General features: G+C 71.4%; 82 protein-coding genes (1 of these 82 only partly in view). 25 read left to right on the top strand and 57 right to left on the bottom strand.

Annotated elements, in window-relative coordinates; translation table 11 throughout:
- Positions 1-457: 457 nt before the first annotated feature.
- Positions 458-640 carry a hypothetical protein gene (locus ABZT02_RS23400; RefSeq protein WP_356020120.1) on the bottom strand — a complete coding sequence of 61 codons (183 nt, stop codon included), beginning with the start codon at positions 638-640 and terminating at the stop codon, positions 458-460.
- A gap of 196 nt (positions 641-836) precedes the next feature.
- On the bottom strand, positions 837-1,112 hold the full coding sequence (locus ABZT02_RS23395) for a hypothetical protein (RefSeq protein WP_007380750.1): 276 nt from the start codon (positions 1,110-1,112) through the stop codon (positions 837-839).
- Positions 1,113-1,308: 196 nt separating this feature from the next.
- On the opposite strand from ABZT02_RS23395, the gene ABZT02_RS23390 reads away from it, so the two are divergent.
- Complete coding sequence (locus tag ABZT02_RS23390) at positions 1,309-2,730, top strand: serine/threonine-protein kinase (RefSeq protein ID WP_356020155.1); 1,422 nt, start codon at positions 1,309-1,311, stop codon at positions 2,728-2,730.
- A gap of 46 nt (positions 2,731-2,776) precedes the next feature.
- Here the strand turns inward: ABZT02_RS23390 and ABZT02_RS23385 are convergent, their stop codons facing one another.
- From ABZT02_RS23385 to ABZT02_RS23345, 9 genes are all read right to left on the bottom strand, one after another.
- Positions 2,777-3,595, bottom strand: a complete 819-nt coding sequence (locus tag ABZT02_RS23385) for an RNA methyltransferase (protein WP_355751859.1) — start codon at positions 3,593-3,595, stop codon at positions 2,777-2,779.
- A 63-nt stretch (positions 3,596-3,658) separates the two neighbouring features.
- Positions 3,659-4,900 (bottom strand): uroporphyrinogen-III C-methyltransferase, encoded by a 1,242-nt coding sequence (cobA, locus tag ABZT02_RS23380; protein WP_356020117.1) that lies wholly within the window; start codon positions 4,898-4,900, stop codon positions 3,659-3,661.
- A 167-nt stretch (positions 4,901-5,067) separates the two neighbouring features.
- Positions 5,068-9,066, bottom strand: a complete 3,999-nt coding sequence (cobT, locus tag ABZT02_RS23375; RefSeq protein WP_356020114.1) for a nicotinate-nucleotide--dimethylbenzimidazole phosphoribosyltransferase — start codon at positions 9,064-9,066, stop codon at positions 5,068-5,070.
- 377 nt (positions 9,067-9,443) lie between these two features.
- A complete protein-coding gene (cbiE, locus tag ABZT02_RS23370) occupies positions 9,444-10,655 on the bottom strand; it encodes a precorrin-6y C5,15-methyltransferase (decarboxylating) subunit CbiE (protein WP_356020112.1) in 1,212 nt (403 codons plus the stop codon).
- Between the two features lie 117 nt (positions 10,656-10,772).
- A complete protein-coding gene (locus ABZT02_RS23365; protein WP_356020110.1) occupies positions 10,773-11,411 on the bottom strand; it encodes a GNAT family N-acetyltransferase in 639 nt (212 codons plus the stop codon).
- Positions 11,412-11,567: 156 nt separating this feature from the next.
- Positions 11,568-12,398 carry a MetQ/NlpA family ABC transporter substrate-binding protein gene (locus ABZT02_RS23360; protein WP_356020107.1) on the bottom strand — a complete coding sequence of 277 codons (831 nt, stop codon included), beginning with the start codon at positions 12,396-12,398 and terminating at the stop codon, positions 11,568-11,570.
- Between the two features lie 67 nt (positions 12,399-12,465).
- Positions 12,466-13,191, bottom strand: coding sequence for a methionine ABC transporter permease (locus ABZT02_RS23355; protein ID WP_356020105.1), 726 nt, complete (start codon positions 13,189-13,191; stop codon positions 12,466-12,468).
- Positions 13,188-14,219, bottom strand: coding sequence for an ATP-binding cassette domain-containing protein (locus ABZT02_RS23350; RefSeq protein WP_356020103.1), 1,032 nt, complete (start codon positions 14,217-14,219; stop codon positions 13,188-13,190). Before ABZT02_RS23350 ends, ABZT02_RS23355 begins: the two co-directional genes overlap by 4 nt.
- Positions 14,220-14,537: 318 nt before the next feature.
- On the bottom strand, positions 14,538-15,188 hold the full coding sequence (locus ABZT02_RS23345) for an HAD family hydrolase (protein ID WP_356020101.1): 651 nt from the start codon (positions 15,186-15,188) through the stop codon (positions 14,538-14,540).
- A 69-nt stretch (positions 15,189-15,257) separates the two neighbouring features.
- Between ABZT02_RS23345 and ABZT02_RS23340 the strand changes: the two genes are divergently transcribed.
- On the top strand, positions 15,258-15,617 hold the full coding sequence (locus ABZT02_RS23340) for a hypothetical protein (protein WP_356020099.1): 360 nt from the start codon (positions 15,258-15,260) through the stop codon (positions 15,615-15,617).
- The gene (locus ABZT02_RS23335) at positions 15,598-16,029 is read left to right on the top strand and encodes a hypothetical protein (RefSeq protein WP_356020097.1); all 432 of its coding nucleotides are present in this window, start codon (positions 15,598-15,600) and stop codon (positions 16,027-16,029) included. The genes ABZT02_RS23340 and ABZT02_RS23335 overlap by 20 nt, the downstream gene beginning before the upstream one ends.
- Positions 16,030-16,116: 87 nt before the next feature.
- Here the strand turns inward: ABZT02_RS23335 and ABZT02_RS23330 are convergent, their stop codons facing one another.
- The 3 genes from ABZT02_RS23330 to ABZT02_RS23320 all read right to left on the bottom strand — a co-directional run bounded on the left by ABZT02_RS23330 (position 16,117) and on the right by ABZT02_RS23320 (position 18,407).
- On the bottom strand, positions 16,117-16,614 hold the full coding sequence (locus tag ABZT02_RS23330; RefSeq protein ID WP_356020095.1) for a GNAT family N-acetyltransferase: 498 nt from the start codon (positions 16,612-16,614) through the stop codon (positions 16,117-16,119).
- 45 nt (positions 16,615-16,659) lie between these two features.
- Positions 16,660-17,166: a sigma-70 family RNA polymerase sigma factor gene (locus ABZT02_RS23325; protein WP_356020093.1), complete on the bottom strand. Its 507-nt coding sequence runs from the start codon at positions 17,164-17,166 to the stop codon at positions 16,660-16,662.
- Between the two features lie 74 nt (positions 17,167-17,240).
- Positions 17,241-18,407, bottom strand: a complete 1,167-nt coding sequence (locus tag ABZT02_RS23320) for a glycerophosphodiester phosphodiesterase (RefSeq protein WP_356020090.1) — start codon at positions 18,405-18,407, stop codon at positions 17,241-17,243.
- Between the two features lie 371 nt (positions 18,408-18,778).
- Between ABZT02_RS23320 and ABZT02_RS23315 the strand changes: the two genes are divergently transcribed.
- Complete coding sequence (locus ABZT02_RS23315; RefSeq protein ID WP_355751885.1) at positions 18,779-19,450, top strand: lysophospholipid acyltransferase family protein; 672 nt, start codon at positions 18,779-18,781, stop codon at positions 19,448-19,450.
- Between the two features lie 90 nt (positions 19,451-19,540).
- On the opposite strand, the gene ABZT02_RS23310 is transcribed toward ABZT02_RS23315, so the two are convergent.
- The 4 genes from ABZT02_RS23310 to argH form a co-directional block, all read right to left on the bottom strand.
- Entirely contained in the window at positions 19,541-21,058 is a 1,518-nt protein-coding gene (locus ABZT02_RS23310) for an MFS transporter (protein WP_356020088.1), read from the bottom strand.
- Entirely contained in the window at positions 21,055-21,621 is a 567-nt protein-coding gene (locus tag ABZT02_RS23305; protein WP_356020086.1) for a helix-turn-helix domain-containing protein, read from the bottom strand. The genes ABZT02_RS23310 and ABZT02_RS23305 overlap by 4 nt, the downstream gene beginning before the upstream one ends.
- Before the next feature lie 83 nt (positions 21,622-21,704).
- Positions 21,705-22,676, bottom strand: coding sequence for an aldo/keto reductase (locus ABZT02_RS23300; protein ID WP_356020084.1), 972 nt, complete (start codon positions 22,674-22,676; stop codon positions 21,705-21,707).
- Positions 22,677-22,854: 178 nt separating this feature from the next.
- Complete coding sequence (argH, locus tag ABZT02_RS23295; RefSeq protein WP_356020082.1) at positions 22,855-24,285, bottom strand: argininosuccinate lyase; 1,431 nt, start codon at positions 24,283-24,285, stop codon at positions 22,855-22,857.
- A 196-nt stretch (positions 24,286-24,481) separates the two neighbouring features.
- Between argH and ABZT02_RS23290 the strand changes: the two genes are divergently transcribed.
- Together ABZT02_RS23290 and ABZT02_RS23285 are read left to right on the top strand one after the other, a co-directional pair.
- Positions 24,482-25,381: a hypothetical protein gene (locus tag ABZT02_RS23290; protein ID WP_356020080.1), complete on the top strand. Its 900-nt coding sequence runs from the start codon at positions 24,482-24,484 to the stop codon at positions 25,379-25,381.
- Between the two features lie 121 nt (positions 25,382-25,502).
- Positions 25,503-26,090, top strand: coding sequence for a pyridoxamine 5'-phosphate oxidase family protein (locus ABZT02_RS23285; RefSeq protein WP_356020078.1), 588 nt, complete (start codon positions 25,503-25,505; stop codon positions 26,088-26,090).
- Position 26,091: 1 nt separating this feature from the next.
- Here the strand turns inward: ABZT02_RS23285 and ABZT02_RS23280 are convergent, their stop codons facing one another.
- Positions 26,092-27,570 carry a HAMP domain-containing sensor histidine kinase gene (locus tag ABZT02_RS23280; protein WP_356020076.1) on the bottom strand — a complete coding sequence of 493 codons (1,479 nt, stop codon included), beginning with the start codon at positions 27,568-27,570 and terminating at the stop codon, positions 26,092-26,094.
- Entirely contained in the window at positions 27,567-28,307 is a 741-nt protein-coding gene (locus tag ABZT02_RS23275; protein WP_356020074.1) for a response regulator transcription factor, read from the bottom strand. The genes ABZT02_RS23280 and ABZT02_RS23275 overlap by 4 nt, the downstream gene beginning before the upstream one ends.
- Positions 28,308-28,457: 150 nt before the next feature.
- Here ABZT02_RS23275 and ABZT02_RS23270 point away from each other — a divergent pair, with 150 nt between their 5' ends.
- From ABZT02_RS23270 to ABZT02_RS23250, 5 genes are all read left to right on the top strand, one after another.
- Positions 28,458-29,810, top strand: a complete 1,353-nt coding sequence (locus ABZT02_RS23270; RefSeq protein WP_356020071.1) for a ferredoxin reductase family protein — start codon at positions 28,458-28,460, stop codon at positions 29,808-29,810.
- 10 nt (positions 29,811-29,820) lie between these two features.
- Positions 29,821-30,279, top strand: coding sequence for an FMN-binding protein (locus ABZT02_RS23265; RefSeq protein WP_356020153.1), 459 nt, complete (start codon positions 29,821-29,823; stop codon positions 30,277-30,279).
- A 77-nt stretch (positions 30,280-30,356) separates the two neighbouring features.
- Complete coding sequence (locus ABZT02_RS23260) at positions 30,357-31,739, top strand: ferredoxin reductase family protein (protein WP_356020068.1); 1,383 nt, start codon at positions 30,357-30,359, stop codon at positions 31,737-31,739.
- Positions 31,740-31,767: 28 nt separating this feature from the next.
- On the top strand, positions 31,768-32,562 hold the full coding sequence (locus ABZT02_RS23255) for an FMN-binding protein (RefSeq protein ID WP_356020066.1): 795 nt from the start codon (positions 31,768-31,770) through the stop codon (positions 32,560-32,562).
- A 4-nt stretch (positions 32,563-32,566) separates the two neighbouring features.
- Positions 32,567-33,355: an FAD:protein FMN transferase gene (locus ABZT02_RS23250; RefSeq protein ID WP_356020151.1), complete on the top strand. Its 789-nt coding sequence runs from the start codon at positions 32,567-32,569 to the stop codon at positions 33,353-33,355.
- Positions 33,356-33,444: 89 nt separating this feature from the next.
- Here ABZT02_RS23250 and ABZT02_RS23245 read toward each other — a convergent pair whose 3' ends face one another.
- From ABZT02_RS23245 to ABZT02_RS23210, 8 genes are all read right to left on the bottom strand, one after another.
- The gene (locus tag ABZT02_RS23245) at positions 33,445-33,990 is read right to left on the bottom strand and encodes an arginine repressor (RefSeq protein WP_356020064.1); all 546 of its coding nucleotides are present in this window, start codon (positions 33,988-33,990) and stop codon (positions 33,445-33,447) included.
- Positions 33,991-34,009: 19 nt separating this feature from the next.
- Positions 34,010-35,197, bottom strand: a complete 1,188-nt coding sequence (locus ABZT02_RS23240; RefSeq protein ID WP_356020062.1) for an acetylornithine transaminase — start codon at positions 35,195-35,197, stop codon at positions 34,010-34,012.
- Positions 35,194-36,102 (bottom strand): acetylglutamate kinase, encoded by a 909-nt coding sequence (argB, locus tag ABZT02_RS23235; protein WP_356020059.1) that lies wholly within the window; start codon positions 36,100-36,102, stop codon positions 35,194-35,196. The genes ABZT02_RS23240 and argB overlap by 4 nt, the downstream gene beginning before the upstream one ends.
- Positions 36,099-37,250 carry a bifunctional glutamate N-acetyltransferase/amino-acid acetyltransferase ArgJ gene (gene argJ / locus ABZT02_RS23230; protein WP_356020057.1) on the bottom strand — a complete coding sequence of 384 codons (1,152 nt, stop codon included), beginning with the start codon at positions 37,248-37,250 and terminating at the stop codon, positions 36,099-36,101. Before argJ ends, argB begins: the two co-directional genes overlap by 4 nt.
- Positions 37,247-38,275, bottom strand: a complete 1,029-nt coding sequence (argC, locus tag ABZT02_RS23225) for an N-acetyl-gamma-glutamyl-phosphate reductase (protein ID WP_356020055.1) — start codon at positions 38,273-38,275, stop codon at positions 37,247-37,249. The genes argJ and argC overlap by 4 nt, the downstream gene beginning before the upstream one ends.
- A gap of 80 nt (positions 38,276-38,355) precedes the next feature.
- Positions 38,356-38,649, bottom strand: a complete 294-nt coding sequence (locus ABZT02_RS23220; protein WP_356020052.1) for a hypothetical protein — start codon at positions 38,647-38,649, stop codon at positions 38,356-38,358.
- A gap of 83 nt (positions 38,650-38,732) precedes the next feature.
- Positions 38,733-41,360 (bottom strand): YfhO family protein, encoded by a 2,628-nt coding sequence (locus ABZT02_RS23215; protein WP_356020050.1) that lies wholly within the window; start codon positions 41,358-41,360, stop codon positions 38,733-38,735.
- Between the two features lie 241 nt (positions 41,361-41,601).
- The gene (locus tag ABZT02_RS23210) at positions 41,602-44,079 is read right to left on the bottom strand and encodes an alpha-L-arabinofuranosidase C-terminal domain-containing protein (protein ID WP_356020047.1); all 2,478 of its coding nucleotides are present in this window, start codon (positions 44,077-44,079) and stop codon (positions 41,602-41,604) included.
- A gap of 138 nt (positions 44,080-44,217) precedes the next feature.
- Here ABZT02_RS23210 and ABZT02_RS23205 point away from each other — a divergent pair, with 138 nt between their 5' ends.
- Entirely contained in the window at positions 44,218-44,670 is a 453-nt protein-coding gene (locus ABZT02_RS23205) for a DUF6314 family protein (RefSeq protein WP_356020045.1), read from the top strand.
- A 192-nt stretch (positions 44,671-44,862) separates the two neighbouring features.
- Here the strand turns inward: ABZT02_RS23205 and ABZT02_RS23200 are convergent, their stop codons facing one another.
- A complete protein-coding gene (locus ABZT02_RS23200) occupies positions 44,863-45,456 on the bottom strand; it encodes a histidine phosphatase family protein (protein WP_356020042.1) in 594 nt (197 codons plus the stop codon).
- 62 nt (positions 45,457-45,518) lie between these two features.
- Entirely contained in the window at positions 45,519-45,959 is a 441-nt protein-coding gene (locus ABZT02_RS23195; RefSeq protein WP_356020040.1) for a GNAT family N-acetyltransferase, read from the bottom strand.
- An 84-nt stretch (positions 45,960-46,043) separates the two neighbouring features.
- Here ABZT02_RS23195 and ABZT02_RS23190 point away from each other — a divergent pair, with 84 nt between their 5' ends.
- The gene (locus tag ABZT02_RS23190; protein WP_356020038.1) at positions 46,044-46,670 is read left to right on the top strand and encodes a DUF6461 domain-containing protein; all 627 of its coding nucleotides are present in this window, start codon (positions 46,044-46,046) and stop codon (positions 46,668-46,670) included.
- Here the strand turns inward: ABZT02_RS23190 and ABZT02_RS23185 are convergent.
- The gene (locus ABZT02_RS23185; RefSeq protein WP_356020035.1) at positions 46,667-48,100 is read right to left on the bottom strand and encodes a PLP-dependent aminotransferase family protein; all 1,434 of its coding nucleotides are present in this window, start codon (positions 48,098-48,100) and stop codon (positions 46,667-46,669) included. The two genes, ABZT02_RS23190 and ABZT02_RS23185, sit on opposite strands and share 4 nt — an antisense overlap.
- On the opposite strand from ABZT02_RS23185, the gene ABZT02_RS23180 reads away from it, so the two are divergent.
- Together ABZT02_RS23180 and ABZT02_RS23175 are read left to right on the top strand one after the other, a co-directional pair.
- Positions 48,099-49,010, top strand: a complete 912-nt coding sequence (locus ABZT02_RS23180) for a DMT family transporter (protein WP_356020033.1) — start codon at positions 48,099-48,101, stop codon at positions 49,008-49,010. The two genes, ABZT02_RS23185 and ABZT02_RS23180, sit on opposite strands and share 2 nt — an antisense overlap.
- Before the next feature lie 85 nt (positions 49,011-49,095).
- Positions 49,096-49,296: a DUF1918 domain-containing protein gene (locus ABZT02_RS23175; RefSeq protein WP_356020031.1), complete on the top strand. Its 201-nt coding sequence runs from the start codon at positions 49,096-49,098 to the stop codon at positions 49,294-49,296.
- On the opposite strand, the gene ABZT02_RS23170 is transcribed toward ABZT02_RS23175, so the two are convergent.
- Complete coding sequence (locus ABZT02_RS23170) at positions 49,265-50,524, bottom strand: family 10 glycosylhydrolase (RefSeq protein WP_356020029.1); 1,260 nt, start codon at positions 50,522-50,524, stop codon at positions 49,265-49,267. The genes ABZT02_RS23175 and ABZT02_RS23170 overlap by 32 nt on opposite strands.
- A gap of 181 nt (positions 50,525-50,705) precedes the next feature.
- Between ABZT02_RS23170 and ABZT02_RS23165 the strand changes: the two genes are divergently transcribed.
- Both ABZT02_RS23165 and ABZT02_RS23160 read left to right on the top strand, forming a co-directional pair.
- Positions 50,706-51,581 (top strand): 3-hydroxybutyryl-CoA dehydrogenase, encoded by an 876-nt coding sequence (locus ABZT02_RS23165; protein WP_356020027.1) that lies wholly within the window; start codon positions 50,706-50,708, stop codon positions 51,579-51,581.
- A gap of 210 nt (positions 51,582-51,791) precedes the next feature.
- On the top strand, positions 51,792-52,049 hold the full coding sequence (locus tag ABZT02_RS23160; protein WP_355751958.1) for a hypothetical protein: 258 nt from the start codon (positions 51,792-51,794) through the stop codon (positions 52,047-52,049).
- Between the two features lie 87 nt (positions 52,050-52,136).
- Here the strand turns inward: ABZT02_RS23160 and ABZT02_RS23155 are convergent, their stop codons facing one another.
- From ABZT02_RS23155 to infC, 10 genes are all read right to left on the bottom strand, one after another.
- Positions 52,137-52,676 (bottom strand): NUDIX hydrolase, encoded by a 540-nt coding sequence (locus ABZT02_RS23155; RefSeq protein WP_356020025.1) that lies wholly within the window; start codon positions 52,674-52,676, stop codon positions 52,137-52,139.
- Positions 52,677-52,751: 75 nt separating this feature from the next.
- Positions 52,752-54,092: a transcriptional regulator gene (locus ABZT02_RS23150; protein ID WP_356020023.1), complete on the bottom strand. Its 1,341-nt coding sequence runs from the start codon at positions 54,090-54,092 to the stop codon at positions 52,752-52,754.
- 217 nt (positions 54,093-54,309) lie between these two features.
- Entirely contained in the window at positions 54,310-55,356 is a 1,047-nt protein-coding gene (locus ABZT02_RS23145) for a PP2C family protein-serine/threonine phosphatase (RefSeq protein ID WP_356020021.1), read from the bottom strand.
- 146 nt (positions 55,357-55,502) lie between these two features.
- Positions 55,503-58,001 carry a phenylalanine--tRNA ligase subunit beta gene (gene pheT, locus ABZT02_RS23140; RefSeq protein ID WP_356020018.1) on the bottom strand — a complete coding sequence of 833 codons (2,499 nt, stop codon included), beginning with the start codon at positions 57,999-58,001 and terminating at the stop codon, positions 55,503-55,505.
- Positions 58,001-59,122 (bottom strand): phenylalanine--tRNA ligase subunit alpha, encoded by a 1,122-nt coding sequence (pheS, locus tag ABZT02_RS23135; protein WP_356020016.1) that lies wholly within the window; start codon positions 59,120-59,122, stop codon positions 58,001-58,003. The genes pheT and pheS overlap by 1 nt, the downstream gene beginning before the upstream one ends.
- A gap of 139 nt (positions 59,123-59,261) precedes the next feature.
- Complete coding sequence (locus ABZT02_RS23130) at positions 59,262-60,380, bottom strand: ATP-binding protein (protein ID WP_356020013.1); 1,119 nt, start codon at positions 60,378-60,380, stop codon at positions 59,262-59,264.
- Positions 60,381-60,429: 49 nt separating this feature from the next.
- A complete protein-coding gene (locus ABZT02_RS23125) occupies positions 60,430-61,275 on the bottom strand; it encodes an RNA methyltransferase (RefSeq protein WP_356020011.1) in 846 nt (281 codons plus the stop codon).
- Between the two features lie 158 nt (positions 61,276-61,433).
- Entirely contained in the window at positions 61,434-61,817 is a 384-nt protein-coding gene (gene rplT / locus ABZT02_RS23120) for a 50S ribosomal protein L20 (protein WP_020132316.1), read from the bottom strand.
- 97 nt (positions 61,818-61,914) lie between these two features.
- Positions 61,915-62,109 carry a 50S ribosomal protein L35 gene (rpmI, locus tag ABZT02_RS23115; protein WP_003977225.1) on the bottom strand — a complete coding sequence of 65 codons (195 nt, stop codon included), beginning with the start codon at positions 62,107-62,109 and terminating at the stop codon, positions 61,915-61,917.
- A gap of 109 nt (positions 62,110-62,218) precedes the next feature.
- Entirely contained in the window at positions 62,219-62,908 is a 690-nt protein-coding gene (gene infC / locus ABZT02_RS23110; RefSeq protein ID WP_356020148.1) for a translation initiation factor IF-3, read from the bottom strand.
- A 362-nt stretch (positions 62,909-63,270) separates the two neighbouring features.
- Here infC and ABZT02_RS23105 point away from each other — a divergent pair, with 362 nt between their 5' ends.
- Positions 63,271-63,627: a DUF1844 domain-containing protein gene (locus tag ABZT02_RS23105; RefSeq protein WP_356020009.1), complete on the top strand. Its 357-nt coding sequence runs from the start codon at positions 63,271-63,273 to the stop codon at positions 63,625-63,627.
- 1 nt (position 63,628) lies between these two features.
- On the opposite strand, the gene ABZT02_RS23100 is transcribed toward ABZT02_RS23105, so the two are convergent.
- Positions 63,629-64,360 (bottom strand): SseB family protein, encoded by a 732-nt coding sequence (locus tag ABZT02_RS23100; RefSeq protein WP_356020007.1) that lies wholly within the window; start codon positions 64,358-64,360, stop codon positions 63,629-63,631.
- A 150-nt stretch (positions 64,361-64,510) separates the two neighbouring features.
- Between ABZT02_RS23100 and ABZT02_RS23095 the strand changes: the two genes are divergently transcribed.
- Positions 64,511-65,500 carry a serine hydrolase gene (locus tag ABZT02_RS23095; RefSeq protein WP_356020005.1) on the top strand — a complete coding sequence of 330 codons (990 nt, stop codon included), beginning with the start codon at positions 64,511-64,513 and terminating at the stop codon, positions 65,498-65,500.
- 31 nt (positions 65,501-65,531) lie between these two features.
- Here ABZT02_RS23095 and mycP read toward each other — a convergent pair whose 3' ends face one another.
- Together mycP and ABZT02_RS23085 are read right to left on the bottom strand one after the other, a co-directional pair.
- Positions 65,532-66,716, bottom strand: a complete 1,185-nt coding sequence (mycP, locus tag ABZT02_RS23090) for a type VII secretion-associated serine protease mycosin (RefSeq protein ID WP_356020002.1) — start codon at positions 66,714-66,716, stop codon at positions 65,532-65,534.
- Positions 66,713-67,516, bottom strand: a complete 804-nt coding sequence (locus ABZT02_RS23085) for a hypothetical protein (protein ID WP_356020146.1) — start codon at positions 67,514-67,516, stop codon at positions 66,713-66,715. Before ABZT02_RS23085 ends, mycP begins: the two co-directional genes overlap by 4 nt.
- A gap of 1,723 nt (positions 67,517-69,239) precedes the next feature.
- On the opposite strand from ABZT02_RS23085, the gene ABZT02_RS23080 reads away from it, so the two are divergent.
- Positions 69,240-70,442 carry an amino acid deaminase/aldolase gene (locus ABZT02_RS23080; protein WP_356020000.1) on the top strand — a complete coding sequence of 401 codons (1,203 nt, stop codon included), beginning with the start codon at positions 69,240-69,242 and terminating at the stop codon, positions 70,440-70,442.
- Position 70,443: 1 nt separating this feature from the next.
- Here ABZT02_RS23080 and ABZT02_RS23075 read toward each other — a convergent pair whose 3' ends face one another.
- The 4 genes from ABZT02_RS23075 to ABZT02_RS23060 are packed head-to-tail and all read right to left on the bottom strand — an operon-like array spanning position 70,444 to position 74,780.
- Entirely contained in the window at positions 70,444-71,202 is a 759-nt protein-coding gene (locus ABZT02_RS23075) for a DUF2510 domain-containing protein (RefSeq protein ID WP_356019998.1), read from the bottom strand.
- A 21-nt stretch (positions 71,203-71,223) separates the two neighbouring features.
- Positions 71,224-72,024, bottom strand: coding sequence for a 3-oxoacyl-ACP reductase (locus ABZT02_RS23070; protein ID WP_356019996.1), 801 nt, complete (start codon positions 72,022-72,024; stop codon positions 71,224-71,226).
- Entirely contained in the window at positions 72,021-73,394 is a 1,374-nt protein-coding gene (locus tag ABZT02_RS23065; protein ID WP_356019993.1) for an aldehyde dehydrogenase family protein, read from the bottom strand. The genes ABZT02_RS23070 and ABZT02_RS23065 overlap by 4 nt, the downstream gene beginning before the upstream one ends.
- A gap of 27 nt (positions 73,395-73,421) precedes the next feature.
- Positions 73,422-74,780 carry a glutamine synthetase family protein gene (locus tag ABZT02_RS23060; protein ID WP_356019991.1) on the bottom strand — a complete coding sequence of 453 codons (1,359 nt, stop codon included), beginning with the start codon at positions 74,778-74,780 and terminating at the stop codon, positions 73,422-73,424.
- A 95-nt stretch (positions 74,781-74,875) separates the two neighbouring features.
- Here ABZT02_RS23060 and ABZT02_RS23055 point away from each other — a divergent pair, with 95 nt between their 5' ends.
- Both ABZT02_RS23055 and ABZT02_RS23050 read left to right on the top strand, forming a co-directional pair.
- The gene (locus ABZT02_RS23055; RefSeq protein WP_356019989.1) at positions 74,876-75,613 is read left to right on the top strand and encodes an FCD domain-containing protein; all 738 of its coding nucleotides are present in this window, start codon (positions 74,876-74,878) and stop codon (positions 75,611-75,613) included.
- Positions 75,614-75,680: 67 nt separating this feature from the next.
- Positions 75,681-76,373 carry a gamma-glutamyl-gamma-aminobutyrate hydrolase family protein gene (locus ABZT02_RS23050; RefSeq protein WP_356019987.1) on the top strand — a complete coding sequence of 231 codons (693 nt, stop codon included), beginning with the start codon at positions 75,681-75,683 and terminating at the stop codon, positions 76,371-76,373.
- On the opposite strand, the gene ABZT02_RS23045 is transcribed toward ABZT02_RS23050, so the two are convergent.
- Positions 76,351-77,310, bottom strand: coding sequence for an aminoglycoside phosphotransferase family protein (locus tag ABZT02_RS23045; protein WP_356019985.1), 960 nt, complete (start codon positions 77,308-77,310; stop codon positions 76,351-76,353). The two genes, ABZT02_RS23050 and ABZT02_RS23045, sit on opposite strands and share 23 nt — an antisense overlap.
- Before the next feature lie 61 nt (positions 77,311-77,371).
- Positions 77,372-78,298, bottom strand: coding sequence for a LysR family transcriptional regulator (locus ABZT02_RS23040; RefSeq protein WP_356019982.1), 927 nt, complete (start codon positions 78,296-78,298; stop codon positions 77,372-77,374).
- A 70-nt stretch (positions 78,299-78,368) separates the two neighbouring features.
- On the opposite strand from ABZT02_RS23040, the gene ABZT02_RS23035 reads away from it, so the two are divergent.
- Positions 78,369-79,493: a TDT family transporter gene (locus tag ABZT02_RS23035; RefSeq protein WP_356019980.1), complete on the top strand. Its 1,125-nt coding sequence runs from the start codon at positions 78,369-78,371 to the stop codon at positions 79,491-79,493.
- On the opposite strand, the gene ABZT02_RS23030 is transcribed toward ABZT02_RS23035, so the two are convergent.
- The 4 genes from ABZT02_RS23030 to ABZT02_RS23015 all read right to left on the bottom strand — a co-directional run bounded on the left by ABZT02_RS23030 (position 79,405) and on the right by ABZT02_RS23015 (position 84,632).
- Positions 79,405-80,121: a helical backbone metal receptor gene (locus ABZT02_RS23030; RefSeq protein ID WP_356019978.1), complete on the bottom strand. Its 717-nt coding sequence runs from the start codon at positions 80,119-80,121 to the stop codon at positions 79,405-79,407. The genes ABZT02_RS23035 and ABZT02_RS23030 overlap by 89 nt on opposite strands.
- A complete protein-coding gene (locus ABZT02_RS23025) occupies positions 80,118-80,687 on the bottom strand; it encodes an XRE family transcriptional regulator (protein ID WP_356019976.1) in 570 nt (189 codons plus the stop codon). The genes ABZT02_RS23030 and ABZT02_RS23025 overlap by 4 nt, the downstream gene beginning before the upstream one ends.
- Before the next feature lie 293 nt (positions 80,688-80,980).
- Complete coding sequence (locus ABZT02_RS23020) at positions 80,981-83,590, bottom strand: ABC transporter permease/substrate binding protein (protein WP_356019974.1); 2,610 nt, start codon at positions 83,588-83,590, stop codon at positions 80,981-80,983.
- Entirely contained in the window at positions 83,583-84,632 is a 1,050-nt protein-coding gene (locus ABZT02_RS23015; RefSeq protein WP_356019972.1) for a betaine/proline/choline family ABC transporter ATP-binding protein, read from the bottom strand. Before ABZT02_RS23015 ends, ABZT02_RS23020 begins: the two co-directional genes overlap by 8 nt.
- A gap of 193 nt (positions 84,633-84,825) precedes the next feature.
- Here ABZT02_RS23015 and ABZT02_RS23010 point away from each other — a divergent pair, with 193 nt between their 5' ends.
- Both ABZT02_RS23010 and ABZT02_RS23005 read left to right on the top strand, forming a co-directional pair.
- Positions 84,826-85,755 carry a 5'-3' exonuclease gene (locus ABZT02_RS23010; RefSeq protein ID WP_356020143.1) on the top strand — a complete coding sequence of 310 codons (930 nt, stop codon included), beginning with the start codon at positions 84,826-84,828 and terminating at the stop codon, positions 85,753-85,755.
- A gap of 93 nt (positions 85,756-85,848) precedes the next feature.
- On the top strand, positions 85,849-86,694 hold the full coding sequence (locus ABZT02_RS23005; protein WP_356019970.1) for a siderophore-interacting protein: 846 nt from the start codon (positions 85,849-85,851) through the stop codon (positions 86,692-86,694).
- Between the two features lie 77 nt (positions 86,695-86,771).
- Here ABZT02_RS23005 and ABZT02_RS23000 read toward each other — a convergent pair whose 3' ends face one another.
- Together ABZT02_RS23000 and ABZT02_RS22995 are read right to left on the bottom strand one after the other, a co-directional pair.
- On the bottom strand, positions 86,772-87,548 hold the full coding sequence (locus ABZT02_RS23000) for an ABC transporter permease (RefSeq protein WP_356019967.1): 777 nt from the start codon (positions 87,546-87,548) through the stop codon (positions 86,772-86,774).
- Positions 87,545-88,231 carry the 3' portion of an ATP-binding cassette domain-containing protein gene (locus tag ABZT02_RS22995; RefSeq protein WP_356019965.1) on the bottom strand. Its footprint extends 303 nt past the window's final position, so only the last 687 of its 990 coding nucleotides appear in the window; its start codon lies beyond the right edge, outside the window; it ends in the stop codon at positions 87,545-87,547. The genes ABZT02_RS23000 and ABZT02_RS22995 overlap by 4 nt, the downstream gene beginning before the upstream one ends.

Here is an 88,231-nt window from a genome sequence, read left to right as displayed (position 1 = left end):
CTTCCGATCTCCGGCACCGGGCCCTTGATCAATCGACAGCAACCGCCGGACCGAGGACGGACACCCCCCACCCCGGCCCCGACCCACCCACCCGCACGCGCTACAGAAAGCCCTCACCGGGCCGAAGCAGGCCGCCGCAGGCACCAGGGGCGCGGGGAACGGCGCGACCAACCCCCACCCGCCCGCAGACACCCCACAACCCGACCCGAAACCCCCACCCAACCGCCGGAGGCCACCGCAGGCACAGGGGCGCGGGGAACGGCGCAAAAACACCCGCCGCCACCAAGCCGCAGCCCAACGCACAACCCCACCCGGGCCAACCCCCACAGGGCAAAGCAATGCCGGCGCAGCTCCCCAGCTGCGCCGGCATTTTGCCGTCCGCCGCACCCCCGTCCCCACGGGGTTTCATGGGTGGATGTCCCCGCCCGGACCGCTCTTCCGGGCCTGGGGTCGCCGCTCAGCGCCCCAGCATCACTCCCACGGACGACGCCTGTGTGGTCACTGTCTCCCAGCCGTCGAAGACGACGAGGAGCAGGACCGCCAGAGGAAGGGCCATGAGCGTCGCCACCAGCGGGTGACGGCGGCCCGTACGGCGGGGCTGACGTGTGCGGGACAGTGTCCGCGGTGCCGTAAGAGCCATGGTCCCTCTCCTGACCGTTCTGTTGTGGTTGGCAGCGGCGGGTGTCTGACCTCGGGGGACGAGTGCTGCACCCGCCGCTTGACCTCAAATCTAGGCGTCACGGGCTCTCCGCACGTCATGCCCTCGTACCGATTGCCGGGCCTCCCCGAGGATGAGCCATGACCAGTGGAGTACTCCCATGGGTGGAGACGGGGACCTAGGTCTCCGGGTCTTCCCGGAGGGGTCGCCCGGTCTGCCCCGCTTTCTCCGAGCTGTCCTCACGGGGCACCGGCTGCTCCACGAGGGCCAGCACCCGGGTCGCCATGAACCGGGCCGTCCGCACCACCGATCCGTTGCGCGTGACTTCGCTCACTTCCACGACACCTCGGCGTACCGCCGTCTCCACCCGGCGGCCCGCCCTGCTCGCCACCACCTCGTAGGTGCGCGTCGTGTCCCCTGCGTCCACGACTATCTCCACGCGATCACCCTTCACGGGTTCAATCCCCCTTCTGCGACGGGTGGTTGGGATCACATCCGAACCGAAGTCCGTCCGCCCTCCGGCTCCCTGACCACCCCTCAATTCTCCCACCCGGCACTGACAATCCATCGGGACGAGAGGGCGCGGCCTCTGCGCGCGGCGGCCCGCACATACGTAAGCTGTGGCTCGTCACACGGACCGGGCAGCGGGGATGAACATGGCGATGATGCGCCTGAGGCGCGAGGACCCGCGCGTCGTCGGCTCGTTCAGGCTTCACAGACGGCTCGGCGCCGGGGGGATGGGGGTCGTCTACCTGGGCTCCGACCGCAAGGGGCAGCGGGTCGCGTTGAAGGTCATCCGGCCGGATCTGGCCGAGGACCAGGAGTTCCGGTCACGGTTCGCGCGCGAGGTCTCGGCGGCCCGCCGGATCCGCGGCGGCTGCACCGCCCGGCTGGTCGCGGCCGATCTGGAAGCGGACCGTCCGTGGTTCGCCACCCAGTACGTGCCCGGCCCCTCCCTTCACGACAAGGTCGCCGACGAGGGTTGCCTCGGCGCCCACGAGGTCGCCTCCATCGGGGCCGCGCTGTCGGAGGGGCTCGTCGCCGTGCACGAGGCGGGGGTCGTGCACCGTGACCTCAAGCCGTCGAACATCCTCCTCTCCCCCAAGGGCCCCCGGATCATCGACTTCGGCATCGCCTGGGCGACCGGAGCGTCCACCCTCACCCATGTCGGCACCGCCGTCGGCTCCCCCGGCTTCCTCGCGCCCGAGCAGGTGCGCGGCGCCGCGGTGACGCCGGCCACGGACGTGTTCTCCCTGGGCGCGACCCTGGCGTACGCCTCGACGGGTGACTCGCCCTTCGGGCACGGCAGTTCCGAGGTGATGCTGTACCGCGTGGTGCACGAGGAGGCCCAGCTGCACGGCGTGCCCGACGCGGTCGCCCCTCTCATCCGCGCGTGTCTGGCGAAGGATCCCGAGGAGCGGCCGAGCACCCTCCAGCTGTCGCTGCGGCTCAAGGAGATCGCGGCCCGCGAGGCACAGGGCCTGCCGGATCTGCGCCCGCCCGCGCCGCGCGCCGGCGAAGCGGACCGGCCCACCGGACGCATCGCCGACACCTACCCGGAGCGGGCCGCCCAGCGGCGCCCCCAGGGGCAGTCGGGCACGTCCGGCTCCCAGGGGACTTCCCCGGCCCGTGGTTCAGGGCAGGCCAGGGGCCAGGTTCCCGCCCGGGGTGGTGCTCCGTCACGCGGCGGCAGCACCCCGCGCGGCAATGGCGTGCCCGCGTCCCGTCCCGGTTCCCGGCCCGCCCCGTCGTCCTCCTCTCGGAACACGACCCGCTCCGGCAGCGGCAGCCGACCCGCGCCGCGCAGCGGTACCGGCCGTCCCGCGCCCAGGAGCACCAAGTCGGGGCTGCGGCACCCCGCGAACCCGCGCCTGCTGCGTCAGCGGCTGTTCGTGTTCGTCGTCGTGACCCTGCTCGTGGCGCTCGGCATCGCCGCGGCCCAGGGCTGCCAGGGTCCGTCGCGCGGACTCGGCGGCGGCGACGGTGTCGTACGGGAACAGCGGCAGGGGCAGGTGCACGCGTCGCCGGACCACGAGCCGCCGAATCAGTCGGCCGGCGACGGGGCGGACTGAGCGCTTCGCCGGGACGGCCGTGACCGAAAGCACGGCTGCACGCCGCTCAGCCTTGCGGCCGCCCCGTGGCCACCGCGTAGAAGGCGACCGCGGCCGCCGCGCCCACGTTGAGAGAGTCGACGCCGTGGGCCATCGGGATGCGGACCCATTCGTCGGCGGCGACCAGGGCCTGGGTGGTCAGGCCGTCGCCCTCGGCGCCGAGCATCAGCGCGACCCGGTCCATCTTGTGCGGGGCGGCCTCGTCGAGCGTCTTGGCCTTGGCGTCCGGGGTGAGGGCGAGCAGGGTGAAGCCGGCCTCGCGGACCGAGTCCAGGCCCTTGGGCCAGGTGTCGAGGCGGGCGTAGGGGACGGAGAAGACCGCGCCCATCGAGACCTTGACGCTGCGGCGGTACAGGGGGTCGGCGCAGTCGGGCGACAGCAGCACCGCGTCCATGCCCAGGGCCGCCGCCGAACGGAAGATCGCGCCGATGTTGGTGTGGTCGTTGACCGACTCCATGACCACGACGCGACGGGCGGTCTGGAGCAACTCGCCCGCCGTGGGCAGCGGTTTGCGCTGCATGGAGGCGAGCGCGCCGCGGTGCACGTGGTAGCCGGTGACCTGTTCGGCGAGTTCCGGGCTGACGGCGTAGACCGGGGCGGGCAGTTCGTCGATGACGTCGCGCATGACGTCGACCCACTTGGCGGACAGCAGCATGGAGCGCATCTCGTAGCCCGCGTCCTTCGCCCGGCGGATGACCTTCTCGCCCTCGGCGATGAACAGGCCCTCGGCCGGCTCGCGTTTGCGGCGCAGTTCGACGTCGGTCAGGCCCGTGTAGTCGTGCAGGCGCGGGTCGTCAGGGTCATCGACGGTGATGAGATCGGCCACAGGGTGATACTGCCTTGTCCTGGGAGCGGTGCCAACGGCTTGGGAGAGATGGGTTACCCCGGGTTACATCGGCGGCACCGACACCCGCGGTCCTACGGCGACGACCTCGCCGACGACGATGACGGCCGGGGGCTTCACATCCTCGGCGACGGCCACCTCGCCCACGGTCGCCAGGGTGGCGTCGACCCGGCGCTGGGCTGCCGTCGTGCCCTCCTGGACCAGGGCGACCGGCGTGTCGGGCGACTTGCCGTGGGCGACCAGGGTCTCGGCGATCCGGCCGATCTTGTCGACGCCCATGAGGATCACCAGGGTGCCGGTGAGCTTGGCGAGCGAGGGCCAGTCGACCAGGGAGCGCTCGTCGTCAGGGGCGACATGGCCGCTGACCACGGTGAACTCGTGTGCGACGCCGCGGTGGGTGACCGGGATACCGGCCGCGCCCGGGACCGAGATCGAGCTGGAGATGCCGGGGACGACCGTGCAGGAAATGCCGGCCTCGGCGAGGGCGTGCAGCTCCTCCATGCCCCGGCCGAAGACATAGGGGTCCCCGCCCTTCAGCCGGACGACGGACTTGCCCTGCTTGGCGTGCTCGATCAGGGCGTTGTTGATGGCCTCCTGGGCCATGAAACGGCCGTACGGGATCTTCGCCGCGTCGATCACCTCGACGTGCGGCGGGAGCTCGGCGAGGAGGTCGCGGGGGCCGAGGCGGTCGGCGATGACGACGTCGGCCTCGGCGAGGAGGCGGCGGCCGCGGACCGTGATCAGGTCGGGGTCGCCGGGGCCGCCGCCGACGAGGGCGACGCCGGGGGTGCGGGTGCGGTGGTGGGGGGCGACGAGGGTGCCGTCGCGCAGACCCTCCACGACCGCGTCCCGGATGGCCGCCGTGTGGCGCGGGTCGCGGCCCTTGGCGTTGGTCGTGAGCACGGCGACCGTGACGCCCTCGCTGTGGCCCGTCGCAGGGGTCCAGGCGGTGGCGGCGTCGGCGTCGTCGGAACGGACGCACCAGACGCGGTGGCGCTCGGCCTCGGCGGAGGCCCGGGTGTTGGCCTCCGTGTCACCGGTGGCGATGAGCGCGTACCAGGCGTCTTCGAGGTCGCCTTCCGCGTACGGGCGCTTGTGCCAGGTGATCTCGCCCGCGTCCGCCATCGCCTCCACGGAGGGGGTCGCCGAGGGGGACACGAGGAGGACGTCCGCGCCCGCCGCGATCAGGGCCGGGAGACGGCGCTGGGCCACCTGGCCGCCGCCGAGGACGACGACCTTGCGGCCGGTGAGGCGGAGGCCTACGGGGTAGGCGGGGTTCTCGGCCATGAGGGGCGGCTCCTCTGTTACGGCGGTGCAGTGGCCCTGACGTGCGGATTTTACGGGGCGTGAGGGGAGGACGGCACGGGTGTCCGGTGGCTGGGCGTCGTTGCCGGGCACGGACCCATGGGCGAGGGGGACTCGGGGACGGCATCCCCGAGTCCCCCTCGCAGCGGCTACTTCTCCGTCACCCCTGCGGAATCGAAGGTCGCCACCTCGTGCATCGCTCTCGCGGTGCTCTGCACCAGCGGCAGGGCCAGCAGGGCGCCCGTGCCCTCGCCCAGGCGCAGGTCGAGGTCGACCAGGGGGCGCAGGCCGAGCTTGTTCAGGGCGGCCACATGGCCCGGTTCGGCGCTGCGGTGACCCGCGATGCAGGCCGCGAGGACCTCCGGGGCGATCGCGCGGGCCACCAGGGCGGCGGCGCCCGCGCTGACGCCGTCGAGGATGACCGGGGTGCGCAGGGAGGCCCCGCCCAGCAGCAGGCCGACCATCGCCGCGTGTTCGAAGCCGCCGATCGCCGCCAGGACGCCGATCGGGTCGGCGGGGTCCGGCTGGTGGAGTTCGATCGCGCGGCGGACGACCTCGGTCTTGCGGGCCAGGGTCTCGTCGTTGATGCCCGTGCCGCGGCCGGTGACGTCGGCGGGGTCGGTTCCCGTGAAGACCGAGATCAGGGCGGCGGACGCGGTGGTGTTCGCGATGCCCATCTCGCCCGTGAGGAGCGCCTTGTTGCCGGCGGCGACCAGGTCGCGGGCGGTCTCGATACCGACCTCGATGGCCTGCTTGGCCTCCTCGCGGGTCATCGCGGGGCCGGCGGTCATGTCGGACGTGCCCGCGCGGACCTTGCGGGGCAACAGGCCGGGCGTGGCCGGGAGTTCGGACGCCACGCCGACGTCCACCACACACACCTCGGCGCCCACCTGACTGGCGAAGGCGTTGCAGACGGCCCCGCCGCCGAGGAAGTTGGCCACCATCTGGGCCGTCACCTCCTGCGGCCAGGGGGTGACGCCCTGGGCGTGCACGCCATGGTCACCGGCGAAGATCGCGACGGCCGCGGGCTCCGGGATCGGCGGCGGACACTGCCGCGAGAGCCCAGACAGCTGTGCGGAGATGATCTCCAGCATGCCGAGCGCGCCGGCCGGCTTGGTCATCCGCTTCTGCCGCTCCCAGGCCTCGCCGAGCGCCTTGGCGTCCAGCGGGCGGATCTGGGCGACGGTCTCGCCGAGCAGGTCGTGCGGCTCCTCGCCGGGCAGGGCGCGACGGCCGTACGTCTCCTCGTGCACGACCCAGGACAGCGGGCGGCGCTTGGACCAGCCGGCCTGCATCAGCTCGGGCTCGTCCGGGAACTCGTCGACGTAGCCGACGCACAGGTAGGCGATGACCTCCAGGTGCTCGGGGAGTCCCAGCGCACGGACCATCTCGCGCTCGTCGAAGAAGCTGACCCAGCCGACGCCGAGGCCCTCGGCGCGGGCGGCGAGCCAGAGGTTCTCCACCGCGAGCGCGGCGGAGTACGGGGCCATCTGCGGCTGGGTGTGCCGGCCGAGGGTGTGGCGGCCGCCGCGGGTGGGGTCGGCGGTGACGACGATGTTGACCGGGGTCTCGAGGATGGCCTCGATCTTCAGTTCCTTGAACTGCTTGGCCCGGCCCTTGGGCAGCGACTTGGCGTAGGCCTCGCGCTGACGCTGGGCCAGGTCCTGCATCGCGGCACGCGTCTCGGCGGACCGGATGACGACGAAGTCCCAGGGCTGCGAGTGCCCGACGGAGGGCGCGGTGTGGGCGGCCTCGAGGACCCGGAGCAGCACCTCGTGCGGGATCGGGTCGCTGCGGAAGCCGTTGCGGATGTCGCGGCGCTCCCGCATGACCTTGAGGACGGCCTCGCGCTCGGCGTCGTCGTAGGCGGGCGCGGCGGGGCCCGTGGACTGTCGTGGTTCTTCCACGGGGGCCGTGCTCACTTCTTCCCGGACTTCCTGGCCTACTTGGTGTTCCTGGTCTTCTTGATCGGCCGCCCGGGTCTCCAGGTCGTCCGCCTGCTGCGCGAGTTGGGGGTCGCCGCCCGCCTCGCGCGGGGCCGGGACCACGGGTTGCTGTGCGTCGTCCGTGGGGACCGACAGGGGGTGCGGCGGGGTCGGCGCGAGGTGCGGGGTGGTCGGCACCGATCCGTCCACGGGCACGAACTCGCCCAGGGGCTGGCCCGGTTGGGGCTCCAGAGGAACTCCGACGGGCAGGACGACGGGAGCCTCGACGGACCCTGGGGTCGCGAACTGGGGCTGCGCCTCCGGGAATTCGGTCGCGAGCGGCTGAAGGGCCGGCGTCTGCGGGCCCTGCGGCGCCTGGCCGGGGGCGGGCGGGAACTCCTCCTGCGCGGCGGGCTCGGGCTGCTGGATGCCTTCCGCCGGAGCCGACGGGTCCATCGGCTGTACGCCGGTGTCGGCCGCGTCTGCCGCGACGGGCTCCGGGGCGGCCTGGACGAGGTCCGGCGCGCGGACGAGGTCGGGGGCCTGCGGGTCCTCGGCGGGCTGAGCGGCTGGGGCGGGCTCCTGGACCTGCTCAGCCACCGGCGCCGCCTGCTCGACGGGGAGGGGCTCGGGGGCCTCGGCGGCGAAGTGGTCCTCCTCGGGAGCCGGGAGCCCTTCGGCCGGTGCGGTGACGTCCTCCACCGGCTGCGGAATGGACCCGGCCTCCTGCGCGGGAGCCTGGAGAGTCACGGCTTCGGAGGCCTCCGGCGTGGTCGCGGCGACGGCTTCCTGGGCGACGGGTGCGGCTTCCGGAGCTGCGGTTTCCGGGGCTGCGACGGCTTCCTGGGCAGCGGCCGCGTCCGCAGCGACCAGGGCTTCCTGGGACGGGTCGGCTTCCTGCACCGCCACGGGTTCCGTGTCCTGAACCGCGCCCGGCTCCGGGGAAACGGCGGCTTCCTCGACCATCACCGCTTCCGGCGCGACCGCTTCCTGGACGGCAACAGCGTGCGGGGCGACGGCAGCCGCCGCCTGCTGACCCTCCGTGTCCGACTCAGTGGCAGCGACGGACTCGACGGGCTCGGACACGACAGCCTCGGACACCACGGGCTCGGACACGATGGCCTCCGGCACGGCAGCCTCGGCGACCGGCACGGTGGCGTCGGCGTCGGCCTCCGCGGCAGGGGCCTCCACGGCGGGCACGGCCTCGGGCGCGGGCACCTGCTCGGGTGTCTCGCCCACCTGAACGTCCTGGATCACCGGCGTGGCTTCAGCGGCCTCGACCGTATCCGGCGCTGCGACAGCCGTGTCGACGTCAGGGACCTGGGCCGCCTCGGGCATGGGGCCGGGGTCGTCAGGCAGGACCGCGGGGGCGGGCTGAACCCCGCCCGGCAGGGAGCCGTCGCCCGGCACCTGTCCCTCGCTGAGGTCACCGTCAGCGGGCTCGCCCTCCACGGGCTGCGCTCCGTCGGGCCCCGAACCGTCCGCCACGTTCAGGCCCGCTTCGGCCGCCGGAGCCTGCGCGGGCTCGGGCGCGTGCACGGCCTCGGGGCCCGGTCCGGCATCCGGTACCGACGCAACCGGAGCAACCGGAGCAACCGGAACCTCGTACCCGGCGACCTCCGCCTCGGAAGCCGGCCCGGCCACCGCCGCCTGCGCCGCGTTCACCGGTTCCGGCGCCGGAACAACCGTTTCGGCAGCCGGGGCCACCGTGCTCACCGGCGTCTGGACGGCGGCCTGGGCCGGGGCGCCCCACGGGACCGCGCCCTGCGGCTGCGGGGCCTCGAAGTACTCGGGGCCGGGCGCGGCCGCCTGCCGTACCGGTGCGCCCGCGGGGCCGCGGTCGGCGAGGGAGCGGACCGGGCTCGCGGAGGCGTCGGGGATCGGCGGGCCGAGGTGCAGTGGCCGGCGGGGCGTGATGGGCGGGATGGGCACCGTAGGAGCCTGGAGCATACGGACCGCGCTCATGTCGTGCGCTCCGCTGTCGCGGCCGGCCATCTCGTGCGGGCCCGGCTCGTGGACGGTCTCGACGACCGGCTCCGGGGCGGGCGGGGCGACCTCGTTGCCCCAGGGGCTCTGGGCGCCCGGCAGCAGCAACAGGTCTTCGTCCTCGGCGGTGGTCTCGGAGAGGTAGGTGTACGCACCCGGCGCGGGGACGCCCGGCTGTTCCACCATGCCTGCGTTCTCCGGCAGTCCCTCGCCCGGAACCTGGCCGGTGTCGGTCATGCGTACCCCTCGCCCATCGGTTAGTGCTTCTACGACCAGCTCACCGGGGACGGCGCACCGACCGCCCCCGTGATGAAGAACGAGCGTGCGTGCCCAGCGGCACGAACGGCCCGCCGAGAAAGACGACAAAGCCATTAACTGGCATTGTCCCGGCCGTTGCCCCGTCGCGACAGGTTGATCCGCGACAGCCCGCTGTGGACTGCGCCACGTTGCGCGTCCTCCGGTTCTGCCGTACCGCACCCACCCCAAAACGGGCGCGCTTTCCGGACATTGACGAACGAATGCCGGGCAGCCGGGAGCGGTACAACAGTCGGCCAGCCTACCGCGCGCAGTACGACAACAGGATCACGGGGACGGCGGAACACCGACCGGCGGCGTCAGGCCGTACGGTCCGGGAGTACCCCGCTGAGCAGGAACGCGACGCTCCGTTCCGTCTCCGTCCAGGCCCGGGTGTCGAGTTCGACGGACTGGAGGAGGGCGCACTCCACGCGGTAGCCGTGTTCGGTGAGGTCCCGGCCGACGAGTTCGGCCTCGTCGCGGGTGGCCGCGTGGGCGACGATGCGCTGCGGGCGCCGGTCGGCGACCGCGGAGACCACGGCCACTCCCCCGCCGCCGACGCGGACGACGTCCGGTTCGGGAAGGTTCTCCAGGACGTGCGGGGCGGTGCCGGGGACGATCTGGACCTGGAGCCCGAAGGCGCGCGCGTTGGCCTCGGTGCGCTCGCAGGCCCTGAGGTCGCGGTCGACGGCGATGACGGCGGCCCCGGCCCGGGCCGCCTCGGTGGCGAAGGCGCCGCTGCCGCAGCCGATGTCCCACACGAGGTCGCCGACGCGCGGTCCGAGCCGGGCGAGTTGGGCCGCGCGGAGCGGTTCCAGTTCGCCTTCGCCCATGAGGCCGCCGTAGGACTCGGCGGGCAGGGTCCAGCCGCGCGGCGCGGCGGCCGGGTCGCGGCCGGCGATCCAGCCGCCGTCCTCCGTCACGGCGGCCGTGCCGCCGATGACGATGACGACGTTGGGGTCGCGCCAGGTGTGGTCGGCGGCCTTGTCGGAGGTGACGACGGTGACCTGTTCGCGGTCGGTGCCCAGTTCCTCGCAGATGACGAAGGTGCGGTGGACGCCCTCCATCAGCAGTCCGAGTTCGGCGGGTCCGGCGCCGGGCGAGGTGAGGACGGCGACCTTGGGATGGGCCCGGCACACGTTCACCGCGCGTCGCAGGGTGCGTCGGTGGGCGACGACCACCTGGGCGTCGTCCCAGGGCATTCCGGCCCGCGCGAAGGCGGCGGCGGCCGAGGACACGCCGGGGACGACCTCGACCTCCAGGCCGAACTCGGGTGCGCGCAGGGTCCGTACGACGCCGAAGAACCCGGGATCGCCGTCGGCGAGCACGACCGCGGTGCCGCGGTGGCCGGTGATGCGGCGGGCGGCGAGGGCGAGGCTGCCGAGGCGGATACGTTCGGCGGTGGGTGGTACCTCGGGGAGTGCCAGGTGGTGGGCGGCGCCCGCGACGAGCGTGGCGGCGCCGAGGGCGGAGCGTGCCGCGGCGGTCAGCGGCGAGCCGTCCCAGCCGATCACCGTGACCCGGTCGGCCATCGTCTCTCAGTCTCCAGGGTGTGCGCAGGCCGTCGTCGGTGGGCAGCCCGCGGGCGGCTTGGTGAGGGTACCCGCTGTGCCCGGGAAGCGCTTTCGCCGGCCTGAGTTCGAATGCGGTCAGTTCCAGTCGGAGTACGTCGTGAAGCCGTCCGTGTCGGCCAGTTGATCGCCCGCTCCGTCGAGGTCCTCGGGCAGCAGGCTCCACACGATGAAGTCGGTGCGGACGTCGCTCCAGGTGCCGTCGTCGGCGCGGACGCGCGCTATACAGGCGCCGCGCAGGACACCCTCGCTGATGCAGCCGATCTTCTGGGCGACCTGCTGGGAGGCGGTGTTGTCGGCCGCCGTGCGCAGCTCGATCCGCTCGATCTTCTGGTCGGTGAACAGCCACTGGGCGGTGGCGAGCGCGGCCTCGGAGGCGTAGCCCTCGCCGCGGGCCCAGGGGGCGATGATGTACGACAACTCGGTGGAGCGGACGTGCCAGTTGGTCTTGGCGAGCTGGACGACGCCGACCAGGCGTTGGGTGAGGAACTCGGTGACGGCGAAGGTGATTCCGCGGCCGGTCTCCCGCTCGGTCGGCGCGTACCGCGTGATCCAGCCGCGCGCCTGCTCCTCACTGTACGGCTGGGGGACGTCGGTCCAGGCCCCGACCTGCTCGTCGTTCATCATCTCGGCCAGTGCGGGCACGTCGTCCTCGTCGAGGGGGCGCAGCACCAACCGCTCCGTGCTGATGGAGATGTTGGGGAAGGTGCCACTCATGCGCCACTCCGTAACCGTCGGAAACCTGCGGGGCCTGCTGAACTGCCCAGCATGCAGCATGAAAGCACTGAACCGCATCACGGGGCCCACACATGGTGAGCGAGTGGACCCCGTGCGTGGCGATACGTCGTATACGCGCAGGTAGCCCTACGTCGCTCAGAAGGACGCGATGACCGAGCCCGCGTACTTGTCCTGGATGAACTTCTTCACCTCGGGCGAGGTGAGGAGCTTGGCGAGCTTCTTCACGCGCGGGTCGTCCTCGTTGCCGTCCTTCACCGCGAGGAAGTTGCCGTACGGGTTGTTCTTCGCGGACTCCAGGACGAGGGCGTCCGAGGCGGGCTTGAGGTCGGCCTCGATGGCGTAGTTGCCGTTGATGACGGCCGCGTCGACATCGTCCAGGGAGCGCGGGGTCTGGGGCGCCTCCAGCTCCTTGAACTTCAGGTTCTTCGGGTTCTTGGCGATGTCGGCGGGGGTGGCCTCGTTGCCGACGCCGGCCTTGAGCGTGATGATCTTGTTGGCGTCGAGCAGCTTGAGGGCACGGGCCTCGTTGACGCTGTCGTTCGGGACGGCGATCGTCGCACCGCTCTTGAGGGCGCCGGTGCTCTTGACCTTGTGGGAGTAGAGGCCGAGCGGCTCCAGGTGGACCGTGACGACGGGCACGATGTGGGTGCCGCGCTTCTTGTTGTAGTCGTCGAGGTAGGGCTGGTTCTGGAAGTAGTTGGCGTCCACCGAGCCGTCCTCGGTCGCCGGGTTCTGCGTCGTGTAGTCGCTGAACTCCTTGACCTCCAGGTCGAGGCCCGCCTTCTTCGCCAGGTGCTCCTTGACGTAGTTCAGGATCTCGGCGTGCGGGGTGGGGCTCGCGGCGACGACCAGGGGTCCGCTGGTGTCGGAGGCCGAGTCCGAGCCGGACGAACCGCAGGCACTGAGCCCGAAGGTGAGCGCTCCGGCGGCGAGGACGGCGGTGGTGAGCTTTGCGGTGTTACGCACGAAAAGTGCCTTTCCTTTTGGGTGCAGCGATCCCGCGATGGGGTGCACGGGAAGATTTCGGGGTGTCTCAGACGGTCTTGGTGTCCGCCGTGGAGGCCTTCAGCAGCCGCAGCTTCGGCGCGGGGCCGGAGCGTCCGCCGCGGCTGTGCAGCGAGCGGGCCGCGTAGTCGCCGGCGAACTGGATGAGCGAGATGACGACGGCGAGGATCGCGACGGTGATCCACATGAGCTGGGTCTCGAAGCGCTGGTAGCCGTAGCGGATGGCGATGTCGCCGAGGCCGCCGGCGCCCACCGTGCCGGCCATCGCGGAGTAGCCGATGAGGGCGACGATCGTGGTGGTGGTGCTGGCGATGAGGGACGGCAGGGCCTCCGGTACGAGGACCTTGCGGACGATCGTCCAGGTGTTGCCGCCCATCGACTGCACGGCCTCGACCAGGCCGCCGTCCACTTCACGGACAGCCGTCTCGACGAGGCGCGCGAAGAACGGGATCGCCCCGATGGCGAGCGGCACGATGGCGGCCTCGCGGCCGATGGTCGTGCCGGTGATCGAGCGGGTGAAGCCCATCAGCGCGACCATCAGGATGATGAACGGCATCGAGCGGGCCACGTTCACGACCTGCCCGATGACCTTGTTCGCGACGACGTTCTGGAGGAGTCCGCCGCGGTCGGTGAGGACGAGGAGGACGCCGAGCGGGAGCCCGCCCACGACGGCGATGAACGTGGACCAACCGACCATGTAGAGGGTGTCCCAACACGCCTGCTCCAGCAGGGGCTGCATCTCGGACCAGGTCACTTGGCACCTTCCTTCACCAGCTGGGGCTCACCGACGATGTCGATCTGCAGACCCTGTTCACGCAGGAAGCCGACCGGCACGACGTTGTCCTCGTAGCGGCCGGGCAGTTCGATGCGCATCCGGCCGACCTGGAGGCCGCCGACGGTGTCGATGGCGGCACCGAGGATCGATATGTCGATGTTGTAGGTGCGCGAGAGCTGGGAGATGACCGGCTGGGTGGCAGCATCGCCCTGGAAGGTGACGTCGAGGACGGTCCGGTCCTCGCCGGTGGCGTCGCCGCCGACGGGGAAGAGCGCGGAGGCCAGCTCGGAGCCGGGGGTCGCGAGCAGTTCGCTGACCGTGCCGGACTCGACGATCCGTCCGTTCGCCATCAGGGCGGCCGAGTCGCAGACCGACTTCACGACGTCCATCTCGTGGGTGATGAGCAGGACGGTGAGGCCCAACTGCCGGTTCAGGTCGCGCAGCAGCTGGAGGATGGAGCGGGTGGTCTCGGGGTCGAGGGCGCTGGTGGCCTCGTCGGACAGGAGCACCTTGGGGTCGCCGGCCAGGGCGCGGGCGATGCCGACGCGTTGCTTCTGGCCGCCGGAGAGCTGGGCCGGGTAGGCGCCCGCCTTGTCGGCGAGTCCGACGAGGTCCAGCAGGTCGAGTGCCTTGCGGGAGCGCTCCTTGCCGGACTTGCCGAGGATTCCGAGCGGCAGCTCGACGTTGTCCCGCACCGTCCGGGTGGACAGCAGGTTGAAGTGCTGGAAGACCATGCCGATACGGCTGCGCGCCTGCCGCAGCTCCTTGCCGGCGCGCGGTCCGCGGCCCGCGAGGGCGGTGAGGTCCTGTCCCGCGACGGTCACGGTGCCGGCGGTGGGGCGCTCCAGCAGGTTGACGCAGCGGATGAGCGAGGACTTGCCGGCGCCGGACTGGCCGATGACGCCGTACACCTCGCCTTCGCGGACGTGCAGATCGACGCCGTCCAGGGCGGTGACCTCACGGCCGCGCGAGCGGTAGACCTTGGTCAGGCCTGTTGTCGTGATCACTGGGTTTCCGTCACTGTCGAGTACGCGGGCGTGGGTGTGCCCTGGTACGGGAGAGAAGTCGTGCGCGGGCACATGGGTCACGTACGGCGTTCACGGCGTACGGACGTGCCGGGGCGGCTCGCTTCGGGGCGCGAGCGCGGGAGTGGTGCGGGGGCCCTCTAGCAGGCGCACATTCGACACATACAACGAGCACCGGGCGTCATGGTCGCCTCGGTCGCAAGGGTGCGGCAGCTCGTCATGGTCATGCGATCAGTAAAGCAGACGTATGGGAGCGACCAAGAACCCGCTGTCCGAATGACGGACAGCGGTGGACAGGGTTCAGGACCGGCCGGAGATCTCCACGTTTTCGGCGGTGACCAGGGCCGACAGGGCCGACAGGTTCTCGACCACCAGGTCGGCGTCGAGCTCGTGGGCCTGGTGGGTTGTGGTCAAGGCCACGGTGGTCATACCGGCCGCGCGGCCGGCGCGCAGGCCCGCGGGGGCGTCCTCGAAGACGACACAGCGGGATGGGTCGACGCCGAGTTGCCGGGCGGCGAGCAGGTAGGGCTCGGGGTCGGGCTTGCCACGGGTGACGTCGTCGGCGGCGATCAGGGTCTTGGGGAGGATGCCGACGGCCGCGAGCCGGGCCTCGGCGAGACGGCGGGTGGCGGAGGTGACGACGGCCCAGCGGTCGGCGGGCAAGGAGTCCAGCAAGGCCGTGGTCCCGGGCAGCAGATACACACCGCCGTTGGGTACGTCCGACACCTCGAGATCCTCGATCCGCGCGACGGCCGCCGGCACGACGTCGCCGGGCAGCAGTTCGGCGGCTATCTCCACTGCGGTGCGTCCGTGCAGTTCGACCCGTGCGAAGGCCTCCGGGGTGATGCCGAACTCCTCCGCCCAGCGCGTCCAGCACCGGTGGACGGATTCGAGGGAGGAGACGAGGGTTCCGTCGTTGTCGAACAGGAGGGCTTCGGCATGGATCTTCATGTCCTCGACCCTACGGTGCGGTGCGGGGGCGGCCGCATCAGGCCGTTTGACCCGTAATAGGCTCGCCGCATGTTTGATGCCCTGACGCTGGTGACCGGCGTCGCCGCGCTGCTGCTGGCCGCCTGGTGCGGCTGGGCCGCCTACCGTGATCAGCCGACCAAGGACTGGCACTTCATCGGGATGGCCGTGGTGTCGGTGCTCGCGCTGGTCCAGCTGGTGATCGGGATCGTGCAGCTCGCGCGGGGCGAGAAGCCGGAGCAGGGGACGACGATCTTCGTCGCCTATCTGTTGGGCGCGTTCGCCTGTGTGCCGGCGGCGGGGTTCATGTCGCTCGCGGAGCGGACGCGGTGGGGATCGGCGACGGTGGCCGCCGGCGGTGTGGTGCTGGCCGTTCTGGAGGTGCGGCTCTATGACATCTGGGGAGGCTGAGGTGAGTCGGCGACGGCGGCTGACCAGTGGGCCGGGGACGCTGCTCGTCTGGTTGTACGGCGTGATGGTGGTCGGGGCGGTGTCGCGGTCGGCGGTGCAGATCTCCACGGAGTTCGACCGGGCGCCGTTGGCGTATTCGCTGTCCGCGGTGGCGGGTGTGGTCTACGGGTTCATCACGTACTCGTTGGTGCGGGGCGGGGAGACGGCGCGCAAGGCCGCGCTCGCGTGTTGTGTTCTGGAGCTCTTGGGTGTGCTGACCGTGGGGACGTGGACCTTGGTCGAGCCGTCCGCGTTTCCTGATGCGACCGTGTGGTCGGACTTCGGGATGGGGTATCTGTTCATCCCCGTGCTGCTTCCCCTGTCGGCCATCTACTGGCTTCGGAAGGGTGTGCGTACGGGGGATGCCGCCTGAGGTCGAGTGGCGGCATCCGGTCCGTCGTGGCTGGTCGCGCCCGCGCGGCGGAGCCGCAGATCGACACAGCCCCGCGCCCCTAGGACATCAAGCCGTAGCCGCGTATGCGCCCGCGGGCTTCTCCAGGACGATCATCGGGACTCCGTCCGCGCCCTCCGAGGTGCCCACCGTCTGGTAGCCGACCTTGCGGTAGAGGCGGAGGTTGCCCTCGCTGCGGTGGCCGGTGAAGAGGCGGAAGCTGGTGGCGCCGCGCTCTTCCGCCAGGGCGGATTCGGCCGCCCGGAGGAGGCGGGCGCCGATGCCGTGGCCCTGGAGGCGCGGGTGGACGCAGAGTTTGCCGATGGCGGCCGAGCCGTCCTCGGTGACGCGGCCGCGGACCGAGCCGACCACCTCGTCTCCCAGGCGGGCCACGAAGACACAGTCCGAGGCCACTTCGGCACGGACCGAGTCCAGGGTCTGGACGAGCGGATCGATGCGGTAGTTGCCGTACAGCGCCGCCTCACCCTGGAAGCACAGGTACTGCAGCCTGAAGATCTGCTCCGCGTCCTGCTCGGCCGCCGCAGAGATGGTCACGCTCATGCCCATGTGCGCACGCCTCCCGCTCACCTGATCGCCTGTTGTCCCCCACTCCTATCCCCGCCCCCGGTGCGCCGCAACCTCCGGTGGGAGCAATCGGCGAAGACATCCCAGGCATCTGGAACGTTCCGGACCGAGACTGCCCTGTGAGATACCCAACTCCCCCGCGATCTCCCGGTAGGTGAGGTCCCTCGGGGAGAGGAGGGCCGCCATGAGCGAGGGGCAGCGGCCGGGCAGGCGGCGCACCGCGTCGTGCAGGGCCCTGCGCCGGGCCGCGGCGAGGGTGAGCTGTTCGGGAGTGAGGTCGTCGTCGGCCGCGGGCTCGGTGTCGTAGGGCCGTTCGAGGCGGCTCGTACGGCGGCTGCGGCGGGACTCCGAGCGGACGGCGCGGCGGAGCCAGCCGGGCGGATCGAGGGGCGGGCCCTGGGTCTCCAGGTGCTCCAGAAGACGGACCCAGACCGCCTGCTCCAGATCGGCCGGTTCCGTACCGGCGGCATGTGCCTCCGCGGAGGCCTCGGCGGTGAGCAGTGGGCGCAGGGTGGTGACCAAGTCGTGCGTCATATGCGGTACGACACGACCGCCCGGGTGCGGGTTGCCCGGGCGGCCGTAAGTCACCCCCATCGGGGTGTGCCGGCTCAGCCGTTGACGAAGTCCTGGCGGGCCAGGACGCCGGTGTCGGCGTTGTCGGTGAAGACGCCGTCGATGCCGGTGGCGAAGTACCGCTTGAAGGCGCCGAAGGCGTCTCCGTAGGCGTCCGCGTCGGTGCCCTTGCGGTACTCCGTCGGCAGGAACGGGTTCTCGTTGCGCATGGTGTAGGGGTGCAGGATCAGCCCGACCTTGTGCGCGTCGGCGACCAGGGTCGTCTCCTTGTCGAGGCTTCCGTCCGCCTTCTTCGTGATGACCAGGTCGAGGGTCGGGCCGATGCCCTGGGCGTAACCCGCGATCTCCCTCAGGCCCTTGGGGGTGATGAGGTCGGCGACCGTGCGCGGGTCGCCGGTCGCGACGAAGTCGAAGGGGCGGGTGTTCGCGGCGGACAGCAGGACGACCAGGGGGTTGTCGACGAGTTTGTTCAGGCGCTGGATGCTGGTCGGCTCGAAGGACTGGAGGATGACCGGGGAGTTGCGCCTGTCCTTGCCCTGCTTGCGCAAGAGCTTGGCGACCCGCTCCTCCAGGCCCAGGCCGAGCCCCCGGAAGTACGTGGGGTGCTTGGTCTCGGGGTAGATCCAGACCTGCTTGCCGCGCCTGCGGGTCTGCTCGTCCTGCCACTTCAGGACTTCCTCGAAGGTGGGGATCTCCCAGCGGCCGTTGTAGAGGGTGTTGTGCGGGCGGTTGGCCGGGATGCGTTCGATCGCGCGGAGCGTCTTGAGCTCGGCGAGCGTGAAGTCCTCGGTGAACCAGCCGGTGGTGGAGACACCGTCGAGGACCTTGGTCTTCCTGCGGTCGGCGAACTCCTTGTGGTCGGCGACGTCGGTCGTGCCGCCGATCTCCGGTTCGTGGCGGCAGACGAGGTGGCCGTCCCTGGTGGGGACGAGGTCGCCGGCCTCGACGATGTCCGCGCCCAGGTCGAGGGCGAGCTGGTAGGAGCCGAAGGTGTGCTCGGGGCGGTAGCCGCTGGCACCCCGATGGCCGATGACCGTCGGCACGGGCAGGCTCTTCAGTCCGCCGCCGTGCCCGGCGGCTCCGGCGGTCGCGGCTCTCGCGGTCCCGGAGAGACCCAGGACCGCTCCCCCGGCGCCGAACATCGCGGCCCCGAGAAGTGCCCGCCGTCCCGTGCCGTCCATGTGCTCGTCCTGCGATCCCATGGGGACCCCTCCTGCCGTCGCCTCTTCGATGCGCGCCGATCGTAGGGCCGTGTCCATGACGGGCGGGAGACCTCCTGCGGAACACGCGGGTGACGTGGGATGTCGTATGGGAACAGATGTCTGATGGTTCGTCGGCTTCATGGCGGAGACCCGGGGTACGCGTCGATCGGGGCGACGTCCGTCACATCGTTCCGCCCGGGTTTCCGGGAGGCAACGGGGACCATCCGCAGGTAAACGAGTGTCAACAGTGCGTAAGACCTCGGTGAACCCCGTGCGCCCGATGTGCACGACCCCCCGAGCCGCGAGTAATGTCCTCACCTGCACAGACTCATACTGTTTCCCTGGCCGTTCTCTTGACTCCGGAGGGCCCGTTGTCCCGCTTCGTGCTCATCAAGGCAGTGCTCGGACCGATCATGCGCCTGATGTTCCGCCCACAGGTGGAGGGCGCGGAGCACATCCCGGGTGACGGTCCCGTCATCCTGGCCGGCAACCACCTCACCTTCATCGACTCGATGATCCTTCCGCTGGTCTGCGACCGACAGGTGTTCTTCATCGGCAAGGACGAGTACGTCACCGGGAAGTCCCTCAAGGGCCGTCTCATGGCCTGGTTCTTCACCGGCGTCGGCATGATCCCGGTGGACCGCGACGGCGGCCGCGGCGGCGTGGCCGCGCTGATGACCGGGCGGCGGGTCCTGGAGGAGGGGAAGGTCTTCGGGATCTACCCCGAGGGGACGCGGTCGCCCGACGGCCGGCTGTACCGGGGGCGTACGGGTATCGCCCGTCTGACGTTGATGACGGGTGCGCCGGTCGTCCCCTTCGCGATGATCGGCACGGACAAGTTGCAGCCGGGCGGTTCGGGGATGCCCCGCCCGGGGCGGGTCACGGTCCGGTTCGGTGAGGCGATGGAGTTCTCCCGGTACGACGGCATGGACCGGGACCGCTATGTGCTGCGGGCCGTGACGGACTCCGTGATGACCGAGGTCATGCGGTTGTCGGGGCAGGAGTACGTGGACATGTACGCGACCAAGGCGAAGGCTGCATAGGGGTCGCCTTTCGGGTGCGGGCGCGTGGGGGCTTGTCGCGCCCCCGCGGCCGAGCCGCATGTCGGTACAGCCCCGCACAGCCCCGCGCCCCTAAGAACCCGACCGTTGGTGCTTCAGCATGAACCAGGCTGCGATTGACGTCGCCAGCAGGACCGCTGCTCCGGCGCCCGCGGCGATGGTGAGGCCGTCCACGAAGGCTTCCCGGGCCGACGACAACAGCTCCTGAGCCGTGTTCGACGGCAACCCGGACGCCGCCTCCACCGCACCGCCCAACGACTCGTGTGCGCCCTCCGGTGTGCCTGCCGGAGACGTGAATCCCCGGTACACGCCCGTCACGATCGAGCCCAGTACCGCGATGCCCAGGGCCGCGCCCAACTCGTAGGCCGTCTCCGAGACCGCCGACGCGGCGCCCGCCTGTTCCTTCGGGACGCTCGACAGGATCACGTCCGCCGTCACCGTGAACGAGAAGCCCGCGCCCACGCCGACCACCAGCAGGGCGGCGCCCAGCATCGGGTAGCCCGTGGACTCGTCGAGCAGGGTCAGTGACGCCAGGGCCAGACCGATGGCGGCCAGGCCACCGGAGACCACCGCGCGTACCGAGTACCTGCGGGCCACCGTTCCGGCCACCAGCCCCGCCACCACGGCGCCCACGGCCGCCGGGAGTTCGGCCAGGCCCGCCTCCAACGGGCGCCTGCCCTGGACGAGTTGCAGGTACTGGGAGAGGAAGAAGACCAGGCCGGAGAGCCCGAGGACGGTCAGGAGGTCGGCCAGGACGGCACCGCTGAAGCCGTGGTTGCGGAAGAGGCGCATGTCCAGGAGGGGGGCGGGGAGGGTGAGTTGGCGGCGGACGAAGGCGTACAGGGCCGCCGCTCCCAGGACGCCCGCGGCGGCCGGCTCCCAGGTGAGGCCGTGCGCGGCGGCCTCCTTGACGGCGTAGACCACCGCGATCATGCCGACCAGGGACAGTACGACGCTGGTCATGTCCCAGGGGCCCGGGGCCGGATTGCGGGACTCGGGCAGGAACTTGATGCCGACGAGGACCAGGACCGCCATCACCGGCAGGTTGATCAGGAAGACCGAGCCCCACCAGAAGTGTTCGAGGAGGAAGCCGCCGACGATCGGGCCGACCGCCGTACCGGCGGAGGCGGTCGCGCCCCAGACACCGACGGCGAGGGTGCGTTCGCGCGGGTCGTGGAAGATGTTGCGGATCAGGGCCAGGGTGGCGGGCATCAGGGTCGCGCCGGCGACGCCGAGCAGCGCCCGGGCCAGGATCATCAACTCTGGTGTCGTCGCATAGGCGTTGAGGATCGATATCGCGCCGAACGCCGTCGCGCCCAGCAGCAGGATCCGCTTGCGGCCGATGCGGTCGCCGAGGCTGCCCATCGACACCAGCAGGCCCGCGATGACGAACGAGTAGACGTCACCGATCCACAGGAGCTGGGTGCCGGTCGGCCTGAGGTCCTCGCTGATGTACGGGGTCGCGAGGCCGAGGACGGTCGCGTCGACGGCCACCAGCAGCACGGCGAGCACCAGGACGGACAGCGCGAGCCAACGGCCCGGACGCCTCACCTCCTCGGTCGTGGTCGCCGGCTGCAGGGTGCTGGTCATGATTCCTCTCTCGGTCGTGCGGGATGACGCAGTGCGCCGCCGAGCAACAGCTCGACGGTCATGTGGTGGAAGTCCTTGGGGGCGCCCTTGCCGCTCTGGAGCATCCAGACGGCGGACGCGAGCAGGCCGAACAGCGCCTCGGTGAGCCAGGCGGGCGTGAGGTCGATGCGGAACTCGCCGTCCTGCTGGCCGCGCCGGAACAGCGCGGAGATGCGGGCGTCGATCCGGGCCCAGCCCTCGTTCTGCTCCTCGCCCTCGAACAGCTGGTTCTCGGTGTAGAGGAAGGCGAGGAGTCCGGCCGCGGACTCGGCCTCGCGGACCAGGCGCCGTACGGCCTCGCTCGCCGGTCCCTCCTCGGGGCGGGCGGCGTCGAGGGCCTTCTCGCACTCGTCGATGCCGAGCGACTCCAGTGCCCGTACGAGCGCGTCGCGCCCGGCGAAGTGGCGGTGCAGCGTGGCCCGGCTGATCCCGGCGGCCTTGGCGACCTCGTCCATGGTCGCGGTGGATCTACGGGTCAGCAGGGCCGCGGCACTGCGCAGCACGTGGTCACGGTCGACAGCCATGAGACAACTATAGCCCATATGAGACATTCATGTCTCACAGCGGGCATGACTGTCTCACGTGCGACCGCTGAACAGAGGTCTCGTCAGTGCCAGGGCAGCCGGCGGCGGCGTTCCCAGTACGCGCCCGGCTCCTCGGCCAGTCCCGCCAGCCGGGACAGCTGCTCGTCGTCGAGGTCCACGACGGCCGCGTGCAGGTTGGACGCGAGCTGGACGGTGGTGGCGGCCCCCGAGAGGACGACTCCTGCCCAGGGCTGGCGAAGGACGAGCGCGAGCGCCACGGCGTCACAGCCCAGGGAGGTTTCCGCCGCTACGGCCTTCAGGGCGTCCGGGGCGTGCGGCTCGGCGAGCCTGCCGTTGGCCATGCCCTCCTTGACGATCACCGTGAGGCCGGCGTCGTGGGCCTCGGCGAGGGCGGGGGCGGCCGAGGTCTCCAGGGCGTTGTACGTGGACTGGACGGTACGGAAGAGGGGCTCTCCGTCGACCGTCACGGCGAGGGCGGCGCGGATGGTGTCCGCCTGGGCGGGGCCGCTGGTGGAGAAGCCGATCGAGGTGCCCTGGGCGGCGGCCTCGGCGAGCCTCGCGTGGAGTTCCTTGTCGGTGAGGGCCGGGCTGTCCGGGGTCACCGAGTGGATCTGGTAGAGGTCGAGGCGGTCGCCGAGCAGTTCGGCGGTTTCGGCGCGCTGACGGTCGTAGGTCTGGACGCTGTGGTCCTTGACCTCGTGGTGTTCGGCGTCGGTGGACCAGTCGGCGGTGTAGGTGTAGCCCCACTTGCTGCCGACGACCACGTCGTCGATGCCGGGGTTCTTGTCGAGCCAGTCGGCGAGGAACTCCTCGGAGCGGCCGTAGGAGCGGGCCACGTCGAAGTAGCGGACGCCCTGGAAGTAGGCGGCGTCGAGGAGTTCGTGGGTGCGGGTGCGGAGGGTCTCTACGCTGCGGTCGTCTCCGAGGTCTTCGTCCCGGCCGAGGTTGATGTAGCCGGGGCGTCCGACGGCGGCGAGGCCGAGTCCGATGTGGCAGGTGGGGGTTGTCGCTGCGGCCAGTCGGGCGAAGGGCATCGCGGGCTCCGTTCGGTCGGGTCCGGTACGGCTGTCCGACCAACGTATCCCGCGATGACCTTCGGTGACGGAACCGCGCGCCCAAGAGCTCGGTTCTTGCGGTGGTTCGGCGGGTGCGGCGACGTCGTGGCTTGTCTCGCCCCCCGGCGGAGCCGCAGATCAATACAGCCCCGCGCCCCTAAAGGCCCTTGGCCTTGGCCCAGTTGTGCTGCTCCGCGACGTTCGCCTTCACCTCTGCCAGCTGCACCGCCACCGCGCTCGGCGCCGTGCCGCCCCTGCCGTTCCTGGAGGCCAGGGCACCGGGGACGTTGAGGACCGTGCGGACCTCCGGGGTCAGGTGGGCGGAGATCTTGGCGAACTGGTCGTCCGTCAGGTCGCTCAGTTCCTTGCCCTCGGCCTCGGCCGCCTTGACGCACTCGCCGGCGACCTCGTGGGCCACCCGGAACGGCACGCCCTGCCTGACCAGCCACTCGGCGATGTCGGTGGCGAGGGAGAAGCCGGCCGGGGCCAGTTCCTCCATGCGCTCGCGGTGGACCGTGAGGGTCGCCATCATGCCGGTGAAGGCGGGCAGCAGGACCTCCAGCTGGTCGCAGGAGTCGAAGACCGGCTCCTTGTCCTCCTGGAGGTCGCGGTTGTAGGCGAGGGGAAGGGCCTTGAGCGTGGCCATCAGGCCCGTCAGGTTGCCGATCAGGCGGCCGCTCTTGCCGCGCGCCAGCTCCGCGATGTCCGGGTTCTTCTTCTGCGGCATGATCGACGAGCCGGTGGAGAACGCGTCGTGCAGGGTCACGAAGGAGAACTCCTTCGTGTTCCAGATGATGATCTCCTCGGCGATCCGGGAGAGGTTCACCCCGATCATCGCGGTGATGAAGGCGAACTCGGCGACGAAGTCACGGGAGGCCGTGCCGTCGATGGAGTTCCCGACGCTGCCGTGCTCGAAGCCGAGGTCCTTCGCGACCGCCTCCGGGTCCAGGCCCAGGGAGGAACCGGCCAGGGCGCCGGAGCCGTACGGCGAGACAGCGGTGCGCTCGTCCCACTGACGCAGCCTCTCCGCGTCCCGGGACAGGGACTGGACGTGGGCCAGGACGTGGTGGGCGAACAGCACCGGCTGGGCGTGCTGGAGGTGGGTGCGGCCGGGCATCGCCACGTCCGGGTGGGCCTCCGCCAGGCCGACCAGGGCGTCCTGGAGATCGGCGATCAGGCCGCCGATGATCCGGGCGTGGTCCCGCAGGTACATGCGGAAGAGGGTCGCGATCTGGTCGTTGCGGGAGCGGCCGGCGCGCAGCTTGCCACCGAGGTCGGGACCGACGCGCTCCAGCAGGCCCCGCTCCAGGGCGGTGTGGCAGTCCTCGTCGGCGATCGTGCCCACGAAGGAGCCGTCGGCCACGTCGGCCTCCAGCTGGTCGAGCCCGGCGAGCATGCGCTGGAGCTCGTCCTCGCTCAGGAGGCCGGCCTTGTGCAGCACGCGCGCGTGGGCACGCGAACCGGCGATGTCGTACGGCGCGAGCCGCCAGTCGAAGTGGACGGACGCGGACAGCTTCGCCAGCGCCTCGGCGGGACCGTCGGCGAAACGACCGCCCCAGAGCCGGACGTCACCGCTGTTGCTGCTCACTTGCGTTGCTCCTCACCGCTGCCGTCAACGTTATGCATGATTATGCAGAGCTCTGCATGATTCGTCAATCTGGATCGGGGCGGTGAGGAATTTGCGCTCCCTTTGAACACGGGAAACCGCTTGCCCGTACCTCTCGCCGAACGCAGGCGCCGCGTTTGTCACCGAAGACCACACCCGACCCGAGTGAGGCATCCGCATGTCCAGGGCTCTTCCGAAGTACAACAAGCGCCGCGTGGCGATCATCGGCGGCGCGGCCGCCGTGGCACTGACCGGGGCGATCGTCGCCGGTACCGCCCTCGCCGGGGAGACCTCCAAGAGCAGCACCCCCACCGCCCGCACGCTGGCCGACGTCGGCAGCATCACCTGCCCGGACGTGGCCCCCCAGCTGCCGGCGATCCCGGCCACCGCGCAGGCCGAGATCGACCGCAACCTGGCCCTGCTCCAGACCCAGATCGACGAGGCCAACAAGCGGCTCGTCGACACCGTGGGCCAGGGCGGGCCCAACTTCGTCCAGAACGCCATCCTGGGCCCGCTGGAGGACAAGCGGATCGCCACCGTCAACCGCATCGCCACCGCCATCGGCCGTACGGCCGACAAGCCGCAGGGCCTGGACGCGCTGGCCCCCTGCACCCTCAACGCCGGCGGTGCCGCCGGGGCCGGTGAGGAGGCGGGCGCGGGTGAAGAGGCCGGGGCCGGCGCGGGGGCGGAGGCCACGCCGAGCGAGGCGGCCTCGGAGGCGGCCGGCGGCGCCGAGGACACCGGGAACGCGGAAGGCGCGGGCGACGCGGGCGGGGCCGCTGCGGCAGGCGCCATCTCCTGCCCGGACGTGGCCTCGCAGCTGCCCGCGATCCCGGCCACCGCGCAGGCCGAGGTGGACCGCAACCTGGCGCTGCTGAACACGCAGCTCGCCGAGGCGAACAAGCGGCTCGTCGACACGGTCGGCCAGGGCGGACCGAACTTCGTCCAGAACGCCATCCTCGGCCCGCTGGCCGACAAGCGGAAGTCGACCATCGACCGCATCGCCATCTCCATCGGCCGTACCGCGGAGAAGCCGCAGGGTCTCGACTCCCTGGCCGCCTGCACGCTCACCAAGTGACGTGACAGGCGCTGTGGCCGCCCCGTGTGAGCGCCGGCCGGGGCGGCCACGGACGTCGTCCCGTGCGGGGACGTCCGAATTCCTTAGACAGCCGAAAGGTCTGCACCCATAATGCTTAGACATGGGAAAGACCTATGAGCGCATAGACGGCCGGCTCCGCTCCTTCATCGAGGCGCAGCCCCTCTTCTTCACCGCGACCGCTCCCCTCTCCGGCGACGGCACGGTCAACCTCTCCCCCAAGGGCCTGCGTGGCTCCTTCGCGGTTCTCGACGAACTCACCGTGGCCTACCTCGACTTCGCCGGCTCCACCGCCGAGACGGTTGCGCATCTGCGGGAGAACGGCCGGATCACCCTCATGTGGTGCGCGTTCCAGGGACCGCCGAACATCGTCCGGGTGCACGGGCGCGGTGAGCCGGTCTTCCGGGACGACCCGCGCTTCCGGGAACTGCTCTCGCACTTCCCGGACATCGACCCGAGCGCGCACGGACTGCGGGCGATCATCGTCGTGACGGCCGAACTGGTCCGGGACTCCTGCGGTTACGCGGTGCCGTACATGGCGTTCGAGGGCGAGCGCGAGCTGCACGGCAGGCGGTTCTCGCGCGAGGACGACGTGTCGCTCAGTGCGTACTTCAGCAAGAAGGAGCACATCGCCACGAGCCTGGACGGTCTGCCGGGGCTGCCGTTGCCGTTGCCGCCGTCCGCGGTCTGACTCACGCCTTGCGGAGCCGGACGGTGAAGGTCGTCGATCCCGGCCCGCTCTCCACCGCCACGCCTCCCCCGTGCGCCTCCACCACCGCCGCCACGATCGACAGGCCGAGACCGGCGCCGCCGGTCTCGGCCTTGGTGCTGCGGTCGGCGCGGGTGAACCGTTCGAAGACGCCGGGCCGGATCTCCTCGGGGATGCCGGGCCCGTCGTCGTGGACCTTCAGCAGCACTGCGGTGGCTGCGGTCTCCAGGGTCACCGTCACCTTGGTACCGGCCGGGGTGTGCAGGCGGGCGTTGGACAGCAGGTTGGCCAGGACCTGTTGGAGGCGGTGTTCGTCGCCCGTCACCGTGACCGGGTCCTCAGGGAGGTCCAGTTCCCAGCGGTGGCCGGAAGCCGTGGCCCGCGCGTCCGTGAGGGCGTCGAGGACCAGGCGGGTGAGGTCGACGCGGGCGGCCTCCAGGGGGCGGCCCGCGTCCAGACGGGCCAGCAGGAGCAGGTCGTCGACCATGGCTCCCATGCGCGTCGACTCGGCGGCGATGCGTTCCAGGGCCCGGGTGATCTCCAGCGGCAGCGGCCCGGGGTGCAGCAGGGCGAGTTCGGCGTGGCCGCGTACCGAGGCGACCGGGGTGCGCAGTTCGTGGCTGGCGTCGGCGGCGAAGCTGCGCAGCCGCTCCTCGCTGGCATGGCGTTTGGTGAGGGCGTCCTCGACGTGGCCGAGCATGCGGTTGAAGGCGCCGGCGACCCGGCCCACCTCACTGCGCGGGTCGGACTCCGGGGCACGCGGCGGGAGGGCCACCTCCCCGCTGGCCAGCGGGAGTTCGCTGACCCGGGTGGCGGTGGCGGCGACCCGGCTGAGCGGGCGCAGGGACCAGCGCACCCACAGGGCGCCCGCGACACCGGCTGCCGTGAGGGCGGCGGCGAGCACGATTCCGGCGACCAGTTCGAGGCGGTGGACGGCGGCTTCGACGGGTTCCAGGGGCAGGCCGGTGATCAGGACGTCTCCGTCCACCCCCCGGGAGGCGAGCATCCGGTAGCCGTCCAGGGCGGAGAGGTCGACGCTGTGGCCCCGGCCGTCGACGGGGACCGCGGCGAGCCGCCCGCGGTCGGCGGCGCTGAGGTCGACGTTCAGGGTGCCGTCGGAGCGGACCACCGCCGCGTTGGTGACGGTGCCGCCCACCAGCCGGGCGCCGAACGTACCCGCGGCCTGCCGGCGGGTGTCGGCGTGCTCGTCGCCGATGGGGGTCCCCCCGGTCGAGTCCTTTCGAGACTGGGGGAGGTCGTCCTTCTGCGGCTGCCCCTGGTGTTCCAGGCTGATCGCGAACCTGTTCCCTGCCTCGGTCAGCTGCTCGTCGAGCCGGTTGGTGAGGAAGCCGTTCAGCTCGACCACCGCAGCCAGCCCGACGGCGGCGCAGCTCACCGCGAGGAGCACCACGAGGCCGAGGGTGAGCCGGGCCCGCAGGGTGTGCGGCCGCAGGTCCCTCACGGCGCCACCGGCTTGATCACGTATCCCGCCCCGCGCACGGTGTGGATCATCGGCTCGCGGCCGGCGTCCACCTTCTTGCGCAGGTAGGAGATGTACAGCTCGACGACATGGGCGCGGCCGCCGAAGTCGTAGGACCACACCCGGTCGAGGATCTGCGCCTTGCTGAGCACGCGGCGCGGGTTGCGCATGAGGAAGCGCAGCAGCTCGAACTCGGTCGGGGACAGTTCGATCAGCTCGCCGCCGCGGGTGACCTCGCGGGCCTCCTCGTCCATGACCAGGTCGCCGACGGTCAGCCGGGGGCCCTCGTCGAGCTGGCGGGCCATGCCCGCGCGGCGCAGCAGTCCGCGCAGCCGGGCGACGACCTCCTCCAGGCTGAACGGCTTGGTCACGTAGTCGTCGCCGCCGGCCGTGATGCCCTTGATGCGGTCCTCGACGGTGTCCCGGGCGGTCAGGAAGAGCACGCACACGTCGGACTTCACGGTGTGCAGGTCGCGCAGCACGGCGAAGCCGTCGGTGTCGGGGAGCATCACGTCCAGGACGACGGCGTCGGGTAGCAGCTCCCGGGCCGCTGTCACCGCCGAGGCGCCGTCGCCGGCCGTGCGGATCCGCCAGCCCTCGTAGCGCAGGGCGCCGGAGAGGACCTCGGCGAGATCCGGGTCGTCGTCGACGACGAGGACGCGCAGCGGGGTGCCGTCGGGGCGGGTGAGGGCGGGGCGGCCGGAGCGGGCGGTGTTCATGTCCTCTCCAGGATCACCCCTGGCCGGGGCGGCGGCGGCCACTGGAAGCTCTGAGTTTCCTCTGAGTGCGCTCTGCGGGGTGCCCTTTCAGAGGGTCCTGAGAGGTTCCGCTCGCACAGTGGTGTCCCGGACAGGCGAAAGGACGCATCCATGACCACCGTGTACGAGCGGCGGGCCGCACCGGCCGTGGCGCCGCCCGCGCGACGCTCCCCCGCGGGTGCCGTGCTGGCCCTGCTCTGGGCCGGAGCGGCGGCCGTGATCGCCCTGTGGTGGGCGGACACCGGTTCCGTGGTCGGTACGGCTGGGTGGCTGACCGGGGCCGGGCGGATCGCGGGGCTGCTGTGCGGGTACTCCTGCGCGGTGCTGGTGGGTCTGATGGCGCGGGTTCCGCTGCTGGAGCGGCGGGTCGGGTCGGACCGGGTGGCCCGCTGGCACGCGATGGCCGGCCGCTACACCGTGTGCCTGCTGCTCGCGCACATCGGGCTGATCCTCACCGGGTACACCGCCCAGGACGGCGCCTCGCTGTGGCACGAGGCCGTCACCGTGGTCCTGGACTATCCGGAGATGCTCAAGGCGACCGCGGGCACGGTGATCCTCCTCGCGGTCGGCGTCACCTCCGCGCGCGCGGTACGCCGCCGCACCGGCCACGAGTTCTGGTACTACGTCCATCTCCTCACCTACGCGGCCGTGTTCCTCGCCTTCGGCCACCAGCTCGCTCTCGGCAACGACCTGAGCGGGAACGCCGTGGCCACGGCCGCCTGGTACGCGCTGTACCTGGGCGTGGCGGCCCTCGTGCTGTGGTTCCGGATCCTCGCGCCGGTGCGGCTGAACCTGCGGCACCGGCTGCGGGTGGAGTCGGTGCACCAGGAGGCGCGGGGCGTGTGGTCCGTCGTCGTGCACGGACGGGATCTGGATCAACTGGGCGCGCGGGCGGGGCAGTTCTTCCGCTGGCGGTTCCTGGCCCCCGGCCTGCGGTGGACGTCGACGCCGTACTCCCTGTCGGCGCCGCCCCGCCCCGACCGCATGCGGATCACCGTCAAGGCACTCGGCGACCACAGCACGGCCGTGGCGTTGCTGCGGCCCGGCACGCGCGTGTGGGCGGAGGGGCCGTACGGTTCGCTGACCGGTGACCGGCAGACCTCGTTCAAGTCACTGCTGATCGGGGGCGGGGTCGGCATCACCCCGCTGCGGGCGCTGTTCGAGACCCTGCCGGGCGAGGTCAGCCTCCTGTACCGGGCACGCACGGTCGAAGACCTCGCGCTGGGCGGGGAGTTGGAGGCCGTGGCGCGGTGGCGCGGGGCGAAGGTGCACTACCTGCTCAACGGGCCCCAGGGACAACGGCCGCGCATCACCGCGGAGTCGCTGCGAGCGGCCTTCCCCGACCTGGCCGGCCACGACGTCTACCTCTGCGGCCCGCACGGCTTCGCCCGGGAGCTGTACGAGGAGCTGCGCGCCGCGGGAGTGCCCGATGGCCGTATCCACCACGAATCCTTCGAGCTGTGAGGCCTCACACGTGCACGCGTTGAAGAAGAACCGCCCACTGCGCCGGATCGTGCTGGCGAGCGCCGCCACCGTCTCCGGCATGGTGATGCTGCTGTCGCTGAAGCCGCACGCGTCGCCGCAGGCCGCCCTGGTCCTGCCCGCGCCCTCCGGCAGTTCGAGCGCGTCCAGCGGCACCGGGTCCGCCACCACCGGGACGAGGACCGTCACCGGCGACTCGATCCAGACCCGCTGGGGGCCGGTCCAGGTCCGCATCACCCTCAAGGACGGCAAACTCACCGAGGTCACGGCGGTCACCTACCCGACGGACAACCCGCGGGACCAGGAGATCAACAGCTACGCCCTGCCCCGGCTGCGGAGCGAGGCCCTCCAGGCCCAGAGCGCGGACATCGACACGGTCTCGGGGGCGACGTACACGAGTGAGGGTTACCGCCAGTCACTCCAGTCCGCACTGGACTCCGCCGGCAGCTGAACACACCGGCGTCACGGCACGTATCCAAGGACCAAGGGACCACGCCCACCCCCCTTGCCCCCGTCCCCGGAGGAAACGTGACCACCACGCTCGCAAGCGGCCGCGCCGCCCGCCGCCAGACGATGCGCCGCATCCGCCCGCGCCGTTCCCCGGCGACCGTCCTGCTGATCGCCGTATGGGCGGGCGCGGCGGGCGTGTTGTGGCTGTGGTGGCACAACACGCCGTCCGTGGCCGACGACAACAGCAAGATCCTCAACGCGGGCCGGATCACCGGTCTGCTGGCGGGCTACCTGATGGCGCTCGTGGTGCTCCAGATGGCCCGGGTGCCCGCGCTGGAACGCCGGGTGGGCTCCGACCGGGTCGCCCGCTGGCACGCGATGACCGGCCGCTACACCCTCTGCCTGGTCGTCGCCCACGTCTTCCTGATCATGTGGGGCTACGCCCTCCAGGCCGGCAAGGGGCTCGGCGACATCGTCCAGCAGACGATGGACTCCATCAACCAGCTGCCGGACATGGGCAAGGCGGCCATCGGCACGGGTCTGCTGTTCGTCATCGGGCTGATGTCCATCGGCGGGGTGCGCCGCAGGATTCCGTACGACACCTGGTACCACGTGCACCTGCTGACGTACGCGGCGGTCTTCCTGACCTTCTGGCACCAGCTCACCACCGGCAACGACTTCGCGATCGAGCCGGTCGCCAAGACCGTCTGGTACGGGCTGTACGGCTCGGTCACCGCGCTGGTGCTCTGGTACCGGATCCTCACCCCGATCCGGCTGAACCTGCGCCACCGCATGTACGTCGAGGCCGTCGTCGAGGAGACGCCGGGCGTGGTGTCGGTACTGATCGGCGGGCGCAAGCTGCACCGGATGGGCGCCGAGGCGGGCCAGTTCTTCCGCTGGCGGTTCCTGGCGCCGGGCATGCGGTTCTCCTCCCACCCGTACTCGCTGTCCGCGGCGCCCCGACCGGGCATGTTGCGGATCACGGTCAAGGCGATCGGCGACCACAGCGAGCGGTTGCGGGAGCTGGAGCCCGGCACCAAGGTGTGGGCCGAGGGGCCGTACGGCGCCCTGACCGCCCAGCGCCGCAGCCGCGGCAAGGTGCTGCTGGTGGCCGGCGGTGTCGGGATCACGCCGATGCGGGCCCTGTTCGAGACGCTGCCGGGCGCGGCGGGTGACATCACCCTGCTGTACCGGGCCAACACCACCCAGGACCTGGCCCTGTGGGACGAGCTCTCCGCCATCGCGGACGAGCGCGGCGCCCGCCTGATGTACGCCGTCAACAGTCCGGACGGGGAGCGCCCGGACATCTCCGCGGAGTCCCTCCAGCGCAAGCTCCCCGACATCGACCAGCACGACGTGTTCATGTGCGGGCCGAACGGTTTCGCGCAGTCCGTGTACGAAGCACTGCGCGGCGCGGGTGTGCCCGCCCGCCGCATCCATCACGAGTCGTTCGAGATGTGACGACGGGAATTCAGGAGCTGTTGAAGCGATGAGGAAGTCTCACCCCGTCCGTCGAGTCGTGCTCGCGACCGCCGCCACCGTCTCCGGTGTCGTGCTGATGCTGTCGCTGAAGCCGTCCTCGGACCCGGCGTCCGCCCAGGCGGGCGGAACGATCCCGCAGCAGACGGCGGCGGCACAGGAGTCGGCCCAGGGCGGCACCGGGGCGGCCGCCGGCGGCACGTTCACCGGCGACGCGGTCCAGACCCAGTACGGTCCCGTCCAGGTCCGTATCACCGTCAGCGGCAGCAAGATCACCAAGTCCGAGGCGGTCCAGGCGCCCAAGGGTGGCACCAGCGACCAGAAGACGGCGCTGTCCGTCCCGAAGCTCAACCAGGACGTGGTCGCCAAACAGAGCCCGCAGGTCGACACGGTCTCCGGGGCGACCTACACGAGCGAGGGCTACAAGAAGTCGCTCCAGTCGGCGATCGACAAGGCGAACAAGGCCCCCGCGGCCCCGGCCCAGCCGTCGGCTCAGCCGTCGCAGTCGGCGGGCGGCAGTGCCGAGGCTGCCGCCAAGACGGTGACCGGTGCCGTGTCGCAGACCCAGTACGGCCCGGTCCAGGTCCGGATCACGGTCAGCGGCGGCAAGATCACCAAGGCTGAGGCCGTGCAGGCGCCGAAGGGCGGGACGAGCGACCAGAAGACGGCGCTGTCCGTCCCGAAGCTCAACCAGGAGGCCGTGGCCGCCGGCAGCGCGGACATCGACTCGGTCTCCGGCGCCACCTACACCAGCGAGGGCTACAAGAAGTCGCTCCAGTCGGCGCTGGACCAGGCCGGTGGCTGACACGGTGGCCGAGCCGGCGCAAGCTCCCGCCGCGGTGCGTCACGCGGAGGAGGTCATGGGGACGGTCTTCTCCTTCGACGTCCGCGGCGGGGAACCCGTTGCCGTGCAGACGGCTCTGCGAGAGGCGGTGGCCGGTCTGCACCGCGTGAACGAGGTGTTCAGCACCTACCGCGACGACAGCCAGGTCTCCCGCCTGGCCCGCGGTGAGCTGACCGTCGGCGACTGCGATCCCGAGGTCGCCGAGGTACTCGAACTCGGCGCCGAGGCCGAGCGGTTGAGCGACGGCTGGTTCAGCATGCGCTACGAGGGCCGCCTCGACCCCACCGGCATCGTCAAGGGCTGGGCGGTGGAGCGCGCGGCCCGTCGTATGGCTGAGTCGGGCGCGACGGGAGTAAGCGTCAACGGCGGCGGAGACGTACAGCTGTTGGGCGTACCGGGCCCCGAACGCCCGTGGCGCGTAGGCGTCTCGGACCCCCTGCGCCCGGGCGGTCTGGCGGCGGTGGTCTCGGCGGCGGGCGCGGCGGAGTTGGCGGTGGCGACTTCCGGTACGGCTGAGCGAGGCGCCCACATCGTCGACCCCCGCACGGGCCGCTCCGCGGTGACGGACCTGGTCGCGGTGACGGTGGTGGCACCCACCATCACCTGGGCGGACTGCTGGGCGACGGCGGCGTTCGCGATGGGGTCACGAGAGGGCCTGGCGTGGCTGGAGGCGTTGCCGGACGTGGAGGCACTGCTGATCACGGCGGGCGACGAGGTGCGATGCACGGGGGGCCTGGCAGCCAGGCTCGGGTGAGTCTTTCAGGGGCGCGGGGCTGTATCGATATGCGGCTCCGCCGCGTGGGCGCGACAAGCCCCCACCGCCCCGCACCCGACCGACAACCTCTAGTGCCCGTTCTGAGCCAACCGCAACAAATGCTCAGCCAACGCCTGACCCCCCGTAGGGTTCCGGCTGATCAGCATCAACGTGTCGTCACCGGCGATGGTCCCCAGGATGTCCTGCAGCTCGGCCTGATCAATCGCCGAGGCGAGGAACTGCGCCGCCCCCGGAGGCGTCCGCAGGACCACGAGATTCGCCGAAGCCTCCGCGGAGATCAGCAGCTCCTGGGAGAGCCGCCGCATCCGCTCCTCCTTGGCCGACTCCCCCAGCGGCGCCCGGGGGGTCCGGAAACCCCCCTCGCTCGGCACCGCGTAGATCAGGTCGCCCTCGTTGTTGCGGATCTTCACCGCGTTGAGCTCGTCGAGGTCCCGGGAGAGCGTCGCCTGGGTGACGCTCAGCCCGTCGTCGGACAGCAGCTTGGCCAACTGGCTCTGCGACCGCACCGGTTGCCGGTTGAGGATGTCCACGATCCGGCGGTGGCGCGCGGTACGCGTCTGCGGCACGGCAGGCCCCGCGACCCCGTTGTGCTCGTGATCCTGCGCATGGCTCATCGTCGTCTCATTCCCCGGATCATCCGTCTCCCTCGGCGGCACCCAGGATGCCGGGGAGAGCCTGAAGAAGCGCGTCCACTTCGTCGTCGCCGAGGTTCAGCGGCGGCATCAGCCGTACGACATCGGGGGCGGGCGCGTTCACCAGGAAACCGGCGTCCTGAGCAGCCTGCTGCACCTTCGGCGCGAGCGGCTCGGTGAGCACGATACCCAGCAGCAGGCCCGCACCCCGGACATGGGAGATCAGCGGGTGCTTCAGCGACTCGATGCCGTCCCGCACCTTCTCGCTCTGCCGCTTGACGTTCTCCAGCAGCCCGTCGTTCTCGATGGTGTCGAGCACGGCGAGCCCCGCCGCGCACGCGACCGGGTTCCCGCCGAAGGTCGTCCCGTGCTGCCCCGGCTGGAGCAGCTCCGCGGCCCGCCCGAAGGCGACGGTGGCACCGAGCGGCAGTCCGCCGCCGAGCTGCTTGGCGAGGGTGACCACGTCCGGCAGCACACCCTCGTGGGCCTGGTACTCGAACCAGTGCCCGGTACGGCCGATGCCGGTCTGCACCTCGTCGAGGACGAGCAGCGCGCCCTTGGCCGCCGTGATCGCCCGGGCGGCCTTGAGGTAGCCGACGGGCGGGACCACGACACCGTTCTCGCCCTGGATGGGCTCGATGACGACCAGCGCGGTCTCCTCGGTGACCGCGGCGGCCAGTGCCTGCGCGTCGCCGTACGGCACATGCGTCACGTCGGCGGGCAGCGGCAGGAAGGGGGTCCGCTTGGCGGGCTGGCCGGTGAGCGCGAGGGCGCCCATGGTCCGGCCGTGGAAGCCGCCCTCGGTGGCGACCATATGGGTGCGCCCGGTCAGCCGGCCGATCTTGAAGGCCGCCTCGATCGACTCTGCGCCGGAGTTGCAGAAGAAGACCTTGCCGTCCCGGCCGAACAGCTGGAGCAGCCGCTCGGCGAGGGCGACGGTCGGCTCGGCCATGAAGAAGTTGGAGATGTGGCCGAGGGACGCGATCTGCCGGCTCACGGCCTCGACGATCGCCGGGTGGGCGTGGCCGAGCGCGTTGGTGGCGATGCCACCGACGAAGTCGAGGTACTGGTTGCCCTCGCTGTCCCAGACCTTGAGGCCCTCGCCGCGCACGAGAGGGAGCCGCGGGGTGCCGTAGTTGTTCATGAGCGAGCCCTGCCAGCGCTGGGTGAGCTCCTGATTGTCGGTCATACGGCATCCCCCTCTTGCGCGTCCGGCACGACCATCGTGCCGATCCCTTCGTCGGTGAAGATCTCCAGCAGGATCGAGTGCTGGACCCGCCCGTCGATGACCCGGGCCGTGGTCACGCCGTTGCGCACGGCGTGCAGACAGCCCTCCATCTTCGGGACCATGCCGGAGCTCAACTCCGGCAGCAGCTTCTCCAGTTGGGAAGCGGTGAGGCGGCTGATCACCTCGTCACTGTGCGGCCAGTCCTCGTAGAGGCCCTCGACGTCCGTGAGGACCATGAGGGTTTCGGCGTCAAGAGCAGCAGCGAGTGCCGCAGCCGCCGTATCAGCATTGACGTTGTAGACATGTCCGTCGTCCTGGCTCCGGGCGATCGAGGAGACGACCGGGATCCGGCCGTCGGCGAGCAGTGCCTCGATCGCGCCCGTGTCGATCGCGGTGATCTCGCCCACCCGCCCGATGTCGACCAACTCGCCGTCGATCTCGGGCTGGTGCTTGGTGGCGGTGATGGTGTGCGCGTCCTCGCCGGTCAACCCGATGGCGAGCGGCCCGTGTTGGTTGAGCAGTCCGACCAGCTCGCGCTGCACCTGCCCGGCCAGCACCATCCGTACGACGTCCATGGCGTCCTCGGTGGTGACGCGCAGGCCGGCCTTGAACTCGCTGACGATGCCGTGTTTGTCGAGGGCGGCGCTGATCTGCGGGCCGCCGCCGTGCACGACGACCGGCTTGAGACCGGCGTGGTGCAGGAAGACGACGTCCTGGGCGAAGGCCTTCTTGAGGTCCTCGTCGATCATGGCGTTTCCGCCGAACTTGATGACGACGGTCTTGCCGTTGTGGCGGACCAGCCAGGGCAGCGCCTCGATGAGGATCTGGGCCTTGGGGAGCGCGGTGTGCTTACGCGTGGTGCTCATGACGAGTAGGCGCTGTTCTCGTGGACGTAGTCGGCGGTGAGGTCGTTGGTCCAGATGGTGGCGGTCTCGGAGCCGGCCGCGAGGTCGGCGACGATGTGCACCTCGCGGTAGCGCATGTCGACCTTGTCGCGGTCCTCGCCCACGCCGCCGTTCTTGCAGACCCAGACGCCGTTGATGGCGACGTTCAACTGGTCGGGCTCGAAAGCGGCTTGCGTCGTGCCGATCGCGGAGAGCACGCGGCCCCAGTTGGGGTCCTCGCCGTGGATCGCGCACTTGAGGAGGTTGTTGCGGGCGATGGAGCGGCCCACCTCGACGGCGTCGTCCTCGCTCGCGGCGCCCACCACCTCGACCTTGATGTCCTTGCTGGCGCCCTCGGCGTCCCGGATGAGCTGCTGGCCGAGGTCGTCGCAGACCTGCCGTACGGCCTCCGCGAACTCCTCGTAGGCGGGGGTGACTTCGGAGGCGCCGGAGGCGAGCAGGAGCACGGTGTCGTTGGTGGACATGCAGCCGTCGGAGTCCACGCGGTCGAAGGTGGTCCGGGTGGCGGCCCGCAGGGCCCTGTCCAGGACCTCGCTCTCCAGATCCGCGTCGGTGGTGAGGACGACCAGCATGGTGGCGAGACCGGGGGCGAGCATGCCCGCGCCCTTGGCCATGCCGCCCACGGTCCAGCCGTCCTTGGTGACGACGGACGTCTTGTGGACGGTGTCGGTGGTCTTGATGGCGATGGCGGCCTTCTCGCCCCCGTGCTCGGAGAGTTGGGCGGCCGCGGTCTCGACTCCGGGCAGGAGCTTGTCCATCGGGAGCAGCAGGCCGATGAGTCCGGTGGAGGCGACGGCGACCTCACCCGCGCCGATCTCCAGGACCTCGGCCACCTTCTCGGCGGTCGCGTGCGCGTCCTGGAAGCCCTTCGGTCCCGTACAGGCGTTGGCGCCACCGGAGTTCAGCACGACGGCGGTCAGTTCACCGCTCTTCAGGACCTGCTCGGACCACAGGACGGGCGCGGCCTTCACGCGGTTGGAGGTGAAGACACCGGCGGCGGCGCGGCGGGGCCCAGTGTTGACCACGAGGGCCAGGTCCGGGTTGCCGTTCTCCTTGATTCCGGCGGCGATGCCCGCCGCCTGGAATCCCTTGGCTGCCGTGACGCTCACGGTGCGACTCCGATCGTGGAAAGACCCAGCTCCTCGGGGAGACCGAGGGCGATGTTCATGCTCTGGACGGCACCACCGGCGGTGCCCTTGGCCAGGTTGTCGATGACGCTGATCGCGATGATGCGGCCCGCGGCCTCGTCGAGGGCGACCTGCACCTGAACGCCGTTCGAACCGTAGACGGACGCCGTGGCGGGCCACTGGCCCTCGGGCAGCAGGTGGACGAAGGGTTCGTCGGCGAGGGCCTTCTCGTAGGCGGCGCGCACGGACTCGGCGGTGACGCCGGGCTTCGCCTTGGCGCTGCACGTGGCGAGGATGCCGCGGGGCATCGGCGCGAGGGTCGGCGTGAAGGAGACACTCACCTTCGAACCGGCCACCCCGCTGAGGTTCTGGACGATCTCCGGCGTGTGCCGGTGCCCGCCGCCGACGCCGTACGGCGACATGGAGCCCATGACCTCGCTGCCCAGCAGGTTCGGCTTGGGCGCCTTGCCCGCGCCGGAGGTGCCGGAGGCGGCGACGATCACGGCCTCGTCCTCGGCGAGGCCCGCGGTGTAGGCCGGGAAGAGGGCGAGCGTGACGGCGGTCGGGTAGCAGCCGGGCACCGCGATGCGCTTGGTTCCCTCCAGCGCGGCGCGGGCACCGGGCAGCTCGGGAAGGCCGTAGGGCCAGGTGCCGGCGTGCGCGGAGCCGTAGAACTTCTCCCAGTCGGCCGCGTCCTTCAGCCGGAAGTCGGCGCCCATGTCGACGACGAGGACGTCGGGACCGAGCTGCTCGGCGACGGCGGCGGACTGTCCGTGCGGCAGGGCGAGGAAGACGACGTCATGTCCGGCGAGGACGTCGGCCGTGGTTTCCTGCAGGACCCGGTCGGCCAGCGGCAGCAGGTGGGGCTGGAGTGCGCCGAGCTTCTGCCCGGCGTTGGAGTTGCCGGTCAGCGCGCCGACCTCGACCTCGGGGTGCGCCAGGAGCAGTCGCAGGACCTCACCGCCCGCGTATCCGCTCGCTCCGGCCACTGCCGCCCGTACCGCCATGTCATCCTCCTCCTGGATGGCATGACTATACGTTTCGCTGCACGTTTATGCAAGAACGCTCCGTTGCGCCGCGACCTCACTCACCCCGGGTAGCGGTGTGCCGCCGCGCGCAGGAAGAGGTACACGCTGACGAGCGTGAGCACCATGCTCGGCGGCAGGAGTATCGAGTCCCAGAGCAGCCGATGGGTCGAGGGGATGCCGGAGAGCGCCCCGATACCCATCCCGGCGCTCAGGAGCAGAACGGGCAGCGCCGTTCTCGGCGGACGGCCCTTCCAAGGGCCGACTCGCGCGAGGGAGAGCCCGCTGAGGACGATACCGACCGCGGCGACAGCGAACAGGGAGACGTGACTGGCGTCGAGTCCATGACCACTCATGTCCAAGAGATACAGGCGACGATTCCACGCTTCCACAGCCGTTTCACCAAATGACCGCCAAGCTCACCGATGCAAGCGCCGCGTCACCGTGGGTGTCCCGTGTCCCTTCGTCGGCGCACCGCGCTGAAGGCGCCGAGGGCGACGAGGGCGACGAGAGAGACGAGCGCGCCGCCGCCGACCGCCGTCCCCAGGCGCAGGCCGGGCGGACGGAAGACGCAGGTGACACCCGTCGAGCTGCCGTCGAGCGGTACGGCGATCAGTCCGTGGTACTCCCTCGCGGGTACGGCGGCCGCGGCGCCGGAGGCGCAGCGCCAGCCGGCGATCCGGGGTGCGGCCACGACGGCGACGCCCTGGCTGCCGGCCGGGAGCTCGGCCCGGATCGTGCCGCCGGAGCCGGAGACGGTGACCTTGGTGGCGCCGGTGGCCTCGAGCTGTCGTACGGCGGCCCGCAGGCGTCCGGTGTCCAGGCAGCCGACCGCCTGGTCCGGCACGACGCCCAGCCGGTTCGCGGACAGCTCGATCGTCAGGCGCCCGGAGTCCGGGACCGTGCCGAGCCGCTCCATGGCGGCGATCTTGGTGAGGGGGCGGAAGTCGGCCCGGAACCGTCCCGTCAGGCCGTGGGCGGAGGGACCATCGAGCCGTGCGGTGCCCGCGAAATACGGCGCCCAGAGGTAGACCTCGCCGCCCGCCCGGCACTGTGCGGTGATCGTCGCCTTTCCTCCCACCCGCACGCCTTGCCGCTGGTCGGTGCTGCGGTCCGCGCGCTTCCCGGCGCTGTTGAGGACCGTGATGCGGGGCAGGGTGTAGACGCGTGCTCCCAGCAGCAGCTCCTGGTTGCGGTACGGCGACGGCCCGAAGGAACCGGTCGCGGCGGACGGCCGGACCGTCACCAGGGGCGGGACGTCCTCGCGGGTCACGGTGACCCCGCTGCCGTCCTGCGGGAACCAGTTCTGGTGCGGGTCCGGCGGGGAGTGCACCCGGGCGCCCACGGAGAAGATGGCGTCCGTGACCGCGTTGTCCAGACTCTGCAGGCTGCGGCCGCCCGAGGTCCAGCCACCGCCCAGGGCGGTGAGCGTGCTGCTGAGCACGGCCGAGGTGTGGCTGCTGTAGTACTGGCCGCCCTGCCCGCCGACCTCCAGCGGGTCGTTGCCGACGGTCGGTTCCCGGCCCGGGTCGGTGCGGTAGCGGGGCCAGCCGTCGGCCTGGGCGATCGCGTCCGCCTGGTCCTGCTGCCGGTCGCCCCAGGGGGCGTAGTCGTCCATGTGCCCGAACCGCATCCGGGTGGCCACGGCGTCGGTGGCGGTGGCCTCGCCCAGCTGCGCCCCGACGAGCAGTACGGCGGCGAGCGCGGCCGGGGCCATGCGCAGTACGGGGCGCTCACGGCCGAGCAGGACCAGCCCGAGCAGTGCGCCCAGGGCCGCCGTCAGGAACACCGGCCACGCGAAGGAGCGGACCAGCTGACTGCCGCTCGCGACGACCGCGATCAGCGCGAGCAGCCCGCCCCCGGCGCCCAGCGCACGCCGGTCGAGGGGGCCGTACGACAGCGTGTGCCAGGCCGCGACGACCAGCAGGGCGCACACCACGAAGGTCTGGCGGTAGGAACTGCCCTGCGGCTCGGCGAAGGCGTGCCACATCAGATGGGTCGGGCCCCACTGCATCGACAGGGTCACGACGAGCACGAGCAGCGTCCACCCGGCACGCACCCGGCGGGGAGCCCCCCGGTGGAAGGGCAGGGCGAGGGCGAGCAGCAGTGCCGTGGTGCCGACGAACAGCGCCGGCGAGCCGAAGCTGTACGTCGTCGGCAGCAGCCGGGCCAGCAGGTCCTCCGTGCCGACCGGCGCGAACCGCGTGAACCGGCCCTCGGAGGCGTGCGCGCTGCCGAAGTACACGACCGTCACCAGGGGCGCGGCGAGGCCCATGCCGAGCGCGAAGGTCACCACGGCCCGGCCCGCCGCCGTGAGCCTGCGGCGGCGCGGCAGGTCGGCCAGCCACAGCCGCAGCAGGAACACGAGAGCGGCGGCGAGGGTGGCCATGTAGGCGGTGTAGAAGTTGGCGATCCAGGCGGCCGTCACCACCAGCACCCCGAGGAGCGGGCGCCGGCCGCTCAGGATCCACTCGCCGACCAGGCACAGCAGGGGCAGGGCTATCAGTCCGTCGAGCCACATGAGGTTGTACGAGGCGGTCGCCACGGTCCAGCCGCACAGGGCGTACGACGCGCCCAGCAGGCCCGCCGCCCACCAGCGCCCCGGGCGCAGGCTCAGCAGCAGCCAGGCCATGGCGGCACCGGCGCACGCGATCTTCAGCACGGTGATCACGTACACCGCGAGATCGATCTCGTCGCGCGGGAAGACCGCCACGAGCAGCGCGAACGGGCTGGTGAGATAGGTGCCGAGGTCGGGCAGGAAGCTGGTGCCGAATCCCGACTGCCAGTTGACGAGGAGGCCGCCGGTGCCCTGTCCGTGCAGCAGGTCCCACAGGTGTGCGTGGAACGGGACGTACTGGTTCCCCAGGTCGTTGACGTTCCGGGTGCGCGGCCCGAAGGGGTAGCTGCGGGCGACGGCGTCGGCCGCGCAGAGCACGACCACGGTGATCGCCGCCGCCAGCAGCGCGGCCTGCCCCGGCCCGGCCGACGGGCCCGGTGCGGGCAGCGGCGGCCGCTCCCCGATGAGGTCGTCCGCGGTCTTCGGTTCGGGCGGGACGGTCGGTCGCACGCCCTGTCCACTGGTCAATTCAGGCCCCCGGTCCGGGGCCTTCACCCCAGCGCGTTGTTTCTGCGCCGAATTAGACGGGGGGCGAATCCGGTTGGTTGTGCGATTGCCGATGGCGGCGGAGTGAACACCGCACCACCCGAAAGCCAACGGAAAGTGCGGCCCGGCCGGTTGCGGCGGATCCCCCCGGGGCCATGGCGAGCGGGGGCTGCTGCCCGTCGGACAGCAGCCCACCGACCCGTGGCTACCTCTGCCTGATCCTCAGGAAGGTGACCGAGTTCGCCGGGAAGGTGTACGAGAACTTCCCGGCGACCCCGTCGAAGGTGGACGCCACCGGGGCGACCGCGGTCGACGTCTCGCTGTTCACGGCGTCGGGCGCGGCCGCCAGGGTGGTCACCCGGGCCTTGGACGCGACCTTGGCGCCGCCCAGGTCGACAGCCGTACGGGCCGCCGAGTTCTGGGCGTTGACGACCTTGACGATCAGGTCACCGGTCTTCTGGTCCTTGGTGACCACCTGACGGAACGGCTCGGCCGGCTTGTCGTCGGTGAAGCTGCCCCACTCCTGCCCGTCGAGGTAGAGGGTCACCTGGCGGCCGCGCACCTTGACGTCGATGTCGTAGGTACGGCCGGTCTCGACCGACCCGGCCTTGGAGACCAGCGTCGACTTGCCGCCGTCCACGGCCTGTTCGACGGCGGACTGGGTGTTGTTCCAGCCGCCGATGTTCCACCAGTAGTAGTTGCCGGTGTCCTTGACGCCGAAGGCGACGAGGAAGCCCTCCTTGCCCGCCTTCTTGGTGGCCTTCACCTTCAGGTCGTAGTCGTGCCAGGACGGGTCGCCGGCCGAGACCAGGGTGTTCTCGGCGTTCACGTCCGTCTGCACGTACTGCCCGTCCTGGACGCTCCAGCTGCCGCCGCCGCTGTGGGTCCACTGCGAGGCGTCGCCGCTGAAGTCGTCGGTGAGCAGGGTGGTCCCGTCGGCGCCGGTGACCTTCACATCGTCGTACGACGCCGTCGTCGCCCAGGTCGAGAGGCCCACAGCGCCGGTGATCGGGGCGAGCAGCGAGGGTGTGCCGGTGGCCGTGGAGGGCACCACGCGGTCGCCGACGTTGTTCATGAAGAGCTTCTGGACCTCGTAGTTGGCGGAGTTCCAGGAGGCGTGGTTGTTGAACCAGACCAGGTCCGGGCGCCACTGGACGTAGTCCTCGTTGGCGAACAGCGGGGCGTAGGAGGCGAGTTTGACGACGTCGGCGTTGCGCTCCAGGCCGGTCATGAACGCGGCCTCGGTGAGGCCGTTCTTGAAGGTGTTGCCCTGGGAGGCGTACTCGCCGAGGAAGACCTTCGGGCCGCCGCGGTCGTAGGAGTCGTAGCGGTCGTTGTTCTGGAGGAACCACTGCGGGCTGTTGTAGTAGTGCTCGTCGACCATGTCGACCTTGGCGTCCTTGTTGAGCTGCCAGGCCGTGTCGAAGGTCGTACCGGAGTCGTCCGGGCCGGAGTTGGAGATCACCTGGATGTCCGGGTACTTCGCCTCGATGGCCGCGCGGAACTCCTTGAACCGGGCGAAGAACTCGTTCGGCAGGTTCTCCTCGTTGCCGACCTCGATGTGGGTGAGGTGGAAGGGCTTCGGGTGGCCCATCCGGGCGCGCACCTTGCCCCATGTGGAGCTCGCCGGGCCGTTGGCGAACTCGATGAGGTCGAGGGTGTCCTGGATGTGCCGCTTGAGCAGTGCCTCGTCGACGACGGCCTTGTTCTGGCCGCAGCCGGTCACCAGGGCGGGGACGACGGGCAGCGGCATGGCGCCGATGTCCTCGGAGAGGCGGAAGTACTCGTAGTAGCCGAGGCCGTAACTCTGGTTGTAGCCCCAGAAGTTGGAGTTGGTCGCACGCTGCTCGACCGGGCCGACGGTGTCCTTCCACTGGTACGCGCGCTTGCGCTGCCAGCCGGAGCTCTCGCTGTAGTCCTCCATGGAGCCCGTGTTCACCAGGCAGCCGCCCGGGAAGCGTACGAAGCCCGGGTGCAGGGCGGCGATCTTCTCGGCGAGGTCCTTGCGCAGTCCGTTGGGTTCACCGCGGTAGGTGTCGCGCGGGAAGAGGGACACCATGTCGAGGGCGGCCGCGGCCGAGGAGGCCACGGTGAGGCGGCCGTTGCTGCTGGTCCGGGTGGCCGTGAAGGTGGCCTTGTACCGGGCCCAGCCGTTCTTCGTCACGGTCACCTTGCGGGCGGTGGCGAGCATGCCGTCGGTGTCCTGCAACGAGACCGTGAGAGCCGTACCGGCGTCCGCGCGGGCCCAGACCGAGAAGTCGTACTTCTTGCCCTCCTCGACATGGATGCCGGTGTTGTATCCGGCGTTCGTGACGGACGAACCGGCGCCCAGCAAGAGGTAGTTGCGGTTGCGGGCGTTGAGTCGTCCGTCGTCGTTCACGACCTGGGCGGTGCCGTCGACCGTCCATGAGGTCAGCGGGGTGTACGAGGAGTTGTCGGCGGTGGAGTACTCGAAGGACCGGTTCTGGACGAGCTCGGCGTACAGACCGCCGTCGGCGGCCCGGTTGATGTCCTCGAAGAAGACGCCGTACATCGTGTCGTCGATCTTCGCGCCCTTGGCGGCCGGGTCGACGGTGATCGCGTAGTCGGTGACGTCCTCGGCATGGGCGGGGGCGGGGACCAGACCGGCGGCCACCAGGAAGGCGGTGGCGCTGAGACCGAGTCTCCAGCGGGTGCGTGACATGGATACTCCGCGGCTCTCTGTCGAAGGTGACGTTCGAAATATCAAACGATGATCAGCACTTCGAACGGCAAGATAGGGAGGGTGATCCGGAGCGTCAACGGGTCGCGCGGTTTCGAAAGTGTCGGAAGGGAGGGGCCGATGGACGAGTTCTGGCCAGTGACGGACGTGCTGAGCCATCTGGCCGGGAGTTGGCGGACCGAGCGCACCGTGCGGGATCTGGCGAGCGGGGACGAGGGGCGGTTCTCCGGTACGACCGCTTTCAGCCGACTGGAGGGTGGCGGACTGCTGTCCCGGGAGTCGGGCATCTTCGTCTGGCACGGCGCCCCACGCCACGCGGAACGGACCCTGCGCTTCCTTCCGGGCGGCACACCGGGCACGGCGGACGTCCACTTCTCTGACGGGCGCCCCTTCCACGACCTGGACCTCACCTCCGGCCACCACGTCACCGACCACCCCTGCGCGGCGGACCTCTACCGCGGCGAGTTCACCGTCCTGGATGCGGACCACTGGCGCACGGTGTGGCGGGTCGGCGGCCCGGCGAAGCACCTGGTGCTGACGACCGGCTACACACGCGAGACGACCGGCTCCTGACCACGTAGGACCACCGGTACGAGACGGCCGGCGCCCCAGCGCCGAGCCCCGGCGGCCACTCGCACGAGACGTCCGGAATCGCACGGCGCGACGCCTCCGGCAGCATCAGTACGACAGCCGGCACCCCACCGGGCCAAGCCCCGACTGCCACGCCCCCCAAACCGGCCGACGGCTCGCCCGAGAAGCCGTCGGCTAGGCCCGTGCGGGCTGCGTCGGTACGCCCTCGAAACGCAGGCTCCACCGGCCCGCCCGGCCGGTCACCGTGGTCGCCGACAGGGGACGTACGTCGAGGTTCCAGTAGGTCGACGGCGGCGCCTTCAGCGTGTACACGAGCGCGGCCCGGACCACGGCGGGCTCCGCGACGGCGACGACCCGGCCGCCGTCCTCCACCGGCCGGGTGTCGAGCCACTCACCCACCCGCGAGATGAAGGTCAGCAGTGACTCGCCGCCGTGCGGGGTCGCCCGCGGGTCGGCGAGCCAGGCGTCCACGGACTCCGGCTCGCGGGCCATCGCCTCGCCGAGGGTCAGCCCGCGCCAGCGCCCCATGTCACAGTCGCGCAGAGCGAGTTGGACCAGCGGGGAGTAGCCGAGGGCGTCCCCGGTGGCGCGGCTGCGGGGCGTGGGCGAGCAGTACCTCAGCTCGGCCGCCGCGAGCGGCAGCAGATCGTGCGCCACGCCCAGCACCTCGTCCCAGCCGGCCTGGTCCAGCGGACGGTCGTCCTCGAACCGCTCGGCGAGCAGCGAGGAGCTGCGCGCGGCGGCGACGAACGTGACCCGAAGTTGCATGCGGCGATCGTGAGCCGCGAAAGTGCGCAGGTCAAGAGGTGTTACCGAGGGTGCCCCGAGGCTCACTGCCCGAAGACGAGCGCCATCCACTGATCCGGTTTGGCCAGCGGCGCGAACCCGAGCTTCTCGTACACCCCGTGGGCGTCGTGGGTGGCGAGCAGAATGCGTCTGAGGCCGTAGGGCCGCAGGTGTTCGCGCACGGCCCCGACCAACGCCGTGCCGATCCCCTCGCCCCGCGCCGACCGGTCCACGTACACATCACACAGCCAGGCGAAACTGGCCAGGTCGGTGACCACCCGGGCATAGGCGACCTGATCCCCTGATTCCACCGCGTACACGCCGAAGTTGAGCGATCCGGCGATGGCCCGGTCCTGCTTCTCCCGCGGCCGCCCGACGGCCCAGTACGCGTCGGTCGACAGCCAGTGGTGCACCCGCCCGGCGTCGATGCGGTCGGGGTCGGTGGAGATCTCGTAGCCCTCGGCGAGGGGTGGCGTGTCGGTCATGCCGCGAGATTCCCAGGCCGCGAACGGCGGCGTCGAGCGGTTTTCCCGAGGGGAGTTGTCAGTCCCGGGTGCGATGCTGCGTGCATGACGGGGATGACGACCGCCACGGACTACGCGTGGCTGAAGGAGCGGTACCAGTTGCTGATGGAGGCGTACTGCCTCACGCTGGTCCGGGACATCACACCCGAGGGCCTGCTCGGGGAGCTGGGTGCCGACGGACGCGGCCGGATCGTCGGGGTGGACGGACTGGGCGGACCGTCGTACGAGTTCTCCGGCCCCTCCCGGCTGTTCGTCGGGGCCACGGCCGTGGCGGACTGGACTCTGATGGTCGAGTTCAACGGGTATCTCGGCATCACCGACAAGGCGATGCTGCCCGTCTCGCGCGGCCGCAGGGTGGTCTCGCACTTCCTCAACGTCAACGCGGTGGACCGCTTCTGCTGGTACGAGGACGGCGATCTGCGCCTGCACTTCGAACCGCTCTTCGCCGACGCGCGCTACGGGAGCCGTCCCGACGAACTCCTCGCCGAGATGCGGGAGTCCGGGTTCGACCTCGCCGAGCGCGACGAGGACGGCGACCACGACGCCTACTACTCGATCCTGACCGGCGCCTCCTTCGCCCTCGCCCACCGCCTGACCGGCATACGTCTGACGCCTGAGCTCTTCGCCACCGCCGAGTTCCGGTGCGGGGTGGCGTCGGTGCCGCGCGGCTAGAGCACCTCCTCGCAGGCCGTACGCAGCCGTCGTACGCCCTCTTGGATCTCTTGCGGGCCCGCCACCGCCGCGAAGCTCAACCGCAGGTGTCCCGCCGGGGGTTCCGCACTGAAGTACGGGCGGCCAGGGGTGATCGCCACGCCCGCGCGCAGGGCCGCGGCGGTCAGGGCGGTCTCGTCCGTACCGTCGGGGAGGCGGGGCCAGAGGTGGTAGCCGCCCGACGGGATGTGCGCGAGGGCGAGTTCGGGGAGGTGGAGGCGGAGGGCGGCGGTCATGGTGTCCCGGCGGGTCTTCAGCTCCGTCGAGATCGTGCGCAGATGGCGGGGCCAGGCCGGCGAACCGACCAGTTCCAGGGCCGCCTCCTGGAGGGGGCGGGGGACGAAGAAGGTGTCGACGATCTGGATCGCGCGCAGGCGCTCCAGTACCGGGCCGCGGGCGGCGAGCGCGCTCACCCGGAAGCTGGGCGAGGTCGCCTTGGTCAGCGAGCTCACATGGACGACGACTCCGTCGGGGTCGTCGGCGGCCAGCGGACGCGGCAGCGGGCCGGCGTCCTCGTGCACGAGTCGTCGTACGAAGTCGTCCTCAACGACGAACGCACCGGCCTCGCGGACGATCCGCAGCACCTCGCCCCGGCGTTCGGGGGCCAGCACCGCGCCGGTCGGGTTCTGGAACAACGGCTGGCAGACGAAGACCCGCGCGCCGGTCGCCCGGAACGCGTCGGCGAGCAGAGCGGGCTTCACGCCCTCCGCGTCCACCGGGACGGGCACGGGGCGAAGGCCCGCGGAGCGTGCGATCGCCAGCATGCCGGGATAGGTGGGCGACTCGACGAGCACGGGTGCGCCGGGCGGGGCCAGCGCGCGCAGCGCGGTCGTCAGCGCCGACTGGCCGCCCGCGGTGATCAGCACCTCCGCGGCCGTGACCGGGCCGCCGATGCTCCGCGCGAACCACTCGCGCAGTTCCGGCAGCCCCTCCGTCGGCGGCCGCCCCCAGGCTCCGGGGCGGCGGCCCGCCCGGGCCAGGGCCGCGGACATCGCGCGCTCCGGCTGGAGCGAGGGGTGCAGATAGCCGCCGTTGAACTCGACCACCCCGGGCGGCGGGGCGGCCAGCGAGACCAGGACGCCGGACGCGTCCACCGAACGCGGTACGAGATCGGCGGCGCCGTCCGCGCTCAGTGCGACCTCCTGCCAGGAGGTGTCCCCGGCCGCGGCGGCGGTGGGGCGCGCCGGTGCGCGGTAGGCACCGGCGCCGGGGCGGGTGACCACCAGCCCCTCGGCGGCGAGCTGGGCGAGGGCACGGGAGACGGTCACCGGGCTGACCCGGAACCGCTCGACGAGAGCCCTGCTCGACGGGAGCTTTCCACCGACAGAGTAGCGGTCGAGCTCTCGCCGTAGCTGTTCCGCCAGGTCGGTGACGCTGCTACGCTCTTGCATGAGAGTACAGAGTAGCGCTACCGCACCGACTGGGATAGCGGTTCCCGCCCCGACGCAGACCTTCGGCACGGTCCAGGCCGCCCTCGGCGTCGCTGCCTTCTCCCTCACCTTCCCCGCCACCGCGTGGGGTCTTGAGGGCTTCGGGCCCTGGTCCCTCGTCGCCGTGCGCAGCGTCCTCGCGGCCCTCGTCGCGGGCGGGTGTCTCCTGGCGCTGCGTGTCCCGATGCCCAGCCGTCGTGACCGGCCGGGGCTCGCGGTCGTCGCCGGCGGGGTGGTGGTCGGCTTCCCGCTGCTCACCACGCTCGCCCTGCGGACGTCGACCACCGCGCACGCCGCGGTCGTGGTGGGTCTGCTCCCCCTGACGACCGCGCTGCTGTCCGCCCTGCGCATGGGCACCCGCCCCTCGCGCACCTTCTGGACCGCGGCCCTCGCCGGCGCCGCCGCGGTGGTCGCCTTCACCGTGCAGCAGAGCGGCGGCGCCCTGACCACCGCCGACCTGTATCTCTTCGCCGCGCTGCTGGTGTGCGCGGCCGGTTACACCGAGGGCGGCCGGCTGGCCCGGGTCATGCCCGGCTGGCAGGTCATCGCCTGGGCGCTGGTGCTGTGCCTGCCGGTGGGCGTGCCCGCGGCTGCTCTCGCGCTGTCGTACGAGCCCGTGCACCTCACCGCGCACAGCGTCGCCGGACTGCTCTGGGTGGCGGCGGGCTCGCAGTTCCTCGGGCTGGTCGTCTGGTACCGGGGCATGGCGGCGATCGGGATCCCCAAGGCCAGCCAGTTGCAGTTGGCCCAGCCCCTGCTCACACTGGTGTGGTCGGTGCTGCTGCTCGGCGAGCACCTGACGGTGGCCGCCCCGCTGACGGCCGCGGCGGTGCTCGTGTGCATCGCGGTCACCCAGCGGGCGCGGGGCTGAGCGGCGCGTACGCGTCGGCTCCCAGTGCGCCCCCGCGCCGTAAAATCAGGCCACGGACCGCTCACTTGGTGAGGAGGCACCGCTGATGCTTGCAACCGTGGGCGACCAGCTTGTCCAGCACGGCAGGGTGGTCGGACAGCAGGACAAGGTAGGCGAGATCGTCGAAGTAATGGGTCAGGCAGGCAATCCCCCGTACCGCGTCCGCTTCGAGGACGGGCACGAGGGCGTGTGCTCACCCGGCCCCGACACCGAGATCAGGCACCGGTTCCAGCAGACCGGCCGGTGACCCGGCGCGGGGGAGCCGCCGGCTTGCGGTAGTGGTCGGCGACCACTCGCGCCATCGCCCCGACCGGGTCGGAGGTGACCTCCTTCGCGGCGAAGAAGACATGCCCGCGCACCTGTGCGTACTCGCGCGCGAGCGTGAGATGCCGGGACAGCTCGGCGGGGTCCTGCCAGGCCGCGGGCTGCGCCGGGTCCCCCGCCTTGTAGAGCGCCTCGCCCAGGTACAGCCTGGTCCTGCTGCCCTGCGCCTGTTCCGCCCACCAGGGCACGAGTTCGGCGTAGTCGGCGGCCGGGAAGCCGATGTTCCAGTAGAGCTGCGGCACGAGGTAATCGATCCAGCCCTCACGCACCCACTTGCGGGTGTCCGCGAAGTTGTCGTCGTACGACTGCACACCCGCGCGGGTGTCCGAGCCGAGCGGGTCGGTGGCCGCGTTGCGCCACACCCCGAAGGGGCTGATGCCGAACTGCGCCGTGGGCCGGATCCGCTTGATGCGGGCCGCGGTCTTCAGGACCAGCTTGTCGATGTTGTCCCGCCGCCAGTCGGCCCGGCTGGAGAAGGCGCCGCCGTACGCGTCGTAGGCCGCGTCGTCGTCGAAGGTCTGGCCGGCCACCGGGTACGGGTAGAAGTAGTCGTCGAAGTGGACCGCGTCCACGGGGTACTTGCGCACCGCGTCGAGGATCGCGTCCTGGACGAAGGCGCGGACCTCGGGCAGTCCTGGGTTGTAGTAGAGCTTCCCGCCGTACGGCACCACCCAGTCCGGGTGCTTGCGGGCGGGGTGGGAGGCCACCAGCTTCGTCAGGTCGGCGTGGTTGGCGACGCGGTACGGGTTGAACCAGGCGTGCAGTTGCAGGCCCCGCCGGTGCGCCTCGGTGACGGCGGTGCCGAGCGGGTCCCAGCCCGGGTTCTCGCCCTGCGTCCCGGTGAGGTACTGCGACCAGGGTTCGTACGTCGAGGGCCACAGGGCGTCGGCGGTGGGCCGCACCTGGAACATCACCGCGTTCAGGCGGTCCGCCGCCGCCCGGTCGAGGTGGGCGATCAGTTCCGCACGCTGCTGTGCGGCGGTCAACCCCGGCTTCGACGGCCAGTCCCGGTTGGACACGGTGGCGAGCCACACCCCCCGCATCTCGGTCGCCGCCCGCCTCTTGTGGCCCGGCGCGGCGGCCGCTCCCGAGGCCGTCGTCAGGGTGGACAGCGCGGCCAGCGCGAAGGCCCGGCGTGACAGACGTCCCATGTGCACACTCCCCCAACAGCATGGATCCGCTCGGTCACGGATCGTCTCCGCGCCCCAGAATGCCCGAACGATGCCGGACCCAGACGATCGATCATCGATACTTGGGAGTAACGTGCTCGAACGGAGCAGGATCCGGCCACGGCCGGCCTGCCCCCAGGTGAAGATCAGCGAAAGGGACGAAGTGACGGACTTCCCGGCCGGAGACATCGCGCGCGTAGGAGTGGTGGGCTGCGGCCAGATGGGGGCGGGCATCGCCGAGGTGTGCGCCCGCGCCGGTCTGGACGTGAGGGTCGCCGAGACCACCGGCGAGGCCCTGGAGATCGGCCGCACCCGGCTGTTCAACTCCCTGACCAAGGCCGCCGAACGCGGCAAGATCTCGGCGGACGAGCTGGCGGCGACGCAGGCCCGGCTGAGTTTCACCACTGATCTCGGCGAGTTCTCGGACCGCGATCTGGTCATCGAGGCCGTCGTGGAGAACGAGCAGGTCAAGACCGAGATCTTCCAGGTGCTGGATCAGGTGGTGACCCGCCCGGACGCGATTCTGGCCTCCAACACCTCCTCCATCCCGCTGGTGAGGCTGGCGGTCGCCACCTCGCGGCCCGACCAGGTCGTCGGCATCCACTTCTTCAACCCGGCCCCGGTGCAGAAGCTCGTCGAGCTGATCCCGGCGCTCACGACCTCCGAGGGCACGCTGGCCCGCGCCCAGCAGTTCGCCGAGAAGCTGCTCGGCAAGCACGCGATCCGCGCCCAGGACCGCTCCGGCTTCGTGGTCAACGCGCTGCTGATCCCGTATCTGCTGTCCGCGATCCGGATGTTCGAGTCGGGCATCGCCAGCCGCGAGGACATCGACAACGGCATGGAGCTCGGCTGCGCCCACCCGATGGGCCCGCTGAAGCTGTCCGACCTGATCGGCCTGGACACCGTCGCCTCGGTCGCGTTCTCGATGTACGAGGAGTACAAGGAGCCACTGTACGCCGCTCCCCCGCTGCTCCAGCGCATGGTCGACGCGGGTCGGCTCGGCCGGAAGACCGGCTCGGGGTTCTACACCTACGGCTGACCCGCACCCTGTCCGTTCCAGGGTGCTGCTTACACAGTGCGACGAACGCGGGCCCGGCACTCCTCGGAGCGCCGGGCCCGCGTCATTCACACACCGTGTGCGCGCCGGGCCCGCATATGCCCGTCGCACACTCTCCCCCTGCGTCCACCAGGCGAGTTGACTCTTCATGCGCATGCAAGGGATGTGACGACTACGGAAAGGAGCGGACCCGTGACCGCCGACCCGGAGCATCCCGTGGTCCATGGAGAACTCGCAGAGTTACGGCGCCGCCTCGATGTCGCGTACGCACGCGTCGAGGGCGGACTCGCTCTGCTCAGTCATCGCACGGAACAGACGGACAAGGAGATCGACGATCTGAGCGCACGGATCATCGCCCTTGAGCACGCCCGCTGGCCGCTTCCCGCGGTCGCGGCGATCACCGCCGTGGGCGCGCTCGTCGTGGCGATCTGGCAGGCCCTCGGCCACTGAGGCTTCGGGGCACTCGGGTGGGGGATCAGGGCGAGGGCCGGTCCGGCGGATCAGGCCGGCCGAAGGAAACAGTCCGCCGGACAGGCCCTAGGCGTCCTGACCGAGCCTCAGATGGTGCAACAGCAGTAACGCGGCCGCCATGTTGGCGGCCGGGACCTCCCCACGGGCGACCATGTCGGGAACGAGCTTCAGGGGAACCCACTCCCGGCGGTCCGACTCGAAGTCGTCCACGGGGTGCCCGATGTACTCGCCCTCGTCGGCCCAGTAGATGTGGTGCTTGGCGTCGGTGAGCCCGTTGGAGGGTTCCACGCTCATGAGGTGCCGGAGCCGTCCCGGCCGCCAGCCGGTCTCTTCCTCGAGTTCCCTGGCGGCCGCGACGGCGACGTCCTCGCCGTCCTCGACCACACCCGCGGCGAGTTCCCAGCCCCAGCTGTCGGTGATGAAGCGGTGGCGCCACAGCAGCAGGACCTCGTTGGCCTCGTTCACCACCGTGGCGACGGCCACGGGCCGCAGCCGTATCAGGAAGTGGTCGAGATGCCGCCCGTCCGGCAGCTCGACATCGGCGAGATTGACGCTGAACCAGCGGTTTACATACACAGTTTGTTCGTTCTGTTTCGTCCACTGCACGGTTCTGCCACCTTCCGTCGAGTAAGTGGCAATATCGCAGCAGGGACTGTGGGGTGTCGGCTCCCGTGTGCCGGCCTACAGGGGCACGCGCAGTGCGCCGTCGATCAGTTCGGCTGCCGCGGCCGTGCCCGCGCAGCCGCTGCGGACCAGGTGTTCACGTACGGCTCTGAGTCTGTCGCGCAGGCGCTGGGACTCCATTCCCCGGGCCTGTTCCGCCATCTGCACGGCGGTGGCCACCGCCTTGTCGGCGTTGCCCTGGCGCAGCTCGATGGTGCTGAGCATGGCGAGCCGGTGCACCCGGCCCCGGTCGTGGGCCGGGTTGTCGACGGCGGCCGCGGCATGCGCGGCGGCGGCGGCGAGTTCGCCGAGACTGAGGAGTGCCTCCGCCACCTGGACGTTGACGAGCCCCGGCTGGACATAGCCCGTCTCGTCGGGCTCGTACCCGCGCCGGATGCGTTCGGCGGCCTGCTCGGCCCGCCGGATGCAGGACAGCGCGGTCGTGCCGTCGCCGAGGTGGGCGTATGCCTTGGCCTGCATCGCGTAGAGGTCGCAGGCGAGCGCCGGGGTGATGTGCCTGCCGGCGGCCCGCAGCGCGGCCTCGGCGAAGGCGACGGCCTGGCGGTACTCCCGCATGAACAGGGACTGGTTGACCAGCAGCGCGATGACGTACGCGCCGAGTCCCCGGTCGCCGCTGGCCTTGGCGAGTCTGAGGGCCTGGTGGAAGTAGCGCTGGGCGAGGCCGTGCGCGTCGGAGTCGTAGGCGCAGATACCGGCGACCGCGACCAACCCGCCGGTGGCGCGGTGCAGTTGGCGGCCCGTCTCGTCGGTGTAGCTGCCGCGCAGCAGCGGGGCGGCCTCGGCGTTCAGGAAGCCGACGATCCGGCTGCGGGTCGCCACCCCGCCGGCCTTGCGGTACATCTGCTCGTAGTGGGTGCGGGCCGCCCGGAGCATCTCGATGTCGGCGGTGGTGACCCGGTGCCGGCCGCCACGGGAGACGTCGACGTCCTCGGGCGGGTTCTCCCACTCCCACACCGGCATGACGGCGGGCGTGCCGGTGACCGCGGGGGCGCCCAGGATGTGCGGACGCTGCTGTTCGTCGGAGCGCCACAGGGCGGTGGCCCGCTCGACGAAACCGGACAGCGAGGTGCCGTGCGGGGCGGAGGGTTCACCGGGCACCCCGAGGCCGATGTCGTCGAGGGTGACGGGGCGTCGGAGGCGGCCGGCGAGAACCTCGCAGATCAGGTCGGGCACCTGTCCGCGCGGGCGCTGGCCCTTCAACCACCGTGCCACGGCGGTGTGTTCGTACCTGAGCGCGAGGCCGCGCGCTCTTCCGGCCTGATTCACATGTGCGGCAAGCCCCGCGTGCGAGATCCCGGCTTCGTCGAGGATCGCGTCGAGCAGAGTGTTGGGCTGCATCTGTGCCCCCCGGGTGGCTCGGTGCCGACAGATTAGTGGGTCCGCCTTCACACGGGGTGTGAACGGAGTGCTCGAATCCGCAGGGTGTGCGCGCTGTTGCGGAGAGTTCCCGGCCGGTTGACTGAAATGCCTCGCAAGAGGCCGGCCGGGCCGCCGGCTCCCCCTCGTACAGTGCGGTGGCCTGGCCGTGGGCTGAGTGGCGGCCAAGGGGGTGCCACTAGAGGTGCGTGGTCGGCTGCGGGTGTGTCGTGGCTGGTCGCGCGGTTCCCCGCGCCCCCAGGGGGCGTGGGTGGTGACGTTCGTTCCGAAGTGCCAGTAGGGCGACGTCATCCGTCGGCGCGCCACCCGTGTGGTTCAGCAACTCCGTGAACACCGCGCCCAATATGGTCTGCGGTGAGGCGTGAGCGGCCTCCTGAAGCGCTGCGGGCAGGGAAAAGAACCGGCCATGACCATCCCGCGCGTCCTCGGCACCGTCCGTGTACAGGACCAGGGTCTCGCCCGGCAGCAGCGGGCCGCAGTGCAGCTGCGGCAACTCGCGGGGCAGCGGGAACGGGCCGAGGGGAGGCAGGGGGTCGGCACGGGAGAGGGGCTCGACCACTGAGCCACTGAGCAGGTACGGCCACGGATGACCGCAGCTCAGAGCACGCAGCTCCCCGTCGCCACCGATCTCCAGGAGCAGTACGGTGACGAACTCCTCGGCGACCGTGCCGTCCTGTTCGGCGCGCTCGCGCAGGTGCCGGGCGAGCGTGCGGTCGAGCCTGCGCAGCACTCCCTGGAGGTCGGGCTCGTCGTGGACGGCCTCGCGGAAGCTGCCGAGGACCGCGGCGGCCGTACCGATGGCGGCGAGGCCGTGGCCACGGACGTCGCCCATGACGACCCGTACGCCCTGTTCCGTGGCGGCGGCCTCGTACAGGTCGCCGCCGATGGTGGCGCCCCGGTCGGCGGACAGCTGGGCCGCGGCCACGGTGAGCCCGTCGATGCGCGGGGGCACCGGACGCAGCAGCACGCTCTGGGCGACGTCCGCGACCTGACGCGCCCGCCGGAGTTCCCGCAGCAGGGCGCGCCGGACATGGACGACCAGCCCGGTGCCCACCGCGAAGAACACGGCACTGGTGACGACCCGCGCGCCCAGGGCGTTCTGCTGCGCGAGCGGACAGGTCAGCTTGTACGTGATCGCGACGGCACCCCAGGCGGTGGGCAGTCCCATCGAGAGCACCCGACGCAGCGACCCCACCCGGGGAACCGCAGCCTTGATGCACATCATGCCGACGACCCCCCAACCAGGCCCCGCACACGCAATCGGACCGGCCTTGAAAGGCCGGTCCGATTCTGTCGGCCGCATGGGCCGAAAGGCCGGGATCGCTGGGGGAACTCACCCTATCGAGTGAGGTGCCCGCGCTTCCCGCTCGCTCAACCGCGCAGTACAGCCCCCGTGCGCTCGCCCGCGAGGGCGACCGCCGCGTCGCGAGCCGCGGAAGCCTCGTCCACGGTCAGCGTCCGGTCCCCCGCACGGAACCGCAGCGCGTAGGCCAGCGACTTCTTGCCGTCGCCCAGCTGCTCCTCGTTCTCGTACACGTCGAACAGCCGGATCGCCTCGAGGAGTTCACCCGCGCCCGCACGCAGGGCGGCCTCGACCTCGGCGTGCGGCACGAACTTGTCGACGACCAGGGCGACATCCTGCGTGGCCACCGGGAAGGTGGAGATGCCCGGCGCCTGCGGGGTGTCGTCGCCGGCCGCCTCCAGTACGTCCAGGTCCAGCTCCATCGCACAGGTACGCGCGGGCAGCCCGAACGCCTTCACGACCCGCGGGTGCAGCTCACCGGCGTGCCCCACCACGGTGTCGCCGACGACGAACTCGGCGCACCGCCCCGGGTGCCACGGCCCGTACTGCCCACGGCGGACGACCAGTTCGACTCCGGCCTCCCGCGCGACCAGGCGACCGGCCTCGACCGCGTCGGCCCAGTCGGCCGGACGGCCCTTGCCCCACCAGCCGGCCTGTTCCCGGGCACCGGCGAGCACCACGGCCACGTGTCGCGGTTGCTCGGGCAGCGCGGCGTCCAACTCGGCGATCTCCGCGTCCGTGGGGCGCCGGTCGACCGGCAGCACCGCGGCGACCCGCTGCTCCGAGCGCGGCAGGAAGACCAGCCCGGTCTCGAACAGCGCCAGATCGTGCGAACCCCGCCCGTCGTTGCGCCGCAGCGCACCGAGCAGCCCCGGCAGCAGCGAGGTCCGCAGCGCGGGCTCCTCGTCGTTGAGCGGGTTGGTCAGCCTGACGACACGGCGGGCCGGGTCATCCGCTTCCAGGCCCAGCTGGTCGAAGACCTGCTCGGAGACGAAGGGGTAGTTCGGCGCCTCGACGTACCCGGCACCGGCCAGCACCCGGCCCGCCCGGCGGTGCAGCCGCTGCCGATGGGTCAGGCCACGCCCGGCCGGCGGCCTGGGCAGCGTGGAGGGCAGGTTCTCGTAGCCCTCCAGCCGGATGACCTCTTCGGCCAGGTCGTTGATCTCCTGGAGGTCGGGACGCCAGGACGGCACGGTGACGATCAGCTCGTCCTGCCCGTACACGTCGCAGCCGACTTCCTGAAGACGCCGTACGACCGTCTCGCGGCCGTAGGAGACACCCGCGACCTTGTCGGGGTGGTCCGCCGGGACGCTGATGGTGTGCGGGGCCGACGGGGCGACGACCTCGGTGACACCGGCCTCGGCGGTGCCGCCCGCGAGCAGCACCAGCAGGTCGACCGTGCGCTGCGCGGCAGCGGCGGCGGCCTGCGGGTCGACACCGCGCTCGAAGCGCCGGGACGCCTCGGAGGACAGCTTGTGGCGACGGGCGGTACGCGCGATGGAGACCGCGTCGAAGTGGGCGGCCTCGATGACGACGTCGGTCGTGCCTTCACCCTCGGCGTGGTCGGCGATCTCGGTGTTGGCGCCGCCCATCACGCCGGCGAGGCCGATCGGCCCGCGGTCGTCCGTGATGACCAGGTCCTCGGCGTGGAGCTTCCGCTCGACGCCGTCGAGGGTCTTGATCTGCTCGCCCTCGGCCGCCCGGCGGACGCCGATGGTGCCCTGGACCTGGGAGCGGTCGTAGGCGTGCAGCGGCTGGCCGAGCTCCATCATCACGTAGTTGGTGACGTCGACGGCGAGCGAGATCGGGCGCATGCCGACCTTCTGGAGCCGGCGCTGGAGCCAGAGCGGGGAGCGGGCCTCGGGGCTCAGGCCGGTGACGGTGCGCGCGGTGAAGCGGTCGCAGCCGAACGGGTCGGAGACCTGGACCGGGTAGCCGAAGGCGTTCGGGCCCGGGACGTCGAGCAGGGCCGGGTCGCGCAGCGGCAGGCCGTAGGCGATGGCGGCCTCGCGGGCCACGCCGCGGATCGACAGGCAGTCGCCGCGGTTGGCGGTGACGGCGATGTCCAGGACCTCGTCGACCAGCTCCAGGAGCTCGATGGCGTCCTTGCCGACCTCGGTCTCCGGGGGCAGCACGATGATGCCGTGGCTGCCGTCGTCGCCCATGCCCAGCTCGTCGCCGGAGCAGATCATGCCGTGGGAGGTCCTGCCGTAGGTCTTGCGGGCGGAGATCGAGAAACCGCCGGGCAGGGTCGCGCCGGGCAGCACGACGACGACCTTGTCACCGACCTGGAAGTTCCGCGCACCGCAGACGATCTCCTGCGGCTCGCCGGTGCCGTTGGCCTGGCCGACGTCGACCGCGCAGAAGCGGATCGGCTTCTTGAAGCCCTCCAGCTCCTCGATGGTCAGCACCTGGCCGACGACCAGGGGGCCCTTGAGGTCGGCGCCGAGGTGCTCGACGGTCTCGACCTCGAGGCCCGCGGAAACGAGCTTGGCCTGGACGTCACGGCCGGTTTCGGTCGCCGGCAGGTCGACGTACTCCCGCAGCCAAGAAAGCGGGACCCGCATCAGATCTCCATCCCGAACGGCCGGGTGAACCGGATGTCACCCTCGACCATGTCTCGCATGTCCTCGACGTTGTGGCGGAACATCAGCATCCGCTCGATGCCGAACCCGAAGGCGAAGCCGCTGTACTTCTGCGGGTCGACGCCACAGGCGGTGAGCACCTTGGGGTTGACCATTCCGCAGCCGCCCAGCTCGATCCAGCCCTCGGAGGAGCAGGTGCGGCAGGGGCGGTCGGGGTTGCCGACGGACTCGCCGCGGCAGACGTAGCACACCATGTCCATCTCGGCGGACGGCTCGGTGAAGGGGAAGAAGTTCGGGCGCAGCCGGGTCTTCATGCCCTCGCCGAACAGGGCCTGGACCATGTGGTCCATGGTGCCCTTGAGGTCGGCCATGGTCAGGCCCTCGTCGACGGCCAGCAGCTCGACCTGACGGAAGACCGGGGTGTGCGTGGCGTCCAGCTCGTCGGTGCGGTAGACGACCCCGGGGCAGATCACGTACACCGGCAGCTCACGGCTGAGCAGCGAGCGGATCTGCACGGGCGAGGTGTGGGTGCGCAGCACGACGCCGGACTCGGTGCCGCCCTCGGGACCTTCGACGAAGAAGGTGTCCTGCTCACCGCGGGCCGGGTGGTCCGGGCCGATGTTGAGCGCGTCGAAGTTGAACCACTCGGCCTCGACCTGCGGGCCCTCGGCGACCTCGTAGCCCATGGCCACGAAGACGTCCTCGATGCGCTCGGAGAGCGTGGTGAGCGGGTGGCGGGCGCCGGCCGGTACGCGGTCGTACGGCAGCGTGACGTCCACCGCCTCCTCGACCAGCACGCGCTGGTCGCGCTCGGCCTCCAGCTCGGCCTGGCGGCCGGCGAGGGCCTTGTTCACCGCGCCGCGGGCCTGGCCCACGAGCTTGCCCGCGGCGGCCTTGGCGTGCGGAGGCAGGGCGCCGATCTCGCGGTTGGCGAGGGCCAGCGGGGAGGCGCCCCCGGTGTGGGCGACCTTGGCCTCCTGGAGCGCGTCGAGGGAGTCCGCGGCCGCGAAGGCGGCGAGCGCCTCGTCCCGCATGCGCTCGATCTCTTCCGGTTTCAGGGCCTCGACCTCTACAGGGTCGTACGACTTGTTCGGTGCCGACATCTCTTCCCGTGCTTCCGATTGGCTGGCTGAAGGTCCCCGTCACCGACTCACTCAGAGGTCAGAGGGCCGTCCATGGGACACATGGGTGCCAAAGGCCGAGTCTAACGGGGTGGTGATGTACGCAGGTGCCCGCGGGCACTCAGGTCAGATAGGCCGGAGTGCTCACGGGCAACGTAAATCGGAATTCGGCGCCGCCCTGAGGGCCGCGGCCGACCGTGATGGTGCCGCCGTGGGCTTCGACGATGCCCTTGACGATGTAGAGCCCGAGGCCGGTGCCACCGCGCTTGCTGCCCCGCCAGAAGCGGGTGAAGACGCGGTTCATGGACTCCTCCGGGATGCCGGGACCCTCGTCGCTCACCGTGACCGACGTACCGGTGTCCTCTCCCTCGCGGGGGGACGCCGTGGGCGTGATGTCAATCGTGACGGTTCCCTCGCCGTGCCGCACCGCATTTTCGAGCAGGTTGCTGAGCACCTGGTCGATCTTGTCGGGGTCGGCCCACAGCATGGGCAGCGGCTGTTCGAGGCGGAGCAGGAACCGGTCGGCGGCGAGGCCGGCGGCGACGTAGGCCTGGATGTGGCGTCCGACGGCGGCGCCGATGTCGACGGGCTGGCGCCTGACTTCGAGGCGCCCGGAGTCGATGCGGGAGATGTCGAGGAGCTCGGCGATGAGCCGGGTGACCCGGTCGGCGTCCGCGTCGACGGTCTCCAGCATCAGCCGTTTCTGGTCGTCGGTGAACCTCTCCCACTTGGCGAGGAGGGTCGCGGTGAAGCCCTTGACGGAGGTGAGCGGGGACCTGAGCTCGTGGGCCACGGTGGCGATCAGCTCGGCGTGGCTGCGTTCGGTGCGGCGGCGGGCCTCGGTGTCGCGCAGGCTGACGACGACCCGGTGGACGGGTCCGGTGGGCCCGGTGCGCACGTACTGCGCGGAGACGAGGACCTCACGGCCGCCGGGCAGCAGCAGATTCCGCTCGGGCTGTCGCCTGCGGATCGCGAGGCCACCGTACGGATCGGTCAGCTGCCACCAGCGCCGCCCCTCCAGGTCCTCTAATGGCAGGGCCTTCTCCAGCCGCTGTCCGAGGGCGTCCTCGGCGGGCCGGGCGGTGATCCGGGCCGCGGCGGCGTTGAAGCAGATCACGCGGCCCTGCTCGTCCGCGACGACGAGGCCGTCGGGCAGCTGGTCGGGATCGATGCCGAGCTCGGCGGGACCACCGGCACAGGCCTCGGACACGCCCTGCGCGCTCCTCGTGCCGACACTCATCCCCGTACCCCACCTCTCAGGCGTCTGAGGGGCCCCCGAGCTGGTCACCTTACTGGTTCTCGGTGACGGAACGGCACCCTCCGGAGGCGCGCTGTGCACGGGCTGACGCATAGAGACATACGGCGGCCGCGGTGGCGAGGTTCAGGCTCTCGGCCTTCCCGTGGATCGGGACGCGTACCACGGCGTCCGCGAGTGCGCGGGTCTCCTCCGGGAGCCCCCAGGCCTCGTTGCCGAACACCCAGGCGGTCGGCCCGCCCATGGTGCCCTGGTCGAGCTCGGCGTCGAGGTCGTCGGTGCCTGCCCCGTCGGCCGCGAGGATCCGCACACCGGCCTGCCTGAGCCCCGCGACGGCCTCCTCCACGGGCACGCCCACGGCGACGGGCAGATGGAACAGGGAGCCCACGGAGGCGCGTACCGCCTTGGGGTTGTAGAGATCGACGGACGCGTCGGTCAGTACGACGGCCTCGGCACCGGCGGCGTCGGCGCACCGCAGGACGGTGCCGGCGTTCCCCGGGTCCCGCACGTTGGCGAGCACGGCGACGAGCTTCGGCCGGGCGGCGAGGATCTCCTCGAAGGGGGTGTCGAGGAACCGGCAGACCCCGACGAGCCCCTGCGGGGTGACGGTGGTGGAGATGTCCGCGATAACGTCCTCGGAGGCGAGGTGCACACGGGCCCCGACGGCCCGGGCCTCCCCGATGATGTCCGTGTACCGTTCCGCCGCCTCCACGGTGGCGAACAGCTCCACCAGCCCGTGCCCGGCGGCCTCCCGCACGGCCTGCGGCCCCTCGGCCAGGAACAGCCGCTCCTTCCCCCGGAAGTTCCGCCTGGCGAGCCGCCTGGCGGCGGAGACGCGCGGGGAACGGGGGGAAATCAGCTCGGGGGTGACGGGGGGCATGCGACTCACCTTCGGTACCAGTTTTCCGCCGCAACGGCGATCGACCACGACGGCGGATTACGGCGGTGCCCGGCCGTCCCGCACCACTCAACGCAACGGACCCGCGGGCAGAAGCCCACGGGTCCATCAAGTCACGTCGGCCTAGAGCCAGCGCAGCGTCACGCGGCCTTCGGCGCGTTCACGTCCGCGGGCAGAGCCTTCTGGGCGACCTCGACGAGCGCGGCGAACGCGGTCGCGTCGTTGACGGCCAGCTCGGCCAGGATCTTGCGGTCGACCTCGATGTTCGCCGCGTTCAGACCCTGGATGAAGCGGTTGTACGTGATGCCGTTGGCGCGGGCAGCGGCGTTGATGCGCTGGATCCACAGCCGACGGAAGTCACCCTTGCGCTTCTTGCGGTCGTTGTAGTTGTAGACCAGCGAGTGGGTGACCTGCTCCTTGGCCTTGCGGTACAGGCGCGAACGCTGACCGCGGTAGCCGGAGGCCGCCTCGAGGATCGCCCGGCGCTTCTTGTGGGCGTTGACTGCCCGCTTGACGCGTGCCACTTGTTAACTCCTTGTAGCGGGGCCGTGGTTGGACTCACACGACCCGGTATCGATTGGGTCCCGGTCTAGAGGTTCTTCAGGCGCTGGGCGCCCGGCCTCACTTGCCGAGAAGCTTCTTGATCTTCGCGGCGTCGCCCGGGGCCATCTCGGCGTTGCCGGTGAGGCGACGCGTCACGCGGGACGACTTGTGCTCGAGCAGGTGGCGCTTGCCGGCGCGCTCGCGCAGCACCTTGCCGGAGCCGGTGATCTTGAAGCGCTTGCTGGCACCGCTGTGCGACTTGTTCTTCGGCATAGCGCCGTTCTCTCCTCGTCGGTGGCGCTCCGGTGCCCGGTCCTGAAACCGGGCACTGTGAGCGTCGCTCTTGTATCGGTTGGGTCCTGGGGACTCACGTCCCCCGGGGTCACGCCTCGGCGGGAGCCTCTGCCGGGGCCTCGACCTCGACCTCGGCCTCGCCCTCGACGTCGGCGTCGTCCTCGACGTAGTCGGACTCCGCGGCGTTCTGCGACTTGCCGGGGTTGGCCTTCGCGTCTGCCTTGCGGGCTTCCTGCGCCTGGCGGGCCTCGGCCATCGCCTCGGTCTTCTTCTTGTGCGGACCGAGAACCATGATCATGTTTCGGCCGTCCTGCTTCGGGTTCGACTCCACGAACCCGAGGTCGGCCACGTCCTCCGCGAGCCGCTGCAGCAGTCGGTAGCCCAGCTCGGGCCGGGACTGCTCGCGACCACGGAACATGATCGTGATCTTGACCTTGTCGCCCTGCTTGAGGAACCGGACGACGTGACCCTTCTTGGTGTCATAGTCGTGCGGGTCGATCTTCGGCCGGAGTTTCATCTCCTTGATGACCGTGTGCGCCTGGTTCTTGCGCGCCTCACGGGCCTTCATGGCCGACTCGTACTTGAACTTCCCGTAGTCCATGAGCTTGCACACAGGCGGACGGGCGGTAGCCGCCACCTCGACCAGGTCCAGGTCGTACTCCTGCGCAAGCTCCAGTGCCTTGGCCAGCGGGACGATGCCCACCTGCTCGCCACTGGGACCGACAAGTCGCACCTCTGGAACGCGAATCCGGTCGTTGATGCGGGGCTCGGCGCTGATGGATCCTCCTCGGTTAGCACCACACGGCGGTCTGGCGGACAGCCGCTTATGTCATTTTTCGTCAGACCTAACCGCGCCGAGGCACAAAAAATGCCCCGGACGATCACAGACGGGGCTCCAAAACACTGCCGGAGCACCGCCGCGATGACACGGGGCGCGCTTTCGGGCGACTCCATCGTCCGTACGGAACGATGGTGGCCGCCTGACCGGGGTGACCCGCCGTCCCGGAGGGCGGTCAGGTGGGAGATCGGAGCCTCCACTTGTGGGCCGGACACGCGAATGTCCAGCCGGTCGTCACCCAAGTTTAGCAGGACCCCGGGGGTGGTGCGAACCGGCGGGCACCGGGCCCTATCGTGTGGGACATGAGTGACACCCCTCCCGCGTCCCCCGACTTCGACGAGATGACCCGCGACATCGCCGAGGTCCCCGCCGTCGAGGTGATCGTGACGGTCGCGGTCAACCTGATGAGCGCCGCCGCCGTGAAGCTCGGCCTGACCGAGGAGGGCGACAAGTACAAGGACCTGGACGAGGCCCGCAAGCTGATCCACGCCCTCGCCGGTCTGCTGGACGGCAGCGCGACGGAGATCAGCTCCTTCCACGCGGCTCCGCTCCGGGACGGCCTGAAGTCCCTCCAGCTGGCCTTCCGCGAGGCGTCCCTGGTCCCGGACGAGCCGGGCCACGGCCCGGGTGAGAAGTACACCGGGCCGATCTACGGCTAGTTCATCCCCGTACGTACAAGGGCTCGCCCGGAGGCGTGGCACCGGCCGGCAGGACTGCCAGGTCGAGGCCGCGCACCAGGCGGGCCCTCAGTGTCTCGTCGGCGGCGAGCCGCTCGGCGACGGCCTGTGCGGCGGCCGCGGGCGTCGCGGACGGCTCCAGCACGAGAGCCAGGGTGCCGTCGGCCTGCCCCGGCCCGAGGTGGGCGCGGAGCACGGCGGGTTCGGCGGCCACGGCGTCCCGTACGGCACCGATGACGGCCGGATCGGCCAGCGGGTCGGTGCTCGCGCGGCCCTCGGCGAGCGCGAGCAGCGCGGGGCCGGTCAGCTCGAAGGGCACCGGACCCGCCAGGTCCAGCACCACCGTGTCCGCCTTCTCTTGCGCGGCGGCCTGCAGCGCCTGGTGCAGCGGTACGGCGACGGGGCGGGCCTCGGGATCCCAGCGGGCCAGCGAGTCGGTGGAGGTGAAGGCCGGCAGGGCGGTCCGGGATCCGGCCTTGAGGGTGGGGACGGCCATGTCGCTGGTCTTCTCGCGGCGCAGTCCGTTCTCGTCCTCCTCGACCTCGCCGAGCACGGCCACCACGGGGACGAGCAGCCGGGCGCCCTTGAGGGCCTCCAGGACGGGGCCCACGGCCGCGCGGTCCTCGGCCCAGGCCGCGAGCGCCGCACTCAGCCGGGGGTCGGCGGAGCCGTCGTCGTCGGAGAAGCCGGGGTCGGGAATGTTCTTGTTCGCCACGGTCACCGACCCTATAGGGGGCTTGCTGCTGGGGTTGTGCGGGCCCGGAAACCCGGCCGTGACCGCTTTCACGGGTTTCTCAGAGTTCGCTGACACAGCTCTAACGTCCGTCTAACGGCCCGCACAGTCGGCCGCCCGAGCATCGGCGGCATGGAGTCCTCCAGAGCCGCCAGACGCCGCGCCCGCAGGTTCCCCCGACGGCCTTTGATGTACACCGCGCTCGCCTGCGTCGCGATCGTCGGCGCCACAGCCGGCGGGACCGTGTACGTGAAGGCGCGGGCGCACTCCGCAGGCGGCGCCGTATCGTCGGCGGCGACGCCGTCGGTCTCGCCCTCGTCGGCGACGACGACTCAGGAGGCGGCCGTGGCGGAGCAGGTGGTGGATCTCGACGAGCAGCTGGCCGTCGCCATGAGGCCGGTCGGCGTGACGGGCGAGCAGAGGGTCTCGGTGGCGGTGCTCGACCTGGAGTCGGGCGACAGCGCGGTCCGCGGCGACGGTGCCTTCGACACGGCGAGCATCGTGAAGGTCGACATCCTGGCGGCGCTGCTGCTCCGGCACCAGGAGGCGGGTACGCGGCTGAGCGCGCGGGAGAAGGCGTACGCCACGACGATGATCGAGAACAGCGACAACGCCTCGGCGTCCGCGCTGTGGGACATCATCGGGAAGGCCGCGGGGCTCGACGCGGCGAACGAGAGGTTCGGGCTGACCGGTACTGCGGGCGGCGACGGGGCGTTGTGGGGGCTGACCCGGACCACGGCGGCCGACCAACTCACCCTGCTCCAGCAGGTGTTCGGGGACGACTCGGAGCTGAGTGAGGCCTCGCGGTCGTACCTCCAGCACCTGATGGGGCAGATTGAGGCCGATCAGCAGTGGGGGGTGTCGGCCGCGGCCGACGGATCCGGCTGGGCGCTGAAGAACGGGTGGCTGCCGCGCAGTACGACCGGGCTGTGGGACGTCAACAGCATCGGGCGGGTCACGGTGGACGGCCACGAGTATCTGGTGGCCGTGCTGTCGGACGGCAACTCCACGCAGGCGAAGGGGATCTCGCTGGTGGAGGCGGCGGCGAAAGCGGCGGTCTCGGTCTTCACGGGTGCGGACGCGTCCGCGTCGGCGAACGCCACGAGTGCGGTGGCTCGCTGAGGCTTCGGTCCCGCCCCCGAAGCTTCCCGACTCAGAAGCTTTCGTGGGACCGACGGGGGCCGCGGCGGCCGCGCCACAGGACCACCGCGGCGATCAGCAGGGCCACGCCCAGGCCGCCCGCCAGCGGGGCCGCCCAACTGACCGTGCCATCATCGGACTTGGCGGTGTCCGGGCCCGGGCCGAAGTACTTCTCGCCGTAGGAGGCCGGTTGCAGGCCCTCCGGCTTCAGACGGTCCGCCGCCTTGAGCGCGGCCGCGGGGTCGACGAAGCCGAAGCCCCGGGAGTCGTCGCGGCCGCCGGCGGGGGCGTTGCGGGCCGTGTCCTCCAGCAGACGCTTGATCTGCGCGGGCGTCAGGTCGGGGTGGGCGGCCCTGACGAGGGCGACCGCGCCGGAGACGAACGCGGAGGCGGCGCTGGTGCCCCACCCCTCGTAGTACTTGTGGTCGGGGTCGGCGATGACCACGTCGTCGCCGGGGGCCGCGACCGTGGCGTACCAGCGGCGGGTGGAGAAGGAGGCGCGGGTGCCGAACTTGTCGACGGCGGTGGCGGCGATGACGCCCGGGTAGGCGGCCGGGTAGGAGATGTGGTCGCCCTTCTCGCCGCCGTTGCCCGCCGAGGCGACGACGACGGCGCCCTTCTTGAGCGCGTACTGGACGGCGTCGTCCTCGCCGGCCTCGGGGTGCGCGGAGGCGGAGTCGTCGCCGAGGGAGAGGTTGATGACGTCGGCGCCGTGGTCGGCGGCCCAGCGGATGCCCTCGGCGAGCGCGTTGCCGCGGGTGTTGCGGGCCTTGGCGCGGGCCGCGTCGCCGTCCTCCAGGATCACGCGGACGGGGAGGATCTTCGCCTCGGGGGCGATGCCCATGACCCCGTCGCCGTTGCCCACGCCGTGCCCGTGACCGGCGATGATGCCGGCCATGGCGGTGCCGTGCCGGGCCCAGGAGCGGTCGCCCCGGGTGGCGCCGAAGCCGATCATGTCCTTGCCAGTGAGGACGTTGCCGACGAGGTCGGGGTGGTCGTTCTCGACACCGGTGTCCAGGACGGCGACGGTGACGCCCGCGCCCTTGGTGGTCTGCCAGGCCTGCTGGGTGTGCATGGCGTCCAGGGCCCACTGCTTGGCGCGGATGCCGTCGGCGTGCGCGGCGGTGGGCGGGACGAGGGCCACGGAGGCGGCGACGAGGACACTCAGGAGACCTGCCCTGCGGGTGGTGACGCTCATGAGGGCTGCTCCGGGGGCGAGGTGACGGTCTTGCGCAGGGCGCGTTCGACACGGTCGGCCAGGCCCTGGGCCTCGTTGCCGAGTCCGGCCTGGGCGGCGGGGGTGGTGTCGCCGGACTCCATGGCCTTCTCGGCGGACTCCGGGGTGTCGACCTTGCGGCCGTCCGCCCAGCCGGAGACGGCATAGGCGACGACCGGGGCGTCGGTGAGGACGGAGACCGTCCAGGAGGCACGCTGCTGGGCGCCGAATCCCGCCGCGAGGGTGTTCTTGGCGGCGTACGGGAGCGGCATCAGGTCGGTGCGGGTGTCCAGGCCCTCCCGGGTGAAGCGGGTGTCGAGGTCGCGCATGGCGGTGGCGTCGGCGTCGGTGAAGAGGAGGCCGACGGTGGTGACGTAGCTCCGGGTGGCGTCCGTGTAGGTGGCGCGCAGGAGGCGTTCGCAGCCGACGGGGGCGAGGGCCTTGCGCAGCAGGGGGTCGAAAGCGCCCTGGCAGCCGCTGTCCGGGGCGACCGCGATCCGCGTCCAGGTGCGGTCGGCGCCGCCGGGCCCGGCGCCCCGGCCGTCCACGGTCGGCGGGAACAGCTGGTCGACGGGCACGCTGTGCCACAGCTCGCCGGCCTGGGTGAAGGTGTCGCCGCCGGCCTCGTCCCCGGAGTCCCCGATCAGCCAGCTCCCGGTCACGGCACCGCCGATGAGCCCGAGCCCGAGCACGACGCACGCGGCCACGGCGGCGATGCGGGGAGGGATCCGCACCCCCCACGACCGCTCCTTGTAACCGACCTCGGGCTCCCCGAACGACACGACAGGCCGCCCGTTGCCGGGAGTTCCGGACTGCGAGGGCAGGGCGGCGCTCCAGGAGAGAGCGGGATCGGGTGTGAGGGGGGCGGTCCGAGGCGGTGCCGTGGGCGCCGGCGGCGCACCTGTGGCGCCCGGCGCTTCCCGCGTGGGGCGCGGCGGGAACCCGGGACGGGCGGGCGCACCCGGCCGAGAGCCGGTCCGCGGTCCGGAGCCGGGGCGGGTGTCGGGCATGGGTGGTACGTCGGTGCCGCCGGAGTCTCCCCGGGACGCGGACTCCGTACGGCCGTCCCCGGCCGCCGGGACGGGCCGCATCCGGAAGGTCGTCTCCGAGGCGGTCTCGGCGGGGGCGCCGGTACGACGTGGGGGCACGGTGGGCTGCAACCTCGGCCGGGGCGGCACCGCGGCGCTGCCGGTGCCCGTCGGACGCGGCTGGGCACCCGGAACACGGTTCGCGGCGCTCGAAGCGGGCGGCATCGGGCCGGGAGCGGCCGCGTTAGTGGAGGGTGCCGCGGACGGGCCACCGGTGCCCGGCCTGTACGCGTCCGGAGTCTCGCTCGCCGGGCGCTGCCGGACACCTGAAGCGGGCGGCATCGGCCCGGGAGCGGGCCTGCGCGAGTCGGGGTGCGGCGGGGACGCGTCGGTGTCGCGCCCGGACGAGGGCACCGGCGTCGCCGAGCCGGGCCGAGGTGTCCTGTCACCCGGCGTGGAGCTGCCTGCGCGTACTCCACGGTGGCCCGCGTCCGTGCGGGAATCCGCCCCACCGGAGGCCGGTGGCGCGTCGGGGAAGCGGGCCGAGGCCGGGGGTGGGGGCGGAATGCTGCCGGGGTACGGGGCTCCCGAGCTCGGGGACTCCTCGCGCCGGGTGTTGCGGGGGCCGGCGGCGGACCGCGCCTTCGTGCCGGAGTTGTCCGCGGGCGTCGAGGGGGCTCGACCGCCAAAACCGTCCCCGTCGGTCCTACGGCCGTCGGACGTGGCGTGCGCCTCGCCGCGGGTCGGCGCCGAAGCCGGGTCACTGCCGTTCGTCGTACGTATGGGCCGTCGACCCGCGGCGGTCGATCCCTGGGACCGTTCCCCACCCGGCAGGCCGGACTCCCGCCCCGCGTTCATGTCGCCGAGTGCGCGAGGAGCCATGGCGCCGACGTCCTGTCGACCCGCACCAGCGCTCCCGAAGGCAGGCTCACGCCCCTGCCCGCCGCTCGGCACGCGACTGTCGGTCTCTGCTGACCCCTGCCAGTCGAACCCGCCGAACGTCGGTCGGGCCGGCGTCGCGGAGCCCTGTCGGTTCCGCTCTCCGAAGGCCTGCCAGTCGGAGTCGTCGTTGGTCCGTCCGCCCGGCTCGACGATCTCTCGCTCGACCGACTCGTCGGCCGGCTCGGACCGGGGTCCGCTCTCGCCCACCGTCGGCGGCTGAGCCGGCCGTGGAGGAATCGAGGCGCGGCGTGCTTCCGTGCTCATGCACCCCCCGTTTCCTCATGTCCGGGCCGTTCGGTCGTGACGCGGGCCCCGCGTCGGAGTCCTCGGTGTGGAAGACGGCCGTCCGGGCACGCATACCCGCACGGAAGGGCCGGCATCCCGGCGCGGCGGCGACGGGGGCGTACGGCCCTGCGTGCGTGCGCGTCACTCTACGGCTTGTTCCTGGGCGAACGGGAACCAGTCCGCCAGGCCGGGGGCATCTGCCCGGAACGTCCCCCTACCCTGCGGTAATCCTGTCTGGCAGGCTTCGTTCATGACTGCGCGCGCCGCCGACCGGGCCCGTTACGACCGGGCCACCGCCCCTCTCGACGCCCCCCTCGCGATCGTGGACCTGGACGCCTTCGACGCCAACGCGGACGATCTCGTCCGCCGGGCGGCGGGGAAACCCATCCGCGTCGCCAGCAAGTCCGTGCGATGCCGGGCACTGCTCGAACGCGTCCTGGCCAGGGACGGCTTCGCGGGCATCATGTCCTTCACCCTCGCCGAGTCCCTGTGGCTGGCCCGGGGCGGCTTCGACGACATCCTGCTCGCCTACCCCTCCGCCGACCGCGCCGGGTACGCCGAACTCGCCGCCGATCCCAAGCTCGCGGCCGCCGTGACGGTGATGGTCGACGACCCCGCGCAGCTCGCCTTCATCGACGGGGCCCGCGCGGGCGGCACCGAAGTGATCCGGGTCTGCCTGGAGTTGGACACCTCGCTGAAGCTCCTCGGCGGCAAGGTCCGCGTCGGCGCCCGGCGTTCGCCGCTGCACTCCCCCGCCCAGGTCGCCGACATGGCCCGCGCGGTGGCCCGGCGCCCCGGGTTCGAGGTCGTGGGGATCATGGCCTACGAGGGGCACATCGCGGGAGTCGGGGACTCGGTGGCCGGACGGCCGTTGCGTTCCCGGGCCGTCCGGCTGATGCAGGCCACCGCCCGCCGGGAGCTGGCCGAGCGCCGCGCCGCCGTGGTGAACGCGGTGCGGGCCGTCGTACCCGACCTGGAGTTCGTCAACGGCGGCGGCACGGGCAGTGTGCAGCACACCGCCGCGGAGGACGCCGTCACGGAGATCGGCGCGGGTTCGGGGCTGTACGTGCCGAGGCTGTTCGACAACTACACGTCCTTCAGCGGGCGTCCGGCGGCCCTGTTCGCCTTGCCCGTCGTGCGCAGGCCCGGGGTGGGTGTCGTGACCGTCCTCGGCGGCGGCTACCCGGCCTCCGGCGCGGCCGGTCCCGACCGGCTGCCGGTGCCGTATCTGCCGGAGGGGCTGAAGTACGACCCGCAGGAGGGGCCCGGCGAGGTGCAGACCCCGCTGCTCGGCGCCCCCGCCGACGACCTGCTGCTGGGCGACAAGGTGTGGTTCCGGCACGCCAAGGCCGGTGAGCTGTGCGAGCGGTTCGAGACGCTGCACCTGATCGAGGGGGACGCGGTGACGGCGACCGTCCCGACGTACCGCGGGGAGGGCCACACGTTCCTCTGAGTCAACGCTCGACCGGCCGGATGCCCTCGGTGATGCGGTCCATGTCGGCGAGCGGCGGCCCGCCCGGACCCGCGTCGAAGGCGAAACGGACGACGACTGCGGCCGGGGGTCCGCCGCGGCCCGGAGAGCAGGCCAGCGACTGGACGTAACCACCGGGCCCCTGGGCCGTCTGCACTCTCCAGCGCACCAGGTATCCGGTGCATCCGCCGACGGCGACGCGCTCCGATCTGACGACCCGGTGGCCGCGGACGGCGCCGTAGGAACTGTCGGCGGCCCGCGGTATGTCCTTCCTGGCGAGCCCTGCCGGGGAGTTCCCGGAGTTCCGGGGCGGTGTGTGCGTGAAGACCCTGCCGCCCTCGGTGGTCATCACGACGTTGTCGCGGGTGACGTACTTCGAGGGGCTCCAGCCGTCCGGCAACGGCAGGCTGATGCCGTCGAGTTCGTCGACCAGGCGGGACGGGGCCGGGGCGGCGGTGGTGGGCGAGGGGCTCGCGACCGTCGGTGCCGTGTCGGCCACCACGTCGTCCCCGTCGCCCCGGGCGAGGGCGAACGCCCCGCTGACGATCGCGGCGACGAGGACGACCCCGGAGGTCGTGAGGGCGACGGCCTTGGCGCGCCCCGATGCCCCGCCGACCGCTCGTGGCGGGCCGGGGGCCTCGGGGACGCGCCGGTGGTCCGTCCAGGCGGTCCCGTCCCACCGGCGCTCCAGCAGCGGAGCGTCGGGGTCCGGGTACCAGCCGGGCGGGAGCGTCCTGCTCATGGGGGCACTGTAGGACCAGACCTACATCGGCGTGACGTACGCCCCCGAGATGCCGCCGTCCACGAGGAAGTCGCTGGCGTTGACGAAGGAGGAGTCGTCGCTGGCCAGGAAGGCGACGGCGGCGGCGATCTCCTCGGCCTCGGCGAACCGGCCGACCGGAATGTGGACCAGGCGGCGGGCGGCCCGCTCGGGGTCCTTGGCGAACAGCTCCTGGAGCAGCGGGGTGTTGACCGGGCCCGGGCACAGGGCGTTCACGCGGATGCCCTCCCGCGCGAACTGCACGCCCAGTTCACGGGACATGGCGAGCACACCGCCCTTGGAGGCCGTGTACGAGATCTGGGACGTGGCCGCGCCCATCCTCGCCACGAAGGACGCCGTGTTGATGATGGACCCCTTGCCCTGCCGCCGCATGTAGGGGATCGCGGCCTTGCAGCACAGGTAGACGGAGGTCAGGTTGACCTCCTGGACGCGCTTCCAGGCCTCCAGCCCGGTCTCCAGGATGGAGTCGTCGTCGGGCGGGGAGATGCCCGCGTTGTTGAAGGCGACGTCGACGCTGCCGTAGGTGTCGTACGCCGTCCTGAACAGGGCGTCGACCTGCTCCGGGTCGGTGACGTCGACCTTGACGAAGAGCCCGCCGACCTCGTCCGCGGCGGCCTTGCCGCGGGCCTCGTCGACGTCGGCGCAGACGACGTTGGCGCCCTCGGAGGCGAGTCGGCGGGCGGTGGCGAGGCCGATGCCGCTGCCGGCTCCGGTGATGACGGCCGTGCGGCCGACGAGGCGGCGGCACACGGTCTGATCGGTCGAAGAGGTCGAAGAGGTCACTGGGCGGGGCCTTCCGTGCTGATGAAGACGTTCTTGGTCTCGGTGAAGGCGGTCAGGGCGTCCGGGCCGAGTTCCCGGCCGAGTCCGGACTGCTTGTAGCCGCCGAAGGGGGTCCAGTAGCGGACGCTGGAGTGGGAGTTGACGGACAGGTTGCCCGCCTTGACGGCCCGGGACAGGCGTAGGGCGCGGCCGATGTCGCGGGTCCACAGGGAGCCGGAGAGGCCGTAGGGGGTGTCGTTGGCGAGCCGGATCGCGTCCTCCTCGTCGGTGAAGGGCAGCAGGACGGCGACCGGGCCGAAAATCTCCTCGCGTGCGGCCTCGGAGTCGGGTGCCTCGCCGGTCAGGACGGTCGGCGCGAACCAGAAACCGGGCCCGTCGGGGGCGCTGCCGCGCAGGCCGGGTGCGCTTTCCGGCACCAACGCCCGTACCCGGTCCAGCTGCTGACGGGAGATCAGCGGGCCCATCTGGGTCTTCTCGTCGGCCGGGTCGCCGACGACCACGGAGGCGACGGCCTCGGCGAGCAGCTCCCGGACCTCGTCGTACACCGACTCCTGGACCAGGATCCGGGTTCGGGCGCAGCAGTCCTGGCCGGAGTTGTCGAGGAAGGAGAACGGGTCGACGGCCTGGGCGAGGTCCGCGTCGGCGAAGACGATGTTGGGGCTCTTGCCGCCGAGTTCGAGGGTGACCGGCTTGACCTGGCGGGCGCAGCGCTCCATGACGTCACGGCCGGTGCGGGTGGATCCGGTGAAGACGATCTTCGCGACGCCGGGGTGCTCGACGAGGGCGGTGCCCGCGACCGGCCCGTGCCCCGGCAGCACCTGGAACAGGCCCTCCGGCAGCCCTGCCTCCAGGGCGAGTTCGGCGAGCCGCAGGGCGGTGAGCGGGGTGGTCTCGGCGGGCTTGAGGACGACGGCGTTGCCGGCGGCGAGCGCGGGGGCGGTACCCCAGGCGGCGATCGGCATGGGGAAGTTCCAGGGCGCGATGACGCCGACCACACCGAGGGGTTCGAGGATCGTGACGTCGAGGCCGCCGGGGACCGGGATCTGGCGGCCGTTCAGCCGCTCCACTCCCCCGGCCGCATAGGCGAGCAGGTCCCGGACGTTGCCGGCCTCCCAGCGGGCGTTGCCGAGGAGGTGACCGGCTTCCCGGACCTCCAGCCGGGCCAGTTGCTCGACGTGTCGGTCGACGACGTCGGCGAACCGGCGCAGCAGCCGGGCCCGGTCGGCGGGGGCGAGGGCCGCCCAGCGGACCTGCGCCTTCGCCGCGCGGGCGACCGCCGCGTCCACGTCGGCCGCGGTGGCGGCGGGGACGGTGGCGACGACCTCCTCGGTGGCGGGGTTGAGGACGGTCAGCTCATGCTCGTACGACAACGAAGTACCTCTCACAGACGTTCGACATCACAGACGTTCGAAGGAGCGGCGCAGCTCCCAGTCGGTGACCGCCGCGTCGAAGGCTTCGAGCTCGACGCGGGCCATGTTGCGGTAGTGGGCGACGACCTCGTCGCCGAAGGCGGCCCTGGCGATCGGGCTGTTCTCCCAGAGCTCGGCGGCCTCGCGCAGGGTGGTGGGGACGTGCGCGTACTCGCCGGTGTAGGCGTTGCCCGTACAGACCTCCGGCAGCTCCAGCTTCTGCTCGATGCCGTGAAGACCGGCCGCGACCAGTCCGGCGACCGCGAGGTGCGGGTTGACGTCACCGCCGGGCAGCCGGTTCTCGAAGCGCAGGGAGCGGCCGTGGCCCACGACCCGCAGCGCGCAGGTGCGGTTGTCGTGGCCCCAGGCGACGGCCGTGGGGGCGAAGGAGCCCGGCTGGAACCGCTTGTAGGAGTTGATGTTGGGAGCGTAGAGGAGCGAGAAGTCTCTCAGGGCCGCGAGCTGACCCGCGAGGAAGTACCGCATCACCTCCGACATCCCGTCCGGGCCCGCCATCGCGTTGTTGCCGGCGGCGTCGGCGAGCGAGAGGTGGATGTGGCAGGAGTTGCCCTCGCGCTCGTTGTACTTGGCCATGAAGGTGAGCGACACGCCCTCCTGGGCGGCGATCTCCTTGGCGCCGGTCTTGTAGATCGCGTGCTGGTCGCAGGTGGTCAGGGCCTCGTCGTACTTGAACACGATCTCGTGCTGGCCGGGGTTGCACTCGCCCTTGGCGGACTCGACGGTGAGACCGGCGGCCGTCATGTCGTTGCGGATCCTGCGGAGCAGCGGCTCGATACGGCCGGTCCCGAGCACCGAGTAGTCGATGTTGTACTGGTTCGCTGGCGTCAGTCCGCGGTAGTGCGCGTCCCAGGCCTGCTCGTAGGTGTCCTTGAAGACGATGAACTCCAGCTCGGTGCCGACCTGGGCGGTGTAGCCGAGTTCGGCGAGCCGCTCCAGCTGGCGGCGCAGGATCTGGCGGGGTGCGGCGACGACCGGGGAGCCGTCGTTCCAGGCGAGGTCGGCGATCAGCATGGCCGTACCGGCGTTCCAGGGGACGCGGCGCAGGGTGCCGAGGTCGGGGTGCATGGCGAAGTCGCCGTAGCCGCGGTCCCAGGAGGACATCGCGTAGCCGTCGACCGTGTTCATCTCGGTGTCGACGGCGAGGAGGTAGTTGCAGCCCTCGGTGCCGTGGTGGAGTACCTCGTCGAGGAAGAAGCGGGCCGCGAACCTCTTGCCCTGAAGCCGTCCTTGCATGTCCGGGAAGGCCAGGACGACGGTGTCGATCTCGCCGCCCGCGACGAGGGCGTGCAGCTCCTCGACGCTGAGCGGGGGTGTGCGGTCTGCCACGGGAGAGCTCCTTCGGCTGCTGCGCGTTTTTCCGACCGGGCCGGGAGCCATAAGGTATTGCTCTGAACCAATGCTTGGGAAGGGGGCTCGGCCATATGTCGGTGGACGCTGACGGCGGCCCGGACGACCGCTTGACGCCGGTGCTGCGGCCGGTCAGGGCGGGCAACGGCTTCGAGGAGGCGCTGGAGCAGATCCTCCAGGTGGTGCGGCTCGGGCTGGTGCCGGGGGGCGAGCGGCTGCCGGCCGAGCGGGAGCTCGCGGAGCGGCTCGGGATCAGCCGGGTGACGCTGCGCGAGGTGCTGAAGGTGCTCCAGGACCAGGGGCTGGTGGAGTCGCGGCGCGGGCGGTACGGGGGCACGTTCGTGCTGCCCCGTACGCCGAACGCGGTGGGTGAGGAGGAACTGAGGCGGCGGATAGCCGAGGCGGACATCGAGGACGTGCTGCGTTTCCGGGAGGTCCTGGAGGTGGGCGCGGCGGGCCTGTGCGCGGCGCACGGACTCGCGGACGGGCAGGCGGAGCGGCTGCGGGCGGCGCTGGCGGCCACGCAGGAGGCCCGGCTGGCGGACTACCGGCGCCAGGACACGCTGCTGCACCTGACCCTCGCCGAACTGTGCGGTTCACCGACACTGACCGCGCAGTACGCGGCGGTACGCGCCTCGGTGAACGACCTCCTGGACTGCATCCCGCTCCTGGTGCGCAACCTGGAGCACTCGCAGCGGCAGCACGCGGCGCTGGTCGAGGCGGTCCTTGACGGGGACGCCGACGGGGCGCGGGAGATGATGCGGGAGCACTGCGCGGGGACGGCGGCGCTGCTGCGGGGATTTCTGGCGTGACCTTGCCGTGGGGTGGCCCTGGGGGCAAAGGTATGACAGTGGGCCATTGCAAGCCTGGGAGGGCCGAGTGACGACCGCACGACCGCTGATCGGCGTCAGCACGTATCTGGAGGCCGACGCGCGCTGGCGCGTCTGGGAGCTGGAGGCGGTGCTGCTCCCGGCCGGCTATCCACGGCTGGTGCAGCGGGCCGGCGGTCTGGCCGCGATGCTCCCGCCGGACGCCCCGGAGCACGCGGCGGCGACGGTGGCCCGCCTGGACGGCCTGGTCATCGCGGGCGGCCCGGACGTGGAGCCGGCCCGCTACGGCGCCACCCCCGACCCCCGCACCGGCCCACCGGCCCGTGCCCGCGACGCCTGGGAACTGGCCCTGATCCAAGCCGCCTTGACCGCGCGCATCCCCCTGCTGGGCATCTGCCGGGGCATGCAGCTCCTGAACGTCGCCCTGGGCGGCACCCTCGTCCAGCACATCGACGGGCACGCGGAGTTGCCGGGCGTCTTCGGCCACCACCCGGTCAAGCCCGTACCGGGCACGGTCTACGGCGATCTCGCCCCGGAGGAGACCCCCGTACCGACCTACCACCACCAGGCGGTGGACCGCCTCGGGCAGGGCCTCCTGCCGTCGGCGTACGCAGCGGACGGCACGGTGGAGGCCGTGGAACTCCCGGGCCCGCACTGGGTGTTGGGGGTGCAGTGGCATCCGGAGATGGGCGAGGACCTGCGGGTGATGCGGGCCCTCGTCAAAGCTGCGGCCGACGTCTGAGCCAGGCCAGGGCCGCATCGCCCTGAGCCCGTTGGAAGGCCCGGACGGTGGGGATGCCCGGGGGCGGTGGCAGCAGACAGTTGTAGAGGAAGTAGCCGGTCACGGCCGCGAGGGCGGTGGTGACGGCGTCCGGGTCGGCGGCCGCGCCCAGCGGATGTGCCGTGAACAACCCCTCCGGGTCCGGACCGCCCTGGGCACGGACGCACGGCAGCATCACCAGCAGGTCGAACCACGGGGCGGCACGCAGGGCGTGCGGCCAGTCGACGAACACGGTACGGCCGTCGTCGGCGAGCAGGATGTTGTCGGCCCGCAGGTCGGCGTGGGCGAGGGTGTCGCCGGTGACGGCCTCGGGCCAGGCGGCGGCGAGTTCCGCGAGGCGGGGCAGGTGGGCGCCGGCCCAGGGGTCCAGGCGTTCGGCGAGGTTCTTGTCCTCACCGTCCAGGAGTCGTTGCCAGCCGTTGAAGGTGCGGGCGAGGGCTGTGGCGGCGGGTGGGGCATCGAGCGGAGACGGGGTGAGCGTGCGGCTCAGCTCGGTCACGGCGTCCAGGACGCGTTCCAACTCGGCGTTGCGCCACGGGACATGGGGCTGCCGGCCGGGGACGTCCTCGTAGACGAGGGCCACCCAGGTGCCGTCGTCGTAGGTGCCGAGAAGGCGGGGTGCCGAAACGGTGGCGGGAAGCGCGGCGGCATTGCGGGCCTCGGTGCGGTGGAGCCCGGGACTGTGGGGGTTGCTGTCGCTGCTGACGGCCTTGACGAAGGCGCGGTGGCCGGTGGCGGTGCGGACGCGCGCCGCGACGCCGGGGGAGAATCCGCCGGGTTGGGTGACGGAGTGGACGACCTCGGCACCGAGCACGGCCGCCACCGCGTCGCGGACAGCCGGGGGGAGTTCTTCCCAGGGGGTTCGGACGCCGGTGGCGGGTGGGGTGGTGGCGGTCATGCACTTCATGGTGCGGGTCCGCAGTGCCGCGGGCCACGGGTTTTCGCCCCGCGAGAAGGCGTCAAGCCCGCGTCAGCGACAGCAGGTCCCTCGCCGGGCCCACCGGGCGGTGGCCCGTGGGCCACACCGCCCGCAAATCCCGGGCCAGCGACACCCCGTCCACCGGCACCCGCACCAGCCGGCGCATCGCCAGCTCCTCGCCCACCGCCAGTTCGCTCAGGACGGCAGGTCCCGCCCCGCTCACCGCCGCGGCCTTCACCGCCGTGGTGGAGGAGAGCTCGATCAGGGGGCGGGCCAGGCCTCCCAGAGCCGTGTCCAGGACCTGGCGGGTGCCCGACCCCTTCTCCCGGAGGATCAGCGGCGTCACGGCCAGTTCGGCGGCTTCCAGGGGGCGTCGGCGGCGGGCCCAGACGTGCCCCGGGGCCGTCACGACGATCAGGTGGTCGTGCGCTATCACCACCGAGTCGAGGCCGGAAGGGACCGTCAGGCCCTCCACGAAGCCGAGGTCCGCCTCGTCCGACAGCAACCGCTCCGCCACCGTCGCGGAGTTCCCCGCGTGCAGCGACACCGCCGTGTCCGGGCGCCCCGCGCGCAGGGCGAGGAGCCACCCCGGCAGCAGGTACTCCGCGATCGTCATGCTCGCCGCCACCCGGAGCCGGGAGTCCCTGCGGACCCGCAGCGCCTGCGCACCGGCGTCGAAGGCCTCCGCCGCCGCCACGATCCGCCGCGCCCAGTCGGTCACCAGCGCCCCGGCGTCGGTGAGCCGGGAGCCGCGGGGTGAGCGGTCGACCAGGGCGACTCCCAACTGCCTTTCCATGGAGCGGATCCGGCTGCTCGCCGCCGGTTGGGTGATGCCCAGTTCCCGCGCCGCCCCGCCCAGGCTCCCCAGCCGCGCCACGGCCAGCAGCAGCTCCAGCGCCCCGAGATCTGGCACCCGGTGGGACAGCCCACCGCCCACCGCCGCCCCTCGCTCCTCCACACCGCTCATAAAGACAGTTTATGCCCTCATAGAGCCGTACTCCCTGGTCGCCGCCCTTCCCGGACGACACCGTGGAGACATGGTCACCGCCGTCCGTCACCTCGGGCCGAACTGGTACGCCGCCGTCATGGGTACCGCGATCGTCGCCACCGCCGGCGTCGCGCTCCCCGTGCACCTCCCCGGCCTGCGCACGATCTGCGCCGCCGTCTGGCTCCTGTCCCTCGCCCTGCTGCTCGCCCTCCTCTGCGCCCGCGCCCTGCACTGGCGCCACCACGCCGACCAGGCCCGCGCCCACCTCCTCGACCCCGCCACGGCCCCCTTCTACGGCTGCCTCGCCATGGCCCTGCTGGCGGTCGGCGGCGGCGCCCTCACCGTCGGCCGGGACTGGATCGGGACGACGGCCGCGGTCGCTCTCGACGCCGTGCTGTTCACCGCCGGTACGGCCGTGGGGCTCGCGGCCGCCGTCGCCGTGCCGTACCTCATGGCCGTACGGCAGCGGGTCGAGCCGCGGCAGGCCACGCCCGTATGGCTGCTCCCCCTCGTCGCGCCCATGGTGTCCGCCGCCCTCGGGCCGCTCCTCGTGCCGTATCTCCCCGCCGGTCAGCCGCGCGAGACCCTGCTCCTCGGCTGCTTCGCGATGTTCGGGCTCAGCCTTCTCGCCACCCTGGTGATGCTGCCGCTCGTCTTCGCCCGGATCGTCACCGGCGGACCGCTCCCCCTCGCCCTCACCCCGGCCCTCTTCCTGGTGCTCGGCCCGCTCGGCCAGTCCACCACCGCCGTCGGCAAGTTCGCGGACGTGGCCCCCGGTGTCGTCCCGGCCCCCTCCAGCCAGGGCTTCGGCGTCCTCGCGGTCCTGTACGGCGTTCCCGTCATGGGGTTCGCACTGCTGTGGCTGGCGCTCGCCGGCGCGCATGTGGTGCGTGCCCGCCGGCACGGGATGGGGTTCTCGATGACCTGGTGGGCGTTCACCTTCCCGGTCGGCACCTGCGTCACGGGCGCCGAGGCGCTGGCTCGGCACACCGGACTCGTCGTCTACGACTGGCTCGCCACCGGGCTCTACGTCCTTCTCGTCGCCGCCTGGGGCACGGCCGCCCTGCACACCGCGCGCGGGCTGCTCAGCGGAGCGCTGCTCGCAGGGCCTCGCCCAGTGCCCGTGGTGCTTCGGACAGCGACGGCCCGTACCACGTCTGGTGCCGTCCGCTGACGAGTGCGCAGGGCAGGCCGGGGAAGGCCTCCGGGCCATCGTCGGGGGCGAAGCGGTACGGCTCGTCCGGCAGGACCACCACGTCCGGGGCCGCCGCCCGCAGCTCCTCCAGCGGGATGCGCGGATAGCGGTCCGCGTGGGTGGTGTACACGTGGTCCACGCCCAGCCGGGACAGCACATCGCCCGCGAACGTGTCCCGGCCCAGCACCATCCACGGCCGCCGCCAGATGGGCACGACTGCCGTCGTGCGGCGCGACGGGGGTTCGAGTGCCGACCACGCCTCCTCGGCCTCGTCCAGCCAGCGCGGTCGTACGCCACCACACGCCTCGACGACCCGGGTCAGCTCCCGGAGGGCCTGCGGGACGTTCCGGACCTCGGTGACCAGGACCTCCAGGCCCGCCTCGCGCAGTGCTTCGAGATCCGGCTCGCGATTCTCCTCCTCGTTGGCGATCACCAGGTCGGGGGCGAGGGCGGCGATCCGGTCGACCTCGGGGTTCTTGGTGCCGCCGATCCGGGTGACGTCGAGGTCGGCCGGATGGGTGCACCAGTCGGTGGCGCCGACCAGGACGCCGGGTGCCGAGCGGGCGATCGCCTCGGTCAGCGAGGGGACCAGGGAGACGACTCTCACTGCCGGGGCCGGTCCTGGACCGCCTCGATGTGCTCGGCCACGGCGACGACGACCACGCGGGTGTCCGCCACGGTCGCCCGCCAGCGGTGCCGCACCCCGCCGGTGAGGTACAGGGTGTCGCCGCGGCCCAGCCGGTAGGCGCGGCCCTCGGCCTCGACGTCCACCCCGCCGTCGGCGACGTACATCAACTGGTCGTTGCGGTACTGGAATTCACGGCCCGCGTCATGATCGCCGGTGAACTCCTGGGCGTGCATCTGGTGGTGGCCGCGCACCAGGGAGCGCATCCGGGGTTCGTAGTCCTGCTCCGGGCCCTCGGCGTGCACGACGTCGACGCTGCACGCCGGGTCGGCGGCGGCGAGGAGTTCGACGGCCGTGGTGCGCAGCGCGTCGGCGACCTTCTCCAGGGAGCTGCGGCTGGGGCGGGCGCGTTCGTTCTCGATCTGGCTCAGGAAGGGGACCGAGAGGCCGCTGCGCTCGGCGACGACGGCGAGGGTGAGCTCCAGCGCGCGGCGCCTGCGGCGCACGGCCGCGCCGACCCGAAGGGGCTGTTCTTTGTGGTCGCCCATGGCTCCGGCTCCCTCCTTGGCTCGTCGGTCCTGTGGCACGTCCCCTGATGAGTTGTCTGCACCCTACGCATGTTCGGCAAACCGTTTCATGCGGCCGTCACATCGAGGTCGTACGGCGTGCGACCGTACCTCACGATTCGCGCCAGCCGAACGGCCCCCTGGAAACTGCCAGGGGGCCGGATTTCGGTCACCCGTCCGCCGCGGACCGTCCAAGTCCCCTCGTCGGCATCGGAGTTCGGGCGATGACGTAGCTCTATGTGGTTGGCCGGATCCTTACCGTGCTCCCGGAACGGTTATGACGGTGTCATCCGCCCGACCATCTCCGGGTGCTCCTTCAGCCAGGCGGCGACCGCCCGCTCCTCGTGCCCCTGGCCGTACTTGTTGATCTCGCTCTCCAGGGTACCGAGCTCGTCCTCACTCATATGGAATCCCTTGATCCACTTGGTGAGCTGGGGGTACTGCTCGGGGAACTTCTCGTGGGAGATGGTGCGGATCGTGTTGCCCTCGCCGAAGAGCTTCTTGTCGTCCTTCAGCTTGGTCAGGTCGTACTGGCTGTACGCCCAGTGCGGGGACCACAGGACGACGGCGACGGGCTGCTTCCTGGCGTAGGCGCGCTTGAGCTCGGCCAGCATCGCGGGCGTGGAGCCGTCGACGACCTCGTACTCCTTGTCGAGGCCGTAGCCCGGCAGGACCTTGTTCTTGAGGAGGCTCATCTCGCCGGTGCCGGGTTCGATGCCGATGATCTTCCCGTCGAAGAGGGATGCCTTGCCCTTGAGGTCCTCGTAGGACTTCACGCCCTTGACGTACGAGGGCACGGCGACCTCCAGCGAGGTCGGCCGGTACCAGGTGCCGAGGTCCTTGAGTCTGTCCTTGCTCTGGTCCCAGTAGTTCTTCTGGGCGTACGGCAGCCAGGCGTCGAAGTTGAGATCCAGGTCGCCGGAGGCGAGGCCGGTGTAGACCGGGCCGACGTCCATCTGCTTGAGGTCGAGCTTGTACCCGCGCTTCTCCAGGACGTTCTTCCACAGATAGGTGACGGCGATGTCCTCGTCCCAGGGGAACCAGGCCACGTTCACCGGGCGCTTGGTCTCCGCCGCCCTCTTCTGGACGGGGGCCAGCTGGTCGGCCAGGCCGGGGTGCTGCTTCAGCCAGGTGCGCACGGCGTCCTGCTGGCGCCCCTTGCCGGCCTTGTTGATCTCGGCCTCCAGGCTGGTGAGCTGCTTCTCGTCCAGCTTGAAGTTCTTCAGCCACTGCCCGACGACCGGGTTCTCGTCGGCGAAGCCCTTACGGGCCACCGTGTGGATACCGTCACCCGAGCCCCAGGCGCCCTGGGGGTCCTTGAGCTTCTTCAGGTCGTAGTCGTTGTACGCCCAGTGCGGCGACCAGAGCGTGACGACGACCGGCGCCTTCTTGGCGTACGCCCGCTTCAGCTCGGCCAGCATGGCGGGCGTGGAGCTGTCGACGACCTTGTACTCCTTGTCGAGGCCGTACGCCTTGAGGACCTTGCTCTTGAGCAGGGCCATCTCACCGGCGCCGGCCTCGATGCCGGTGATGTTCCCGCCGAACTGCGCGGCCTTGCCCTTGAGGTCGGCCAGGGTGTTGATGTCCTTCATGTACGACGGGACGCTCAGCTCGAGAGAGGTCTTGTCGTACCAGGCGCCGAGGTCGTCGAGCTTGGCGCCGTACTTCTTCCAGTACTGCTCGTGGGTCGTCGGCAGCCAGGCTCCGGTCATGAAGTCGGCGTTTCCGGAGGCCAGGGAGGTGTAGAGCGGCCCGGCGTCGAACTGCTTGGCGTCCACCTGATAGCCGCGTTCCTCCAGGATCTCCTTCCAGAGGAAGGTGGAGGCGACACCGTCGTCCCAGGGGACGTAACCGATGCTGATCTTCTTGCCCTGGCCGACGTCCTTGCCGCCCGAGACGGCCGTGGCCTCGCCCGAGGTGCCGCCGAAGATCCCCATGCCGCCCGCCACGAGCGCGAGGACGACGACGCCGATCACGGCGATCTGGGGGCGGGGACGGTAGGACCAGATCTTCAGCCCGCCTCGGGACGCGCGGGCCTTGGCCGCGGCGCGGCGGCCCAGCGGGGAGACCTGGGTGCCGAGCGCGCCGGTCATGCGGTCCAGGTAGATCGCGAGGATCACGATGGCGACACCGGCCTCGGAACCGAGACCCACGTTGAGCTGGCCGATGGCCTCGTTGACGTCGCCGCCGAGGCCGCCAGTGCCGACCATGCCGGCGATCGCGGCCATGGACAGGCCGAGCATGATGACCTGGTTGACGCCGGCCATCACGGTGGGCAGTGCCAGCGGCAGCTGGACGCGCAGCAGGGTGTCGCGCGGTGTGGTGCCGAACGCCTCGGCGGCCTCGACGAGCTCCTTGTCGACCTGGCGGATGCCGAGCTCGGTCATCCGCACGCCGGGGGCGAGCGCGAAGATCAGGGTGGCGACGATGCCCGCGGAGGCGCCGGTGCCGAAGAACAGGATCGCCGGGATGAGGTAGATCATCGCGGGCAGCGTCTGCATGAAGTCCAGGACGGGCCGGACGATGCCGCTGACCCGGTCGGAGCGGGCCGCCCAGATGCCCACGGGGACGGCTATCACCAGCGCGATGATCGTGGCGACGAGGACCAGCGAGAGGGTCGTCATCGCGTCCTCCCACAGTTCGAGGGAGTCGATGAAGGCGAATCCCGCGAAGGTGAGGACGCCGGCCAGGGTGCCGCGCAGCCAGAACGCGATCACGGCGAAGATGCCCGCGAGCAGCAGGGGCTGGGGCGCCTGGAGGACGGCGTCGATACCGTCGTAGGTGCCGGTGAAGACGGTCTTGAGGAAGTCGAAGAGCCAGGACACGTGGTCGAGCAGCCAGTCGACGGTGTCGTTGACCCAGTCGCCGAGCGGGATCCTAGGCATGGGCGGCCTCCGCGTCGCCGAGGAAACCGACCAGGCGCTGCTGCCGGACCACACCGACGAGCTTTCGCTTCTCGTCGAGGACGGCCACCGGGTGCGTCGACCGGGCGCTCATCGCGCAGAGCTCGGTGAACGGCGTGTCGGGCGTCGCGGTCTCGCAGTCGCCCTCGCAGCCGCAGTCGGCCCGGGCGCCGCTCACGTCCCTGTCCATGACGGCGGACGCGGTCAGGACCCGGGAGCGGTCGACGTCCTTGGTGAAGGAGGCGACGTAGTCGTCGGCGGGCCGCACCAGGATGTCCTCCGCGCTGCCCGTCTGGACGATCCGGCCGTCGCGCATGACGGCGATCCGGTCGCCGAGCCGCATGGCCTCGTTGAGGTCGTGGGTGATGAAGACGATGGTCTTCTTCAGGGTCTTCTGGAGCTGGAGGAGCTGGTCCTGCATGTCCCGTCGGATCAGCGGGTCGAGCGCGCTGAAGGACTCGTCCATGAGGAGCAGGTCGGCATCGGTGGCGAGGGCGCGGGCCAGGCCCACGCGCTGCTGCATACCGCCGGACAGCTCGTCGGGCCAGGACTTCTCCCAGCCCCCCAGGCCGCACAGCTCCAGGGCCTCGGTCGCCCGCTCGACGCGCTCGGCCTTGGCGACGCCCTGGACGGCCAGGCCGTAGGCGGCGTTCTCCAGGACGCTGCGGTGCGGGAACAGCGCGAAGTGCTGGAAGACCATGCTGATCTTCTGCGCACGCACGGCCCGCAGCTCGCGGTCGGTGAGCGCGGTGAGGTCCTGGCCGTCGAAGCGGACATGGCCCGCGGTCGGCTCCAGGAGGCCGTTGAGCATCCGCAGCAGGGTGGACTTGCCGGAGCCGGACAGGCCCATGACGACGAAGATCTGGCCCGGGTCCACGGTGAAGGAGGCGTCGATCACCGCCGCGGTGGTGCCCTCGGCGCGCAGTCCCTCCCGGTCGGCGCCCTCGCGGAGTCTTGCGACCGCCTCGTCCGGCCGTCTTCCGAAGACCTTGTACAGCTGATCTGCCTCAAGCCGTGCTGACACGCGTACCTCTTGTCTCGTGACCACTGGGTGGGAGACGAAGGGCCGCGAACAGTTGAAGGTGCAACCTGCCTCGCTCCGAGGCCGCGCCTGCCCATATGTCCTTGGGCCAAACACACCGATGTCCCGGTTCACAGGACGCTCACACCGCCGAACGAGTCAAGCGCCGACGGCGTTGTCAGCGCTGTACGGCATGATGCGAGACGTGACCGGACGACTGATGCTCCTCGACACCGCCTCGCTCTACTTCCGTGCCTACTTCGGCGTTCCGGAGTCGGTGAAGGCACCCGACGGCACGCCGGTGAACGCCGTGCGCGGCCTCCTCGAATTCATCGACCGCCTGGTCAAGGACCACCGTCCCGACCTGCTGGTGGCCTGCATGGACGCCGACTGGCGCCCCCAGTGGCGGGTCGACCTCATCCCCTCCTACAAGGCGCACCGCGTCGCCGAGGAGCACGAGAGCGGCCCGGACGAGGAGGAGGTGCCGGACACGCTGTCGCCGCAGGTGCCGGTCATCGAGGCCGTCCTGGACGCGCTCGGCATCGCGCGTGTGGGGGTGGCCGGATACGAGGCGGACGACGTGATCGGCACGTTCACCGGACAGGCGACGGGCCCGGTGGACATCGTCACCGGCGACCGCGACCTGTACCAGCTGGTGGACGACGAGCGCCAGGTGCGGGTGCTGTATCCCCTCAAGGGCGTCGGCACGCTCCAGCTGACCGACGAGGCGTGGCTGCGCGAGAAGTATGGGGTCGACGGCCGTGGGTACGCGGATCTGGCGCTGCTGCGCGGCGACCCGAGCGACGGGCTGCCGGGCGTGCCCGGCATCGGCGAGAAGACGGCGGCCAAGCTGCTCACCGAGTTCGGCGACCTGGCCGGGATCATGGCCGCGGTGGACGACCCGAAGGCGAAGCTCACGCCGTCGCAGCGCAAGCGGCTGGACGAGTCGCGGCCTTATGTGGCCGTGGCGCCGAAGGTCGTGAAGGTGGCCGGGGATGTCCCGCTGCCGCAGGTGGAGACCGCGGTCCCGCGCGCGCCACGCGATCCCGCGGCGCTGGAGAAGCTGGCGGAGCGGTGGGGGCTGGGTGGATCGCTGCAGCGACTGGTGGCGACGCTCAGCGCGTGAATATTGCCCTCGCTTTCCACTAGTGGCATGCCGTCGCCAGAGGGGTTGATGCTAACTTAGGTAAGCCTAAGCATTGGGAACTGGGAGGCCGTCATGGCAGAAGGACCGGGACGCAAGCCGCGGAAGCCTCACTCCGCACAGGTGGTCCGCACCGAACGCCTCACCCCGCACATGCAGCGTGTGGTGCTCGGCGGCGACGGACTCGCCGAGTTCGCGGCGGACACCTGCACCGACCACTACGTCAAGATCCTGTTCCCGGCCGAGGGCGCCACCTACCCCGAGCCCTTCGACATGCAGCGCATCCGCGAGGAGTTCCCGCGCGAGCAGTGGCCCGTGACCCGCACGTACACCGTGCGCCACTGGGATCCCGAGCACCGTGAACTCACCCTGGACTTCGTGATCCACGGTGACGAGGGCCTGGCCGGCCCCTGGGCGATGCGTGTCCGGCCCGGCGAGACCGTGCGCTTCATGGGCCCGGGCGGGGCCTACGCCCCCGACCTCGACGCCGACTGGCATCTGCTGGCCGGTGACGAGAGCGCGCTGCCCGCGATCGCCCGCTCCCTGGAGTCGTTGCCCGACGGCGCCCGGGCGCACGCCTTCATCGAGGTCTCCGGGCCCGAGGAGGAGCAGAAGATCGACTCCGACGTGGAGGTCGTCTGGCTGCACCGTGGCTCCCGGCCCGTCGGCGAGGCCCTGGTGGAGGCCGTCCGCGCGCTGGAGTTCCCGGAGGGCCGGCTGTGCGCGTTCGTGCACGGCGAGGCGCACTCCGTGAAGCAGCTGCGCCATCTGCTGCGGGTCGAGCGCGGCATCCCGCGCGAGGACCTGTCCATCTCCGGCTACTGGCGCCTGGGCCACAACGAGGACGGCTGGCAGGCCTCCAAGCGGGACTGGAACGCGCGCATCGAGGTGGAGCAGGAAGGTGCGGCGCCGGCCGCTTAGGCACGCGTCTCGGGCATAGGTTTGTGAAAGGGGCGGCACCTTCGAAGGTGCCGCCCCTTTCCCATGTCCGGGTGGGGTCACACCGACCGCTGGTACGACCGGAACGTCCTGATCGACAGCCACACCGCCACGACCGCAAGCCCGAGCAGCGCTCCCCCGCGACCCAGCACGACACTCCAGTCCGGATCGGCGGACAGGGCCGAACGGCCTGCCACCATCGCCCAGTTCAACGGGTTGAAGTCGGCTGTGTGCCGCATCCAGGAGGACATCTGCGAGGGCGCCATGAACGCGCTGGACAGGAAGGTCAGCGGGAGCAGCAGGAAGGTGTTGATCCCGATGATCGACTCCCGCTCCCGCACCAGCATGCCGAGCGCGTTGGACAGCGCCCCGAACACGGTGCCCAGCAGGACCGAGGCGAGCACCAGGACGGCGACCCCGGCGACGCCCCCCGGATAGTCGGCGCCGCCCAGCAGTCCGAGGAGCACGATGACCACCGACTGGAAGGCGGTCACCAGACCGTTGTTGACGACGTTGCCGTTCATCAGCGCTGCCCGGCTCACCGGAGTGGTCAGGAAGCGGTTCAGCGTGCCGCGCTGGATCTCGTCCAGGGTGGTCATCCCCGCCCACATGTTGGAGCTGAGCGCGCTCATCACGACCACACCCGGGACGAGGTAGTCGAGATACGAGGTGGTCCCGAAGCCGCCGAGCTCGACGACCTTCCTGAAGAGGCTGCCGAAGAGGAACAGCCAGATCACCGGCTGGATCAGAGTGATGATCGCGTACGCGGGCTGCCGTACGAACACCATGAGTTGACGCTGCGTCATGGACCAGGTCTGGGAGACGGCCGTGCTCATCGGGCACCCACCAGGTCTTCGGCGGCGGAGTAACGGCGGCCCGCGTAGCGCAGGTAGACGTCGTCGAGGGACGGACGGGCGACGGTCGCGGTGGCGACCTTGACCCCGGCCCGCTCCAGCGCGGCGAGCAGGACGGGTACGGCGGCGGCCCCGTCGTCGGCGCGGACGCTGACGCGGTGTCCGTCGGCCAGCACCTCGTGCACGCCCGGCATCCCGTGCAGGGCGCCGGTCAGAAGTGTGCGCCCCGCGTCGCCGAGCGGCTCGCGCAGCTCCACATGCACGGCGTCGCCGCGGAGTTCGCCCTTGAGCGCGTCCGGGGTGCCCTCGACGACGATCCGGCCGCGGTCGACGACCGCGACCCGCTCGGCGAGCCGGTCGGCCTCTTCGAGGTAGTGCGTGGTGAGGAGGATCGTCAGCCCCTCCTCCCCCGCGAGCCGGCCGATCTCGTCCCACATCGCGGTGCGGGCCTCGGGGTCGAGACCGGTGGTGGGCTCGTCGAGGAAGAGCACCTCGGGACGGTGCACCAGGCCGAGGGCGACGTCGAGCCGACGTCGCATGCCGCCGGAGTAGCCCTTGACCGGACGCCGGGCGGCCTCGGTGAGCGTGAAGCGGTCGAGGAGTTCGTCCACCCGCTGTTCTAGGGCGGCGCCCTTCAAGCCGTAGAGCCTGCCCTGGAGCCGGAG

Origin of the sequence: Streptomyces sp. NPDC005402, assembly GCF_040606575.1 — a bacterium.
Lineage (GTDB): Bacteria > Actinomycetota > Actinomycetes > Streptomycetales > Streptomycetaceae > Streptomyces.
This window is presented reverse-complemented; position numbering and strand designations above follow the sequence as displayed.

What these genes read in the sequence shown, in the direction of transcription:
- ABZT02_RS23400 (WP_356020120.1), bottom strand. Translation starts at nt 640, where the DNA reads ATGGCTCTTACGGCACCGCGGACACTGTCCCGCACACGTCAGCCCCGC.
- ABZT02_RS23390 (WP_356020155.1), top strand. Translation starts at nt 1,309, where the DNA reads ATGAACATGGCGATGATGCGCCTGAGGCGCGAGGACCCGCGCGTCGTC.
- cobA (WP_356020117.1), bottom strand. Translation starts at nt 4,900, where the DNA reads ATGGCCGAGAACCCCGCCTACCCCGTAGGCCTCCGCCTCACCGGCCGC.
- cobT (WP_356020114.1), bottom strand. Translation starts at nt 9,066, where the DNA reads ATGACCGACACCGGCCAGGTTCCGGGCGAGGGACTGCCGGAGAACGCA.
- cbiE (WP_356020112.1), bottom strand. Translation starts at nt 10,655, where the DNA reads ATGGCCGACCGGGTCACGGTGATCGGCTGGGACGGCTCGCCGCTGACC.
- ABZT02_RS23365 (WP_356020110.1), bottom strand. Translation starts at nt 11,411, where the DNA reads ATGAGTGGCACCTTCCCCAACATCTCCATCAGCACGGAGCGGTTGGTG.
- ABZT02_RS23345 (WP_356020101.1), bottom strand. Translation starts at nt 15,188, where the DNA reads ATGAAGATCCATGCCGAAGCCCTCCTGTTCGACAACGACGGAACCCTC.
- ABZT02_RS23340 (WP_356020099.1), top strand. Translation starts at nt 15,258, where the DNA reads ATGTTTGATGCCCTGACGCTGGTGACCGGCGTCGCCGCGCTGCTGCTG.
- ABZT02_RS23335 (WP_356020097.1), top strand. Translation starts at nt 15,598, where the DNA reads ATGACATCTGGGGAGGCTGAGGTGAGTCGGCGACGGCGGCTGACCAGT.
- ABZT02_RS23330 (WP_356020095.1), bottom strand. Translation starts at nt 16,614, where the DNA reads ATGGGCATGAGCGTGACCATCTCTGCGGCGGCCGAGCAGGACGCGGAG.
- ABZT02_RS23325 (WP_356020093.1), bottom strand. Translation starts at nt 17,166, where the DNA reads ATGACGCACGACTTGGTCACCACCCTGCGCCCACTGCTCACCGCCGAG.
- ABZT02_RS23320 (WP_356020090.1), bottom strand. Translation starts at nt 18,407, where the DNA reads ATGGGATCGCAGGACGAGCACATGGACGGCACGGGACGGCGGGCACTT.
- ABZT02_RS23310 (WP_356020088.1), bottom strand. Translation starts at nt 21,058, where the DNA reads ATGACCAGCACCCTGCAGCCGGCGACCACGACCGAGGAGGTGAGGCGT.
- ABZT02_RS23305 (WP_356020086.1), bottom strand. Translation starts at nt 21,621, where the DNA reads ATGGCTGTCGACCGTGACCACGTGCTGCGCAGTGCCGCGGCCCTGCTG.
- ABZT02_RS23300 (WP_356020084.1), bottom strand. Translation starts at nt 22,676, where the DNA reads ATGCCCTTCGCCCGACTGGCCGCAGCGACAACCCCCACCTGCCACATC.
- ABZT02_RS23290 (WP_356020080.1), top strand. Translation starts at nt 24,482, where the DNA reads ATGTCCAGGGCTCTTCCGAAGTACAACAAGCGCCGCGTGGCGATCATC.
- ABZT02_RS23285 (WP_356020078.1), top strand. Translation starts at nt 25,503, where the DNA reads ATGGGAAAGACCTATGAGCGCATAGACGGCCGGCTCCGCTCCTTCATC.
- ABZT02_RS23275 (WP_356020074.1), bottom strand. Translation starts at nt 28,307, where the DNA reads ATGAACACCGCCCGCTCCGGCCGCCCCGCCCTCACCCGCCCCGACGGC.
- ABZT02_RS23270 (WP_356020071.1), top strand. Translation starts at nt 28,458, where the DNA reads ATGACCACCGTGTACGAGCGGCGGGCCGCACCGGCCGTGGCGCCGCCC.
- ABZT02_RS23255 (WP_356020066.1), top strand. Translation starts at nt 31,768, where the DNA reads ATGAGGAAGTCTCACCCCGTCCGTCGAGTCGTGCTCGCGACCGCCGCC.
- ABZT02_RS23245 (WP_356020064.1), bottom strand. Translation starts at nt 33,990, where the DNA reads ATGAGCCATGCGCAGGATCACGAGCACAACGGGGTCGCGGGGCCTGCC.
- ABZT02_RS23240 (WP_356020062.1), bottom strand. Translation starts at nt 35,197, where the DNA reads ATGACCGACAATCAGGAGCTCACCCAGCGCTGGCAGGGCTCGCTCATG.
- argB (WP_356020059.1), bottom strand. Translation starts at nt 36,102, where the DNA reads ATGAGCACCACGCGTAAGCACACCGCGCTCCCCAAGGCCCAGATCCTC.
- argC (WP_356020055.1), bottom strand. Translation starts at nt 38,275, where the DNA reads ATGGCGGTACGGGCGGCAGTGGCCGGAGCGAGCGGATACGCGGGCGGT.
- ABZT02_RS23220 (WP_356020052.1), bottom strand. Translation starts at nt 38,649, where the DNA reads ATGAGTGGTCATGGACTCGACGCCAGTCACGTCTCCCTGTTCGCTGTC.
- ABZT02_RS23210 (WP_356020047.1), bottom strand. Translation starts at nt 44,079, where the DNA reads ATGTCACGCACCCGCTGGAGACTCGGTCTCAGCGCCACCGCCTTCCTG.
- ABZT02_RS23205 (WP_356020045.1), top strand. Translation starts at nt 44,218, where the DNA reads ATGGACGAGTTCTGGCCAGTGACGGACGTGCTGAGCCATCTGGCCGGG.
- ABZT02_RS23200 (WP_356020042.1), bottom strand. Translation starts at nt 45,456, where the DNA reads ATGCAACTTCGGGTCACGTTCGTCGCCGCCGCGCGCAGCTCCTCGCTG.
- ABZT02_RS23195 (WP_356020040.1), bottom strand. Translation starts at nt 45,959, where the DNA reads ATGACCGACACGCCACCCCTCGCCGAGGGCTACGAGATCTCCACCGAC.
- ABZT02_RS23190 (WP_356020038.1), top strand. Translation starts at nt 46,044, where the DNA reads ATGACGGGGATGACGACCGCCACGGACTACGCGTGGCTGAAGGAGCGG.
- ABZT02_RS23180 (WP_356020033.1), top strand. Translation starts at nt 48,099, where the DNA reads ATGAGAGTACAGAGTAGCGCTACCGCACCGACTGGGATAGCGGTTCCC.
- ABZT02_RS23185 (WP_356020035.1), bottom strand. Translation starts at nt 48,100, where the DNA reads ATGCAAGAGCGTAGCAGCGTCACCGACCTGGCGGAACAGCTACGGCGA.
- ABZT02_RS23175 (WP_356020031.1), top strand. Translation starts at nt 49,096, where the DNA reads ATGCTTGCAACCGTGGGCGACCAGCTTGTCCAGCACGGCAGGGTGGTC.
- ABZT02_RS23170 (WP_356020029.1), bottom strand. Translation starts at nt 50,524, where the DNA reads ATGGGACGTCTGTCACGCCGGGCCTTCGCGCTGGCCGCGCTGTCCACC.
- ABZT02_RS23150 (WP_356020023.1), bottom strand. Translation starts at nt 54,092, where the DNA reads ATGCAGCCCAACACTCTGCTCGACGCGATCCTCGACGAAGCCGGGATC.
- ABZT02_RS23145 (WP_356020021.1), bottom strand. Translation starts at nt 55,356, where the DNA reads ATGATGTGCATCAAGGCTGCGGTTCCCCGGGTGGGGTCGCTGCGTCGG.
- pheT (WP_356020018.1), bottom strand. Translation starts at nt 58,001, where the DNA reads ATGCGGGTCCCGCTTTCTTGGCTGCGGGAGTACGTCGACCTGCCGGCG.
- pheS (WP_356020016.1), bottom strand. Translation starts at nt 59,122, where the DNA reads ATGTCGGCACCGAACAAGTCGTACGACCCTGTAGAGGTCGAGGCCCTG.
- ABZT02_RS23130 (WP_356020013.1), bottom strand. Translation starts at nt 60,380, where the DNA reads ATGAGTGTCGGCACGAGGAGCGCGCAGGGCGTGTCCGAGGCCTGTGCC.
- ABZT02_RS23125 (WP_356020011.1), bottom strand. Translation starts at nt 61,275, where the DNA reads ATGCCCCCCGTCACCCCCGAGCTGATTTCCCCCCGTTCCCCGCGCGTC.
- rpmI (WP_003977225.1), bottom strand. Translation starts at nt 62,109, where the DNA reads ATGCCGAAGAACAAGTCGCACAGCGGTGCCAGCAAGCGCTTCAAGATC.
- ABZT02_RS23105 (WP_356020009.1), top strand. Translation starts at nt 63,271, where the DNA reads ATGAGTGACACCCCTCCCGCGTCCCCCGACTTCGACGAGATGACCCGC.
- ABZT02_RS23095 (WP_356020005.1), top strand. Translation starts at nt 64,511, where the DNA reads ATGGAGTCCTCCAGAGCCGCCAGACGCCGCGCCCGCAGGTTCCCCCGA.
- mycP (WP_356020002.1), bottom strand. Translation starts at nt 66,716, where the DNA reads ATGAGCGTCACCACCCGCAGGGCAGGTCTCCTGAGTGTCCTCGTCGCC.
- ABZT02_RS23080 (WP_356020000.1), top strand. Translation starts at nt 69,240, where the DNA reads ATGACTGCGCGCGCCGCCGACCGGGCCCGTTACGACCGGGCCACCGCC.
- ABZT02_RS23075 (WP_356019998.1), bottom strand. Translation starts at nt 71,202, where the DNA reads ATGAGCAGGACGCTCCCGCCCGGCTGGTACCCGGACCCCGACGCTCCG.
- ABZT02_RS23055 (WP_356019989.1), top strand. Translation starts at nt 74,876, where the DNA reads ATGTCGGTGGACGCTGACGGCGGCCCGGACGACCGCTTGACGCCGGTG.
- ABZT02_RS23045 (WP_356019985.1), bottom strand. Translation starts at nt 77,310, where the DNA reads ATGACCGCCACCACCCCACCCGCCACCGGCGTCCGAACCCCCTGGGAA.
- ABZT02_RS23040 (WP_356019982.1), bottom strand. Translation starts at nt 78,298, where the DNA reads ATGAGCGGTGTGGAGGAGCGAGGGGCGGCGGTGGGCGGTGGGCTGTCC.
- ABZT02_RS23035 (WP_356019980.1), top strand. Translation starts at nt 78,369, where the DNA reads ATGGTCACCGCCGTCCGTCACCTCGGGCCGAACTGGTACGCCGCCGTC.
- ABZT02_RS23025 (WP_356019976.1), bottom strand. Translation starts at nt 80,687, where the DNA reads ATGGGCGACCACAAAGAACAGCCCCTTCGGGTCGGCGCGGCCGTGCGC.
- ABZT02_RS23020 (WP_356019974.1), bottom strand. Translation starts at nt 83,590, where the DNA reads ATGCCTAGGATCCCGCTCGGCGACTGGGTCAACGACACCGTCGACTGG.
- ABZT02_RS23010 (WP_356020143.1), top strand. Translation starts at nt 84,826, where the DNA reads ATGCGAGACGTGACCGGACGACTGATGCTCCTCGACACCGCCTCGCTC.
- ABZT02_RS23005 (WP_356019970.1), top strand. Translation starts at nt 85,849, where the DNA reads ATGGCAGAAGGACCGGGACGCAAGCCGCGGAAGCCTCACTCCGCACAG.
- ABZT02_RS23000 (WP_356019967.1), bottom strand. Translation starts at nt 87,548, where the DNA reads ATGAGCACGGCCGTCTCCCAGACCTGGTCCATGACGCAGCGTCAACTC.